The organism is Pedobacter miscanthi (assembly GCF_003315595.1).
Classification (GTDB): Bacteria; Bacteroidota; Bacteroidia; order Sphingobacteriales; family Sphingobacteriaceae; genus Pedobacter; species Pedobacter miscanthi.
Window position 1 is genome coordinate 57672 of the sequence record NZ_QNQU01000011.1, and the last position, 115343, is coordinate 173014.

The following is a 115343-nucleotide window of genomic DNA, read 5'->3' on the forward strand; positions in this document are numbered from 1 at the left end:
AAAAATGGTCGACGTGAGCAGCATTAACAAACTTAGGAGAGTAATTTGTCTTTTCATAGTGAATTTAGGTTTAAGAATATCTAATTAACGCGCTTTCAACAAATTTCGTACCGTAAATTTTAAAAAACTAATTTTATCACATCACCTGATCTTCAAACTAAAAGCTAAACAGATGCGTTTATATTCATTTAACAATCATTAATTGGTGTTTATCAGGTATAATTTATATTTTCGCAGAAACAAAAATGAAATACATGGAAGAATTCGAAGTAAGTGAGGCATCTAAGAAAACCAAAACCATTTATATCTCTACTATAATCAGTATTGCATTGGTTTTATTAATGCTGGGACTGCTTGGGTTGGTACTTGTACATGCCAAAAACCTGTCTAACTACGTTAAAGAAAACATTGTATTAAACATTATTGTTGATGAAGGCGCAAAAGAAGCTGATGTTCTGGCCTTTCAGAAGGAGTTGAATACAAAGCCCGAGGTAAAACAGACCCAATATGTAAATAAGGAACTTGCGGCCAGAAACTTAACACAGGATTTAGGCGAAGATTTTGTTAACTTTTTAGGTTACAACCCTTTAACCTCAACTTTCGATGTGTACTTAAAAGCAGAATATGCAAACAATAAAAGCATCGATGCACTAAAAGCAAGTATTTCTAAAAACCCCGTAGTTAAAGAAGTAGTTTACCAGAGTTCTTTAATTGATATGGTAAATAAGAACATTAATACCATTGGTTTGATTATTTTTGCTTTTGCAGTATTGCTTTTAATTATTTCTATTGCCCTGATTAACAACACCATACGGTTAGCCATTTATTCACAGCGCTTTTTAATTAAAAGTATGCAGCTGGTTGGTGCAACGAAAAATTTTATCAGACGTCCTTTCTTACTGTATGCTGCTTTGCATGGTTTAATTGCTGCATTTATAGCCATCATTATTTTGTTGGCCACTTTAATTTATGCCCGCAAAGAAGTGCCCGAAATTATTATTTTAAATAACTACCAGGAATTTGGCTTCGTATTTATAGGCCTTTTAATTGTAGGTATTTTTATAACAGGCATTAGTACGTGGTTTGCGGTAAGCAGGTATTTACGTTTAAAATCTTATCATCTTTATAGATAATGGCAGAAAAAAAAACAAGTCCGGTTTTAAAGGACATTAAAGGCAAAAACGAAAGCGAACTGGTTTTCACTACGCAGAACTACAAATTGTTATTGATCAGCATTGCAATTGTGGTTGTAGGTTTCATCCTGATGATGGGCACTACCGGCGACATTTACGATTTCAGAAGAACTTTATTAGCACCTGTAGTGGTGTTGGCAGGTTTTGTTTTCGGAATTTACGCCATCTTAAAAAAATAATTTTTGCCTGCGCCAATTGTTTGTTAACTTTATAATATGACGACAACAAATCTGCAGATCGAAATTAACTCACTTCCCCTAAATCTCAGGCAGGAAGTTGCAGATTTTGTTGAGTTTTTAAAAACAAAACATAAAAACAAACCAAAACTAAAATCGCGCGAATTTGGGTATGCAAAGGGTAAAATCAAATTATCTGATGATTTTGATGAACCTTTAGAAATGTTTGCAGATTACGTTTAATGGCCTACTTATTAGATACTCATGCTTTTTTATGGTTTGTAGCCGGTGATGATCAACTACCGTCTTCAGTTAAAAAAAAGCTTTCAGACATCGATGAATCTTGTTTCCTAAGCATTGCTTCATTTTGGGAAATTGCCATTAAAAAGCAGATTGGAAAACTCGATCTTGAAATAGGCTTTGAAGAACTTTTCCGCTTTGCAGAAAGAAATCAGATCGAGGTCATATCCATTAACGAAACCCATCTCACCACCTTACTAGATCTTGAATTTATAAACAATGATCCTTTCGACCGGATTATTGTAGCACAGGTCATTTCAGAAAACCTGACTTTGATTTCGAGAGATAAAAAATTAAAAAACTATAAAATAAAATTACAGTGGGAATAACCCATTAACTAAATAATATGAACGCTTTTGAAGCCATTGTCCTTGCAATTGTTGAAGGATTAACTGAATTTTTACCTGTATCGAGCACTGGTCACATGATTATTGCATCATCACTGATGGGCATTGCATCGGAACCATTTGTAAAACTTTTCACCATTGTAATCCAACTTGGCGCGATACTTTCTGTGGTTGTACTTTATTTTAAAAGGTTTTTTAAATCAATAAATTTCTATATTAAATTATTGGTTGCATTTATCCCCGCAGCAGTATTTGGGTTGTTATTAAGCAAAAAAATCGACGAATTGTTGGAAAGTCCGATGGCTGTAGGCATTTCGCTTTTGATTGGAGGTGTGATCTTATTATTTGTTGATAAGTGGTTTAGTAAACCAACTGTACTGGAAGAAGAAAAGGTAACCTATTTAACGGCCTTAAAAATCGGATTTTTTCAGTGTATCGCCATGTTACCTGGCGTATCGCGCTCTGGCGCAACCATTGTGGGTGGTATGAGTCAGAAATTAAGCCGTAAAGTGGCTGCAGAATTTTCATTTTTCCTTGCAGTACCTACAATGTTTGCTGCAACCGCCAAAAAACTTTACGATTTTTATAAAGAAGGTCACACTATTACCCACGATCAAACCAATATGCTAATTATCGGTAACGTTGTGGCTTTTGTGGTAGCACTTTTAGCCATTAAAAGCTTTATCGGATACTTAAACAAACATGGTTTCAGGGTTTTTGGATGGTACAGGATTGCTGCAGGTTTAATCATTATCATCCTGTTGTTGAGCGGACATAACTTACAAATTATATAATCCAGAAATATTAACCACAGATTTACGCAGATGAACACTGATGATTCTTATCTGCGTGCATCCTTTTCATCTGTGGTAAAAAACGACATTGAATCCGTATCTTTGCGCAAAAAAGATTTGTGAGTACCGAAAATTCAAAATTTAAAGATTTCAATTTTGCTGAAGGCGAATTGCTGTTGATCAACAAACCATACAAATGGACTTCGTTTGATGTGGTGGGCAAAATCCGTAATTCTTTAAAACCTTTAAAGCTAAAGGTTGGTCATGCCGGCACTTTAGATCCGCTTGCTACAGGCCTTTTGATCATCTGCACAGGCAAATTAACCAAGCAGATCGATACTTTTCAGGCTGAAGAAAAAGAATATACCGGAACCATGATTTTAGGGGCCACTACCCCATCATTCGATATGGAAACCGAGGTAGATGAAACATTCGGGATCAGCAACATTACCGAAGATGAAATTTATGCGGCCTGTAAACCTTTTATCGGCGATATAGAGCAATATCCACCCGCACACTCTGCCGTAAAAGTAAATGGTGAACGTTTATACGTTAAAGCCAGGCTGGGCGAAGAAGTAGAATTGCGCAAACGTTTTGTGAGTGTACCTGAATTTGAAATCACCAGGATCGAATTACCGGAAATCGACTTCAGGATTGTGTGCAGTAAAGGTACTTATATCCGCTCGCTCATCTCCGATTTTGGTAAACAGCTAAACAACGGCGCTTATCTTTCTAAACTTACCCGAACCCGTAGCGGAAACTTTTTGCTTAAAGATGCGTTTGAAGTATTAGAACTTGTTAATTATATCCGTAGCAAAAAAGAAGAAGCTAAAACACAGGCAGAGGTATGAATCACATCAAAAACAGGCACACCAGGTTTATAAAAGAAATTCTTTTAATTATTGCAGGTGTAACTTCGGCATGTTTTGGTTTAAAAAGCTTTTTAATGCCCAGCCATTTTATAGATGGAGGTGTTACCGGTATTTCCCTTTTGGTAAGTACATTAACAGGATGGAATTTATCATATCTGATTGCAATTATTAACATTCCATTTGTGATTTTAGGTTACCGGCAAATTGGTAAAGGCTTTGCTTTTAAAACAGCTATTGCCATTGCAGCCCTTTCAGTAGCCTTAATTTTTCTGCCTTTTCAGCCCATTACCCACGATAAATTGCTTATTGCATTTTTCGGTGGTTTATTTTTAGGCGGAGGCATCGGTTTGGCCATGCGTGGTGGCTGCGTAATTGATGGAACAGAGGTTTTAGCACTTTACATCAGTAAAAACAGTATTCTGACAGTAGGAAACATCATCTTGATCTTAAATATCATTATTTTTGCCTTTGCTGCTTATTTCCTGAATATCGAAACCGCGCTGTATGCCATTTTAACTTATTTATCTGCATCCAGCACTATCGATTTTATAGTAAACGGGCTCGAACAATATACCGGTGTAACCATCATTTCGGAACATCAGGAAGCCATTAAAGGTTTCATCATCAACGAAATGAAACGTGGTGTTACCATTTATAAAGGTGAAGGCGGCTATGGCGAAAAGAAAGATATTGATATTATTTTCACCGTAGTTACCAAGCTTGAAATGAGCAAATTACAAAGTGCTATCCGTCAGATTGATTCGGATGCCTTTGTTATACAGCAACAAATTGCCGATTTAAAAGGCGGGGTTGTAAAACGCCACGCTTTACATTAATTTCCTATCCCATTGAAGATATATAATAACCTTTCGGATTTTAAAAAATTAGATAATGCCATTGTTACTATTGGCACTTTTGACGGTGTACACTTCGGACATCAAAAAATCATTAAACAACTGGTAGAAAAGGCAAAAGCCGACAAGGGGAAAAGTGTTATTTTAACCTTTTTCCCGCATCCGCGAATGATCATCGATCCGGAAAACCAGGATCTTAAAATGATCAATACCATTAATGAGAAAGCCGATATTTTAAAAGGTTTGGGTGTAGACCATTTGATTATTACCCCTTTTACCCGCGATTTCTCTAATCAGCTGCCTGAAGATTATATTAAAAACACGTTGGTTGATAATATTGGCACTAAACACATTATTATTGGTTACGATCATCGCTTTGGTAAAGACCGTTTGGGTAATTTAAGTGATTTAAAAGCCGCAGGTTTACACTATGGTTTTACCGTTGAAGAAATTATGGAACAGGATATCCATGATGTAGCCGTAAGCTCTACGAAAATCCGTGAGGCCCTTTTGGCCGGCGATGTAGGTTTGGCCAATGATTACCTGGGCTATCCGTTTTCCATCTTCGGAAAAGTAATTAAAGGTGATAAAATCGGCCGGACAATCGGCTTCCCAACTGCAAATATCTTTGTGGAAGAAACCTATAAATTAATTCCAGGTGATGGCATTTACGCCGTAACAGTTGAGATGGAATCAGAGGTTGGAGGTCCGAAGTCCGGAGCCGAGACGTCCAACCTTCAACCTTTAACCTTCAGCCTTCAACCTTTCCGAGGTATGGCCTACATTGGGCAGCGCCCCACCATTAACGGAATGACGAGAAATATTGAAGTCAACATTTTCGACTTCGACCAGGAAATTTACGGACAGGATATTAAAATGAACTTCCTGAAATTCTTACGTCACGATGTAAAATTTACAGGTTTAGAAGCGCTAACCGTTCAATTGCAAAAAGATAAGGAAGCTACGCTGGCTTATTTTAACGGGTAAGTTACTTTTCTGAGTATAACGTCAGGTCGCTGATAAATTTAAAATCTTTTAAATTATATGTAAACAATCTTAGTTTAGTTTCAATTGCTGTAGCTGCAATTAATGAATCGGCTATTGCCAGGCCGTGACTTAATTTAAACTCCTGTATTAAACCAATAGCTGTTAGATTTATTCTTTCATTGATTAATACAATACTAAACCTTTTGATTTTTTTGTTAATGATACCAAGATCTAGTTTATTGGTGGCACCGTATAGCAATTCCATTTTAGTAATGGATGAAATGATCACATTATCAAGTCCTATAAGCGATTCTAATATATTTGTTGCAGATGCATTCCGGCTTTGATTTTTATCAAAATAATCTATTAATACATCAGTATCACAAATTATTTTTTCCTTTGCCATGCTGTATCTCTCAATTTCTCAGCACTAAGATCTTTTCCTGTAAAAACATCATGCAATTCAGCAATATCTACTTTAGCATCTCCAATAATAATTGGAATACCATTAATGCTAGATTGCTTTTGAGGAGTACTTCTAGCCTTATCATCAGAAATAGAGAAATTTAAATATTTACCTAATTCTTTAAGAGCCTCAAGTGTTTTATTACTTTTATATTTGATGGTTACTTCTTTCATTAGATTTATTTTTAATGTTACTGTGCATAGCTTACACAAATTTAATCATTATTTTCCAGAATAACACGCGGCATGTCTGATGTCAAAAAGGGATCAAGATCAAAGGATTGAGTGTGTTAAAATCATATTTCGCTTTCAAAAAAGCCTTATTTTCGTTATATTAGCGGCAATGAGGCTTTTTTACATCATTTTCTTTCTTTCCCTTTCCATAAATTTTGCGGCTATCGCATCGCAGGAAAAAAGAAATGATGCCGCATTAAAAAACACCAAAATCAGTTTCATTTCCTGTAAAAAAAACGTCAAACCCAACCTTGGCTTTAATCAGGATAACGAGAGTTTACAAAGGGATTTTATTAACAGCTCTATTTTAAAAACCGTTTCAGGTGCCTGTATCCTCCTTTCATTTTTGTTGTTTCTTTTTTTAAAGAACAAAGCCATTAATACCAAAGTTGTAATCAAGAGATTAAAATATAATTATTGGTGCCTGTTTAAGACACTCTATCCAAAACATGTTTTTTGGTAAGTAATTTCATTTTATTGGAATTTTAATAAATGTCGGGCACACTCCATGCCCGAAAATAGATTATTTAATATCATTACCCATTTTTTATAGATGCATTTACCTGATTTAATTGCCGATTTAGGCTTAATCCTTGCCGCAGCAGGGATAACTACACTTATATTTAAAAGAATTAAACAGCCCCTCGTTTTGGGCTACATATTAGCCGGACTTCTGGTTGGTTCGCACCTCGATTTTTTTCCTTCCGTTACCGACACCAAAAGCATTAACATCTGGGGCGAAATTGGTGTAATTTTCCTTTTATTCAGCTTAGGCCTTGAATTTAGTTTCAAAAAATTGGTTAAAGTAGGAGGCTCTGCCTCCATTACGGCTATTGTAAAAGTTTTATTCATCATCCTGGCTGGTTATCTGGTTGGTAAAGCGATGGGCTGGAAAGATATGGACAGCCTCTTTTTAGGTGGAATTTTATCCATTTCATCTACCATGATTACCATCAAGGCTTTTGAAGAACTGGGCTTAAAACATAAAAAATTCGCCGGACTGGTGTTCGGTGTCTTGATCGTAGAAGATCTGGTTGCCATCTTATTATTGGTGCTTTTTTCTACCCTGGCGGTTAGCCAGCAATCGGCTGGTACCGAAATGCTGTATTCAATTCTCAAATTGGCCTTTTTCCTGGTGTTATGGTTTTTGGGTGGAATATTTGTAGTGCCCTCATTTCTTAAAGCCACCAAAAAATTAATGAATGATGAAACCATGCTCGTGGTATCGCTGGCTTTATGTTTAGTAATGGTTTTACTTGCCGATAAGGTTGGTTTCTCTCCGGCTTTGGGTGCATTTATTATGGGCTCCATTTTGGCCGAAACCACACAGGCCGAAAGGATTGAACATTTAACCAAATCGGTAAAAGATTTATTTGCAGCAGTATTTTTTGTTTCTGTAGGTATGCTTATCGATCCATCCATGCTGGTTAAATATGCCGTTCCGATTTTAGTTGCCACTGTGGTTATTATTTTTGGAAAAATCTTATTCACGATTTTAGGCGCTTTACTTTCCGGTCAGCCGTTAAAAACCTCAGTACAATCGGGTATGAGTTTGGCCCAGATTGGTGAGTTCTCGTTTATTATAGCTTCGTTGGGTTTAACCCTTAAAGTAACGAGTGATTTCCTTTATCCTATCGCGGTAGCTGCAGCAGCCATTACAACTTTTACTACTCCTTACCTCATTAAATTATCGGAGCCTTTTTATCAATACTTAAACCGTGTTTTACCAAAAAAATGGCTGGATGGGATCGAGCGGTACAGCTCAAGTACCGAAGGCATTACCACTTTGAGCGATTGGAGAATTTTATTACGTTCGTACATCTTTAATACCATCATCCATTCGGTAATCATCATCGCCATTATCTTTTTAGCTTACCGGTATGTACAGCCGTTTATTGTAAGCAACATTGCCAATAGTTTAACCTCCATTATCATCAGTGTGGTGGTATCTTTTATATTAATGTCGCCATTTTTATGGGCCTTATCTATCCGGAGAATCCAACGCACCGCATATTCCCATCTTTGGCTGAATAAAAAATATACACGCGGTCCGTTAATTGCAATCGAATTTTTCAGGATTGCATTAGGGATTTTCTTTGTAGGTTTTTTGATGTACGAATTTTTCGACACCTGGATTGCTGCCGTAATTGCCCTCGGGTTGATCGTTTTAGGAATGGTTATCTTCTCCAGAAAACTTCAATCGTTTTACGATAAACTCGAAAGGCGTTTCATGCTGAATTTAAATGCACGCGAGAATCAAAAACCTGATATTTTACCTTGGGATACCCACTTAACCGAGCTTAAGGTTTCGCCCGAATCGGAAGTGGTTGGAAAAACACTTACCGAATTGATGATCAGGGAAAAATATGGTGTAAATATCGCTTTAATTGAACGAGGAAGAAACAATATCCCAACTCCGGGAAGGGATGAAAGGCTTTATCCAAACGATAAATTATTGCTGATTGGTGCCGATGACCAGCTGGCTGCTGTTAAGGCGCTCTTAGAAATTGATACACCGGAAATTGCCGAAGAAGATAACTTCCCGAATAAGGAAATGACCTTACAAAAAGTGGTGGTACATGCCGAATCGCCGGTTTATGGGCTAAGCATCAGAAATGCGGGTATCCGCGAAAAAGCACAGGCTTTGATTGTAGGTATAGAGCGTGGTGCCGATCGGATACTAAATCCATCATCCGATTTTGTTTTTGATACCGGTGATGTAATCTGGATCGTAGGGAATAATAAGAAGGTGAAAGAGGTTTTATAAGGCTTGAGGTCGGAAGACGGAAGTTTGGATGCATAATTACTACGTTTTTTACTTTCGGACCTCTGACTTCCGACTTCGGACCAAAAAACCTATATTCGTACATAACCTAACCTATGAAAGTCGACAGAGAAAAGAGTGAATTTCTTGATGATATGATCGAGCAGTGGCAAAGCGATGGCATTATCAATGAAGAAACAGGAAATAAACTCCGTAAAAGTTACGAGGCTAAAAATTTCGATTGGCTGCGTCTGGCGCAATATGCTTTTTGGGTGGCGCTGGCCTGTGGTTTTATTGCGCTCGGTTCTTTACTTATCGATAATTCAATTTTAAACTATTTAAAACGGGTTTACAATACGCCAAATATCGTTATAGCCATTGTTTCAGGCGGATTGGCTGCGTGGCTTTATATACTCGGTTTCAGACGGAAAAAGAAACTCCCCCATTTAAAGTTCAGCAACGAGGCCATAGTTTTTTCGGCGATTTTATTAACGGCGAATGCCATAGCTTATTTCGGAAAGGCATTCGATAACGGTTCAGGCAATTTTTCTATTCTTATCCTCGTATCGGTATTTATTTATGGCGCTTTAGGTTTTATTTTCAACTCAAGGTTAATCTGGATTTTCGCCTTAATCTCTCTGGGTGCCTGGTTTGGTACCGAAACGGGTTATTTAAGCAGGTGGAATTATTATTTCCTGGGTATGAATTATCCTTTACGTTTTGTGGTTTTCGGGGCTGCATTAACTGCAGCATCTTTTATCATGAAAGCTTTTCCCAAAACACAAAACTTTTTTCAGGTTACCTATATAGCAGGTATGGTTTACTTATTCGTATCGCTTTGGGCTTTATCGGTATTCGGTAATTTTGCCAGTTTGGAAGAATGGTATACCGTTAGGCAGTTAAGTTTGTTTTACTGGGCATTAATTTCGGCAGCCATCTGCGTGGCAAGCACGTTATTTGGTTTAAAATACCATGATGATATTGCGCGGGAATTTGGCATTACATTTCTCTTTATTAACCTTTATACACGCTATTTCGAATATTTTTGGGACAGCTGGCATAAGGCTTTATTCTTTTCGGTACTGGCGGCTTCTTTCTGGTTAATTGGCCGGAAAGCAGAGAAGATATGGAATGTAGAATTTTTGAAGTAGGCCAGTCGTCATCTTGACCGTAGTGGAGAGATCTATAAACGATATTTCACAGATCTCTTCATTTCGCAGCGCTACAGTTGAGATGACAAATTATGATATTAAACCAATGAAAATATACCAGCAAGCATTAACACTTAGAGAAAGAAGAAGGGGTTTTCACATCATTACCGATGAGATTGAAGATGCCCTACCCCAGCTTGATGAAATCAATATTGGCATTTGCCAGGTTTTTATACAACATACTTCGGCTTCGCTTAGCATCAACGAAAATGCCGATCCCACTGTGCGTATGGATTTCGAAATGTTCTTTAATAAAACCGTTAAAGAGAATGACCCTGATTATGAGCATGATTACGAAGGATCAGATGATATGCCTGCACATTTAAAAGCGGCACTTTTAGGCAGTTCGGTTACTATTCCTATAAGAAACGGCAGATTGGCCCTTGGTACCTGGCAGGGCATTTATCTTTGTGAACACCGTAACCATGGTGGACAAAGAAGATTAATTATTACTGCCTGGGGAGAATAAGTTTATGCTTTTTTCACTTCTTCCTTAATTTCAGGGTGATTATCCTGTATAGATTTACCATCTGTTTCTACTTCGATTTCTTTGGTGGTAACTGCATAATGTGAAGGATAAATCTCCGACCCAAAAGCTACAGCATACGCCTTTGTAAATTCGGCACCAAAATATAAAATAATAGAAGAGTAGTAGGTCCAGAGGAGGACCACAACAAGCGATCCGGTTGCACCATAAGTGCCACCCACGTTACTTTGTCCGATATAAATAGAAATGGCAAATTTACCAATCATAAAAAGTATGGCTGTTACCACTGCACCGGCAATTACATCTCGCCATTTGATAATCGCATCGGGCAATACCTTAAAAATTACTCCAAATATTAACGAAATTACGGCAAGGGTTACAATCTGATTAACCACATAAAATACAATAACCGATACTTCGGCAAACCTGGCCTGTAAACGGTTGCTAAAAGCATCCAAAACGGAAGTTACTGCAAGTGATACCAACAGCACAAAACCAAGACTTATAATCACCGAAAACGACAGAAAACGATTTTGCAACATTTTTACCCAGCCCCTTTTAGGTTTTGGTTTTAAACCCCAGATTGTATTGATAGAATCCTGAATATCGCCAAATACTGTAGTTGCACCAAGCAATAACGTAAAAATACCAATAATTAATGCAATGGTACTTTTTCCGTCCAGATAAGCATTTTTAATCAACTGTTGCAAAGATGTGGCAGATTCTCTGCCTAAAAAACCTTCTAACTGGGCATATACCTGCCCTTCTGCAATTTCTCTTCCTAAAAATATACCACACAGAGAAATAATCACCACTAATAAAGGCGCCATAGAAAAAACGGTGTAATAAGCCAGCGAACCGCTTAGCTTGGTTACCTTATGGTCGTTAAAACCAGTAAATGATGCTTTTAAAACACCCCAGATTCCTTTTAAAGTGATTTTGTTCCTTGCTGCCATAATAAAACGGTTTTGATGATATTCTCTAAATTAAACCGCCCATTTTTTGAATTGTTTTTTCATTATGTAACAATAGCAACAAAAAAAGCCCCGGTAAACCGGAGCTTTCATGATTAAAATATGACTAATGATGCCTTATTTTGTTTTGATCCAGGTAACAAGATCGTTCACCAAAACATCCGAAACACTTGCCGCAGCCTGGTATTGAGCCATAGTACCTTTTCCGGTCTGCGGACTTAACAAATGGTTTAATTCGGGATAAAATTTAAGGGTCACATTTTTCTTTTTACCTAAAGCTTCATTCCATAAATCGAAATCGGTTTTGCTTACCTGAAAGTCGTTTCCACCCTGTAAAACATAAATTCTTGGTTTTGATAGAGTTTTCGCCACTGCTACCTGATCATAACTGTTTAAATCGGCCCAGTATTTTGCAGGCAAACCTAATATTACTGAATCAGGCTTTATGGTTGTTCCCAAAGAAGAAATCCTGCTTTTATCAATTTCTGCAATCGCATTGGCCAGTTGTTGTTTAAAAACAGCCGACGTATCGTTCGCTTGCTCGAACATGTATTTATTTTGATCTACAATAAGATCAGTTAGTTTTCTCGCTGGTGCAGCTGCTAAAATAATCCCGGCCAAATCAGGCGATAATGTTGCCATTTTTGGAGCCAGCATGCCACCCAGGCTATGGCCAAATACATAAACATTTTTCGGATCGGCGCCAACAGCTGTTTTTGCAGCTGCAATTGCGGCGGCTTCATCATCCAACACCTCTTCTTTTACGGTGTAAGGAACGTTAAATTCATTGGCATAAATAAGGGTTCTCTTAACATAACGTACAGAACCTATTCCTTTAGAAGCCAATCCACCGGCCAGATCTTTAAAAGGTTTATTGGCACCTACCGTTTCGTCCATATCACCCGGACCGGAGCCATGTACAAAAACAACCATCGGGAAGTTTTTAACATTCTTGGGTATGGTGATAATGGCTGCCAGTTGTTTTCCCGGAGGACCAATATATGCCGATTTTTCGGTGTACAAAGCCGTATCTACATAAGTTGGCTTTAAATAGGTGGTTATCTTTTTTGAAGGTGCAAGGAAAATCCCTACAATCTTTTGCATTTTATTAAAACCTACAATAAAGTTCTGGTCGCCCTTGGCAAATTTGCCTTCAACGGTTACTGCAAAAAATTGCCCTTCTGCTTTACTCTGAATGGCATCAAACGATTCGGCTTTTCCAAATTTATTTCCAATGTCGCCCCAGAGTTTTTTTAGGCTTTCTTCCGGTAATTTGGTTTTTAAGGTATCATCAAAAAAGGCATGCGCATCGGTAAATTTTTCTTCCTGCAATAATTTAAAAAAGTCATTTGCACTGTTAAACAGCTGGATTACATTTTGCGAAAATGCCGAAGTGGTAAATAATAAAGCGATTATGAATAAAAGGCTCTTTTTCATTCGTATAAATTGTTTTTAGGGATGGTGAAACAGTATGATCTGAACTGAAAATCAAAACGGTTCCACAATTGTGTTTGGTTGTTTACAATACCCAAAGTTAACAATATTTGGTTCTGAAAAAGCTTTATTAAAACTAATTATTTAGTTTTAACTATTTTTAACATTTCCTGTTAAATTCTTCCATAAAATATAGGGAATAAACATAATACACAACGCAATAACAGGTGGAATTAGTAGTGATACTCCATCTCCTGCAAAGGCCCTGGAGGCAAAAGCCCCGATAAAATTAATGGCAAAACCTGCGTAAGCCCATTCTTTAATGGCTACATATTTATTCTGTAAGATGGATATTGCACCTAACAGTTTTGCTATACCAACAATAATAAGCAGGTACATGGGGTAACCAAGGTGTTTAAACACCTCTTTACCGGCTTCTTGTTGGGTTATCCCGCCAAAACCATCCATAATCATCATTAATGCGAAAATAATGGTCGCAATCCAATACCATGTATTCAACTTTTTCATCTTACCTGTTTTTATCGTAATTAATTAACCAATTATTGCCGAAACGGTCTGTTAAATCGCCAAAAAGTGCTCCCCAGAAAGTTTCCTGTAAAGGATGTGATGCCCTCCCCCCTGCCGAAAGTTTATTATAATAAGCTATAGCCTCTTCTTCCGAATTGCAGTTGAGCATCATGGAGATGGAGTTACCTTTTATCAATCCACGCTCTTCTACCATATCTGTACCCATAATCACCAGCTCATCTTTAGCTAATACAGCATGCATAATACTCCGCTTCATAATACAGGGTATTCTATCTGCTTCTAGCGATTCACCAATGGTTTCGAGGGTTAACTCTCCGCCGAGGCAATCCCTGTAAAAAGTCATTGCTTCGCGGCAGTTGCCATTAAATGTGAGATATGAATTTATACTAGCCATTTCATTATTTTTTGATGCCCTACAGCACATCGGTTCCTCTATTATACATTTTGGCATCAGCCTTTAACAACACAAACATACGGGGAGATTGCAAAAAGCTAAACATGCAGAAACGTCAATTGCAGGGGTTGTTTACGACAAACAGGCTTGCTATATTTGAGTTATGAAACATGTATCTATCTTAATTCCAGAGACTGCCGTGATCGAGGCCATAGCAGATCCCCGTTATTTATTTACGGCTGTTAATGAATTTTTACAGGCATCAGGCAAACTGCCGCTTTTTAAAGTCGAGCTGGTGGGGATGACGAAAGAGGTAAAATTAAATAATAGCCTGTTTTCGGTCCATGCAGATAAACTCCTGCACGAAGTAGAACATACCGACCTCATTTTTGTACCTGCAATAAGTGGAAATGTGGGCTATGCAATGGAAGCGAACGAAGATTTGATCCCTTGGATTGTAAAACAACATGCAAAAGGTGCAGAAGTAGCTTCGCTTTGTTTGGGTGCCTTTTTATTGGCTTCTACAGGTTTATTAAACGGCCGGAAATGCTCTACGCACTGGTTATTTGCCAATCAATTCAGGGAAATGTTCCCTGATGTGGAATTGGTTGATGGCAGCATTATTACCGATGCGCAGGGTTTATACTCGAGCGGTGGTGCAAATTCGTACTGGAACCTGCTTTTATACCTGGTAGAGAAATATACCGACCGAGATACGGCTATTTTAGCGGCAAAATATTTCGCCATAGATATTGATCGCGAAAGTCAGCTTGCTTTTATGATGTTTCAGGGACAAAAAGGACATGAGGATGCAAAAATTAAAAAAGCACAGGAATTTATTGACGGAAATTATCAGGAACGGATTACGGTAGATCAGCTGGCGGATATGCTTGCACTAGGCAGAAGGAGTTTTGAGCGGCGGTTTAAAAGCGCCACAAAAAATACAGTAATCGAATACATCCAAAGGGTAAAAATTGAGGCTGCAAAACGCAGTTTTGAATCGAGCAGGAAAAATATTACCGAAGTGATGTTTGATGTGGGGTATACGGATACCAAATCGTTCAGAGACGTTTTCAAGAAAATAACCGGTTTAACGCCGATTGAATACCGGAATAAATACCATAAAGCGGCACCGGTTTTACAGGTTTAATAAAAAAATTCAAGCCCAACACAATAAATTCCATTTACAGCGTTTATGTATGTGAGAGCGTTAATTTAGATGACGGGGATACTGCCTAAGGGTGGAATCCCCGTTTCTTTTTTTGGGTATATCTCAATTGTTAATATCAGAGTCGTCACCCTGTCCCGAATATTCGGGATCAGGGTCTATCTTGCATGAAAGATGCTGAAATAAATTCAGCATGACGATCGCAGATGAAAAAATATCGTTATTTCGAGCAGAGTGCAACGTAGTCGAGAACCCGAAGGCTCAGCGAAGCTAAATCTGTCTCGAGATAGATCTCTCCATTACACTACGCTCCAGTTGAGATGACGACACGAAAAAAATGATGATATGCAATAAAAAAATTTAAGCCTAGCACAATATATTCCATTTACAGCGTTTATGTATGTGAGAGCGTTAATTTAGATGACGGGGATACTGCCTAAGGGTGGAATCCCCGTTTCTTTTTTCACAAAGCGCATGGCGCTTAGCGCCACGCGAAAAAGGGACATTGTTAAAAAATGTCCCTTTTTAAGATATATGATGGAGTTAAGAATTTTAGCTTTCTTTTTCGGTAAAGTCAACTGGTTTCTTTTCGAAATACTGATCAAAGTTTTGAACTTTTTTAGGTTTTAAGATCACATATAAACCCAATCCGATTAATACTACCGGAACGGTAATTCCAGACAAATTAAAATCAAAAATGCTGATTGCCCTTAGGGTAAATATGCCACCGATAATGGTTAATGCCAACCAGCCGCTTCCCTGAAAGTTTTTGCGGTAACCCATCCACAAACCTGCACCCAGCATAATGGTATGCCACCTCAATATCCAGTGTGGAACATCAATTCCAGTGTTTCTAAGGAAGAATACCGAACCGATTACCAGGATTAAAATGCCTAAACCTAATTGTTTATCTGCGTGATTTTTTTTGATTAAAGTTTCCATGACTTGTTTGTTTTATGATTCAAATGTACTACGGAAACCCAGGCCGGAGAATGGCTTTTCCCTTAGTTGTAAGGTTTTATCGGTGAGTGAAATAAAATTGTCGGTAAAATAATTTGAGGAATTTCTGGGAAGGAAAATTTATCGGTGAGTGAAGCGGGTGGCGCCTAGCATGATGCGGTTGGCGACGATTGACCGATTATCCAGTAATCAGTTTACAATTTTCAATTGGCAGTTTACATTATTAATAACAAATGAACTCACGAGCTATAAAGATTGCTTCACAATGCCCACATAATACCACCCTTCGGTTCGCAATGACGGACTTCGCATTGGCGGCGATTAACCGATTGACAATTTTCAGTTGGCAATTTTCAGTTCACCATACAGCAATCCAACAATTAAATAATCCAGTAGGCAGTTTGCATTACAACAAACTGATTAACCATTCTTAACAATTTCAGTTCACCATACAGCAATCCAACAATTAAACAATCCATTAGGCAGTTCGCATTTACGATAAACCAGACAAATGAACTAATGGCTAATGAACCACTGAACTAATTTATTCAAAAACAATAATATCCGTTCCGTCGCTCATGATTACTTTCGAGGTGAGGTTGATAAATAATCCATGGGCCAACAATCCGTTGATCTGGTTGAGATCGAATGCAAGTTTTGCAGGGTCATCAATCAGGCCAAAATCTGCATCAATAATCAGGTTTCCATTGTCAGTAATAAATGGTTTATTTTCTATTGATCTTAATTGGCCTTTTCCACCAAGTGCAGTAACCTGATCGAAAACATACTGATAAGCTAAAGGGATTACTTCAACTGGAACAGTAAAGGCACCCAGTTTTTTTACTTTTTTAGAAGCATCGGTAATGATGATGGCATTTTTACTTAATGAGGCTATAATTTTCTCCCTGAATAGCGCTCCGCCCCCACCTTTAATCAGATCGAGTGTTTCGGTAAACTCGTCGGCACCATCAATACTAATATCAATTGTACTTAAACTGCCCAAATCGAGGATCTCGATGCCGAGGGATTTTGCAAGTTCTTCTGTGCGGATAGAACTTGCCACTGCAGTGATTTTTAATCCTTCTTTTACACGTTTACCAAGTTCTTTTATAGCAAAAGTAGTAGTCGATCCTGTACCAAGGCCCACAACATCGCCATCTTTGACATATTTTACGGCAGCCAGGGCAGCCGTTAGTTTTTCAGCATCTTGTTGGGTTTTATCTATCGTAGCCATAAAGTAAAAATAGGTTTAAATGCTAAACATCACAAAATAAGATGGGAAGAAATGATTGCTTCGTGCAGACACGAATTAAGGCTGGAAAAAAAAATTAAGCCCAATACAATAAATCCTGTTTATAACGTTTATGTATATGAGAGCGTTAATTTAGATGATGGGGATTCTGCATAAGTGGAATCCCCATTTCTTTTTTGCGTACTGTCATCCTTGATTGGAATCGAATGATCTCTATTTGTCCATTGCCCATCCTTGCCTCGGCTCGCCACCGCCGATGGGCTCTTTCTTTTTGCTGTCAAAAAGAAACAAAAAACACCGGCTGAAAATTTTTCTTCAAAGTTAGTGGTTTGGCTGGGTCAGTGGAGTCCGAAAAATTTATTAGGCCGGATTTAAGTACAACGGAGATACTGTGCTGTGGCCTAGCGGGGTGGAAAAGCATGGAGCAAAAAATTACTGTTTATGCAATAAATTCTGTTTACAGGGTTAATTTAGATGATGGGGATTCTGCATAAGTGGAATCCCCATTTCTTTTTTTTGATTACTGTCATTCTAAAACAAAGGTCATTGCTGTAAAGGTTTAGTAATTCGGTAACAGAATTACTAAACCTTTACAATTGCGAGAAGGCTTTTTCAGCCGAGAGCCTTCCGAGGTTTTCGGGGGAGTAACCTTAAAATGATCGCTGTTGATGTTAGCCGAAATAAAAGATCCTTCGACTACGCTCAGGATGACAACACGCGAAGAAAACTCTACTAAAACCTTCCTACCAAACTTATTCCATAGGTTTTCGGATTACCTAAATGGGCGGCTCCAAAATCGTAGGCATAATCGACATAGGTTTTATTGGCCAGGTTTCTTCCCCAGAAAAACAGATCATACTTTTTAGCAGAAAAACCGATTTTGGCATTATAAACACTATAACCTTTTTGCTGAATCTGGTTACTTAAATCATAAAACTGATTTCCTGTAAACAACCATTCGCCGCGTGCAATGGCATTTAACTTAGAGGCTTTATCTACCTCGTAGCTGTACTGTAAGGCAAGCATAGAAGTAGTTTCGGGTGTATAAATCTGTTTATTATCTGCTAAATCAACCGTTTCTCCTCCTTTTGACACATTTAATGATTTGTAACGCGCATCAGTATACCCAAAATTATAATCGACACTTAAACCTTTTACAGGACGGGCAGAAAGCTCAAGCTCTACACCTTTACTCGCCAGTTTACCGGCGTTGCGCGTAGTAGTTAAGGCTTCAGGCAATATGAGAACGGGAATCTGGGCATCGGTAATATTTACATAAAAAGCTGCAATATTTGCGGTTAAACGCTGATCGAAAAAGGTATTCTTGGTACCGATTTCGAAGTTATTGCTATATTCCGGTTTATAGGTATCAAGCGGTTTTGTTGTTGGATCAGATGCCAGTTGCGTTATCCCTCCTGCACGGTAACCACGACTATAAGTTGCATAAACATTATTATTATGGCTTAGTGCATAAGTCAGGCTTAATTTAGGCGAGATCGCATTAAAATTTGCTTTGGCTAACGTATCGCCCTGTGTAACAATCGGATCCATTGTTGGGATAAGGTATTCGCCCGAAGCCAGTAATTTTTTATGCTCGTAATCATAACGCAAGCCTGCAGTAGCCGTTAACTTTTCGGTTACCTGATAAGAAAGTTGTCCGAAAGCGGCAAAACCAGCGCTTTTACCCGAATTAATGTTTACGGCAGTGGTATTAGGTTCAGCACCATAAACGGCGCCATCAGCACCAAAATATGAGCCCTGTTTTACCGGATTTTTCTGATAGAAACCATACAAACCGGCTACCCATTTAAATTTTGAAGTACCAGATGCAGGCGAACTGAATTTAAACTCCTGGGTATATACTTTAACTTTATTCCAGTCTTTACCATAATTATTTACAATAGAAACGATATCGGCCGGAGAGAAATCGCCATCAATTGGCTGTTTGTAATACCTGTAATTGGATTGATAAGCTGTTTGCGAAGTGAAATTGAAATCATCTCCACTGTAGTTTGCAGATAACGAAGCGTTAAATAAATTATCGACCATTTCTGTTGTCGAATTTTGGTTTAAATGGAATGGATTGGTTAATGCTTCATCAACCGAACCGGTTAAAGGGAAAGTACCATTGTTCCTATTTTCGTTATGTTTCACATTTAATGTAAGGGCAAATTTTGATGTAGCCAAAAACTTCAGGTAATAATTACCCAAAAAGCCATGCAGTTTATCGAATTTTGTGTTGTTAAAAGTATTGGTGTAAAAGCCGTTCTGCGTGTTGTACAATCCGGCAACACCAAAAAAGAGTTTATTCTTAATTAAAGCAGTGCGGATACCCAGGCTGTAACGTTGCTGACCATAATTCCCCAAATCAATGCCAGCAAAACCTGTAGTTAAGTTAGTAGGTTGTTTGGTGATGATGTTGATCACGCCTCCCATGGCGTTGCGGCCGTACAATGTTCCCTGTGGACCTCGGAGTATTTCAATTCTTTCCACATCAAATAATGACGAAATGTAGGTATCTAAACCAAACTGGTTTACCCCATCAATATAAGTTGCAATAGCCGGATCATAAGAAGTGGTACCGATTCCCCTTATCGACGTTACATTTCGACCATCGCCAGGATTACTGCTGTACAAGTTGGGTACAAGTGTGGCTAAATCCCTCGTATTCTGAATGCGGTAATCGCTGATTTTTGATGCTGAAAATGCAGTAACCGCGGCCGGAATGTTCTGTACATTTTCTTCGGTTTTTTGTGCTGAAACGGTTATTTCATCCAGTCGGGAATTGGTTTCTGATAGTACAACATCCAGACTCTGGTTATTGCTAACGGTTTTAATGGCAGTAGCATAACCAATGGCACTAAATTTTAACGTTAATTTCCCGGCAGGAACATTTGTGATTTCAAAAGCACCATTGACCTTACTTACCGTAGATAAATTGGTATTTAATACCCGCACAGTTACATTGGCGATACTTTCATTTTTATCATCTTTTACGGTACCCGATATATTATTCTGCTGTGCACCGGCTGCAAAACAGGTTAACAGGAATACCCCTATTAACATTAAAATGTTCTTCATTTTTTTCTTGTAAAAGTAAAAAAACGGCTAGCATTTCTACTAACCGTTCCTAACAACTATACTAACTAACTTATTTGTTTAAAGAATTGATCCAGCCTGCAATCTTTAAAGCTTCTGCTTTGGTTACCTGCGGCATTGGAGGCATTTCTGTTGAGTAACCCGGCCAGTTTTGAGGCTGAGGGTTATGGATCAACTGAAATATTTTTTCTGGTGAATATTTACGTTTAGCAATTTCTGCAAACGGGGGGCCAATTTGTCTTTTGGTTGGGTTGTGGCAGGCCAGGCAGGTATTTTTAGTTAAAAGGCCTTCTACCTCTTTATAGGTAGGTGCTTTTGCTGCTGTTGTAGCTGGTTTAGCCTCAGTTGCAGCTGCTCCTTTGGCTTCTGGTGCTTTACCCGTGGTGCCTTTTGGTACCGCTGTTTTTTTTGCAGGTGCAGCTGGTGCTGCTGCAGAGTTCTTAGTGCTTACTTCGCTGGCAGAAAGTTTATTTCCATCAGGAATCTGGTTTAAGGTATAATAGGCTACTGGATGAATCAGAGAGTAAAAACCATCCTGCGAACGAATACCATCGAGGGTTAAGGTGTGGATATAATACTGACGGAGATTAGAAACAATAATTCTTGCTTTTAATCCATCGGCCGAAACTTTAACACCTGAGATTTTTAGTTTTTCGGTATTTACCGGAGGAGAACCATAAACCGGGTGGTATTTATAGATGAAGCTTTCTGCATTGTACGAAGCCAGATCTTCTGCTGATTTACGGTCAACAGGCATGGTAAATTCTACTTCAAAACCATCAGGCATTGCCCTAACCGCTTTCATTTCGAATGGTGTTTTGTTATTGTACACCAATCTTTCCAAACCTTCGTTGGCATCACCTGCTGATCCCCAACCACGGTTGGTTTCGCCTACAAATAATGATCCGTCGGTACCCCACTCTAATCTTAACACTCCCGAACGAAAACCTTTACGGAAAAGGAAGGCTGCACCTTGTTCTTCACCTTTTACGGTTTCCATAAAAATCCTCGAGATGATACTCATACCCTGATCGCCAACTAAAATCTGACCGGCAAACGGACCGAATGTATTGGCAGGAATTTTAACAGGCTCTGCAGAAGAGATACCCAAAATACCGTAAGGTAACCAAACTGCCGGTAAACGCAGTTCAGGGAATACCTTTTTCATTTCGAATAAGGTTTTGAACGTTTCGTTTACCCTGTTTTCTGGTTTAATGTACCGGCCTTGTTCGTTTTTAATACGGCGTTCGTCCATTTGTGAATAGAAGAAATCGGATTGTAACTTAACAGGAGAATTTGGAAGATTTGTCCACCTTAAACTTGCCGGGTGTCCCATAAAATCGCCTTTGTTTACTTTCCACAAACCGCCTGATCCTACCCAGTCGCCCTGATTTTCGGTGTAATAAAATTTACCGTCGATGCTACCGATACCGGCAGGAGAACGGAAACCCGCAGCATAAGGGCTCATTTTACCATCTTCGGTAATGTTCATGGCCCAACCACGCATGGGTACACGGCTTTCGGCACGCCACCATTCTTCATCGCCAAAGGCAACGTTTGCAGTAACCATAAAGGTACCATCAGGCATTAACTTCGGTCCGAAGCTATATTCGTGATAGTGACCACTTAAAGGCCATGCATAAATGGTTTCGTATACATCAGCTTTACCATCCTGATCTTTATCAACCAGTTTGGTTAATTCGCCACGTTGTGCCACGTATAATGCACCATTTTTATAGGCAATACCTAAAATTTCGTGCAGTCCGTAGGCAAACCTGCGCCAGTAAGGTTTGGCACTGGTTGGGTTTTCTACAATAAACACTTCTCCCCTGCGGGTAGAAATGGCCAGATCGCCGTTTGGCATGGTAATTAAACCACCAACTTCTAAAATCGGTCCTTCTGGTACGCGTACTTTATTTATTTTGAAAAAATCTTCTTCTTTCGGGGTTTCCTGTGCAAAAACTGTAGAAAAGCTAAAACTTAATGCCAGTATTGCTAATTTTTTGAATGTATTTCTCATTGTCATCACAATTAAAACAAAATGGTATAATTTAACCTGGTTCCTATGGCTACAATAAATTGTTTTTTGCCATCAACATCTCTAATTACGGGTTTGGCTGATCCATCGGCCAACTGGATGTAATAAGATTTATCGTCAACCAGGTATAAACCTTTACCTGCTTCTTCGATATTTGAAGCAGTTGCCAATAAGAAATACAGGTCTTTTGACGGTTTATCAACCAAAATTTCGCGGCTTAAACCCTGTCCGTTTTCCAATACTTTAACCGCATCGGTAACATGAGTTCCGTTAATGATGTATTTAAATTCCGGGCGTTCCTGATTATCTACAACATAACCTTTGGTTCTGAAACCTGTACCTGTAGTATCGGTAATCCAGGCCGCCTGATCGTTTGCTAATTTCGCAATGGCCAAAACCGGTTTTTTGGTAAAACGAGTAATACTGCCTAACGGACGTGAGGTTCCATTACCGCGACCATCCCACATTGGGGTAGCATCAACGAAATTACCGTGCCAGCCCTGTAATAAGGTTCCGTTATCCAAATCGTAACTGAAAGCCGTTTTTTCTGGTCCGCCTACTGAAATGGCATGTACCGAACGTACTCCTGGAACCACATCAACAAAACTTCTGATCATGTTATTGCTTGCCGCTTCGATATAAATCGGATCGGCACCTCCCCTTTGTTCTGATCTTGGAATATCAGATAACTCGGTGATTGAGATATTTTTAAAAGCAACTGAACCGTGATCGCCCTGTAAACGTAACGGGCCTTTTGCTTTTTCAGCACCTGCCGCACCTCTGGTTGCGCCAAAAAGTTCAACATTTTCGTGGATCAATACACCGTTTAATTCAACGCTGATGATTTTTGCATTTTGTGTTTTTGTTCCGGAAGCATCAAATTTTGGTGCCTGGAAAATAATTTTAATGTGCTGCCATAAACCAGGTGCTTTACTTGCATTCTGACGTGGTGCAATACCTCCAAAACCTTTTTCGGCTTCGGGTTTGCTATCATCCCAACGCTGGTAAATACCGCCGTTGTTTGATGAGGTAGCATTTTTTAAACCCCAGGCATCATCAATCTGGATTTCGTAATTCCCCTGAAGGTAAATACCAGAATTGGTTCCTTTAGCAGTTAAATAATCCAGTTCTACAGCTACATCGCCATATTCGTTAACCGTATACAAATCAGAACCAGCTTTTTTTGCGGTAGATTGGTTTACTAATATACCTTCGCCTTTGGTTGTTTTTAAAACATTTTCGGCATTAAGATCGGCAACCACATTTTGGGCAAGCGACCATGAATTTGAAGGGTTTTTGAAGGCAGAAAGATCTTTAAGATCGATACGCTGACCGAATGCCAGCAGGGTTCCGCAGAGCCAGATGATGGCTGTAAACCCCGTCTTCGAGACGTTGATGTTCATATATTTGGTTTGTTAGTTTAATCCTTGTTCAGGGATTAAGGTTTCCTTAAGTATTAGGCTGTATCATAATTACTATTCGATTTTTCCTTCGATGCGCTCAGGATGACAAATTTATATTTATGATACAGCCTTGATTGTTTTTTATTTTTCTGTTGATAATGAAAAAGGGAAATCAGCAGGATTTGTACCTCTTGTTTTGTTTGGCGTTGCGGTCATGTTAAAGTCTAATACGGCGCCTTTTTGCAAACCACTGTGACTGATCCAGTTTTTAGAATAAGGTTTACCATTCATCTGCAAGGTTTGTACGTAACGATTGTTATCGCTATTGCTTGGTGCATTGATGACAACAGTTTTACCGTTTTCTAAAGTAATGGTTACCTTTTTAAACAAAGGTGCACCTAAAACATACTGATCAACTGCTGGTGTTACCGGGTAAAAACCCATTGCAGAGAAAACATACCAGGCAGAAGTTTGCCCGTTATCTTCATCACCGCAATAACCATCAGGTGTAGCTTTGTACATTCTGTTCATGGTTTCGCGTACCCAATATTGCGTTTTGTAAGGGGCACCGCCATAATTGTACAGGTAAATCATGTGCTGGATAGGCTGGTTACCATGTGCATACTGGCCCATATTTGCAATCTGCATTTCACGTATTTCGTGAATTACACCACCATAAGCACTTTCGTCGAATACCGGAGGCATAGAGAAAACCGAATCTAATTTGGTTACAAATTTATCATGTCCGCCCATTAATTTGGCTAAACCATCAACATCCTGGAAAACCGACCAGGTATAGTGCCAGCTATTACCTTCGGTAAATGCACCACCCCATTTAAACGGACTGAACGGGCTTTGGAAAGTTCCGTCCTGGTTTTTACCACGCATTAAGCCAGAAGCCGGATCGAAAAGGTTTTTGTAATTCATGGCTCTTTTCTTATAGATGTCGATCTCCGATGCCGGTTTACCTAAAGCCCTACCCAATTGATAGATGGTAAAGTCATCATACGAATACTCTAAAGTTTTAGCCGCATTTTCGTTCTTTTTCACATCGAAAGGCACATAACCCAATTCGTTGTAATATTTAACGCCATCACGACCAACAGCTTCCATCGGACCTTCGTTGTTGGCACCATGTTTTACCGCCTGCCATAAAGTTTCGATATCGTAACCGCGCATGCCTTTGATGTATGCATCAGAAACTACCGAAGCAGAGTTGTTACCCACCATAATGTTGGCATAACCAGGGCTGCTCCACTCTGGCAACCAACCACCTTCTTTGTAATCGTTGATTAAGCCCTGTTGCATTTCTTTGTTGATAGAAGGATAAACCAGGTTTAAGAAAGGATATAAAGCCCTGAAAGTATCCCAAAAACCGGTACCGGCAAACATATAACCCGGTAAAACCTGACCATTATATGGGCTCCAGTGTACAATCTGATTTTGTGCATCAACTTCGTACAATTTGTTCGGGAAGAACAGGGTACGGTACATGGCCGAATAAAAAGTACGGGCCTGATCGATGGTACCACCTTCAACCGAAATTTTGCTTAACGTTTTGTTCCAGATTGCTCTGCCTTTTGCTTTTGTAGCATCGAAACCATCGTTAGCCAGTTCTCTTTTTAAGTTAAGATCGGCCTGTTCGAAACTGATAAAAGATGAAGCTACTTTTGCAATTACCTGCTCGCCTTTTTGCGTAGCAAAACCGATAACAGCACCAGCGTGATCTACAGTCAGTTCTAAATCTTTATCATTTAATTTTTTGTCATCCCATGTTTTGGCCAGTTTGAAATCTTTATTGAAATAGATTACAAAATAGTTTTTGAAATTTTTAGGCAACGGACCACGTGCATATTTTGTGGTATAACCGATGATTTTTCTTTCAGCCGGAATGATTTTAATATACGATCCCCTGTTCTGGGCATCTACAACTACGTAAGAACTATCGGTTTTAGGGAAAGTAAACCTGAATTGAGCAGCTCTTTCTGTAGGGGTAATTTCGGTGGTTACATCAGCATCTGCCAAATAAACACTGTAATAATATGGTTTAGACACCTCTGCTTTGTGGCTGAACCAACTCGCACGGTCGTCATCAGTAAATTTTAATTTCCCGGTTACGGGCATAATAGAGAAAGCGCCGTAATCGTTCATCCATGGTGATGGCTGGTGGGTTTGTTTAAAACCGCGGATTTTATCGGCTTCGTAAGTGTAAGCCCATCCGTCGCCACTTTTACCCGTTTGTGGTGTCCACATGTTCATACCCCAAGGCAATCCGATTGCCGGGTAGGTATTTCCGTTTGACAATGCCGGCTTGGAAGCTGTTCCCATTAAAGGGTTTATCCAGTCAACCGGGTCTGTAACCTTGCCTATTGTTTGTGCGAAGCTGGTTGTTGCCGCAAAACCCAATAAAGCGATAAATAGTCGTTTCATTTGTTGTGTTTGTGTTTTATATGCGTATAATTATTTTCTAAACTTGCGAATTTTTAACGTAATCTGCCCAAAGTCCATCTAAATCTTTACCAGTTAATTTGGTCCAGATTTCTTTAGTATAGGTATGGTCTCTTAAAGAAGCATCAACGGCTTTAATGGTACCTGGTTTTACATCTTTTTCTATCCAGGCAAAAAATGCGGCAGTAATACGGTAACTGTTTTTATAGCTATGATCAGGTTTTAATGCAGGCAGCGACCATTTGGCACCAGCATTATCAACGCCGAATTTATAACGTGCATAATCGGCAATACCTTCGGTTAACCAGCCCGGACCAACACTACGGCCATAATCCTGCACAATGTGCATTACCTCATGGGTAACTACATCAATATCTTCGGGGTGTTTGATCATCCACATCGAACTAAAAGTTACTTTACCGTCAGCGGTGGCAGCTACGCCTTTATAAGCTGTATCTACAAAAAACTTTACTTCTTTAATGGTAGAGGGATTATATTCTTTCGCCAGTTTAGGATAAACTTCGAAAAAGGTTTTGATCAGGCGCTTTTTAAGTTGCGGATCAAGTTCTTTGAAGTTGCTTTCGAAAGACAAGGTATAACCGCCTTTTTTAGTGATTTCCTGCGCTTTCAACTGCACTGATAAGGCCGAAATAAGCATCACAAAAACCGATAGAATTGATATTTTTTTCATTTATAATGGGATATTAGTGTTTTTGGTTAGCGTTTAATTCTGCAAATTAAATATTTTATGTAAAACGTTTTAGTAAATGATCAAAAATTTTACTTTAGTGATGGTTATTTTTACAAAATGGGCTTAAAAAGCTATCGTCATTTCGAGCGGAGTGCAACGAAGTCGAGAAATCTATCTCCAGATAGATCTCTCCGCTACACTGCATTTCGGTCGAGATGACGACTACCCGTTAAGAGAAGTCAAGTTTTTACGTGCATATTGCCAATCAAACTTGACTTCTCTATTATTTTTTGCTGCTATAGGTAAGGGTTACTTTTTGTGGTTCATTTCCATAATCTGCCCAAAGCTGATCGAGGGTCTTCCCGGTTAAGGTTTCCCACGATTGTGCGGTATACTGATGTGCCCTTAACTGCTGATCTAATGTGGCAATTAATCCAGGTTTTACATTCTGTTCTAACCAGGCAAAAAAGCGGGCAGTAATGCGGTAACTGTTGGTATAACTCTGTTTTTCGTTATAAGCCGGCAAACTCCATTTCGAGCCTACATTATCTACCCCATATTTATAACGTACGTAATCGGCAATGCCTTCAGTTAACCAAACCGGACCAGCACTATAGCCATAACCCTGAACAATGTGCATGGTTTCGTGTGTAACCACATCAATATCAGTTGGGTGTGCTTTCATATAACCTGCGCTGAACAGAATTCTGTTACCACTGGCTTCTGCCACGGCTTTGTAGGCAGTATCTACCACGAATAGTACATCGTGGGTAGATTTATCATTAAACGTTTTTACCAAAGTTGGATAGATTTCGAAATAGGTAGAAATTAAGTTTTTTCTAACGTTTGGATCTAAATTCGGGTCTTTGCTGATGAAAGTTAAACTGTATCCTTTATGTTTTTCTTTACTATATGAAACCCAGTTTTTAGAAAGCGCGGTGAACAATTCCTTTTGGATTTTCTTTTGAGATTTGTTTTTAACCCATTCGCTGTTCACTTTAATTTCGCCGGCTTTGGCTTTAATTGTTGGAGTTTCATCAGTTACAAAATCCAAAACCACATTTCTTTTCGTCCGGTAACCATCTGCCTGCGCAAAGCCTGGATAAACCTGAAAAAAAGCAGCTTTTAGTTTGGCATCTACAATGACATTAGTTGCACTGTCTTTATCGTTGTTGATGGTAATTTTATATTCTCTTTCTCTGTTTTGAGCAAAAGCAGTTCCTGTTAAGAATGATACCAACGCCAGGATTAAAAATTTCTTTTTCATGTGTTATTTGTGTGTTTTGATAAAAAAGGAAAGATCCAGCCTATTATGCTGAATCTTTCGCTGTAATAAATTTAGTAGCTAATATTAGGGAAATCGGTTTTAGCTTTTGCAAGCATTGGTGCCCAATCTGCACCTTTTTCGTCTTTCGGTCCGAAAGCGCTTAATGCCAGCGAAGTCAGATCTGCTTTGGCTGCGCCGCTCCAAAAGTGGATAAATTCGCCAAAGTTCATTTTGCGGGTATATTGCTGATAACTTTTGCCCTGTACAGTAATGGCTTGTTTAGGAAATTGTTGTGATAACAGGGTGAAAAAACCGTTTAGCACTTTTGTTTTACCATAGTTTTCGTAAATCGGCAAAAACCAGTTTTTAAACCATTGTGTACCTGCTCTCGGATAACTATCGGTTGTGGTCATCATCTTAGCAGACCAGCGTTGTGCATCGGCAGGTCTGTTTAAGCCCAGATATACATCGTACTGATAGATTTCCATCCATTTACTATCGTGCCAGATATCGAAAGCGGGAGATTCTTTTACCCCTTTTGAGGCACCTTCTACGATATGGCCAATTTCGTGCGTTGATAAATCAATATCGTTATCTAGCCCGGTTACCCAGGCATCAAGGTCGTTAGAACCGCAATCGGTAACATTCCGGTAATCATGCCCTGCATCAAGATAAGTACCCGGATGACCACCACCGTATTTACCGGCATGATAAATCACAAATAAACGGCTATCGTCGCCAAATTTTCCATAGGCTTTTTTGGTGTAGTTCCAGGCTTCTGCCATGTAGATTTTTGGCCAGGTAATGGTTGATTTAACGTCGCCATCATAATAAACCACAACACTGGTATCGTAATAAACGCGGTTTAACAATTGAATGTGTTCAAACCAGTGTTCTTTCCAGGTTTTGGGTGGTGCATCTGGCGGATCTACAGTTTCTACAAGCGGAGGGGCCGGTTTTACGGTTTCAACAGGTGCTTTTTTACTATTGCAAGCAAGTAGTACAAACACTGCAATGGCTGATAATGGGAGAATGTTTTTCATAGCATTTATATTTAATGGGTTTAAAAAAAGCACCGTGGTGAAACACCCGGTGCTTTTTTTATTTTACCAGCCTGTATTTTGTACAATTAAAGGAACTTTTTGAACTTCGCCATTAGGTATGGGCCATAAATAATGTTTCTTTTGGAAAACCCTGTTTTCGATAACCACCGGTGTGAAAAATCCAGGTGCATTTTGAGAAATATTTAAACCCCTGATCTGCGTATCTGTAGTTTCGGCAATTTTCCATTCCCTGGTGTAGAAATAACGGTCTAACTCAAAAGCAAGTTCTACACGTCTTTCTTTACGAATAGCTTCTCTCATATCTGTCGGCACGGCGATTCCACCGCTCCCGTAAATAGGAATACCAGCTCTGGTACGAATTTTATTAAGATAAATTAAAATGTCCGGATCTGAAGGATTTGATTCCTGCAAAGCTTCAATATAGTCTAAGTAAATCTCAGCCAATCTGATTACACTGAATGTTGGTCTGCCTGTATTTCTACCAGAAACTCCCATGTGTTTTCTCGGCGTGTACCCTGTTTTAGTATAATCGGTATTTGAGATATTTGATTTACCCGCATTACCATTAAATTCAAAGCTAGTAATAATAGTTGATTGTGGATTGATCCATCTACGACCTGAATAAGTAATATTTGTGTAAAAACGGGGCTCACGGTTTACGAACATATTGCTGATTACTCTAGCTGCACCCTGATCATTCTGATCTGGTGCCTGATAAGCTGAAGTTCCGGAAGCGCTATAACTAGGATCATCCTGAATAGACAAGCCGTTAACCGTAAAAAATGCATCAACCATTTGTTGCGAAGCAGACAAGAACGAACCTCCCTTATCTGTGTCTGGAGCACCAAGGTGATTAGGCGTCACTGAGTATTGATAATTGGTAGCATCTCCAGTTCTAGCGAAAATTATTTCAGAATTCCAGGTTGCCAGCATTACATCTCTGGTGGCTATAAAAGCTCTGTTAAATGCTGTATTTGGCACACCAGCAGGTGTTGAACTTACGGTATATAATGTATAACTGGCGTAGTTAGAGTTATTTAAGAACGCCTTGGCTGCTGTTGCCAGCCTGGTCCATTTTGCAACACTATAAGTTTGGTTAATCAGTTGTTTACCATCTTTATTTTTAAGACTTGCATAATCCGTATTCCCATTAAATAATGGACGAGCTGCTGTTAATAAAGCTTTGATTTTATAAGCTTCGGCAACTGAACCATTAATATGCCCATAGTCTTCTGCCGATTGTGGTGTTGCAGGCAAACCTTTAATTGAAGCGTCTAACTCGCTTACAATGTAATCGATACACTCATCCATAGAGTTACGTGGTTTACTGATTGCTTCGAGTGGCGCATCCGAAGCTATCGGATCGTTCCCTAGCAGAACCACTGGTCCGTACTGTCTAACCAGATAGTAATAATATATTGCTCGTAAGGCTCTTGCCTCATTATAATAACGGTTAACAAAGTCAATACCGCCAATATTACAATCTGTACATTTAGTTACATTAGCCATAAATGCACTTGCAGACTGTATTCCACGGTAAAAATTTTGCCAGTGGTAGTTTACCTCATTTCTTGTAGCATCCCAGGCACCTGAGTTTACCACCTCACTAAAGTTAGGCAAAGTATAATCGGCTTCGTCTGATGCAGCTGTCCATGGACCGATATTACCAGCCTGACTTGGAAAACGATCTTCAGTTTGACTTGGAATTGTGGCATAAATATTTGACAAAGCCCTATCAACGGTATTCTTTTTTTCATACACCTGATCAAATGTAAGTCTATCATCAGGTACCTGATTTAGAAATTTCTTACAGCCATAATTGCCAACAATCAGCAATGCCGCAACTGAGTATATAAATATTTTTTTCATCCTTTTAATTTTAAAAATTAGCGGTAAGACCTAAAGAGTAATTAGAGGTTAAAGGGTATCTGGTACCATTAGTGGTTTGTAGCTCAGGATCCCAAAGTTTAAATTTGCTAATGGTAAATACATTATAACCAGTTGCATAAATCCTTAAGCGTTTAACACCGATTGATTTAATCCCTTCTTTAAGCGTGTAACCTAAATCTGCATTTTTTAACCTTAAGAAACTGATATCACGTTTCCACCAGGTGCTTGGTTGGTAGTTATTGTTATTGGTACCGCCGTAAGATAAACGTGGGTAAACCGCATTCTGATTTGGATTGCTCGGGGTCCAGCGATCGGCAGCTACTGCCAACATGTTGCCCAAACCGCCAGAATTAGCAAATGAAGGGATATTCAATAAAATATCAGCATTATCCTGCCCCTGAAAGAATAAACCAAAATCAAAATTTTTATAGGTTAAAGAGAAACCAAAACCGTAAGTTGTACTTGGAACATCACCTCTACCAATTACTGTCTGGTCAAATGAATCTATTTTACCATCGCCATTTAAATCTTTATATTTAATATCACCTGGTATTAGTGGTCCAAATTGTGTTGGACTAGCATTAATTTCGGCTTGGGTTTCAAATAATTTTTCGGCTACATAACCAAAACGAGATAAAATATTTAAACCTCTTTGCTCTAACCATGGATATGCCTTAGGTGCTTGGTCGTTCTCAATTACCTTATCTTTGTTATATGTAAAATTAGCCCTGAAATTAATCGAGAAATCTTTGCCTAACTGTGCATCATATTGTAAGGTACCATCAATACCCTTATTTTCTACAATACCTAGGTTACCAATCGGCGTATTGGCCAAACCAATGTAATTAGGAACAGTTCCTCTGGTTATAAACTGGTTATCTCTTTTTTCTTTATAGAAATCTACAATTAATGAAAGATTATTATTTAGGGTTTTCATTTCAAAACCTAAATCCTGTTTACGGGTTTCGGCCCAGGTTACATCTACACCATAAGCCGTTACACCCAAACCACCTGTAGTTGTAGAGTTTCCTGGTGTAACATTTCCACTTTGACCCCAGGTATAACCGGTTGAATTTCCAACTTTTGTTAAATAATAGAAACGGTCACCCTCATTTTGTGCATATCCGCCACCACTGCCACCACTACCCACAATACCATCCGAATAACGGAATTTAACCATCTGAATAGCATTTTTAAGGGGTTCAAAGAATTTCTCGTTCGATAATAACCATCCCACACCAAGTGCCGGGAAGAAACCATATCGTTTATCGGGTGCAAAATTTTCTGATCCATTATAACCTACGTTAAACTCAAAGAAATATTTATTGTCGTAAGCATAAGTAGCTCTACTGGCAATACCCTGCAACCTATATGGAAGAGAAAGTGTTAGGTTACCTGCAAACGGATTTGAATTATCGTTTTGGTTATATAATAATAAGCCACTTAAAGCATGTTTGCCAAAAGTACGGTTATAGTTAACGGCTGCTTCAAAATACATCTTCTTATCGCCGCTATTGGCAATACCGTAATTTAAGAAATCCTGACCCTGTAAGACTAGACCATATTTGTATCCTGATGTAGGATCACCAGCTTTGTTATACGGATCGATAGGATTTATACGGTAAAGTGATTCTCTTTTTTCTCTTGTTAAGGTGTTCGAATTGTTAATATCAAAAGAAAACATCGAAGTAACAGAAAGACCAGGCGTAATTGCTTTTAAATCTTGTGTTAACCTAAGGTTAGAATACAATTGATTACTATATCCCTCCTTATATCCATTTCTGGTAATATCGCCATAAGGGTTACGCTGATCTGCTTGAGGACTAATGCCTGGCAAGCTGCCATTTGGATACAGAATCGGAAACGACGTTGGATTAATCTGGAAAGCCTGAGAAAAAATATCTTGGGCATTATATTGACTTGGATAAGTAGTTTGCCCTAAAATACCTTTAATACCCAAATCCATTTTAGTTGTTCCTGTAATATCCCAGTTTAAATTGGCACTTACATTATATCTGCTGAAGTTTTGCTTTACTGCAGAATTAGCTGCCTCTTCGGTTTTAAACAAACCATCTTCACCATAATAGCCTAATGAAACGTAATATTTGGCATTGCTTACTCCTCCTGAAAGGTTAGCCGTGGCAGACCTATTTCTACCAAAATCGTTATAAATGGCATCAAACCAGTTCACATTTGGATAAAGGATCGGATCGGTACCAGCAGCTGTTTTCTGTATCGCATCTATGGTATAAGCCGGGTTAAATGCGCCAGCAGCTCCACCTCTTAAATAATCAGAATATTTAGCTTCATTGGCTAAATTCATATAATCAACACCATCAATTAACTGTGGCCTTTTAGTGAAACGGCTTACTCCTTCGTAATACTCCACATTGATTTTAGGTGTTCCGATTTTACCCTGTTTAGTATTGATCAGGATTACCCCGTTTGCTCCGCGGATACCATATACCGCTGTTGCGGCAGCATCTTTAAGTACAGTAAAGTTTTCTACATCATATACACTGATATCGTTAAGGTTACGATTAGGAACACCATCAATGATTACCAATGGTCCACGATCATTAGCGGTTAGTGAAGATATACCGCGTATAAAAATATCAGAACCTGTAGCACCGGGCTCCCCATTTCTAGTTACATTAACCACGCCGGGAATCCGACCTGCCAAAAGCTGGCTCATGCTCGAAACCGGCTGTTTTAATTCTTCAGCTTTTACTGATGATTGCGCACCAACCAAGCTTTCCTTTTTCTGCGTACCAAAACCAACAATAGCAACCTCCTGTAAGTTAGCACCGGTTGTTTCCTTTAAGCGGATATCCAGTACCTTTTGAGTACCCACTGTGATTTCTTTTGTATCATAACCAACATAAGTTATAACTAATACTGTATTTTGATCGGGAACTGTAATAGTAAATGCGCCATTTGTATCTGCAGCTGCACTGGTAGAACTTCCTTTTACTTTAACACCTGCACCGGGTAACGGCAGACCTGCCTCATCTTTAATTATACCACGAATTACAATGTCAGCTATGGCTTGGTTAACCACAACCGAACTGCTTAAATTAATGGCCGAAGCATGTGCTGTTGCATAAAAACCACTGCTTAAGGCCACTGTAAAAGCAAGTGCCTTAAAAGCACAATCTTTAAGCCTGAGCCTGCCCCCAGTTAAATTAGTATTTTTTTTCTTCATAAAATTTTTGTTGTTAACAGCAATGCTGTTATTTGGTCTATTGATCAGTTGAAAATTTTATTTTCTGCCGTTAAATGGCAGTATAAATCTTGATATGTTATTTACAAAAACAGTTAAACACTACTGCTGCTCTTCCGGCACCTCAATTACTCTCCATTCAGCCAATTGAAATAAAGCACCACCGTTATTCGCTGTAATGCTCAATCTGTAGTATTTATACAGTTCCTTGTTTTTGAAGCTGTATGTTTTGGTTAGTTTGCGACTCGAAAATGTTTCACCAGTTCTGGTATCAAGATCTACCCAGTTATTACCATCTGTAGAACCGCTCAGTTTCAAGTTTTTAGGATCCCTGTCGGGAGCATCATCACCTGATGTTAAAGTATAGGATGCCACCTGCTGGGGCGAAGGGAATGTTAGCTGCATGTACAGGCTTGATTGGTAAGGATTGATCAAAAACTTTGAATTGATGTCGTTATCCACCACTTTTAAAGATCCTTCTCCCCCTGATGCACCGGCACCGTTTTCGATGTTAACAGAAAGTACAGCCTTAGCGGTCACATCTACTTTTGCTTTCCAGGTAAAAAGATCCACTGCCGGATACTCTTCTTTACCACATCCAAGAAGTAAAGTTAGAGCAAAGCAGAGCCCGACAGCTTTCTTGGTCATTTTTAAAAGATTCATAATTGATTAATTTATAGTTTGTTAGTTATTAAAATGTGCAATAGTTAATCGCAGATCAATAAGTGATCAGGAACTTTAATGTTTAAGTGCGTTAAGCTTTTTTACGTACTGCCAAAAACACCCTATAATGATAAACCATATTGAGCCATAGGCTTGCATTTGTACTGGTTTAGCTGAATAAAAAACATCATGTAGCCTGCGGCAATGCCACTTCTGGTTAATGTTTTTTTAAATGAAATGAGTATTTAGTTTGTTTTGGTTTCCCGTTTAAAGCGGAATGGGGATAATTATCAGGTAAATTTTAGTTCATTTAGTTTCTCCTCGTATTTCTGTATGAATGATTAGTTAGTTATTAGTTAGACTAAAACGTTTTAGTTTTTTTCGATAAAAAAATGCCTGATATGGCCGGCAATTTTTTGACTGTATATCTGCTGCTTAAAAATTATAAACAGCTGGCTACTAAAACGTTTTATTAAGCAATAATAAGTATATTCTTAATAAAACAAGAATTATATATCTTTTTTTTAATAAGAAAATATGAAAAATGTGTCAATTGATTAGATATAGGAGAAAAACAAATGAAAATATCCTACAAAAATTATGCTTTTCTTAAGAAAAAAGAAAAAATGAGGATTAACAGTAGAATTGCTTTATTAATATTACAATTCTACCGTTATTTTTAAGAAAACTGAAAGAATTTAATGCCCTCTGGCAAAATACCTTATGTTAAACTTAAATCGCAGCAACTCGCCGCACCTATTAAGGCTGCATGTTCCTTAAGTTCTGAGATTTTGATATCAGTTTCTATACCATTACCCTTTAAAGTTGCAATCAGCTCAGGCGAAAATGCACTAAAAGATTGTGCAATATTACCACCAACAATTACGGTATCGATTTTATGTTTTTTTATAATGGGAATTAAAAACTGGGCAAGGTTATAACCAAATTCCATAAACACCCTGGTGGCAAAATGGTTGGTATCTACAATTTCTACAAGCTCCTTTACCCCATCCACAACTTCTCCGCTAAGTTGGTTAAAACGTTTTACGAACCAGCGCGTAGAAAGGTAATCTTCCGCAATTCCATCTAAAAATTCAGAGTTCCAAAGGTCTGCATCAAAGGCTTTATAGTTTAAGCAAAGTGATGAGCCAAGGCCTGTGCCTAAAGTAAGTCCTAATACGTTAGCGTTTCCTTTTGCGGCACCGGCAAAAACCTCACCCTGTAAAAAGCCAGCGGCATCGTTGATGAAGTGGATATTTTCTGTAGGAATATCCAAACGTTTGGCCAGTTCTTCTTTCACGTTAACCTGGTAAAGTGATTTAAACTTATCCTGATCTTTGATCAGTGAAATTCCCTGATCGTAATTAAACGGACCGGGCATGGCAATCCCTACATTCCTTGCACCGTTTTTAATGTTCTGAAAAGCCTTGCTTATAATATCGCACCATGCCGATAAAATCACTTCTTTATTCTCCTGTGAGTTCACAGGGCTACGTTTAATGGAATTTTCGACCAAAGTTCTTGTTTCTAAATCCACCAATGCGGCCGTAATATGCGAGCCGCCAATATCTACACCTAATGCAACAGGCTTTTCCATTCTATATCTATATTTCTGTTATCTATTTTCTTATTTAATCAGATAGTTCGCCAAAAATAGCAATTCAATATCTATTTACTGAGTGAAAACGGCTTATCACTATCTAAAATGCCCCTATTTAACGAAGGTTTAACATTCATCTCTAATTTTAATACTCCACCTTTTAACAAATCGCTATGATTAATGAAGTTTTTAGTAAAATTTTCACCGTTTAAAGTCGCAGATTCAATGTATACGTGCTCGGAATCATTTCCGTTTGCTTCGATCACGAACTTTTTGCCATTTTCTAAATTAATTGTCGTTTTTTTAAATACCGGACTGCCTAAAACATATTCCCCTGTACCAGGCGTTACGCTATAAAAACCCAATGCACTTAATACATACCATGATGAGGTTTGTCCCTGGTCTTCATCACCCGGATATCCGTTTTCGGTTGCATCGTACAGTTTTCGCATCACCTCGCGGGCATGGAACTGTGATTTCCATGGTTGATTCGCATAATTATAGAGGTATACCATGTGCTGGATCGGTTGGTTGCCATGCGCATACTGCCCCATCTTGGCCATTACCATTTCGGTCATTTCGTGAATCATACCTCCGTACGAACCAACATTTACTTTATTCGGTTCAGTAAAAACAGAATCGAGTTTGGCTGTAAAATTACTATTTCCTCCCATTAAATTGATGAGTCCTTTGGTATCTTGAAAAACAGACCATTGCCAGTGCCAGGCATTACCTTCGGTAAAAGGTCCGCCCCACTCTGTTGGATCGAAATTTGGCGACCATTTGCCTTCCGCATTTTTGCCTCTCATAAAACGTGTTGAAGGATCGTACACATTTTTATAATTGTACATCGGTTTTTCAAAAACCTCCATATAATGTTTATCGCCGATCATTTTGGCCAATTGATAAGCGCAATAATCATCGTAGGCATATTCTAAGGTTTTAGCGGTAGCCTCTCTATATTTTGGGTAAGGCACGTAACCCAATTGGTTATATTCGGTTACGCCATCCCTCCCGTTTGCCGGCCCCCATGGGCCTTTGTTCATTGCCTCATGATAATAGGCATCTAATGCTTTTTTGGGATCGAAGGTCCTGATTCCTTTTGCCCATGCATCGGCCAATAGGGAAATGGCATGGTTGCCGATCATACTTCCTGCCTCGCTCGGGAACGACCACGAAGGCAGCCAACCACATTGCTCATAAGCATCGAGCATGGCCTGCATGTAACGCCCATGCATTTCGGGCTGCACCAATGTGTTTAATGGAAATTGCGCACGGAAGGTATCCCAGAAACCGGTATCGGTAAACATGTACCCATCGTGTACTTTTCCGTCGTAAGGACTAAAATAATATGGTTTTCCGGCTTCATTCAGTTCATAAAACTTACGCGAAAATAAACTTGCCCTGAAAAAGCAGGAATAAAAGGTTTCCATATCTGCTTTGGATCCACCTTCTACTTCTATTTTACCAAGTGATTTATTCCACACCGCAGCGGCATTAGCTTTGGTATCTTCTAAATTTTTATCATTTCCCAATTCTCTTTTTAAATTCAGTTCGGCCTGTTTTAAACTAATGTAAGAAGATGCCGTTTTAACCTGTACTTTCGTGCCGGAATCGAACTGTACAAATGCACCTTTGCCTAAGCCTTCAGCAGTTAGCGAATCTTTATTTACGGTATTGCGTTTGTTCTCCCAGGTACCATAAGCTTTTATAGGCTGATCGAACTGAATCACAAAATAACTTTTCCAGCCGCGTTTAAAACCTTCCCCGTTGTTTACCCAACCAGTAATTTTATTTTCTTTAGGATAAATCTGAACACCACTAAGCCTGGTGTATCCATCCAGGATCAGGAAACTTCTTTTGCCTTTCGGATAGCTGAAACGCAGGTGCGCACCCCGCTCTGAAGGAGAAATTTCGGTAGTAATCTCGTTTTCGAACTTTACCTTATAATAATTTGGTTTGGCAATCTCATCTTTATGGCTGAAACGCGTTTCTCGTTGATTCTCGTCAACAACCAGCTCATCAACCATCGGCATTAAAGAGAAAACAGCGTAATCGCGCGTCCACGAACTGCATTGGTGCGCCTGCTGAAAGCCCCTGATTTTATCTTTGAAATATTGGTATTTCCAGCCATCTCCATTTCTACCGGTTTGGGGCGTCCAGGTGTGCATACCGAATGGTAAAGCCGATGTAGGATAGGTATTGCCACGTGTAAGTTCGTGCTTGGAATTGGTTCCCTGGAGCGTGTTTACATAGTGAACCCAATCTTTCTGCTGTGCCAATAACCCTTTGGCAGCAAAGCAGCATAAAATGGATGCGATTAATTTAAGTTTCATTTGTGTTTGTTTGTGTATTATTCTTATCAACCTGTATAATCAGGCCCTATATTAAAAATCAGCTTTAACCTGCATAGGTAAATGGTGCAGGCAAGGCTGATTAGTGCTTTTATTTAATATTCCATTTATCGGCCAGTACTTTAATAAAATAACCACCAACAACACTTCTGGCCTGGAAACCCGTCATTTTTCCGTTGGTGGTTTCGTGCCAGTCGCTCAATGGAACCTTACTTTCCGTTTCGGTAGCATAGCGGTAAATGGGGCTGATAAATTTCTGGAAATCTGCTCCGTTATCGGCCAAAGTTGCAGTCCACATAATCCAGTCAGATTTGGTATAGGTTCTGCGGCTATCCAAAGGAAGTCCGAAATCCTTTTGCTTGGTTAAATAGAAATCGATTTCCTTTTTGTATACTTCTTTCGGAAAAAGATCCAGTTGTAAGAGTTTATCCCAAACTAGGTTGTATTTCTGGCTCCAGGTATTTTTATCGTTAAAAGTTAAAGCGTAATGATCTCCCGCGTCGGCCAGTTTAATCCAGTTTTGTGCCATTTGTAATGCAGCGGTACGGTATTTAGTAGCTACATCGGTTTTACCCAAAAGCTGCGCCATCTGGGCGTAACCACCCAGGGCAACAATGGCTTTTACAGATAAGTTTGCATTACGGGCCAGGTGACCGGCAAAATCATCAGTACACAATTGGTTGGCAGGATCGAAACCTTCTCGTAAAAGATAATTTGCCCAGGTTGAAAGTACTTCCCAGTGCTTTTCGGCATATTTTGCATTTTCTTCAGCTTTAGTAATAGCTGCGGTTAAAATGATCATGTTTCCGGCTTCTTCTACCGGCATATCTTCACCATAAGTTTGACCGTTTGCTAAAGGATAGGTTCCTAAATCGTGTGCGGCAAAAGGTTTCTTCCATTTTCCGCTTTCCGAATAATAGAAAATACCATTTAACATGCCTTTTAAAAGTTCGGGATTATATACCAAAAACTGTGGTGCCGACGGATAGGTTACATCAACGGTATTGATTGATCCGTTACTGAAATTTTCTTTAGAAAGGAACAGGATATCGCCATTGGGTGCATAAACAATTTTATGTGCAGCAATAGCTTGTCTGTAGGCGAGTTTACACATCTCTGCATATTGTTTACCGCCTGCTTTTTCGGCATCGGCATAAAGTTTGACGTCAAAAGCAGCACATTTTGCTTTTAATGAGGGATATTGAGCATTTGCATCAGCCAGTTGATCTTCAAATTGTTGTGAACCTGATTGTCTCCAAACCGGAGATAATTTTTCGCCAAAATATTCAACCGATTTTAGATCATCGTAACCCAGCATTATATATTTCTCTACTGCTGTAGAAGAAACGGTACCAAAAGGGATTACGCTGGCAAGGTTTAAGTTTTTAGCATTTAAAACCTGATTTTGGCTTGGGTATTTCGCTCCCATAAAACCTTTTAAACTTTCATTCTGAGAAGCGATAAACTGAGTGGCATTAAATTTTGCAGGAATGGCAACATATAAATAACCCCAATCAATCCGCACATCGTCGCCTCTTTTTTTCAGTACAGGTTGCTCAACCGTACCAGTTTTCAGGATAGAAAGGTTGTTTTTGGTGCTTTTCCATGCTGAAACGGCCTGGGTTGGGGTATTAACGGCAATATTTGATGATGCACCAAAGAAAACATCCACTTTGTGGGGTTTACCATCGGTTGATTTTACCGAATAATTGATATAACTGATTGGGCGGGCGGTTAATTTGATATCGTTAAGCAGTAACGGCGATGTAAAACTAACTTCTAGAGCCACATTACCACAGTTAAAGCTATATTTTGTTGTGGTAGCTTCTATTGAAACATTGGTTTGGGTTGCAGGGCCAATATTAACCTTTTGGGCATCTTCCTCTACAATCCCGGCATCGAGGTGCCTGCCACCAGCGGTATTTTTGCAATGAATGGCCAATACATTTTTACCTTTTTGCAAAATGCCATCCTCAATCGGCAGATACACGTAATCAGAAACCCAGCCATTTTTTTTGTAAATCACTTTATCATTCAAATACACAATTACATTATCATCGTGGTTGAGTTTAAGGTACTTTTTTGCTGTGCTAAGGTCGGTGATTTCGAAAGTCCTTCTGAAATACAAATTATCGGTATTCCATTTGGTTTTATCTGCTCGGTCATCACCAAAAGGTGCGTCTCCTTTTTTCCATGCGGCATCACTAAAAGTTTTGTTTTCCCAGTCTTTTTGTGGTTGATCGAAGGTGTAACTGGCCTGATACTTAATTTCATCGGCAGCCGCGAGAATGGTTTTAAAGGTTTTGCTTTCTTCCCCCATAAAACGGTAAAACTGACCGTCTACTTTTATTACGCCCAATAAAGATTGTTCCTTACCCGTCCAATGTTTGGTTACGGATTTATTTAAGCCATCGCCGAAAGACCAGATGCTGAAATAGGCATCGTGGGTAATCAACGGATACCCAGGTGCTTTATCCTGTGCCTTAGCGATAAAAATAAAAAGTAAGCAAATTGCCAGTAAGGAAAGTTTTCTCATAGTTCAATATTTGGTTCGTTGCAATGGATAAATCGTTTTACTTGATTTACCTGCCAAATATTTATTCTGAAATTGAATGAAGATGAGGATGATAATTCTAGCTAATATGGATTTTCGCTCGTTGAAGCCGCAATAAAAGTAAAACGTTTTACTAACTTCAATTATAGTAAAAAAACATTGTTTTGTAAACTGACCAAACGTAACATATGCATTACATTAGTTTAGCTCAAAACTGTAAAAGAAATTTTATTAAAATAAAAAAGCCGCTTCATATTACTATGATGCGGCTTTTTTATTAATTAAACGGTTATTTTTTAATTATAACCTGGATTCTGTGCCAGGTTTTCGTTAAGTGTACGCTGAACCTGAGGAATTGGAAAAATATTCCTGAATGCCGCTGAAGGTGTATGGTCCCACCAGCTTCCAGTAGTGAATTTTCCAAATCTGATCAGATCATTCCTTCTATAACCCTCAAAAATAAACTCTCTTCCCCTTTCAGTCAACAGTTCATCAAGGGTTAACGATGTTGTGGTATAAGCTCTTGTTGCCCAATTTGCATCGGTAAAGGCTCTCTTTTTACAGTCGTTAATTAACTGTACCGCCTCTGCAGTAGCAATACCGCCGTTTTTACGCATAATGGCTTCTGCTTTCGCAAAATAAATCCAGGTTAACCTGTAAATGTTCCAATCTGTATTATTATAGTTAGGATCTGCAGGAACTGCAACGCCATTTACAACTCCAGCCACCTGATTACCTAATTTGTATTTGTTAAAACGGACACCACTGTTTTCTTCCCCCTCACTCATATTAGAAACCTGAGATCCGGTTTTGTTTTTTCTTATATTATCTACAAAAACAATCTGTTGCCCATCATATTCGTTTCCACCTCTTGCTAACGCTGGTTGACCATTGTCGAATCTAACCATTGGACCTTCCAAGAGCCAGGTTCTCTTTCTTAAATCTTCATCCTCGTATTTTGTGAAATTTCCGGGCACTACAACAATACCATCATTACCATTTCTGGCACCACCATAAATCTGATCCTGCTGGAAGTGAAAGAATTCACCTGTCCATGATGGTTGAAATGAAGCTTTAGCAAACTCGTAAGCAATTGAAAAAATTACTTCTTTCGATAAGTCGTTGCTTGATTTAAATTGATCGGTAATGTTCGGATCTAACTGCATAGTTCCATTCTGGGCACCGCCATCACCAGCAATCAGCTTATTTGCTGCTGCGATACAATCATCCCATCTTGCAGTACCTGTCCAAACTTCGGCATTAAGATATAATTCTACCAACATGGCATAAGCACCAGCCTGGCTCATCCTACCGATCATGTTTCTGGATAGTTTTGGTGCTTTATCGATATTTTCTTTAATTTCTTTTTCGATAAAAGCGAAAACCTGTGCCCTTGGCAATGTTACTGGTTTAGCCGGAATACCTACTTGGGTAACAACAGGGATGTTTCCAAAAAGATCCATTAATTTTAAATAATGGAAAGCCCTGAGTAGTTTTAACTCAGCTATGTAGGCATCTTTTTCTGCTTGTGTAATGCCCATTTCTGTTATACTTTTCTTTTCTAGGTTTTCGATTGGAGAATTACATAAACCCATTCCCCAGTACATCAAAACCCAGGCATTGTTTAATGGTCCATCATCGCTTAACCAGGTATGGTAGTGCAGTCTTTTCCATTTACCACCATCTTCACCATGGCGGCCTTTAGTTGGCCAGGCCAATTGATCTCCTGAGAGTTCGGCCGGCCTCCACCATCCATCCTGACCCGATGGTGTAACCCAGGCATTTGCGTGTGTGTAAGGTCTTAATACTGCCGAAAGAACCTCGTTTTTATTGTTGTAGAAATTATCTGCAATTAACTGGTCATAAATGGGTTGCTCTAGTTTAGAACAGCTATTTAGTAGCAATGCTGGTGTTGCCAAAAGCGTTGCTATTATTATTTTTTTATATCTTTTCATTGCTTAAAAATTAAAATCCGAAATTAACGCCAAATAAGAATTGTCTTGTTGCAGGGTAAGGGCTTCTGGTATCAATACCTAAGCTTCTGCCGTTGATTTCTTGCCCTAAACCTGTATCTTGGATATAGTCTGGATCATTACCTGTGTAACCAGTAATGGTCACTAAATTCTGTCCGGTCAGGTTCAATCTTAGCGTTCTCACATATTTAGTTTTAAGTTTAAAGGTATAACCAAGTGTTACCTCATCTAATTTAAGGAAACTACCACTTTCTAAATAGTAATCCGTGTACATATAGGTATCTTTCAAGTCAGCATATTTGGTGAAAGCACTATTTAAGAGGTTGGTAGAAGCACCATTTTTGTTGCCATAAGAAATGGCCATTGTATTGAGCACATCAAAATCAAGCTTACTTCTCAAGAATACCCTTAAATCAAATCCTTTGTAGGCAAAGTTGTTTGTTAATGATAAATAATACTTTGGAACTGCGTTACCAATTACAGCAAGGTCTGTTTGGTCTCTGAATACGGAGGTGTTAATTTGAGCATTCGTTACCACTTCATTATTTCTGTTGAAGAAAGTCCATTTGCCATCAGGGCTGAAACCGGCGAAACGTTTTCCCCAGAATTCGCCAACTTTCCTACCTTCATAGGTCCTAAATGCATCTCCCAACGCTCCGAAACCACCAATTGCTCCAAAAGTCCTCATATCTCTGCGATATTCGCTGTTTGAGTAGGTATCCAGGATATTTTCTGTCGTACTACCTGCAAAATCTACGCTCCAGCTGAAATTTTTATTTTTAACAGCTGCGTAACTTAGAGAAACCTCAATACCTTTAGCTGAAATTGATCCAACATTTGTCGTAATTGATGATGTTACAAAAGGAGGTTGAGGAGAAGTATATGTATCTATAAGGTCTTTCGTTTTGCGTTTATATACATCAATCGAACCAGTTAATTTATTGTTTAGGATAGTAAAATCTATACCAATATTGGTTTCTTTCTTAGTTTCCCACCTCAGATCGGGATTAGGGTTTTTATTCGGGCCATAGGTTTGTAAATACTCGCCTGTTGGGAAAAGATAGATACCTCCACCACTTAAGGTTACCAGAGATGCATCATTTGCTAGACCCGAATTGCCTGTTTCCCCATATCCTACCCTGAGCTTCAAATTGTTCACCCAGCTTACATTCTTCATAAATTCCTCCTGGGTGATGTTCCAGCCTCCTGAAATAGCAGGGAAGTTAGCCCATTTATTGTTGGCTCCAAACTTAGAAGAACCTTCTCTTCTGAAAATGGCTTGGGCAAAATATTTGTCGTTTAAAGAGTAGTTCAATCTGGCGAAAACAGCAATTAAGGTATTTTCATTTTTGAAACTTCCAATACCAATTGTTGTAACTTTTACCGGTACACTTCCCAGATTATTATCTTCGAACAAATCATTCACATAACCGCGGTTATTTGCGTTAAAGCCCTCATTGATTTCACGACGATAGCTATAGCCTCCAATACCTGAAAGTTTATGTTTACCAAAAGTTTTGGTATACTCAATAGTAGGTTCAAAGTTGATATTTTGGTTTAGTTCAGTAGTTTTTGCAGCATATCCACCATTAGGTGCATCTCCGTTTTCAACAGAGTTCTGGCTGGCCCTATCGCGATATTCACTCCAAATTCTATTGTTTCTTTGAGCAGCAAAGAAGGCACCTATCTTTAAATCTTTGATCACTTCTAAATCCAATTTACCATCTACAGAAGTAGTCTGTTGCTGCAAACCATAGCGTTCTTGCTCCAATCTAGCCAATTCGTTGGTAATTGTACGGGTAAATTGATATGAACCATCCGGATTGAAATAAGATTCAGTTGGGTTCTTTGTCAATACGTTCTCCCAACCGCCACCACCTAATAGGTTGGCATTATTAAAATTGGTAGAAACATTGAATTGCGCCTGAAGCTTATCCTGCAGACCTTTTTGTGTTAAGCTTGCACGGATACCATATTCTTTTCGTCCGTTTTCCTTTGCAAAACCCTGAAGTTCCCTATAATTCGCACTTACCCTATAGCTGGAGTTATCACCACCTCCGGATACTGCTAAATTGTGGTTGTTTGAGATATTGTTTTTATTGATCAGATCCTGGAAGTAATCAAAATCGCCACCTTTATCAACCACTTTGTATTCACCACTTGCAATACGTGCCCTCCATTCAGTAGCATTCATGAAATCAGGTCTTTTTACGAGGGTTTCAGTTCTAACGTAAGCATTATAATCAAAACGTGCCGGCCCCTTTTTACCTTTTTTGGTAGTAACGATAATTACACCAGCATTCGCTCTGGTTCCATAGATTGCAGCGCCAGATCCATCTTTTAAAACGCTGAATGACTCAATATCGTCTTGCTGTAAAAGGTCAAGATTACCACCAGGGATACCATCAATAATAATTAGAGGAGATGCTGTTCCCGCTACAGAAGTAACCCCTCTTAACTGAATACCTACTCCACTGTTCGGATTAGAGCTGTTTCTGGAGATTTGCAAACCTGCAACCTTACCTACCAATAAATCCAAAGGGTTTCTTGATCCGCTCTGTCTGAATTTAGTAGAATCTACTTTAGTAATGGCTGAAGTAATCTCTTTTTCTCTTAATGTACCATAACCTACCACCACAACATCGTCAAGTTTGGTATCGGTTGATACAACTAATTTTACGTTCAAGGTGTTCGATGCTCCGACGGTAATATTCTGCGTAAGGTACCCGATGTATGTGATCCTGATCACATCTCCAACGTTGGCTTCGATAGTAAATTTTCCGGCGACATCCGTTACAGCGCCTCTACCCGAAGTTACATTCTTAATGCCTACCCCTGGTACAGGCTGGCCGTTCTCGTCGACCACTGTTCCGGTTACATTTTTTTGCGCCTGAACCAGTCTGGTAAGCATGTTCCCATTTAAGAACGCCCTTGAAGCTTCCCAATCCGAATTCATTGAAAACGCAGGACTGTTCAGCAAAACTATTGCAGCAGACAGCCCCGTAATTTTGAGTAAATTAATTTTCATTTACGGTTTTGTTAAATTATAAAATGATTAGTTATTGTTTTCCTTGGTTTTTACTTATCTGTGGATGAAAATGACCGGGTCGGATTTTATTTTCCGAACATTTCCTATAAATATCTATCTGGTTTGAAAATTGCGATGACAAGAATTGAAAGTAACTGAGAATCCGCACAATGATTTATGCCAGGATTTTCTTTTTTTTAAAATACAGTGGTGGCCCTCTGTAATCCTCATAAGTTTAGTTTGGTTACGATAAAACGTTTTAGTAAACCAATGTTAGAAATTTTTTATTACAATAAATCGTTTTATTTGTAAAAAAAATATTACAAAAAAAGCTTAGTTGGAATGCTTTAATCGCGGATTACCAAACGGGCTGGTATAATTACCTGATCAACGGGCGATTTGCTTTTGGAAGCAAGCTGACTTAAAATCAATTTGATAATGGTTTCGGCGATTTCCTCCAAAGGTTGCTGAACAGCAGATATACTTGGGGTATGCAGTTCAAACGCCTCATGATCATCATAAGCAATAACGGCAAAATCATCATCGATTTTTTTATTGATTTGCTTTAATGCTTTTAAACCACCAATAGCCAAATAGTTTGTTGCAAAAAGAACTGCGTCGATATTTTTTGAGTTAAATAAATCCTTTACTTGGTTGATTGTTGTTTGTTCATCCTGATTGAAATGTACTTTAACAACCAGTTCATCATTATAGGTTATACCATTATCTTCCAGTGCTTTTCTATATCCTTCAAACCGTTCAATAATCTGCTCAACATTAATATCGGTGGTTACCAGTGCTATATTTTTTTTACCCTGATCGATAAAGTTCTGTATTGATTGATAGGAAGCATTAAAGTGATCGGCCCCAACATAACTTACATTAAGATCAGGTAAATTCCTATCAAATAAGATTACCGGGTTGCCATCATCCAAAAGCATCTGAATATCTTCTTCTATCCCTTTAATGGGCGAAATAATATATGCATCAACTTTACGCGATTTAAACATGTTAATAAGCTCTTTTGCTTTATCAACACTATTTTCGGTACTGGAATAGATAATTTTATAACCTCTTTTATAGGCTTTATCTTCGATTAACCTCGCAATCCTTGAAAAGAAAGAGTTGGAAATATCTTCAATGATCAGGCCGATGATGTTTGAATTGCCGGTACGTAAACTCCTGGCAATCTGATTGGGCTTGTAACCACTTTCAGCAATAATTTTTTCTACTTTTTCGATTACTGCCTCGCTTATCGACTTCTCTTTTGCTTTACCGTTAATAATAAACGAAACTGTGGTAATGGATACATTTGCTTTAACAGCTATATCTTTGATGGAAAGCGATTTCATTTGGTTGGAATTCTTTTAAGTTAATCGATTCAAAGCTAAATAAAAATTACATTTTTTAAATTTTGCCTTTTATAAATAGTGCAATTTAACATTTTTTATGTTAATCGTTTTAGAAACCGTGGTTAAAGGTTAACAGGGAAATAAAAATGAAGCCATTAAACAACAAAAGGCGCTTAAAGAGCGCCTTTTGTATCAAAATTAATATCCGGGATTTTGGGTGAGTTTAGGATTTAGGTCTCGCTGCCTTTGCGGTATGGGGTATAATGCTTTGGTAGCTGATGATGCTGTGTGATCCCACCAGGCTGCCGTAGTAAATTTTCCAAAACGGATTAAGTCGTCTCTTCTAAAACCTTCGAAAATGAATTCCCTTCCGCGTTCGGCCAATAGCTCGTTTAAAGTTAACGTAGCAGTGGTATAGGCATGTGCAGGCCAGGTAGCTGGAGTATAAGCCCTTTGTTTACAGGCGTTTATTAAATTGGTTACTTCGCTTGTGGCAACCCCACCATTTTTACGCATAATGGCTTCTGCCTTGGCGAAATAGACCCATGTTAAACGGTAAACATTCCAATCTGTATTGTTGTAATTTGCATCGGCCGCTACTTTCACACCATTTACAACACCAGCAATGGAGTTTCCCAATTTATATTTATTGAAACGCACACCACTATTCTCTTCTCCCTCACTCATATTGGAAACGGTAGATCCTTTTGCATTTTGCTGAATATTATCAACAAATACCAAAGGTTTTCCTGAATACTCGACTGTACCGGTAACAGGGCTAACACCATCCGAAAATTTTATCTGGGGACCAAAAGACAACCAGGTAGTTTTACGGAGATCGTCTGTTTCAAAAGTAGTATAAACCCCTGGAACCAGCACAATACCATCGTTACCGTTTCTACCTCCACCGTAGATATCTTTCTGGGCAAAATGATAAAACTCACCTGTCCATGATGGTTCAAATCTGGCCCGGGTATAATCATAAGCAATAGAAAAAATTACCTCGTTTGATAAATCATTGGTATTTTTAAACTGATCGGTAATATTTGGATCTAAAGCCATCGCACCATTTTGCCCGCCCGCCTGATTATTAATCAGCTGATCTGCCGCAGCAATGCAATCATCCCAGCGTGGCGTACCCGTCCAAACCTCGGCATTTAAGTAAAGTTCGACCAACATGGCATAACCACTGGCCTGGCTCATTCTTCCCAACTGTGCCCTTGAAAGTTTCGGTACGTTATTGATATTATCCTTGATTTCTTTTTCTACAAAAGCGAAAACATCTTTTCTGCTTGTTGTTGACGGATAGATTGGATTGGCCGGATCGGCAGGTTCGGTTACCAAAGGCACCCCACCGAACAGATCCATTAATTTTAGAAAATGAAATGCACGGAGCAATTTTAATTCTGAAACATAGGCGTTCTTTTCTTCCTGTGTAATACCCATTGCAGAAATATCGCGGGTACTGATGTTTGCTATCGGATCGTTACAATAACCTACCCCACCGTACATTAACGACCACGCATTATTAAACCCATCCTCATCAACGGTCCAGCTATGGTAGTGCAATCTTTTCCATTTACCCCCATCTTCACCATGCGGACCTTTAGTTGGCCAGGCCAGCTGATCGCCGGAAAGTTCGGCCATGCGCCACCATCCATCCTGACCAGATGGTGTAACCCATGCATTGGCATGGGTATATGGCCTTAAAACAGCTGATAAAACCTCGTTTTTATTGGTATAAAATTTATCTGCAGGAATTTGATCGTAAGCATTTTCATCCAGTTTAGTACAGGCAGAGCCTACACTAACCAATAAAATTAATGCACTATATAATATTGATTTGTTTTTCATTGTTGTATAATTTAAAAGCCTACGTTAACACCAAAAAGAAATGACCTTGTGCTTGGATACGCACCTCTGTTATCTACCCCCGGACCCAGGCCGGTATCTTGAATAAAGTCGGGATCATTACCCGAATAACCGGTTATGGTAGCTAAATTTTGACCGGTTGCATATACGCGCAGGTTACGGATAAGCTTGGTTTTTAATTTGAAATTGTAACCCAGTGTTACCTCATCAATTTTAACGTTTGTACCATTTTCTATATAATAATCAGAATACATAAAAGTATCGTTGATCTGACTGTATTTTGGATTGGTAAAGGCATCACTTAAGTAATTTGATCCTTTTACATACGGATTTGCATAGGTTAATGCAGTAGTATTCAGGATCTGGTAATCGAATTTACCCCTCAAAAAGATCCTTAAATCGAATTGTTTGTAAGTGAAGTTTGCAGTATATGATGCATAATATTTCGGGATTGCATTTCCGATCGGAGCAAGATCTGTAAGGTTTTTATCTTTAGAAATATTGATCTGATCATTAAGCACAGCAACCCCATTTCTATTGTAAAACAACCATTTCCCTGCTGAATTAAAACCAGCAAACCTTTTACCATAAAATACACCTAAATCTTCGCCTTCGTATGTGGTAATGGCATCGCCCAGGGCACCTGCACCACCAATACCGGCAAAAGTTTTGTATTTAACGGTATATATATCATTAGAATAGGAATCTAATGTATTTTTAATGGTACTACCGGTAAAATCCATACTAAAAGTAAAGTCCTTGTTTTTAATTGCCTGGTAAGATAGTGCCAGCTCTATACCTTTTGAAGAAATCTGACCAACATTGGCAAAAATACTCGATTGCACATAAGGTGGCTGTGGAGTGGTATAGGTATCCAAAAGATCTTTGGTCGTTCTTTTAAACAAATCCAGCGATCCTGTTAACTTGTTGTTAAACATGGCAAAATCTGCACCCACATTAATTTCGCGTTTACTTTCCCATTTCAGGAAAGGATTTGCATTTCTGGTCGGTCCGTAGGTTTCGCGGTAAATACCATCCGGATAAAGATATTTGCCTCCTGTACCCAATGTTACCCTCGAAGCATTGTTTTCGAAACCAGAATTACCTGTAACGCCATAACCGGCCCTAATTTTCAGGTTGTTGATAAACTTGGCATTCTGCATAAATTTCTCTTCAGAAATATTCCAACCTACAGATACTGCAGGGAAATTACCCCATTTGTTATTATCTCCAAATCTGGAAGAACCTTCCCTTCTTAAAATAAACTGGGCCAGGTACTTTCCGTTAAAAGCATAATTTACACGACCGAAAAATGCAATTAATGTATTGTCATTTTTAAAACTTCCGATGGATGCTTTACCAAGTGCGAGTGCTTCGCCCTGAAATAAATTATCTTCATTGAATTGATCGTTTAAAAAACCACGGTTATTGGCATCTGATCCTTCTTCAATATAATAACGATAACTGTAACCGGCTACAGCGCTTATGGAATGTTTGCCTCCCAGTACCGTACTGTATGATAGTGTAGGCTCTAAGGCAAAGGCCTGCGAAAGGAAATTGCTTTTAAAAGCATAACCGCCATTAGGAAAATCAGTGTTTTCTACAGAATTTTCACTTGCTAAAATGGCATACCCACCATCAATATAACTATCCCTTTGCACCGAACCAAAAACCGATGCTTTTAATCCCTTAATGATATCCAGATCAACCTTCATATCGGCGCTTGATGTTTGCTGCTTACGATAATTTGTTTCCTGGAACAAACGGGCATATTGATTGGTACTCTGATTATCAAAATAATAGGTGCCATCGGGATTATAGATCTGTGTAGTAGGGTTTTTGGCAGCTTCTTCCTCCCAACCGCCACCACCTAATAAATTTGCATTATTGAAGTTGGTAGCAAGGTTTAATTGAATATTTAGCTTATCGTTTAGTCCTTTTTGATTTACATTTAACCTTAAAGTATATTCTTTCCGCTCGTTCTCTTTAGCAATACCCTCTAAATCCCTGTAATTTATACTCGCCCTATAGCTTGTTTTATCCGTTCCACCCGATAGTGATAAATTGTGGTTTTGAGATAAATTACCATGATTGACCAATAAATCATATAAATCATTGTTTCCGCCCCTATCAAGCGCATCAATCTGTTTTGAAGCTATTTTGGACCTAAATTCATCCGCAGTTAAAAAGTCCAGCCGGTTTTGAATATATTCTTTACGCAGGTAACCAGAATAATTAAAGGTTGGTGCGCCTGGTTTTCCTTTTTTTGTGGTGATTAAAATTACACCGGCATTTGCACTGGTACCATAAATGGCAGCACCCGAACCATCTTTTAATACATCAACAGATAAGATATCATCTTGTGTAAGAAGATCAGGATTACCACCTGGAATACCATCGATTACAAAAAGTGGACTTGCACTTCCGGTAACTGAAACCACTCCACGTAGCTGTACGCTGGGACCAGAGTTGGGATTAGAGCTACTGGCGCGGGTAATATTCAGACCGGCAACCTTACCTTGAATCAGATCTAATGCATTTCGGGCACCACTTTGCCGAAATTGTGCAGTATCTACGTGAGCAACAGACGAAGTAACCTCTTTTGTTTTTAATGTTCCATAACCTACAACCACAACTTCATCAAGTTTTTGTGATTGCGACGGAACCAAAGCAATAGTTAATGGTGTAGCACCATTACCGGCCGGAACAGATTTAGCTTGGTAACCAATATAACTGAACACCAGCACATCGGTTGGCGAAGTTACATTAATACTGAACTTACCGTTTTCCTGGGTTACGCTTCCACCTGTTTTGCCCTGGATTTTAATCCCAACACCTGGCAAACCTATTTTTTGCTCATCTACAACCGTACCGGTAATTGTTTTTTGCGCAGCAGATGTCCCGGCAGCAACAGGGGTTGCAGGAGCCGGTGTGGCTGGAGCGGGTGCCGGACTGGTGGTTGGACGTGCACCACCCAGCGGATTTGGTGGTACTTTTACCGAATCAGCTGGTTTGGCAACCGGAACTTTTTTTGTTGTGTCTTGTTTTTTAGTTGTATCCTGCTGGAAATAATAACGGTCGAACTTGACTTTTTCGCTCTTCATTTTCGCAAACAACTGGGGGCTTGAAAGTAGGATCAGGCATAGGAATCCTGACATCCTGAGTAAAATGTTTTTCATTGGCACTCACTAGTTTAGTTTATAATTAGTTATCGCTATGCGGCCAAATTTTACTAAATTAATAAGAGCAATGGGATTAATTAGTTACTTATAGGGTTTCCGCAAAACGATTTAGTAACGCATTAAAGGGCATATTGTTTTAAAAAAAATTTAACAGCACTTAAAATGTTACGTTATAGGTAAAACAAAAATTCACTAATAAAATGCAGAGAAATCAGATTACGGATATGATTCCATTTAGGTTATTGCTTGTCTTGGATGAGTTTAACGGCCAGGGAAATTTCTGTTAGTCGGGATTTGCAATCCCGATTTAGAGTAAAGGATTTATAATCCTTATGATTGGATTTTAAATCCAAAGTCCGAAGGTCCGGATTGCAAATCAGGACCAGCATAAATTTAACGTCATTCGGCTTTAATATTTTGCACTATGTAAAACTTAGGTGAGCTAAGGTATCTAAGATGGTCATAAAATAAGCTAACAAATTTAATCCACCACCTGCACCTGATAACATCTAAGTCTTTCAATAACCTTTTCGGCTTTTACACCATATAAGATATATTAGACCATGTAAGCTTACATGGTCCTTAAATGTCTCCTATGGTAAAAAAAGAATATTGATTATCAGTTATTTATATAAACGTCATTTCGAGCGGAGTTTAACGAAGCCGAGAACCACATATTGCTCAGCGAAGCTAAATCTATCGAGATAGATCTCTCCACCTCACTGCGTTCCGGTCTAGATGACAATGCTTTTTGAAGTAATCCCTAGCCCTTTAATTTTTCAAAAATCAATTTGGCTGTTTTAGCGGAAGCGCCAGGTTTGCCCATTAATAAAAGTAGTTCACCATAGTTTTTCAACATCGCGTCCCTACCCGTTCCGCCTAAAATAATCTGTAGTTCGCTGCTAACTTTTTGGGTATTGCAATCTTCCTGGATAAGTTCGGTTACAATCTTTTTATTTACGATGAGGTTAACAAGCGAGATAAACTTAATTTTTACCAGCATCCTCGCAATAGCAATCGAAATAGCACCTCCTTTATACACCACCACCTGTGGCACTTTAAACAGCGCAGTCTCGAGCGTAGCTGTTCCCGATGCCACAATGGCTGCATGGGCATGGTGCAATAAATTATAGGTACTGTTAAAAAGCAGTTTAACTTTTTTATCGCCAGTAAACTGATGGTAATAAGCTTCGGTAAAAGTTGGTGCTGCCGCAATGGCAAAAATATAATCAGGGTATTCTTCCCTAATACTCAACATCACCGGCAACAAGCGTTCTATTTCCTGTTTACGACTTCCGGGCAATAACGCAATAATTTTTTCAGTACCTAACTGATGGTTTTCGCGGAAGTTTAGATCGGGTGTAAACTGTGCAATTTCATCCAATAGCGGATTGCCAACATAATCTACTTCCATTCCCCAGCCTTTATAAAAATCGACCTCGAAAGGCAGGATACAGAACATGTGGTCTACAATTCTTTTTATTTTAAGCACCCTTTTCTGGTTCCAGGCCCAAACTTTTGGCGAAATGTAATAACACACTTTTATGCCGTTGGCATTTGCAAATTCGGCAATTTTCAGGTTAAAGCCAGGGAAATCGATCAGCACCAGTACATCGGGTTTCCAATCTAAAATATCATCTTTACAGGCTTTAAGGTTTCTGAAAATGGTCCTCAGATTCAAAATTACCTCAGTAAAGCCCATAAAAGCCATTTCGGCATAGTGTTTAACCAGTTCTCCACCTTCGGACTGCATTTTATCGCCACCAAAATACCTGAAAACAGCATCGCCATCTTCCTGTTTTAAGGCTTTCATTAAATTAGCGCCATGTAAATCGCCTGAGGCTTCTCCGGCTACGAGGTAGTATTTCATAGTTAAGGATGATGTTTGATGGATGATGTTAAATGTAAAATGGACAATGGAATTTCCCATCATCCATATTACATCTTCCATTTTACATTACTTTGTATGCAAAAAACACAAAAGCGCATAAAAATGTTGCCGCCAGTATGCCTCTTCCGATATTTTCTTTATTGTATTTAAAAAATATCTGCATAGCATAGGCGTTAACCGCAATACCACCAATGTATAACAAATCTGCTTTGGCAAGGTAGGCTATATGGTGGATAATGTACCATGCGATAGAACAAAAGACTGCAGGGATAAGCAAACCAATGCCCAAACCTACCCATACCGAATTATTTAACTTCTTTAAACGATCGATCATTATAGCACTAACCTAAATTAATGCCATCTGGTGCGGCAACTTTTGTACCTGCACTACCCTGTTTCGAATCATTATTTCCGATAAAATCCCAGCTGTTTAATGCCTGTATGGCATGGTGCGCTGTTAAATCGAACTGCACCGGAACAATAGAAACGTAATTGTGTTCTAATGCCCAATTATCGGTATCTTCTCCTTTATCAAAATTTTCGAAAACTCCCGTGAGCCAATAATACGGACGTTTGTAAGGATCGGTTCTTTCTTCAAACTCTTCCATCCATTTGGCATTGGCCTGACGGCAGATTTTAACCCCTTTTATGTTATCTTTCGGAAAATTTACGTTTAATAAGGTACCTTCAGGCAAGCCATTGGTCAGCACCTGTTCGCAGATATTTTTAATGTATTTTTTAGTGTGACTGAAATCGGCATCGGCGGCAAAATCATCCAAAGAGAAACCGATTGAAGGGATTTTTTCAATTGCGCCCTCTACTGCGGCCGACATGGTGCCAGAATACAGCACATTAATGGAATTATTTAAACCGTGGTTGATACCCGACACGCATAAATCAGGCTTTTTACCTTTGAAAATTTTATTTACAGCTATTTTAACGCAATCAACAGGAGTTCCGCTGCATTTATACATTTCTACGCCTTCATAAAGCTCAACTTTATCAAAACGGATCGGTTTTCCAATGGTGATGGCATGCCCCATGCCGCTCTGCGGACTATCGGGTGCAACCACCACTACATTGCCCAGCTCCTGCATTACTTCCATTAAATTTTTGATACCTGTAGCTGTAATACCATCATCGTTTACAACTAAAATATTTGGTTTTGTGCCCTGCTTTGTCATACCGGTAAAAATACAGAATTATAATTTCAGGGCACAATAAACCGTCATTTATATGCTAAAATCATTTATTCCTACCCTTTTAGTTCTTAAATAAAAAATATTTTCATTCGGTGAGAGAAAGCATTTATATTTGGATAAATAACTTATTAAAAATGAACACTGTATTTGGCGCTATCTTTAAATAACCGGATACTACTCATGATCATAAAACCAAAACCAAACAATGAAATTCAAACTATTTACTTTAGCTTGTTTTCTGATTACAGGTTCGATAGCCAAGGCGCAAACAACCTACCAATGGAAAACAGGAACATCAGGCGGTTATACCTATAAGTATGTAACCAACGACCCGACCAAAACCCGTTTTTATACTTTGAAGAATGGATTAACGGTAATTTTATCGCAAAATAACAAAGAGCCGAATATTACCTACAAAATGGCGGTTAGGGCTGGTAGTAACACCGATCCACGCACCAATACAGGTTTGGCACACTATTTAGAACACCTTTTATTTAAGGGAACCGATAAATTCGGAACTTTAAATTACGCCAAAGAAAAGCCATATCTGGATAAGATCGAAGCGCTTTACGAAACCTATAACAAAACCACCGATCCGGTTAAACGTAAAGAGATTTATAAAGAAATTGATAAAACTTCGGGCGAAGCTTCTAATTATTCTATCGCGAACGAATACGATAAAATGATGAAATCGATCGGAAGCAATAGCACCAATGCGCATACTTCGGTAGAAGAAACCGTTTATGAAGAAGATCTTCCATCAAATGCCATCGATAAATTTTTAGCGGTACAGGCTGAGCGTTTCCGTGCACCGGTTTTCCGTATTTTCCACACCGAATTAGAAGCGGTTTATGAAGAAAAAAACATCGGTATGGATAATGATGGGCGTAAAATGTACGAAAAAATGCTTTATGCATTGTTCCCAACACACAATTACGGACAACAAACCACCATTGGTACCATTGAGCATTTAAAAAACCCATCATTAGTCGAAATCAGAAAATATTACGATAAATATTATGTGCCTAATAATATGGCCTTAATTATGAGTGGTGACATTAATTATGATGACCTGATTAAAAAAATTGATAAGGATTTTGCTTACATGAAATCGAAACCATTATCATTATATAACCCGGCCCCGGAGAAACCTTTAACCCAGGTACAAAAAGTTGATATTTATGGTCCAAGTGCCGAAAACTTATACGTTGCTTACAGGGGGTTTGCCCAAAACACGCACGAAAGTTTGTTACTGGATTTAATTGGCAGCATTTTGGCTAACGGCAAAGCGGGTTTAATGGACATCAACATTAACAAACAGCAAAAAATGTTAAGGGCAGGTGCAGGATATAACTCAATGAAAGATTATGGTATTTTCATTTTATCCGGCTCGCCAAAAGCAGGTCAAAGTTTGGAAGAAGCCCAGAAATTGTTGTTGGATCAGGTAGAATTACTTAAAAAAGGCGAATTTGATGAGAGCCTGATCAAAGCAACCGTTGCTAATATTAAATTATCGGAATTACAGAACTTTGATAACAACGATGTACGTGCAGATTTTACCATGAATGCCTTTATACAGAACCGTGGTACAGAGTGGGATAAAACCTTGGCCTCAACCGATGCCATGGGCAAAGTAACCAAAAAGGAAATTGTAGATTTTGCCAATAAATTTTTCATCAACAATTATGTTTCTATCTTAAAACATAAAGGTGAAGATAAGAGCATCATCAAAGTGGAAAAACCGATTATTACAGCTGTAAAAACCAATGTAAACGAAGTTTCTCCTTTTACAAAAGAAGTTATAGCAGCACCGGTAAAACCAATTGCACCTAAATTTTTAGATTATACAAAAGATCTTCAGTTTGGTAAAGCAGGCATTGCCGATGTAATTGCCGTTCAGAACACCGAAAATGGAATTTTCCGTTTAGGGTATCGTTTCGATATGGGCTCTTACAACTATAAATTATTGCCTTATGCTGCTCAGTACTTAGCATTTTTAAGCACCGATAAATATTCAGCAGAAGATATCAGCAAAGCATTTTATAACATCGCCTGCAGCTATAATGTAAATGTAGGCACCGATGTTACCACGGTTTCGATCAGCGGTTTACAGGAAAATTTCGACAAAGCGGTAGCATTGCTTGAAGATGTTCTGGCACATTGCAAACCAAACGAAAAAGCTTTGGAAGATTTAAAAGGTCGTTTGTTAAAATCGAGGGATAATGCAAAACTGAACAAATCATCAATCCTTGGTGGTTTAATGAGTTATGCGCAATATGGAAAAGACAATCCTTTTAACTATGGATTAACGAACGATGAGATTAAGAACATGAAATCGGCTGATCTGATCTACATCCTGCATAATCTTACCAATTACAAACACACCATCACTTATTGCGGTCCGAAAACATTGGCTGCATTTTCTGCTGATATTGTAAAGGCACATCCATTGGCGAAAGAATTTACTGATGCAGCTCCTATCAAGAAATTTGTATACACCAAAACCGATTCGAACAAGGTTTACTTTGCCGATTACGATATGGTTCAGGCAGAAATCCGCTGGGTACGCAATGGTGGATTGTACGATCCGGCCAACTCAGCTAAAATTGCCTTATTCAATAATTATTTTGGTGGTGGTATGGGTTCTGTTGTGTTCCAAACCATCCGCGAATCTAAAGCTTTAGCTTACTCTACTTTTGCAGTATATTCTTCTCCAAACAGCAAGGATAAAGAAAATGCCATTATTGCTTATGTAGGTACACAGGCTGATAAAATGAATGAAGCTGTTGCCGGTATGAACGAATTGCTGACTACGCTACCAGAATCAGACAAATCATTCGATTTATCAAAAACCAACTCATTAAACGGTATAGAAACAAGTCGCATTACAAAAGATGGCATCATATATACCTATTTAGCAGATAAAAAATTAGGTTTCGACCACGATTCGAGGGTTGATGAATATGCAAACCTAAAACCATTAACTTTTAATGATGTAAAATCGTTTCACCAAAATAACCTTTCAGGCAAGCCGTATAGTTATTGTATTGTTGCTTCAGAGAAAAAAATCAACATGGCCGATTTAGCAAAATTCGGTCCGGTAACTAAATTAAGTTTAGAACAGATTTTTGGATACTAGGAAGAGGCTTAGGGTAGAAGGCTTAAGGTGTAAGGTAAAAGACCAAAGCTTAAAGACTAAAGCTTAAAAACCAAAGCGGTTCTCTGAAAAGGGACCGCTTTTTTTGTTTGGTTCATTTGTATGGTTAATCGGTTAATTGTTTAAATCGGTTAACTGTCGCCAAACACAAATCGCCAAATGCTTTACCAATCCATTGGTTCATTTACCATTAGTTCAATAGTAGCATGCTGCAAAAACAAACTTTTTGTCTTCGTGCTTTGGTGGTCAAAAATAGCTAAGCTCTTCTAAAATCTCTTTCAATGAAAACTTAGCTCCGCAAACAAATTCATCGGCAGCACCGTAATAAATGGTTAATTCATCGCCGTTAAGCACATGCCCGTTAGTAAAAACCACTTCACCAAAGAAACCATGCAGTTCATAGTCTTCTTTAGGCATCATAATGGGATCTTTTGTACGTGCCAATACTTTAGATGGATCATTTAAATCCATTAAAAAAGCGCCCAAACAATACTGGTGTTTTTCGTTTGCACCATGGTAAATTTCGAGCCAGCCATCGGCTGTTTTAATCGGTGTGGCACCTGCGCCAACACGTGCGCTATCCCACATGGCCGGCCTGGTTTTAATAATGCAGCGGTGTTTTCCCCAATGTATACCATCAGGAGATTCGGCTAGCCAGATATAATTGCCCCCTAAAGCCACACTGCTGGGGCGGTGCAAAGCATAAAATTTACCATTTATCCGCTCTTCAAATATGGCGCAGTCTTTATTATGCGGCGGAATAATCATGCCATGATTTTCAAAATTTTTCCAATCTTTTGTAGTCCGCATGCCTACCCCTACCCCATGTTCAGAAACTGCCGTAAAGGTTAAATAATAAGTACCCTCAATTAGCGAAACGCGACAGTCTTCAATACCAAAAACTTCATCTTCGCCAATGCCCTGTAACAAGGGATAACCCTGTGGTTGATAAAAATGCATGCCATCTGTGCTGCAAACCAATCTTAAATGAGAAAGCGTGGTTAAATAATCAGCACCTTTATAATTAATCACTCTTGGGTCGGCATCATCCAGTTCAGGATGGTTTTCATCAATCTCCCTAATTTCTATCCCGGATTCTTTTAATATGGGAAATGAGATGATGCCTTTCTTTTGCTCAGGTCGTTCGGCCACGCGGATGAGAAGCCAGGTTTTCCCTTCGAAAGTAAAAACTCCCGGATTTAACAAACAAAGAATTTCTAATCCAACAATACTGGGCGAGAGATCTTTTGGGCAAAGAATTGGATTTTCTGCAAATCTTTTAGCAATATCGGGCATAAAAAAGGTTTTAAAAGCAAACAGGCGATCAAAACTGACCGCCTGTTTTTGCTATAGAATTGATACTATAATGAGTTGATCCATTTCACCAGTTCTTCTCTTCCTTTTCCGGTTTTTTGCTGAAGTTTGCCCAACAATTCATCATCATGCCCCTCTTCATGCTTTAAATCATCATCAGTTAAATCAGCATAAGCTTGTTTAACCTTTCCTTTTATTTCATTCCACTTTCCTTTTAATTCTAACTTATCCATGACGTTGGTATTTGATATAATTAATCTTTTATTTCTGATTATTTAACACGCTTAACTGGTTTTTTGTTTTCATTTTAACGCAATCAACCGAATATTGGTGATATTTTCCTTTACATCGCGGGGTTTTGAATATATTTTTGATTAACTTAATAGTAACGTATCTACAAAAACTAAACATTATTAACTAAACTAAAAACTTTGATGAAAAAACTACTATTAAGTATGATTTTCTTTCTCGGTTTAATTTCGTTTGCTTTCGCGCAGGGCAAAGTAATTACCGGGAAAGTAACGTCGGCCTCAGGACCAATTCCGGGCGTCAGCGTTTTTGTAAAAGGCTCGCCGTCTACCGGCACACAGAGCGACGCTACAGGAGCGTTTAAATTAACCGTTGCTGATGACGCAAAAATAATTGTATTCAGCTTTATTGGTTATAAAAGCAAAGAATTACCCATTACAGGACAAACCATTAACGTTAGCCTGAATGAAGAAAACACCACCTTATCTGATGTAATTGTGGTGGGTTATGGTACGCAGAACAAACGCGATGTAACGGGATCTGTAGCATCAGTAAAATCTAAAGATCTTGAAAACCTACCGGTAACGAGTTTTGAACAGGCTTTGCAAGGTAAAGCAGCTGGTGTACAGATTGCAGCTCAAAACGGAAAATTAGGCCAGGGGATTACAGTAAGGGTACGGGGAGCAGCATCGGTTACGGCTGGTAGTGAACCTCTTTATATAGTAGATGGAATTCCTATTACTTCTGGCGACTTTTCAAGTACTACAGCGCCAACAAGTGCCTTAGCAGATTTGAATACAAATGATATTGAATCTATCGAAGTTTTAAAAGATGCATCAGCATCGGCAATTTATGGTGCAAGGGCTTCAAATGGTGTTGTGTTAATTACAACCAAACAAGGTAAAGCAGGAAAAACGCTTATTCAATTTAATGCTTTAGGCGGAGTAAGTACGCCTTCCAATCACCGTGAATTTTTAAATGCAGAACAATATGTTAAAATATTAAGGAGAGCAGGACAGGGAGCGGCTAATCAAGATTTCCTTAATGGCGATTATGCTACTTTACAGGAAGCACTTGATGATTATAGTGCCAGTGTTGAGGCACGCTTGAACCGATACTCGGCTGGCAATAATGATTATCAAACTTATAAAGTAAATTCTAACTGGGAGGCCGCTTCATTTCAGGATAATCCTGTTACACAACAGTACGATCTTAACCTGACCGGTGGAAATGAAAAGACCAAATTTTACATGGGTGGCCAGGCATTAGATCAGCAGGGAATTATAATCGGGAACAGCTATAAACGATATAGTGGCAGGCTAAACCTGACCAATAAAGTGACTGATTTTTTAGAAGTCGGTATTAACCTTAATTTTTCAAACAGCATTAACAACAGATTATCAAACGATAATGCTTTTTCCAGCCCATTACAATCTGTAGCCTTATCACCAATTACACCTTTTATTGATCCAAGATCAGGTTTGGTGAGTGGAACTTTACCTGGTGCAGCTTCCAATTACCCTGTTTATTATAACCCGTTTATAAGTACCGATAATGCATTCTACAAGGCAATAGTGTACAGAACAATTGGTAAGGCTTTTGCTAATATTAACCTTGCTAAAGGGTTAAAATTTAGCACAGACTTTTCAATTGATAATTTAAATCAAAATGAGGAAAGTTACTACGGCTCATTAACTTTCAGAAATACAGGTACATCAAATGGAGACGGACAGAATATCTCTACTTTCGTAATCAACACCAATACCAATAATTTTTTCAGTTACAACACAACCGCTGGAAAAAGTACCTTCGATTTTGTTTTAGGTACAAGTTATCAAAAATCGACGACGAGATATAGTACTTTAGAAGGTCAGGATTTTCCAAGTGATTCCTATATCAAATTAGGATCTGCGGCAACAAAAGTTATTGCTACGAGTAACGAAGGCGCATTTAGCTTTTTATCTTACTTTTTTAGGACCAATTACAAATATAACGACCGTTATTTAGTAGGCTTTAGTGTAAGGGCTGATGGTTCATCACGTTTTGGAGCGAACAATAGATATGGATATTTTCCGGCAGGGTCATTGGCCTGGATTGCATCTGAAGAAGATTTCTTAAAACAAAGTGAAACCATCAGTTTATTAAAGCTAAGGGCAAGTTATGGTTTAACAGGTAATGCCGAAATCGGAAACTATTCTGCACGCGGTTTATATAGCGGAACAGGCGCTTATGGTGGTCTGCCAGGCCAAACACCTTCGAGGATTGCGAACCCAGATTTAACCTGGGAAAAAACCAAACAACTGGATATTGGTTTCGACTTCGGTATTTTCAAAAACAGGATTACAGGAGTTTTTGATTTCTATCAAAAAAACACCAGTGATCTGTTATTAGATGTTCCGATTCCCCAAACTACGGGCTTTTCTACCAAAACCCAAAATTTAGGTTCATTAAAAAATACGGGGTTCGAGTTAGGCATTAATACCGAAAATTTCGTAGGCGAATTTAAATGGTCAACAGCTATAACAGGGGCGATCAACAATAATAAAATCACTAATTTAGGGGGACAGGTTTTAAACAGTAACGAAATAAACGCTGCGATTTCAGGTCAACCAATAGGCGTATTTTATCTTCCTGAGTATGCTGGGGTAAATCCGGCCAATGGAGATGCTTTATATTACCTAAACACAGCTGATGGTTCAGGCAATATCGACAGATCGACCACAACGGATATCAATAAGGCACAAAGAATATTTGCCGGTAACCCTAACCCTAAATATACTTTCGGGATAAACAATACATTTTCATTCAAAAATTTCGATTTGGGAATATTTTTTCAGGGCGTAAAGGGTAATAAGATTTTCAATTCGGGTGGCCAGTATATGAGTGCCAATGCCTCAAATGGCTACGATAATCAAACAGCAGATCAGATGGACTATTGGGATAAACCAGGTGATATTACCAACGTACCCGAACCGCGACTGTTTGCTGGAAACGGTATCGGTAACTCTACCAGATACCTGTCTGATGGTTCATACCTTCGTTTGAAAACATTAACCCTTGGTTATACCTTTCCAGCTTCGATATTAACGAAAATTAAACTGAGCAAATTAAGATTATATGCTACCGCTCAGAATTTAGCCACTATAACCGGTTATAACGGCTGGGATCCTGAGGTTAATGCTGATTATCAATCAACCAACATCAATCAGGGCGTCGACTTTTATTCTGCACCTCAGCCACGTGTAATTTCATTTGGTATAAACATTGGCCTATAATTAAACAAGAATCAAAATGAAAAAGACATATATAAATAATATCATATTTGCCTTCATATTACTGATGATCTTATCATCTTGTAAGAAAGCACTGGATATAAATCCTGTTGATACCATAGAACAAAAAAATGCATTGCTTACCTCAAAAGATGTAGAGGGAGCATTAGTGGGGGCATATTCAGATCTTGGCAGCCGTAATTTTTTTGGTGGGCGTCCATTTCTGATGGCTGATTTTTTAGCTAATACGGATGCGGTAGAATGGTTTGGCACATATGAGGAATTAACGCAAACCATTAATAAATCGCTATTGAAAACAAATGTTTTTGTTGATAATGTTTGGGCAGCAGGTTATACCGCAATTAATGACGCCAATAACGTAATTGCTGCACTTGATAAATTAGAACCAACTAAAAAAAATAGAGTTGAGGGAGAAGCTAAATTTATTAGGGGTGCTGCGTATTTCGAATTGGTTAGATTATTCGGGAAAGCCTATAATGATGGTTCGCCAACTACAAATCTGGGAGTACCAATTGTATTAACACCAACCAATCTCATCAGCGAGGCGAACTATGTAAGTAGGGCTACCGTTACCGCTGTCTACAACCAGGCTATAACCGATTTAACAGACGCCGAAGCTAAACTTCCCGCAACTAATGGTTTTTTTGCAACCAAATCGGCTGCGGCTGCTATGCTGGCCAGATTATATTTACAAATGGGTAATTACGCTGCTGCAGCTAATGCTGCAAACCGTGTAATTACATCAGGAAATTATCATTTAACCAGCAATTACCTTGATGCTTTTCCAAAAATGCCGGAAAGTGGTAAACCAGCAAAACCCGGAGACAATACCACGGAAGATGTTTTTGCCATGCAGGTAACAACGCTTACCGGATTTAATGGATTTAACGAGTTTTATGGTTCATCAACTTTTGGTGGACGTGGGGATGCCGTAATTTCGCAAGATTGGATTGATGCAACTTATGCTGCAGATGATGACAGAATTAATGCTTTTTACGATGATGATGATATTTTCACTGCTAAATTCGGTAATCAGTACGGTAATGTTCCGGTTATCAGATTGGCAGAAATGTATTTAATCCGGGCAGAAAGTAATGTACGTTTAACACCTGCTGCCCCTATTGGTGGTGTAACTCCTTTACAAGATTTGGCAACTGTGAGAAGCAGGGCCGGTTTAACCACAACAACGGCTACACTGACAGATATCCTTAATGAAAGAAAACTTGAGTTTGCTTTTGAAGGATTTTCGCTGCACGATGCGAAAAGGACCCAAACCAATATTGGTAGTTTGCCATGGAACTCAACTAAATTAATTTTTCCAATACCACAAAGAGAAATTGACGCCAATACAAAGTTGATTCAAAATCCGGGCTACTAACATATTGTCCGATAAACAAGAAGGCCTCCCGATCATATCAGGAGGCCTTCTTTGCTTATAAAATAATATACTAAAGTTTCTTCGCGGCTTCGATAATTTCTTCTACCACGCCTGGATCAAGCAATGTAGATGTATCGCCTAAATTACTCGTATCGCCTTCGGCAATCTTGCGCAAAATCCGGCGCATAATTTTACCCGAACGGGTTTTCGGCAATCCGGAAACAAACAATATTTTATCAGGTTTTGCAATGGCACCGATTACACGCGTAACGGTTTGCAGAATATCTTTTTTTGATAATTCTGCTTCACCATGCATATCAGGGTAAATTACGAAAGCATAAATCCCCTGCCCTTTTACATCATGCGGATAACCCACTACGGCACTTTCTACCACGCCAGCATGCATATTAATCGCATTTTCTACCTCGGCGGTACCAATCCTGTGCCCCGAAACGTTTAAAACATCATCTACACGACCGGTAATTCTGTAATAACCATCTTCATCACGTAAACAGCCATCGCCGGTAAAGTATAGGTTTTCGTAAGTAGAGAAATAAGTTTGTTTGCAACGTTCGTGGTCGCCATACGTGGTGCGCAACATGCCTGGCCAAGGGAATTTGATGCAAAGGTTACCCATTACACCGTTTCCTTCAATTTCATTGCCGTTTTCATCCACCAAAATCGGCTGTATACCCGGCAGAGGCAGGGTTGCAAAACTAGGTTTGGTTGGCGTTACCGTAGCAATAGGCGAAATCATGATTCCTCCGGTTTCCGTTTGCCACCAGGTATCAACAATAGGCGCTTTACCATGACCGATTTTCTCATCGAACCAATGCCATGCTTCTTCGTTAATCGGCTCTCCTACCGAACCTAAAACGCGGATGGTGCTCAGGTCTTTTCCGTTTAATGGCTCATCGCCATAACTCATTAACGAGCGGATGGCCGTTGGAGCAGTATAAAGTGTGTTTACTTTGTGTTTTTCTACAATATCCCAAAAACGTGATGGCGTTGGATAAGTTGGGATCCCCTCGAACAGGACAGAAGTTGCCCCCTGCGAAAGCGGTCCGTAAACGATATATGAGTGACCGGTAATCCATCCGATATCGGCCGTACAGAAATAAACTTCACCCGGTTGGTAATTAAACACATTTGAGAATGTATAACCTGCGTAAACCATATATCCCCCACAGGTATGTACTACCCCTTTTGGTTTTCCGGTAGAGCCTGAGGTATACAGAATGAAAAGCATATCTTCGGCATCCATTTCTTCGGCTTCGCAGATATCGTTTACGTGTTTTACTTCATCCTCCCACCACACATCGCGGCCTTTCAGCATCGAAACAGGCGTACGGATATGGGTTAATACGATACATTTTTCAACTGTCGGGCAACCAATCAGTGCATCATCGATTACATCTTTTAAAGGGATCTGTTTATTGCCACGATACGAACCATCGGCCGTAATTACCACTTTACATTGCGAATCGTTAATGCGGTCGGCGATTGATTTTGCTGAAAATCCACCAAAAATAACCGAATGCACCGCACCAATCCGGGCACATGCTAAAACCGCAATGGCCAGCTCGGGCACCATGGGCATATAAATACAGATGCGGTCGCCTTTTTTAGCGCCATTGCGTTTTAGCACATTGGCAAAACGGCAAACACGCTCGTGCAACATCTTATAAGTATAGGTTACACTTTCTTCTTCAGGGTTGTTAGGTTCCCAGATAATGGCCGGTTTATCCCCATTAGTTGCAAGATGACGGTCTAAACAATTTTCGGTAATATTAAGTTTAGCGCCTTCAAACCATTTGATATTGGGTTCATTAAAATTCCACGATAAAACCTTAAACCAGGGTTTACGCCACTGAAAATTCTGTGCCACTTCGCCCCAGAACTGTTCGGGGTTTTCTACGCTTTTTTTATAATCTTCTTCGTACTGCTTAAAAGATGTAATCTGCATTGCTCTGTTTTATATGTTGGATTAGTTCCGGCTAATTTAAATAAATAATAATTAGGAGAAATAGTCTAATCGTATCAAAATAAATATCAAACGTTTGATCAGAATTTTTTTTTATATGTGGTGGATTTAATTTATCGTTCCTTGTAAATATTAATGGAATCATATTCGTTGCAGTTGAATTTAAATATTGAACAGGAACAAACATTCTCGAAACCTGCACAGCCTTTAAATGGAAATTATAAAAATAATTAGCTACGCTATTGTCTTTTACAATTATTATTCAGATATTTGCACACTCTTAAAAAAATTAAGCGGACGATATTAACAACTATATTTACAAGTCATGTCAAGAGTTTGTGATTTAACAGGAAAAAAAGCAATGGTAGGTAACAACGTTTCTCACTCAAACGTTAAAACCAAACGCAAATTTTACCCGAACCTACAACTTCAGAAATTTTATATCCCTGAAGAAAACCGTTGGATTACGTTGAAAGTTTCTACTTCAGCGATCAAAACCATTAACAAAGTGGGTATCAGCGAAGCTATTAACCGTTTCGTAAAAAAAGGATTTTTGTAAAAAACATTAACTGTTGAGATTAACAGTTTTCAATTTATAATAAAATGGCAAAAAAAGGTAACAGAGTTCAGGTTATTTTAGAATGTACCGAACATAAAGAAAGTGGCATGCCAGGTATGTCTAGATATATTTCTACCAAAAACCGTAAAAACACTACTGAGAGATTAGAATTGAAAAAATTCAATCCGGTATTGAGAAAAGTAACCGTACATAAAGAGATTAAATAAGATTGATGGTGTAAAGGTAGAAGGCTTAGGGTATACATTCCCCCCATTCTATCCATCTATCATTCAATCATTAAATTTTATAAGAACATGGCAAAGAAAGTAGTTGCAACCCTTAAAACAGGTACAGGTAAAGAATATTCGAAAGTTATCACAATGGTAAAATCACCTAAAACCGGTGCTTACTCATTCAAAGAACTTATCGTACATAACGACCACGTAAAAGATGCTATCGCATCTAAATAAGGTTAATATTTTTTAATATAAAAATATTAAAGGCCGTTCCGTTTTATCCGGAAGGGCTTTTTTTGTTAGTGAAATTTACGGTAGGAAATAATTGATTATCTTTGATTAAAAGCATAACCATGGAAGCGTACAAGTTTAAGACAAAGGTTTCTGAAAATGGAACTATTTCTGTTCCCGAAGGATTTGATGTAAAAAACAAAGAAGTTGAAGTCATTATTTTAGTTCAGACGGAACAAAATATTGCTCAAGAAAGATCCTCAGAAATTTCTCAATAAACTTACTGGGCATTTAATACATTCACCCAATTGTAGCTTTTAAACACCTACCGATTTTTTTAAAAAACATAAAAATAACTAATGGGTTTATTCGATTTTTTCAAAAAGAAAGAAACTGCCCCTGAAGCCCAGGAAGCATTGGATAAAGGTTTAGAGAAAACCAAAGATGGTTTTTTCAGTAAAATTACCAAGGCTGTAGCAGGAAAATCCTCTGTTGATGATGAGGTACTTGATAACCTCGAAGAGGTTTTGGTTACTTCTGATGTAGGCGTAAGTACTACCTTAAAAATCATCAAGCGCATCGAAGAGCGAGTTGCAAAAGATAAATACCTTAACACCTCTGAACTTAACTTTATTCTCCGCGATGAAATCCAGTTGTTGTTATCAGAAAATAACAGTAATGATTTTCGTCAGTTCGAATATGGCGACCATAAACCTTACGTAATTATGGTGGTTGGCGTAAACGGTGTGGGTAAAACCACTACTATCGGAAAACTGGCGCATAAACTGAAAGAATCAGGTCTTAAAGTTGTTTTAGGTGCTGCCGATACTTTCAGGGCCGCCGCTGTTGACCAGATTAAACTTTGGGGCGAACGTGTAGGCGTTAGAGTTGTGGCGCAGGCCATGGGCTCCGATCCTGCTTCAGTTGCTTTTGATACCTTACAATCGGCCGTAGCCAATGGTGAAGATGTAGTAATTATCGATACGGCCGGACGTTTGCACAACAAAATCGGCCTGATGAACGAGCTGGGTAAAATTAAACAGGTGATGCAAAAGGTTGTTCCTGGCGCTCCGCACGAAATTTTATTAGTACTGGATGCCTCAACCGGGCAGAATGCTTTTGAACAATGTAAACAGTTTACAGAAGCTACGGATGTAAATGCATTGGCCGTTACCAAATTAGATGGAACAGCAAAAGGCGGCGTAGTAATCGGTATTTCAGACCAGTTCAGGATTCCGGTTAAATATATCGGTGTAGGTGAAAAAATAGGCGATTTACAGCTTTTTGACAAAAAAGAGTTTGTGAATAGTTTATTTAAGTAGATTCAAGGTTCACTTCGTGGTTGATTCCACCGATTTGAGGATTACACAGATTTTATATAAATTTATATATGATCGAGTATGAAAAAGATACACTTACGCAAACCATAATAGGCTGTTGTTATCAAGTTCACAATCAGCTAGGTCCGGGTTTTTTAGAGAAAATCTATGTGAACGCTCTAAAAATTAAACTTCAACAAGCAGGTTTAAGTTACCTGGCTGAAAAAGAGTTTAATGTCACATTTGAGAATGTAATTATAGGAAAATTCAGGTGTGATCTTTTTGTCGAAAATAAAGTAATAGTAGAATTAAAATCAGTAACAGGCTACCAACCTAAGTTATTTCAAAGTCAACTTATATCATACTTAAAAGCAAGCAAAATTAAAACAGGATTATTGATTAACTTTGGCAACACAAGCTGCGAAGTAAAACGACTGTCCGTCTAAATATATCATCGGTACTCACCTAAATCGGTGTAATCATTTTATATCGGTGCTATCACACATAACATGAATACCAAAACAATAAAAAAAACTACAATCAAACAACCTAAGATCAATGTCATTACATTAGGTTGTTCAAAAAACATATACGATTCGGAAGTATTGATGGGCCAGTTGCGTGGCAACAATTTAAATGTTGTGCACGAATCTGACAAAATGGGCAAAGATGATATTGTAGTAATCAATACCTGCGGTTTTATCGACAATGCTAAACAGGAATCGATTGATACCATCCTTCAGTTCAGCGAACTTAAAGAAGCCGGTAAAATTGGCAAAGTAGTGGTTACAGGTTGTTTATCCGAACGCTACAAACCAGAACTGGAATCGGAAATCACCAACGTTGATGCTTTTTTCGGTACAAACGATTTACAGAATATTTTGCATGAGCTGGGTGCCAATTACAAACACGAACTTATCGGCGAGCGTTTGCTTACCACTCCTTCTCATTTTGCTTATTTTAAAATTGCAGAAGGCTGTAACCGCCCCTGCTCTTTCTGCGCCATCCCGTTAATGCGGGGCAAGCACATGAGTAAACCGATGGAAGAATTGGTTAACGAAGCAAAAATTTTGGCTAAAAACGGCACAAAAGAACTGATTTTAATTGCACAGGACCTGACTTACTATGGTTTGGATCTTTATGGTGTACGTAAGTTAGATGAGCTGATGCGCCGCTTATCTGATGTACCGGGTATCGAATGGATCCGTTTACAATATGCTTACCCTTCTGGTTTCCCGATGGAGATTTTAGATGCCATGAACGAACGCGATAACATTTGCAAGTATCTGGATATGCCACTACAGCACATTACCGATAACATGCTAAAATCAATGCGCCGTGGTACCACTAAGCAAAAAACAATCGATCTGGTAAACCAGATCCGCGATAAAGTGCCTAACATCGCCATGCGCACCACTTTAATCTGCGGATATCCTGGCGAAACAGAATATGATTTTGAAGAAATGAAAGAGTGGGTTGCTGAAACCAAATTTGACCGTTTGGGCTGCTTTACCTATTCGCACGAAGAAAAAACCCATGCACATACTTTGGTTGATGATATCCCGGATGAAGTAAAACAACAACGGGTGGATGATATTATGGAAATTCAGCAGGGTATTTCATTCGATATCAATCAGGAAAAAGTAGGTAAAACTTTTAAAGTACTGGTTGATAAAAAAGAAGGCGATTTCTTTGTTGGAAGAACCGAATTCGACTCACCAGAGGTAGATAACGAAGTTTTGATTGATGCTGCGACAGGTTATGCTGCAAACGGAAGTTTTGTCCAGGTAAAAATAGACCGGGCAGAAGATTTCGACCTGTACGGAACAATTGTTTAAAAAACCATAAAAAATATTAAAGCCCGGAAATAATGTTTCCGGGCTTTTTTGTTTCACAAATACCCGTCATTAACGCTTTTTATTCTCGCCCATAATCTCGAGCACAGTCGAGAGATCTATCTCTACAATGTTTTTGATTTAGATTTCTCTCCCAAATATTCGTGACATTTCAGTAAGACCGTCCTTCCCTAAAAGTCTATCATTAAACCTAAGTTATTTCTTTTCTAACTGTAGCGAACACAGCGCTTTATCCGTTTAAGATTGAAACCAGATATAAAGCTTTTGTAATTCGTTATAACGGCTTCAACCACTGTAACCAAAACTTATTCGTATGAAAAAAATTTTAATTGTGCTCATGGTGATTTTTATCGCCAATCTGGGTTGTAAAAAAGCCAATGTAGGTGGAGAAGGCCTTTGTGCCTGTTCTGTACTCAGTGGGCCGCCTTTAGTTTTGGTAATTAAGAATAGTACCGATGTGGATTTGCTTAATCCGAAAACAACGGGTTATTTCGATAAAAACCAGATACAGCTGTATTCGAAAGATGCGAACAACGAAATTAAGCAGATCACTTTTGAAATCCGCCCACCTTTTAGTTATAGCAATAATCAGAAACTGGATTATTATCAGCTCACGTCTTACCAGTTACCTACCTTATCTAAAAGTATCGACAATACTTTTTATCTTAAATTGGGCGATAATAAGCTCTTTGAAATAAACATGAAGATAAATAAGAATATGGTTGAAAAATTATTGATCGATAAAGCTGAAGTCCCGAAAGAAACTCAGGCAGGAAGCAATATGTATCTCGAAGGTATTTACAGGTTAAAAATACAATAACCAAAATTTGGTGATTTTTAACTCCTTCCCCATCGTGCTTTAAGCATATTATTCTTTAGACTGAAACCATCTGCTGAATTCTAAGTCATCTGTTTTCAACTGTAGCAATTACTGCTCTTTACCCGTTTAAGATTAAAAAACCAGATATTAATCCTTATGAAAAAAATTTTAATTGTTCTCGTGGTGATTTTCATCGCCAATTTAGGTTGTAAAAAAACAGAGCGCTTGTGTGCCTGTTCACCGATTACAACCGAACCATTAGCACTCGTAATTAAAAATAGTACAGATGTGGATTTACTCAACCCGAACACTACCGGTTATTTCGACAAAAACAAGATACAGCTGTATTCGAAAGATGCCAATAACGTGATTAAACAAATTAGCTTCGAAATCCGTAAGCCTTTTAGCTATAACAACAACCAGAAAATTGATTATTATCAGCTCACTTCCGGGGAAATATCTTATTTATCTAAAAGTATCGATAACAGTTTTTATCTTAAATTAGGTGATGATAAACTTTACGAGCTTAATTTGAAAGTAAACAACAATCGAATTGAAAAACTATTGATTGACAAAACTGAAGCTACAAAAGAAGCTCCAACCGGAACCAATTCCTACATGGATAGCATTTATAGGTTAAAAATATAGTGGCGATTAATATTACATAAAAAAGTCCCGATGCAATTATCGGGACTTTTCTATTATTATTTCTTAGGTTCTGGCCTGTCTTTAATCTGACTAGGTTTTAACCAGATTTTGGCGCCTTTTGAGTTTACATAATATTTCTCATTTTTTGCATTAATGTAAACATCTGTTCCATCAGGTGCCATTTTACCTTTCCAGGTTTTATCAGCAACTTTCGAACTTCCTTTCACAGCAACTTCTGCAGTTTTATTACCTACCGATTTTGCACCTTTTCCGATAGCTTTACCGGTATGATCTAATGCTTTACCAACTTCGGTTTTCTTTTTCTCCTGAGCATTTACACTTAGGGCAGCACCGCCAAACAAGGCCAGCGTTAATAAACCCATTACTAATTTCTTTTTCATGACAGCTATATTTTATTTATAGCATAACACCTGGTAATGCAATTTGTTTTCAATTCAAAACAGATAAATAATTATACAACTTTAATTTTTTGTAAATCGTAAAATGGTATACGAAAATGGCTGAAAACGATATACAGGATTATTTTCAGGTATTAGCTCTTTCGAGTATCTGGTACTATATTCTTTTTGCTTTTTTGCTGTATTACAGGCCTGTAAATTACCTGATAATGCTGCAATATTTACTTCTGGTTTTCTGTTTTCAAAGCCTGTAATTTCTAATCTGGCATCTATCGTTTCAGCGCCTGTATTTATTACATATAGTACTAATTCTTTTTCATCTTCGCTTCTCGCTGCACTAACATCCAAATTACCATTAACAACTGTGTTCACCCTTAAAGGCAGATGATTTTCGGCCTGCATTTTCTGCGCGTAAAAGGGTGGCATACCCCAAACCTGATCTGAAGTAAAAAAGATCTGCCCCTGATCCCAGTCGTTATCATTTTGCCCGTCGGGCTGTAAGGCATTTGCAGGACTAGAGGTTAACACATCCTCACTATGCTTGCGTATAGCGTTCATATTGGTGGCATGGCCAAGTGCGCGCTGAATGCCGTGTTTACTGCCATTTTCTTCGAATACGGCAATTTTCATTTTGGTATTGGGATCCCATTTTCTAAAACGACCCAGCATATCAGTCAATTGTTTATCAGTTTCGGTACCTGCTGATGGATCGTCGCCACCAACGTGGAGATCCCAATAATCGGCTTTACCATTTAATTCCTTAAAAACATATTCCATATTCGGAGAATCCGGGCGCCACCAGGCTGCCTGTACAAGTTTTAATGAAGCATCTTTTTTTCGCATCGCATCAGCCAGGATTTTAAAGCGTTTTACATATTCTTCGTAAGCGGCCTTGCTATCTCCGTTAAATATGACTTCTTCGTTGCCAATTTCGATGTATTTGACATGATAAGGTTCAGGATGCCCGTTTTCAGCCCTTTTTGCACCCCAGGTAGAATTTTTATCTCCGTTAAGGTATTCTACCATATCGGCCATATCATCAGGTGTTTCGTAAATATTAACAGCAAAACAGGGTGTTATTTTGGTTTGTTCGCAAAATTTTAAAAACTCTTCAATTCCAAATCCGTTGGAGGTGTACCAATTCCAATGACCCCGGTATGGTGGCCGCTTATCAGGATCGCCGATCATGTTTTTAAATTTATAATCGGGCGCATTTACCATGGTACCTGCGTAGCGGAGAAAAGTTAGGCCTTGCAAAACCAGCATTTTACCAATATCGGCACGGATCGGCAATCCTTTAAACTGATCTGTTCCTGTAACCATTAGTACCACCTGGTCAATCCATAATTTTCCTTTTGAAGTTAGATAAACAGCCAAACGTGCGTTTGCATCAGTTGCATTTGAATTAAGGTTGTAAACAAATTTCTTCCAATCTTTTCCTACCGCATTTATCTGATGTTTTGCATAGGTTTTTGTACCATCTTTACTCTCTAAAGCGATCGAAACCGCTCCTTCAATTGTGCCTTTAAGGTAAATCCTGCCCTGAAACAACTGGTTCTTTTTAACGGCAATTCCCCAGCGGTTTAAACTCCGGTTGGCTACACCAATTTTACCTTTCCCGCCGATAAAATTAATCACCTGCGATTTTTTTCCATTGTATGCCGAAGCAGAATCAATTTCGAATGTTGCTTTTGCATTTCCACTTTTAATCAGGTCCCAATTGTAACTCACCTGTTCGTTCGGCGCATTAAGTAGTTTAATCTGTTCGGTTTTATCCTGATCTGAAATGCTGATATTCCGGAATTCCAAATCCGATTTCCAGGTACGTAAACCAATCCTTCCAGATAAAATTGGCTGATCATTATCCGTGAATGAAAGCACATGTTTTGTATTGAAAAAGATCTCAATCCGTCTGCCTTTCAATATCAGTCTCAGTTTGTTCCAGTTTTGTGGTAAAAAATCAATCGATGCTTCTTTTAACAAACGGAAATTTTGAAGGTGTTTGCCCAATGCTATTTTTTTCCCACCTGCGCTCAAACTCACCTCATACCCGTTAAACGCATCATCGCCCACACCTTCATCCGAAACGCGGAAAATCAGTCCGCCGCCGTCGCCTTTATGGGTAAACCTCATTTCGGCTTCAACAGCACCATCAGCAATATTTTGAGGTTCATAAATCAGCTTCGCACTATGATCGGGCTCTACGTTGATATGGTGGATGCCGTTCATTTTTACTTCACTTTTGGTATTCCTACCCGGTTTTATAGCAACAACGCCATTATTGCCTGTCCAAAAGCCCGAAAACCTCCTCCATTGATTAAAATTAACACCTGTACTGGGTTCTTCAAAACTTTCGCCGAAAATCCGCTGATCGTAAAAACCACCATAAATTTCGTGGTTTACATCTTCGATGTTGGAACCGTAAATAAGAGGACTAATCTTATTTTCAACCTTATCTGCATTGATTTTGATCACCGCATTTTGGGCATATAAAGCGCATGGAATAAGCATTACCCCTACAAACGAAAAACTTAATATTTTAAACATTTTATCCATCATTACTGATCTAACCAAACTTTATAAGGATATACACCACGGTTACCGATGGCATAAAATGGGATAGCCGTAAAATTTACTGACGCAGAACCATTGTTCGCTTTCACAGCGATTACATTAACACCATTGGCAATAGCTGATGTATATTGGGGTGTTAATGTCTGATTGTTATTTAAGCGCACCGCATCGATCACCGAATTGTCTACTCCTTCTATGGCGTAAACAACCGGACCAGCCGCGATTGCCGTTTTACCGCTGATTGTTTTTACCAGGTTATTTGGTGTTACCAGCCTTGGTTCAACCGGAAGGTTTAACTCAACAACATCACCCTTTTTCCAATTGCGGTTGATGGATACATAACCATTTACCGGTTTTACTTCGATCGGTTCTCCGTTCACTTTTATACCCACTTTTTCAACAACAGTTGAATGATAAAGATCAAACGGATTTTCGTTGCCCCTAGCCCAGCCCGGAATCCTCACGGCAACGCTAAATGTGGAGGTTTTTTCGGGATTGATATGGAGTTTAATATCACCCTTCCATGGATAGGAAGTACTTTGTTTTAAGCTTACGCTGGTATTTTCAAGATCTACTTTCGCCTCACTCCCGATAAATAAATTTACAAATACAGTGCTTTTATCATGCACATAAATGTACTGTGGCAGCACACCGATCATTTTAAGGAACATTGGCGGGCAACATGGGCAGCTGTGCCAGTTCCAGCGCCTGCGGTCTTTAGAAATCAGCGGATTTTCGTAATGATAATGCTGTCCATCGGCTGCTACGCTCGAGAGCAGGTTATTATAAATTACCCGCTCAAATTCGTCCATGTATTTTCCATCGGCATGTATGGCATTCATCTGCTGACTGAAAAAAGCAGCACCAATTGATGCACAGGTTTCGAGGTAGGCCGATTCTGGCAGAAAATAATCTGCACCAAATTTCTCATCATTTGCGATAGCTCCTTCGCCACCGGTAATAAACATGCGTTTGCCTATCATGTTATTCCAATAATGGTTTGCTGTGTTAATATACCTTCCATCTTTGCTATAGTTGGCTACGGCAGCAATACCCGTTCCAAGCAAAGTGGCGCGCACCGCATGTCCTTCGATGGTTTGCTGATCAAAAACAGGAATATGATCCTGATTGTAACTGCCAAAACTTATTCTCGCCCTCGATCCGTCAGCATCGGCAAAAACACCTCGTTTTTCGATCCAGTACTTCACGATGGCATAATAATCATCTTCATGTACGGCGATGCCTAACTTCTGTTTTAAGTTTGGCGTGCTTTTAAATAAAAGATAAAGCTTAAAAAATGCTTCCTCCGGACCGGCATGCGCAGGGATAACATTCAGTTTTGGCGCAGCGCCCATTACCTTGGTTACATAATTGGCCATTTTTACGGCAACGCTTAAAAGTTTTGTTTTTCCGGTTGCCTGATAATAATGAACACCGGCTTCGGCCAGCATACCGGCATTATACACGTCATGTTGCCAGCGGTCATCGCCGCCGTTTAAGCCCCATCTTTGCGTTGGCCTGTTAAGGGTAGTATAAGTATTGATATATCCCTCGGGATCGGCATTTTGGGCCGCAGCAATGCGATCGATATATGCATCCAGCTTTTTTTCGAGTTTGGCATCCGGATACGAAACCAGCAGATCGGCCCCGCCCCTGATGGTTTCATATACCAATCCATCATACCATGGCGGACCATCACTCGTCCCGATTCCCTTTTTCCCCTGTGCAACAAGATCAAAGTTCAGGAAAGCATTAGGGGTTCTTCCACGATCGGTTTTTTCTTTAATGATATCTTCCTGATCGGGTTCATATTTTCCTTCCAGCTTATCTAAGACATCATAAATCGTTTTACTAGTCCAAACCTTAAATTTGGGCGACCAAAAACCATCATTAATTTTTACAGCGCCGAGTGGCACTGGCTGTATCGGCCCGGTATTTTTTGCTGTTTGTTCTTGTGCTGCGCATAACTGGCAGGTAATAATAAATAGTACAGTTAAATACTTTGCTAAAGTTAAATGGCGAAAACTCATCGTTATTTCTGGTTTGATCAATTATTGGTAATTTAGTCAAAAATACAGGCCATTAATGTAAAATAATTGCGCTGTGTTGATCTGTTTTAATACAAATTTGATTTTTTAACAGATAACCGATCAATACGATATAAATGAAACTACTTACCGAAACCATCCTCAGGGGAGATAAACTTTTTGTACTGAAAGAAGAAAACTTTCCGTATAATGATTTTCCGCTGCATATTCATCCCGAATATGAACTCATACTCGTTTTAAAAAGCAGTGGTAAAAGGTATGTGGGTGATAGTATTGATACCTTTTCTTCGGGCGACCTGTGTTTGTTTGGTCCGAATTTACCGCATACTTTTTACAATAAACATTTACCTGCAGATAGAGAGGTACATCAGATTGTGATTCAGTTTAACGAGGATATGCTGGGGGAAGGTTTTTTCAACCTGGAACAGTTTAGAGCAATTAAAGGTCTGTTCGAACGGTCACTTCACGGTGTTTGCTTTAACGGTACTGTCAAGGATAAAGCGACCCGGAAGATTAAAGAAATGTTGCTGGCTGATGAAGCCGAATCGGTGGCTAACCTCATTTCAGTACTCAACCTACTTGGCCAATCGAACGAATACGAACTGTTATCGCATTATGATTATAAATCGCATGCCATACACCGCGATACAGAACGGATGAGCAGGGTTTATCATTTTCTGCTTGATAACTTTAAACGGGATATTAGTCTTGCTGAAATTGCCTCAGTTGCCAACCTTTCGGAAGAAGCTTTTTGCCGATATTTTAAAAAACATACGCGGAAAACACATTCCGAATTCATGAATGAACTCAGGATCAGTTATGCCTGCAGGTTATTGCAACAGAAGAAATTGAGTATCCTGGATGTCTGTTTTGAAAGCGGTTATAAAAATATCTCTTATTTTAACCGCCAGTTTAAACTGCATACGGATACGTCACCGTTAAAATATCAGAAAAAGAAATTTCCGGATGAGTTTTAGGGTTTTCATTCTGCGTCGTCATCTCGACTGAAACGTAGTGAAATGGAGATCCTTCGACTATGCTCAGGATGATGACTTAATAAAACGGTCGTCATCTCGACCGAAGCATAGCGGAGTGGAGAGATCTATATCAATTTAGCGATGAGAATTCCGTATTTTCCGTGCATCCGTGGCTAAAATTAAATTCTTATAGAAACACACAACAAAACCTTAGGGGGATGCTAAGACCAGTAAGCTTGAAAGACCCTGAAATGAATTCAGGGTGACGATCGGGCGAGAAAAAATTAGTTCAATTTTTCTGCTAAAAGCTTCATCTCAATCCGGGGCGAACGGTTTTCGTAAATAATACTATGCACGGCTTTGCATATCGGCATATCAACATTATAAGCCTGATTTTTAATGTGCATACATTTTACGGCATAATATCCTTCGGCCACCATATTCATTTCCAGCTGTGCCGATTTAACGGTATACCCCTTGCCTACCATGTTGCCAAAGGTTCGGTTGCGGCTAAACTGCGAATAAGCGGTAACCAATAAATCGCCCAGGTAAGCCGATTCTTTAATATCACGATCGATGGGGTGCACGGCATCAACAAAACGTTTAATCTCACGGATGGCATTACTGATCAATACAGCCTGAAAATTATCGCCATAACCAATACCATGACAGATACCACTAGCTACGGCATAAATATTTTTTAAAACGGCGGCATATTCCGTCCCGAAAATATCGTCGGATACATTGGTTTTAATATAACGGGTATTTAAGAAAGAAGCAAAGGTTGAAGCCCTTTCTACATCGGTACAGGCTATGGTGAGGTATGATAATTTTTCTAAAGCTACTTCTTCGGCATGGCATGGACCGCTCACAACCAGAATGTCGTGGTAAGGAATACCATAATTTTCGTGCATAAATTCGCCGATAATCAGGTTATCTTCGGGTACTATTCCTTTTATTGCGGAAACAATTTTTTTACCTTTTAAATCGTCAGGTTTGATGGAAGATAACGTAGTTTTTAAAAATGCAGCCGGAACGTTTAAAATTACGAAATCTGCAGATTGTATGACAGCATTGATATCAGATGAAATATGGTCGTCTTCATCGAGTTTTATTTCTACCGAACTGATGTAATTGGGATTATGCTTAAATTTTCTGATATGCTCAATAGCAGTTTCATTACGCATCCACCAAAAAATTTCCTTTTCAGTTAAATTATCTGCAAGCATTTTTACAATGGCAGTAGCCCAGCTCCCGCCCCCTATCATTGCTATTTTAGGTACCATATTTTAAAGAGGTATAAGGCTTAAGGTAAAAGGCATAAGGTTATTATGTCTTACGCCCTAAAGCTTAAGGTAAAAGTTGCAAGTTTAAGCCGGAGAACTACATCTCTCCCCTAAAATCTTACGTCTCAAGCCCGCAAGTTACTATTTCTTATAGAATATTTACGATAAAAGTGTGAGGCGAATAGGCAAAACCCTACACCTCACACTTTTAACCTTAAACCTCAAAAGGCTACTTCTTTCCGTCTTTGCTGAACAATTGGTCTTTAGCGGTTTTTTCTACAATCATTCCGTCTTTCAATTTGTTCTGGATGGCTGAATAAGGACCGGTTACAATTTCCTGACCTGCTTTGACACCAGATTTTACGATGATAAACTGATCGTTCTGAATACCTGTTGTAACTTCCGTCTTTTTAACTTTTTTGGTTTTAGCATCATAACCATAAACAAATTGTTTTACCTTTTTATCGGTCAACTTTGATTTTTGTTTATCGGTGTTTTCCTGGTTGCCCTGATTTTGTGCTCCATCGCCTGATTTTCCGTTATCAGTAAATACGGCCTGGATAGGGATGGCTAAACCTGTTAAAGATTCGCTTTCGATATCAACCGTAGCCGACATACCCGGACGGAAAATAGATTGTTGTTTACCTTCCATTTCTTCGCTGATCCTGATTTTTACCGAGAAATTGGTTACCTGATCTACCGAGGTAGATACCGCAGTACCCACAGCTGTTGATGAGCTTGCAATTTCGGTTACCACACCCCTGAATTTTTTATCAGAGAAAGCATCCACTTCAATTGAAGCTTTATCGCCAACTTTGACGCGGGTAATATCATTTTCGTTTACATCAACGTTAACTTCCATTGATGACAAGTTAGAAATACGCATAATTTCGGTACCAGCCATTTGTGATGTTCCGAGAATACGGTCGCCCAATTCAATCGATAATTTAGATACTACACCATCAACCGGTGCATAAATAGTGGTTTTGGCCAGGTTAGCACCAGCTTCTTTTACGTTTGCACCCGTTTGCTCTAAAGTAAATTTAGCCCCGGTAACATTTTCTTTTGCACTGGCCAAATTTGCCTTTGCAGTTAAGAAAGCAGCTTTGGCCGAATCAAATTCTGAAGCAGATATTACTTTTTTATTGAAAAGCTCAACGTTACGTTTGTAGGTTGCCTCAGCATTTACAAAGTTGGCCTGGTTTTGTGCAAGTTGTTGCTGTGCTGCAGCCACACTGGCTTTTTGCGCATTAAAAGTAGCAACGGTTCTTTCGTAACCCGATTGCAATACATCAGGACGTACTTTACAAAGCAATTGACCAGCCTTAACAATATCACCTTCTTTTACCTTTAATTCTACAACCTCTCCCGATACTTCCGAACTTAACTTAACTTCGGTTTCCGGCTGAATTTTACCACTTGCGGTAACCGTTTCTACAACAGTTTTATCTGCTGCTTTTTCTGTAGTTACTTTTTCGGTTTTATCTCCACCGATCACGCCAGCTAGTTTAAGTATAATCACAAGGACTAGGATAGCAACGATGGTGATAATAATATGCTTCAGTTTCATAATTTATATTGTATTTCGTTTGTTTCGATTATGTTGTAATGTTTAAAGTAAAGGTTCTAATGTGGCATATCCTTCCAGCTTTATCCTTTGGTCTTTTGACTTTGGTCTTTTTGCTTTGGTCTTAAAAAACAATCTGTTTTCCTAAATAATAATCAATTACTTTGGCACGGAATAGCAAATCGTATTTAGCCAGGATAAAATCTATTTCTGCTTTATTTCTATTGGTTTGTGCGGTGCTGTAATCCAATGAATTTACCAAACCAACCGTGTAACGTTGCTCAATTACATAAAAAGCATCTTTTTGCGCCTGAAAAGCATTTTGTGTTGAGCTGTATCTACTTTGAGCGGCATTTAAATCGGCAACCGCCTGGTTAATTACTTTAATCAGGTTATTTTTAGCCAACCGCTCATCAGTAATACGCTGTTGGAACACTATTTTAGCCTTTCTTACGCTTGATCTGGCGGCGAAACCGTTGAATATTGGAACAGATATACTCATACCTACAAACTGCCCGAAGTTACCTGACAACTGATCATTTAAAGGATTATTGACCCCCGCGTAGAGTGGGTTTGTTTTATCGATATTAAATTGATAATAATATGCAGAATTTAATCCAGCCCCTAAGGATACCTTCGGAAAATAACTACCTTTTGCTAAATCAATAGCTTTTTCTGCTGCTTTGCTGTTCAGTCCGGCCAATTTAATATCCGGAAATGTGTTAAGCGCTTGCTGATAAATATCACTCGGAACATAGGTATTTTGAATGTTGTTCAATTCATTGACTAATGGTGCCTGCACCTTAAATGTCATTGGTGGCTGGATTTCCATTAACTGTCCCAAAGTTAAATAAGATATGGTTAGCTGATTCTGCGCATTGGTTAAATTAAGCTCGGCGGTTGCAGCCTGCGATTTGGCCTGCGAAATATCGGCCAGCGTTTTATTTCCAACATCTAAAAGTGCCTGCTCTCTTTTTAATGTTGAATTGGCAACCTCCAATTGTTGTTGCGTAGCCTTAACTTGATCCTGATTATTTAAAACCTGGAGATAAGCCGTTACCACCTGCAAAATAAGATCATTTTTTACCTTTTCTACATTGGTTTGATCTGCTGCAAGCAATATCTTGTTCTGCCTGATCTGATTAAGTTTTGTCCCCCCTTCAAATAAAGAAATACTCGTACTTAGACTAGGATTCATGGTATAACTCTGACGGTTCTCATATAAACCAGTCTGTTGCTGGCTTCTTCCCCACCTCATGGATTGTTCAATACCGCCATTTAATGTAGGTAAAAGGGCATTTTTGGATTGGCGCACATTTTCTTCGCTAAGCGCAGCATTAAAGGCTGCCTGTTTGATGTTCAGATTGTTTTTTAGGGTATTTTCTACAGCCTGTTGTATGCTGATCACTTCTTGAGCCTTAATTTGCTGACTAAAGCTTAATGCAACTAATAACGCAGATCCGGTAATTAACTTATTCTTGGTAAACATCTTCATAATTTGTTTCAAATCTATATAAACAACTTTAATAATTTCAATCTGTACAGGCATTTACTAACTTTGGTTCTTAATGTACCTGATCAAATCACCGCTTCTGCTAAAATGGTATTATCCATCACTGTTATGGAATAAATCCCGCACCGAAAAAGTTATTTATTTGACCTTTGACGATGGACCCATACCCAATGTTACAGATTTTGTATTAAAAACTTTAAAAGTATTTAATGCAAAAGCTACATTTTTTTGCATCGGTGATAATATCGTTAAACACCCCGAAGTTTTTGAACGTGTTAAAAACGACGGGCATGCCATCGGCAACCATACTTTTAACCATTTAAGGGGCTGGAAAACCGATGATGAAACCTATCTCGAAAATACACTAAAATGCCAGCAACTCACACAAACCAACCTCTTCCGTCCGCCTTACGGGAGGATTAAGAAAAGTCAGGTTAAAAGTCTTAAGTCCTTAGTCCTGAGTCCACAGTCCAACTCCCAACTGAAAACTGAAAACTCCCAACTGCAAATCGTTATGTGGGATGTGCTTAGTGGCGACTTCGATATTAACCTCGCACCCGAAAAATGCTATCAAAACGTGATTAAACATACAGAAAATGGCTCCATCATTGTTTTTCACGATAGTTTAAAGGCATTCGACCGTTTATCTTATACACTCCCTAAAGTATTAGCCTATTTTACCGAAAAAGGTTTCACTTTTTCAACGCTGTAAGGCTGAGCGATAGTTGTGCCAGACTCAGTTATACTTACTACAATAATTTAAAATAGGTACTATTAATTTTTAGATGTTCAAAATCGGACAACACTGTACGGAATTGTACGGTAGTATAGGACCAATCCAACACTTGCTATTATTTTTAGTAAAAAAATCAAAAAAATTGTGACCCTTGTTAATTTTTTATTATATTTGAGTATGTACAGCGCATCTTTAATTGCATATAAATTCGTGCAAAGAGGTATTGAAGAAAGCAATCCTTTAACGCAAATGAAACTACAAAAAATGGTTTATTTGGCGCAAGGCCTGCATTTATCTATGTATGATGGATTATCATTGATTAGAGAAGATTTTCAAGCTTGGAAATATGGACCAGTTATACCAATTATATATCAGGACTATAAATTATACGGCAGTTCACTTATTCAGGATTTATCCTTGATGAATTTCAATGATTTTTCAGGATTTTTGAATACAGATTTAAATTATAATGCCAGTTCAGTTATAGACGATGCCTGGAAAATAGCCAAAGATATACCGGGAACACAACTTTCGAACTGGACACACAATGAAGGGTCTCCATGGCATAAATTCTACAAAGAAGGCGTTAATGATATCATTATCCCCAAAGATGAAATAAAAGTTTATTTCTCAAAATTCATTAAGCATGCCAGCTAGGAAAAAAATTGATCTTGATCAGATTGAAGAAGAGGTTAAAAAAGAATCTGTCGAGCCAAAAGGGAATTCTTTTAACGAAGCAGAAGAGCTTGATAAAGAAATAGAGCGACAATTTAAAAGAGAGCAGATAAAAACCTGGCAGCTATATAACTCCACATTAAACACCAACGCTATTGAAAGAAAAAAATATGCTTGGTATATTTTTTCATTAACCTGTGTTTGGGCTCTGCTAATTTTTATTTTTATCTTCCTACAGGCAATTAAATGTTTTTCACTTTCGGAAAAAGTTTTAATTGCATTAATTACAACAACTACCATTAACTTCTTTGGCTTTTTTCTATTGGTAACAAAATATCTTTTTAATATTAACGAGCATAAGTTGATGGGCGATAAAAGCCTCCAACAGAAGAAATTTTCCAGTAAAAAGAAAAAAGTCAATAATCAAACCTAACATATTGCCCCATATTACGGACATGCTATAAATGTGATATGATAGCTTTAAACTAATCATGAATTAGAAAAAGAAGGTTTATTAAACATATTCAACCGAATAAAACCTAAAAATATTTTCTCTCTGATTATTAAGTACTTAAAACTTAACACCAACCATTATTTTCTCAATTTAGAATAATTCCAAATTACTTAATCCCCTGTGCAAATTACATTTAAAAGTTGTTTTTTGCTATTTTTGGCTTCAGTCAAAAAATTGAGTTTTTTGGTCAAAAAACCACAAATTAATATATAAAAGCAGTATTCTTTTGATGAAAAGCAAGTGCATTTGTTGTACAAGCTTGGCGCAAAAAGGATAGCATATCTAAGATGAGTATTTATAACGATTATATCCAGGAAATTGAAGACAGGAAAACCCAGGGTCTTCACCCTAAACCTATTGATGGTTCCGAATTATTAAGTGAAATCATCGATCAGATTAAAAATGTAAATAATTTTAACAGGGCTGATGCTGTTAATTTTTTCATATATAACACTTTGCCGGGTACTACCGCAGCAGCTGGTATAAAAGCAGAATTTTTAAAAGAAATTATTTCAGGTGGAACTATCGTTGCAGAAATTACACCTGATTTTGCTTTCGAACTCTTATCTCACATGAAGGGCGGACCTTCAATCAAAGTGTTATTGGATATTGCTTTAGCCGATAATGGTGATAAAGCACATAAAGCTGCTGATGTGCTTAAAACACAGGTTTTCTTATACGATGCAGATACCGATCGTTTAAAAGAAGCTTACAACAATGGTAATGACATCGCTAAAGAAATTCTGGAAAGCTATGCTAAAGCCGAATTCTTTACCGAACTTCCTGCCATTCCTGAAGAAATAAAAGTGGTAACTTTTATTGCCGGCATTGGTGATATCTCTACCGATTTATTGTCACCGGGCAACCAGGCACACTCCCGCTCAGATCGTGAATTGCATGGTAAATGTATGATTACACCTGAAGCCCAGGAGCAAATAAAAGCATTGCAGGCACAACATCCTGATAAAAGTGTAATGCTGGTAGCCGAAAAAGGTACCATGGGTGTAGGTTCTTCGCGTATGTCGGGTGTAAATAATGTGGCACTTTGGACAGGTAAACGCTCAAGTCCTTATGTTCCATTTGTAAACATTGCCCCAATTGTTGGTGGTACCAATGGCATTTCGCCAATTTTCTTAACTACAGTTGATGTAACCGGTGGTATCGGTATCGACCTTAAAAACTGGGTAAAGAAAACAGATGAAAATGGCAACGTGATCCGTAACGAAAATGACGAACCAATTTTAGAGCAGGTTTATTCTGTTGAAACAGGTACTGTGCTGACCATCAATACCAAAACCAAAAAATTATACAATGGCGACCAGGAGCTGATTGATATTTCGAAAGCCCTAACGCCACAAAAGGTAGAATTTATTAAAGCAGGTGGTTCTTACGCCATCGTATTTGGTAAAAAAATCCAAACCTTTGCAGCCAAAACATTAGGTATCGAAGCTCCGCTGGTATATGCTCCTGCTAAAGAAGTATCTATAGATGGGCAGGGTTTAACCGCCGTAGAAAAAATATTCAATAGAAATGCAGTAGGTTTAGCGCCGGGCAAGGTTTTACATGCCGGTTCTGACGTACGTGTAGAAGTAAATATTGTAGGCTCGCAGGATACTACCGGTTTAATGACGGCGCAGGAATTAGAGGCAATGGCTGCCACAGTTATTTCGCCGATTGTTGACGGTGCTTACCAATCAGGTTGCCATACCGCATCTGTTTGGGATAAAAAAGCCCAGGCAAACATTCCTAAACTGATGAAGTTTATGAATGATTTTGGTGTGATTACAGCACGCGACCCTAAAGGTACCTATCACTCCATGACCGATGTTATCCATAAGGTATTGAACGACATCACCATTGATGAATGGGCAATTATTATTGGAGGCGACTCACATACACGTATGTCGAAAGGTGTAGCTTTCGGTGCCGATTCGGGTACGGTAGCTTTGGCATTAGCAACTGGTGAGGCTTCTATGCCCATCCCTGAGTCGGTAAAAGTTACCTTCAAAGGTGAAATGAAACAGCACATGGATTTCCGTGATGTGGTTCATGCCACGCAATTGCAGATGCTGCAACAGTTTGATGGCGAAAACGTTTTCCAGGGTCGTATTATTGAGGTACACATCGGTACATTATTAGCCGACCAGGCCTTTACCTTTACCGACTGGACCGCAGAAATGAAAGCTAAAGCATCGATCTGTATTTCGCAGGACGATACTTTGATCCAGTCTTTGGAAATTGCGAAAAGCAGGATCCAGATCATGATAGACAAAGGTATGGACAACCATAACCAGGTTTTACAAGGTTTGATCAATAAGGCAAATAAACGTATCGAGGAAATTAAAACCGGTATTAAACCAGCTTTAATGCCTGATGATAATGCCAAATATTATGCTGAGGTAGTAATTGATCTTGATCTGATCCAGGAACCAATGATTGCAGATCCGGATGTGAACAATGCAGACGTTTCTAAACGTTATACACACGATACCATCAGAGATTTAACCTATTACGGTGGAGATAAAAAAGTAGATCTTGGTTTCGTAGGTTCTTGCATGGTACATAAAGATGACCTGAAAATTGTATCTCAGATGTTGAAAAACATAGAGACACAAACCGGTAAGGTAGAATTTAAAGCACCATTGGTAGTTGCGGCCCCTACTTACAACATCATTGATGAACTGAAAGCAGAAGGCGACTGGGAATACCTGCAAAGATATTCGGGATTCGAATTTAGCGATGCGCTGCCTAAAGCTACAGCACGTACCGAGTACGAAAACATTATGTATTTAGAGCGTCCGGGTTGTAACCTTTGTATGGGTAACCAGGAGAAAGCAGCCAAAGGCGATACCGTAATGGCAACCTCTACACGTTTATTCCAGGGCCGTGTGGTAGAAGATAAAGATGGTAAAAAAGGAGAGTCATTACTGGCATCTACACCAGTAGTGGTGCTTTCTGCTATTTTAGGCCGTATCCCAAGCATCGAAGAGTACAAAGTAGCGGTAGAAGGTATTAACTTAACCAAGTTTACACCAGTTTCTACCAAACAGTAATAACAAATAAGCATATCATTTGTTAATAACCAAGAGGCTATCTGATAAACCGGATAGCCTCTTTATTTTATGTAAAATTTGCATAGAATGTTTTTAAATAACACAATTTGACAATTCACAAAAACAAGTCTGTTAAAATTTGTTTAATTTAGAATAGTCTCATAATTGACAATAATTATTAAAAAATAAAGTATGGCTTTTGATATAGAAATGATCAAAAAGGTATATGCAAACTTTGGTAGCCGTGTAGAGGCTGCGCGTAAAGTAGTTGGCAGACCTTTAACATTATCTGAAAAAATATTGTATGCACACCTTTGGGATGGAGATCCTAAAACGGCGTTTAAACGTGGTTCTGATTACGTAGATTTTGCTCCAGATCGCGTTGCGATGCAGGATGCAACTGCACAAATGGCATTATTGCAGTTTATGCAGGCAGGAAGGCCTCAGGTGGCTGTTCCTTCTACGGTTCACTGTGATCACTTAATTACAGCCAAAGAAGGTGCTGCAATAGATTTACCTCATGCTAAAACCGAAAGTGCCGAAGTTTTCGATTTCCTGTCTTCGGTATCCAACAAATATGGTATCGGTTTCTGGAAACCAGGTGCAGGTATTATCCACCAGGTGGTTTTAGAAAATTATGCTTTTCCGGGTGGAATGATGATCGGAACCGACTCTCATACGGTAAATGCCGGTGGTTTGGGTATGGTTGCCATTGGTGTTGGTGGTGCTGACGCATGTGACGTAATGGCCGGCTTACCCTGGGAACTTAAATTCCCTAAACTGATTGGTGTTAAATTAACCGGAAAATTAAACGGCTGGACAGCTGCTAAAGATGTTATCCTTAAAGTTGCAGGTATCCTTACTGTAAAAGGTGGTACCGGTGCAATTGTAGAGTATTTTGGCGATGGTGCAACTTCTATGAGTTGTACAGGTAAAGGCACCATTTGTAATATGGGTGCAGAAATTGGTGCAACCACTTCTACCTTCGGTTATGATGAAAGCATGGAACGTTATTTACGTGCTACAGGAAGGAATGAAGTTGCTGATGAAGCCAATAAAATAGCCGCTTATTTAACCGGCGATGATGAAGTTTATGCTGATCCGGAACAATATTTTGATCAGGTAATCGAAATTGACTTAGATACCCTGGAGCCATATTTAAATGGTCCGTTTACACCAGATTTAGCTACCCCGGTTTCACAGATGAAAGTGGAGGCAGAGAAAAATGGCTGGCCTTTAAAAGTAGAATGGGGACTGATCGGTTCTTGTACCAATTCTTCTTACGAAGATTTATCAAGAGCAGCTTCTATCGCTAATCAGGCTATTGCAAAGGGCTTGGTTACCAAATCTGCTTTCGGTATCAACCCGGGATCGGAACAGGTACGTTACACTGCAGACCGTGATGGTTTCTTAAAAACTTTCGAAGATTTAGACGCAACGATCTTCACCAATGCCTGCGGACCATGTATTGGTATGTGGGACAGAACAGGTGCAGAAAAAGCAGAAAAAAATACAATTGTACACTCGTTTAACAGAAACTTTGCTAAACGTGCGGATGGTAACCCGAATACTTTTGCTTTTGTAGCTTCGCCGGAAATGGTTGCTGCAATTGCCATTTCAGGTAATTTAGGTTTTAATCCATTAACTGATACCTTAACAAATGATAAAGGCGAAGAGGTTAAATTAGATCCGCCTACCGGTTTCGAACTGCCAACCAAAGGTTTTGCTGTAGAAGATGCAGGTTACCAGGCACCGGCAGCCGATGGCTCTAAAGTGGAAGTTTTGGTTTCGCCAACTTCTCACCGTTTACAATTGCTCGATCCTTTTACCCCTTGGGAAGGTACTGATTTAAAAGGTTTAAAACTGTTGATCAAAGCCAAAGGTAAATGTACAACCGATCATATTTCGATGGCTGGTCCGTGGTTAAAATTCCGTGGTCACTTAGATAACATATCCAACAACATGCTTATCGGAGCGGTTAACTTCTTCAACGATAAAACCGATACCGTTAAAAATGAATTAACCGGCGAATATGGTCCGGTACCGGCAACACAACGCGATTACAAAGCGGCTGGTTTAGGATCTATCGTTGTTGGCGACGAAAACTACGGCGAAGGTTCATCACGTGAACACGCTGCTATGGAACCCCGCCACTTAGGCGTTCGTGCGGTATTGGTAAAATCTTTCGCCCGTATCCACGAAACCAACCTTAAAAAACAAGGTATGCTGGGTTTAACTTTTGCAAACAAGGAAGATTACGACAAAATTCTGGAAGATGATACCATCGATATCTTAGGTTTAACAACCTTTGCTCCTGATACACCATTAACCTTGGTTTTACACCATGCTGATGGTACGGAAGAGTCGTTCCCGGTAAACCACAGTTACAATGCGCAACAGATTGACTGGTTTAAAGCTGGTGGTGCATTAAATATCATCAGGGCTGAGGCAGCAGCTAAAGCAGCGCTTTAGTTAGTCCGAAAGTCCGGAGTCGGTAGTCCGAAGTCTGGATATAGATAATATCAATCCCGTTTTGTTAATTCAGAACGGGATTTTTTGTTACTTTTTGATAGAGCAAGAAGTCAATCTTGCCGGAGAAGCTCAACGATGGCCGTCATGCTTAATTTATTTCAGCATCCTTCCTGCTAGATAGACCCTGAAATAAATTCAGGATGACGATTATGGGTAAACTAAAACGTGTCGTCATCTTGACCGAAACAAAGCGGAGCGCCCGCCTGCATCGGGCAGGGAGAGATCTATCTTGAGACAGATTAATGTTGGTCCGGATTTGCAATCCGGATCTTTGAACTTTGGATTATAATCCATTTATAAGAATTACAAATCCTTTACTATTAAATCGGGATTACAAATCCCGACTAACCCGAAGTCTGGATATAGATAATATCAATCCCGTTTTGTTAATTCAGAACGGGATTTTTTATTGCGAAAATGCGTCAATCGAGAGATTAAAGCTAAAATTTTAACTCATTTATTTTTTTTTGGAAAGCAGGTACAGTGGTTCTTAGGCTGGGGTTGGTCCCGCTAATGCTACTGCTGGTTTAGAAAAAAACCAGCATCCGCGTATATCGGGTTTAATTAACGTAGGCTTGTTCAATAAAATTAGAATGTTTTGCCTCGAACTGTTGATTTAATGTTGGTCCGGATTTGCAATCCGGATCTTTGAACTTTGGATTTATAATCCATTTATAAGGATTACAAATTCTTTACTATTAAATCGGGATTACAAATCCCGACTAACCTGAAGCAAAGCGAAGCGCCCGCCTGCATCGGGCAGGGAGAGATCTACCCTCGAGACAGATTTCCCGAATACGTTATACTATGCTCGAAATGACGGCATGGATACGAAGATTAGCTCTTCTCAAACTCATACCCACAATCGTAACAATGGTTACATTTATTGGCTTTAATCGGAGTGGTAAATGTTAAAAAAGCGAGTATAGTAGCCCAAAGGCTGTATTTTTTCCCGGTTGCCATTCCATAACCTACATTCTTTGATCCACATTTTGGACAGACTGCATGTTCTTGCGTTGGCTCTTCCTCATCAATGAGCTCTTCAGGTGACTCTGGACCTAAACTATTATCTTCCGCCAGCAAATGATTAATGGCTTCTACATCCCGTTCAAAAACAATCAGTTTTACGCCACCAATGGCCTGATTATAAAGTGGATTTAGGGTAGCTACATTTTCATCAGCCAGGAAACAGGCAAAACCACTGTCTTCCAGTTTGGCTTTAATAATATTCGCCTCCATGGGATTATAAAAAGTGCTGTAAACAACGGTTTTATCGTTCATGATGTTAATTTAGAAAAAAAAATGTTCCCGCAGATTTAAAATGATAAAAAACGCAGATTCATTGAAGATGTTAGCATTGAAATATTTGAATGGGAATAATACAACAGATAAACGTTTGGTGTTTTCTATGCATCCATGGCTAGAATGAGAGCGCTACTTCTTCAAAAATTCCTGCCACCAATAGCCCGAATCTTTAATGGTGCGCTGTTGCGTTTTAAAATCATTATAAATCAGGCCAAACCTTGCGGTAAAGCCTTCAGCCCATTCAAAATTGTCCATTAACGTCCAGGCCATATAACCGGTAACATTTACACCTTCGTTTTTAAGTTTTAGCAACGCTTCGAGGTAAAGTTTAAAATATTCGATCCGCTCAGGGTCCTCTACCCTACCATTGGCCAGTTTATCGTGGTAAGCAGCTCCGTTTTCGGTAATGATGATATTTTTCACATTTGGGTAAGCCGCAAACTGTTTTACGATATTATAAAAACTATCGGCATTAATTTCCCAGCCCATTGCGGTATGTGGCTTTTTACGGCTTTTGGCCTTTACCTCCCAGGCCTGGATTACCGGGATAAAGGCATTGTATTTTACCACCAAGGGAAAATAATTCTGAAGGCCGATAAAATCAAAATCGAATTTCATCCGCTCCTGAAGCCGCCAGGTACCATATTCGATCTGAAACTTTTCAAGCAGATCCCAACCTGCTGTCGGGAAACCCATTCCTTGTGTAGGCTCTATAAACAAGCGGTTCATTAAGCAGTCTACGCGTTTTGCTGCAAGAATATCGTTATCGCTCTGGGTATTCGGTATAATTTCTGAACAGGAATAGGTGGTACCAATATTGGCTTTGCTAATTTCAGCACGCAAAATTTTTCCGCCTTCGGCCTGTGCCAAAGCGGTATGTAAAACTGCCGGAAAAAAATTGCTCAGGCCTGTTTTACCAGGCGCATGTACGCCCAGCATATAACCGAGAGAAGTATAACCGAATGGTTCGTTCAAAACAATCCAGTTTTTCACTTTATCGCCGTATTCTAATGCACAGATACTTACAAAAGCATTAAAGGCAGCATTGATGCTAAAACTGGTCCAACCACCTTCATCTTCCAAGGCCTGGGGTAGATCCCAGTGATAAAGGGTAATATAAGGTGTAATTCCGTTTGATAAACATTCATCAATGAGGTTATGGTAAAACCTGACACCTTCCTGGTTGATTTCTCCCCTGCCTGCTGGTAAAATCCGCGACCAGGCAATGGAAAACCTGAACACTTTAAAGCCCAAAAGTTTAACAAGCGCCACATCTTCGGTGTACCGGTGGTAAAAATCGCAGGCGGGATCCAGTTTATGGTTTTTCTTTATTTTCCCGTTTTTTGCAGTGAAGGTATCCCAAATGGAAGGACCTTTACCGTATTGGGTTGCTGTTCCCTCTATCTGGGCGGCAGCAGTAGCCACTCCCCACAGAAAATCCTGACCAAAATCGCTCGCATTAATCATTGTTTACCAATTAATTGCCATAAGTTGCAAGTTTAATATTAACAAATCATTAACAACGAATAGAAAACGATTTTTGTCTGGGGCAGACCTCTTTGAATTATTAAAAGGGCTTGCTATTAAGCCTTGCGCTTCCTTTTTTAAAGCTAAAAGTTTATTTCATTTACCGCTGTGTTTTATCGCGTCACCAGAAAGCTTATTCTTTTAGCCCCCGGGCCTGATCATTTCACCTAAATGCCTAAACGTTTTACCCTGGCACCTAATCTTTTGACCTAAAAGCTTATTCTTTTAACTTCAGCGCTTAATTTTTTATCCCCGGAACCTAATCGTTTAACCGGTAGGCTTAAAAATTTAACCTAAAAGCCTAAACATTTGACCTAAAAGATTAAACATTTACCAAAAAGGCCTGATCTCTTCACCTTCGGGCCTGATTAACTGATCTCACCGCTTAAATATTTAACCTAAAAGCATGATTGTTCAATCGAATAGCTTAATGGTTCCCCTTATTAAGGTGCTTTAACCACTACAGTATCTTGCGCCAGCATCGGCACGCTATAATTGCCGGTATCTAAACTGGTTTTAGGCAATAGTCTTTTTATTGCGGCCAGATCGGTCTTACTGATATGGGTTTGGTACAGATAAAGAAATTTTAAATTTTTAAGTTTCTTTAGTTCGGTTATACCTTTAAAGCTCACTTTAGTTCCGACCAGACTTAGCGACTGAAGCTGATCTAAATCTTTTAATTGTGCTAAACCTGCATCTGTTATGGCGGTGTTATTCAGGCTTAAACGGGAGAGATTTTTGCAACCTTTAATGGCAGCTAAGGCTTGATCGTTTACCTTACTGTTTTCCAGCTTAAGCCAGAGGAGTTGTTTATCGATTGATTTGAGAAGAGCTAAAACGTCTTTATCCATCGATTGTGCATTAACGAAATTTGCCGACAGGTAATTAGTATTCTGCGCAACAGGCACTACAATAATTCCCGCTTCTGCCAGTTTTTTCAAAACTTTATCATCGGCAGCCGAAACCTCTTCTGCCGCGATTTCACTATTTTTAACTTCCCCCTCTGCATTTTCGCCTTTTTGCAAACCGGCTAATACAGGCTTAATTTCAGCTGTTTGCGGGAGATCCTTAAATTTCTTTTTAAAATCAGCATCATTATTAATCCACCATTTCAGCAAAGCAATTTCATTGGTTGTAAGCTGGGGTTTTTCTTTAGGTGCCATGTGGTCTTCATCATTTAAGGGCAGTAAAATGCGTTTAATCAACTCACTTTCATCGGCTTTTCCTTTTACAAGTGTAGGCCCGTTTTCTCCACCTTTTAAAATATAGGCTTCCTGATCGAGCCGAAGTTTGCCCTTTTGTTTTTCGCTACCGTGACAACTGTAACAACGGTTTTTCAAAAGTGGCTGAATTGCATTCTGGTAAACAAAAGCTTCCTGTACATTGGGAATAGGCGGAATAGCTGAACCGTCTTTGGCAGCACCTGATTTTAGGGGAGCGGTTAAATAATCAGATCCATGGGTTAAAGAACCGCCTAAATGACCGGTAACAGATATTAAAATGGCAAGAAGGGTAGCAAATGCCCCCAAAATAGCCTTCGACTGGACCTTTTTATAAATTACCGATAAAATAACCGATAAAATGGCCACACTAATACCCATCCATTGGTGGTTACTCACTAAATCACCTTCATAATCGCCGCTATTGGCCAAAAAATACCCTGTGAAACACGAAATTATTGCACTCAATGCCCCAAAAAGTAACATGAGCGGTATTGCAGGTTTTAGGCCGGCAAATTTCGCCTTAAAGGACAAAAGGATACAGATACAGGCCAATATTAAAATCCCGATGGGCAGGTGGACAAAAACCGGATGGAAACGGCCAAAAAATTCTAACATTTTACCGGTACCTCTTTCTTAATAAATTCATCATATAAACATTTATTGCCCATTGATCTGCAACCGGCTGACGGGTGTATGGCAAAGTTGGCATATAATCTGCCGGGCCGAATTCGGTAAGGATGGTCATCCGCTCGCCGTTTTTCTTTTTGCGTTCGATTACCTTGTCCCACCAGGCCAAATGGGCTTCTACTACTTTTGTCCATTCTGGTGCACGTGGATCGTTTACCTGCGGTCCTTCGGGATGCCCAACACGGGAGTGGATATGATCTGTTTTTTCTAAAATAAAATCGATGGTTTGTTTCTGATCGGCCAGCAAACTTTCATGCACATTACACCAGTGCGAAATATCCAGGGTAAACCTGATCTCCGGATTTTTTTCCGCAAAATTCCTGGCAACGGGTGCGGCAAACATCATGCGGCTACGGTGGGTTTCGTGATAAATCGGTATCCCCGACGATTTTCTTTTGGCGGTTACATAATCGATAAACTGTTTGTTCTCTTCGTATGTAAAATAATCCTTCCCCGAATGGCAATTGATATAAACGGGTTTTTGATAAGTATTGGCGCAAATGGCATCTAAACTTTTCTTAAAAGAAGCCAAATGCTCTGCAATATTCGATTGCGAGCCGGCACATAAAAAACCTACTTTCAGTTTGTATTTCTTAACGGCATCGAAAAGTTCTTTCACAGCTTTCTCTTCGCCCGGCCACCATACTTCGATCCCTTCATAACCCTCTTTTTTGGCAGCGGCACAAAACTCGTCCCTTGTTCCCTCAAAACCCCAATCGGTCTGCATAAATAATAATTCGTAACCTGCTTTGGCCATTACATTTTTAAGAGTATTGGCGCTGATGTCCTGTATTGGGCTTAATAGCGAGGCGGCCGTTACAACCGCAGTATTTTGTAAAAATTTTCTTCTTGTCTGGTTCATTTGGTTCACTTGTTCATTAGTCGTTTGTTCATTGGTAACTGCAAACTGCCAACTGAAAACTGGATATGGTTAATCGGTTAATTGTATAAATTGGTTAACTGTCGTGATACGTCGAACATGTGCCAACCGCTCATCGCTTATCCATTACAGATCCTTCGCTCATGCTCAGGATGACAACTGTGCTGAGAATTGCTTAGCTTCGGACTGCGGACCCCGGACTGCGGACTTCCGACTTTAAACTAAGCAACAACCTCCCTGATAACTTTCCCCGCCACATCGGTTAACCTGAACGGCCGGCCCTGAAATGGATAGGTAAACTGTTCGTGGTCGAAGCCCAATTGATTTAAAATGGTCGCCTGAATATCAAAAGCATCAACTTTGCCGCTAATGGCACTGTAACCGATTTCATCGGTTTCGCCGTGCGTAAAACCTTTTTTAATGCCACCTCCGGCCATCCAGATGGTAAATGCTTCGGTATGGTGATCTCTTCCCTTAAACGGATTCTGAATCCCATTGCGGTTTTCCATCATAGGCGTACGGCCAAATTCGCCGCCCCAAACTACCAGTGTTTCTTCCAGTAATCCGCGTTGTTTTAAATCGAGCAATAAGGCGGTTATTGGCCTGTCGATGCTTCTGCATTTATTTTTCAAGCCGATATTTAGCGAATTATTCGGATTATCACCATGTGCATCCCATCCCCAATCGAACAATTGAATGTAACGTACTCCTTTTTCTACCAGTTTTCGGGCTAGCAGCACATTATTGGCAAAACAGGCTTTTCCGGGCTGTGTGCCATACATTTCGTGTATGTAAGCTGGTTCATCATTAATGTTCATTACTTCAGGGGCAGATATCTGCATGCGGTAAGCCATTTCATACTGGGCAATCCGCGATAAAATTTCGGGATCGTTATATTCCTGGTATTGCTGCTCATTGGCTTTATTTATCGCTTCGATGGAGGCTTTTCTCAAATCCCTGTTCATTCCTTCAGGGTCTTTAATAAACAATACCGGATCACCTTCACTTCGGCATTGCACGCCCTGATATACTGAGGGTAAAAAGCCACTTCCCCAAACACTTTTACCAGCATCAGGGAAACTTCCTCCACTGGTTAATACCACATAACCCGGCAGGTTCTGGTTTTCGGATCCTAAACCATAGGTTACCCAGCTGCCCATACTCGGCCTCCCCAGGCGCGGCGATCCGGTATGCACCAGTAATTGAGCCGGTGCATGGTTAAACTGATCGGTTTTTACGGCTTTTAAAAAGGTTACTTCATCAACCAGGGTTGAAAAATGGGGCAGGTTATCACTTACCAAAGAACCAGACTGACCATGTTTGGCAAAAGTAGCCTGCGGACCAAGCATTTTAGGAACTCCTGTTATAAAAGCAAATTTTTTACCTGCCAGCAATGATGGCGGACAATCCTGTCCATCCATTTTCATCAGTTCGGGTTTAAAATCGAATAATTCGAGTTGCGATGGCGCTCCGGCCATGTGCAGATAAATTACACTTTTAGCCTTACCAACCAGCGGAGGTGATTTAGGTAATAAAGGATGTGCAGGATCGTAGGCAATTTTAGTTTGTTTACCGGAAAAAAGATTACCGCAGCTACCTAAAAGCGACCCCATGGCCAAAGCACCAAGGCCCATGGCACTTTCCTTTAAAAAATGCCGTCTGGAATGTAACCTTGCATTTGCTTCGTGTGCTTCTTTAATTAACCGATGTGCGTTTAATTCGTCTCTTGTCATAACCGATCCACTTAATTTTTGGTAACTACTTCATCCAGATTGAGCATGGCATTAGCCACCAAAACCATCGCTGCCTCTTCTGGCTTATATTTCTTTTGTTTATCGCCCATAAATGCCGATACGCTTGCCGAATTCTTTTTGAATTCTTCAAAAGCTTTGGTGTACAGGTCTTCGAATACTTTTAACCTGTTTTGCGGGATACTTTTGTACAAAATCATTTCGTAACCCCTGGCAATTTTAGCCTGACTATTGTTTCCTCCGGTTTTTTCCATCCGAAGGGCTAGTTTTCTGGCCAAATCGATATAAACACTATCATTTAGGGTAACCAATGCCTGCAAAGGCGTATTGGTACGGATACGCCTCGGACTGCATACCACCCTTGATGCGCCATCAAAAGCAATGGCCGATGGATATGGGGCTGTCCGTTTCCAATAGGTATAAATCCCCCTGCGGTATTGTTCTTCACCACCACTGGTTATCCATTTTGCACCGTTGTAAGGTGAAAACCAGATACCCTGGGGTTGCCATGGCATTACCGGCGGACCATACATTTTGTTGCTCAGCACACCACACACAGCCAAACCCTGGTCTCTAATCTGCTCGGCGCTCAGCCTCACCCTCGAGCCACGGGCATAAAATTTATTGAAAAGATCTTTTTCTTTTAATTCTTCCGAAACTTTGCTGTCCTGCCGGTAAGTGGCCATCATTACCAGCTCTTTCAGCATTTTTTTAACACTCCAGTTGTATTGGTACATAAACTGGTAAGCCATAAAATCGAGCAGTTCCTGGTGGGTGGGGGCCATACCCTGTGTTCCCATATCTTCTAACGTTTCCACCAAACCTGCCCCGTAAAGTTGTTCCCACAGGCGGTTTACCATGGTGCGTGAAACCAGCGGATTTCTTTTATCGGTTAGCCACATGGCCAGCCCCATCCGGTTATCGGGTGCATTTTTTGGCATGGCAAAAGCAAGCGAGTTAGGCACAGCTGCCTTAACCTCTTTACCTTTTGATGTCCACGCGCCCCGTTCAAAAACATAGTTTTTACGTCGCATAGCTAATGGATTTTCGACCATGATGGGTGTTGTAGGTACCTGGGCATCCATTAAACCGGTAAATGTTTTTTTATAAGCTAAATACTCCGGCCTGCCTTTTCCGGGGAACTGTTTGGTAAAGTAAAACCAATCGAAATACACCATAAACTCATCAGGATTTTTTACCGAAGGATTGGTATATTTTAAATACACATCTTTAACACCGCTTTGCTTTGGAAAATTGATTTCTACATTCTGATAACCCTGGGTTTGAGCCAGTTTCCATGATTTGATTACAGGGCCATTTAGCGAACCGGCATGCAGGGTCATAGTACCATTCGCCTTGCTACAATTATAGCGTAAAATCAATTGATCAACATTTTCGAGATCTACAGATTTTAACCTGGCCGAAGAGCTGTTTTTAAAATACAATGCAATATTATTATTCCCGATTACCGAATTAACCAGCTGATCGGCCGTAGTAGAGTTGATGGCCGGCTGTCCGGTTTTTAAAAACAGTTCCATTTCTGCTGCTCTCTCCTTACCCGAAACCGTTTTAACCCATCCGGTTAAATGGCTGAGCTGATTTTTAAGGCTATCGTTAAAGTTTTTAAACAAAGGATATTCCTCCGGTACATCTTCATCCCTTGTATTGTTAAAATACGACATGAATTTATAATATTCATCGTGTTTAAAAGGATCGTATGGGTGACTATGGCATTGTACACAAGAAAAAGTGGTACTCATTAAACCTTCCCAGGTCGCATTTACACGGTCTAATACAGCAGCCGTTCTAAATTCTTCATTGTTGGTTCCACCTTCATCATTGGTTGGGGTATTTCGGCTAAACGCTGTGGCAATGTATTGTGCATCGGTTGGATTGGGGAACAGATCGCCGGCAATCTGATCGCTAATAAAGCGGTTATAAGGCATATCCTGGTTAAAAGCCCTAATCACCCAATCGCGGTAAGCCCATATATTACGGTTAGGATCACTCTCGTAACCTTTGGTATCGGCGTAACGGGCAATATCCAGCCACATGGATGCCCAGCGTTCGCCAAATTTAGGTGAAGCCAGCAAACTATCAACCAATATGTTATAGGCTTGTTGTTCGTTTTTACTGCTGAGGTAAAACCTTGCCAATCGATCAGAAGGATATGTACCGATCAGGTCCAAACTCACCCTCCTTAATAAAGTAGCTTTGTCAGCTGTTTTAGAAGGTTGTAGTTTATTTTCTTCAAGTTTGGCAAAAATAAATTTATCAAGGTCGTTGCGCACCCAATCGTTATCCACATCTGGTACTTCAGTCGGTTTTACACTCACATAAGCCCAATGCTTGCCCCATTTTGCACCTTGTTTTACCCAACTGCTGAGCAGATCGATCTCATCATTATTAAGAGCAGGATGTTTATATGGCATGCGTTCTTCCGGATCGTTGGATTTTAAACGCTTGATAAATTCACTATCTTCCGGATTGCCCGGAATAATGGCTGCTTTACCGCTTTTTGTTTTGGCCAGGGCCTCTTCTCTGAACAAAACGCTAAAACCACCCTGCTGTTTCACCCCTCCATGGCAAGCAATGCATTTTTTATTGAGAATAGGCTTTACCTGCGAATTAAAATCGATTTCCTTTTCGGAAGAAAAAAGCGAAAAGGCAGCTAAAGCAACAGCAACAAGCACAAAGCCAGCGGCAAATAATATTTTCCTGTTCAGTAACATTTGGTTAGTATAAACTTAAACTAATTTTTAGCAGTTTTGTATTTATATACAAAGTTAAATTAAGCTAAACATTAATAAAAACATAAGTGGGACGATTATTAGCAAAAATCGTAACATATTCGTTTCCCTTAAACCAAAGATCAAGAAAAATATAAAGTACAAAAATGTATTAACTTGCTCAAAAAATGGATTATCTTACTTTTTTCAGATTGAAACATGGAGAAACATCTGGCAAGGCAAAAAAATAGTTTTGATATTCAAAAGGCCATTATCATTCCGAAGAATGTACTTGCAAAGCAGTGTAATGAAAACAGGATTATCAATAACTTATTTATAACCGATATTGGCTATTACCGTAAAGCGTTGAATCATTATGCAAGAAGAGATAATGGTGCCGACCAGCATATTCTAATCTATTGTACTGAAGGGAAAGGAATGGTAGCTTTTAAGAATACTGATTACCATATTGAAGCTGGCAATTTTATCATCATCCCTAAAAAAACAGCGCATATCTATCAGGCCGATCCATCTTTACCATGGACAATTTACTGGTTTCATTTTTTAGGAACGGGTGCCGATCAGCTTGTAGGCTCCCTACAGCATTACAAAGCTTATGCAGGTTTTAATGAGGAAAGGAATATGTTATTTGATACCATTTATAACCGCCTGGAAAGGGGTTTTAGCCGGGAGAACATAATAGCGGCTAATTTAAGCCTGCACCACTACATTGCTGAAATTATTTACACAGATAAAAATTTAATAAACGATAAGATAATAGCGCCAGATAAGGTGGAAGAGGTAATCGATTTTATGCGAAACAATATCGAAAAGATGCTCAGCTTAAAGGAACTGGCTTTGGCCGTTTACCTATCGCCATCTTACTTATCGGCCATATTTAAAAAGAAAACGGGCACCTCTCCTATTGATTACTTTAACCAGCTTAAAATCCAGAAAACAACCCAATATTTACTGTTTACCAATTTACGGATCAATGAAATTGCCCAGAAAATCGGGATTAAAGATCCGTATTATTTTAGCAGACTTTTTTCGAGCATTATGGGTACTTCGCCGAAAAAGTACAGGGATAATAGGTATAACTAGCTAATTACAAAAAGATTAGAGCCGGCAAAGTGTAATTGTATGGATTTTTATATATTGGGAACAAGAAAGCCCCGGATGCGACCGAGGCTTTAAAACTTTACTTAGTTACGCTTTTCCTGAAGAAAAGGAGGCTTTACTAAGCATAACGATACAAAATTAAATTATTTTTTCTAATTAAACTACTTTTTTTTTAAAAAAATGAATTACGCTCAACTCGAATCATATATTTCACAACCAAGGTTAAACCGGTTTCTTAGGGCCTGTGGCAATTCTAAAACAAAAGCACAAAAACTTTACAGAATAAATTTAAGGGTTGCCCAGTCATTTTATCCGATAATGAACCTGTTTGAAACTTTTATCAGAAATGCAATATACAATCAAATAGCTGTTTATTTTAAAGACAATGATTGGATCATTAATCAAAAAGCTGGTTTTATGAGCAGCCCAAAGCTGATCAAGTCTAAATTTTATCTCTTAAATCAAGTCAAAAAAGCAGAGTCAGATATATTCAAAAGAGTAAAAACAGTTAGTGCAAGTAGAGTAATTGCTGAACAAACCTTTGGATTTTGGACAGCATTTTTTGACAATCATCATTTCACTCTTGTTGGCGGCGCTCCATTAACTGCCTTTCCGTACAAACCGCCGCATATCAATCGTGCATTGCTTGCCATGAAATTTGGAAAAATACGGGAATTTAGAAACAGAATTTATCATAACGAGCCAATTTGTTTCTCAGGCTCAAACATTGACTTTTCGATTGCGACCCAAGTACTAAATGACATACATGATATTATAGAATGGATTAATCCAGATTTAAGAGCATACACGGCTTATTTTAATAATATACAATCAAAAATTGATCAGGCAGATACGTTATAATGCTCTAAAGCATTGGATAGAAATATTTCACACCTCACTAATCCAAAGTCAAGCCGATCTCCTTTAATAAAATTGCTGCATTGAAGGTTTTGCAGGGCCCTTGCTTTAACAGGTAATCAAATTTCATTTCGCCATTGGTAATCTGTATATCGAAATGAAAATTGCGCACAGTTTCGGGATGATCGGCAATCAGATCGGCCAGTTGAAGATCGTGGGTGGCGAAAAGCGCAGGTGTTTTCTCGTTTATCAGTTCTTCTACAAAAACTTTCGATCCCAGATATTTATCTCTGCTGTTTGTTCCCCGCAACATCTCGTCGATCAGCACAAAAGTATCTTTATCCTTCACCACATTATCTAAAATCATTTTCAATCGGTTTAATTCTGCTTTAAATGTAGAAGTGCTCTCATTCAGCGAATCTTTTATGCGCATATAAGTATTGATTGAAAAAACGGATAATTGCATGCTTTTGGCACAAACAGGTGCGCCTGCGTATGCCAATACCATGTTAATACCCAAAGTTCGTAAAAAGGTACTTTTACCAGCCATGTTCGAGCCTGTTACAATATCAACTGTTGGTTTTACCGCTAAGTTAAAATCATTGTTTACCCTTAATTGTTCTTTAATCAGCGGATGACCAACCTGGGTAGTTGTTAATGCAAATTGATCAGTAATTACCGGAAAAACCCAATCGGGCTGATTATAGGCTATAGTAGCCAGCGAAATCAGTTCTTCAAAATCGCCTAGGTGATCAAGTGCAGAAACGACATCTTTTGACGAAGATTTATACCAGGTATCGAGGTTTACACAACACTTTAAATCCCATAACAAAAGCACATTTAAAATAGCGCCAACAATGATATTCAGTCGTGCATCAAAATTCTGGATGATTTTAGACAGACTTTTGATCTCTTTACTCGCCGGAATTTCCGAATCGAGCAAACTTAAAGTATATTCACTTTTCCAGCTTTGATTTTCTGTCCATAAAATGGCACTTGCATAGCCGTTCAGCAGGTTAGAGCTTCCACCGAAACTATAAAAAACCTTATTTATTCTGGTGCCCAATAGCACATTCCACCCACCGTGTATAATGCAAAACATTACCAGTATCTGCCAAAAAATGCCACTTATAAATAATCCTGCTAAAATCAGGGCGACAGAAAGATAAGGCACCAGCTTTACATAAAACCTTAAAAACTTTCCGGCTACGAATTCCAGTTGTGCCCCCAGTTGATGCTTCAGCTGCATTTTGATCTGCTCTATTTTTTCGGGATCGTAACCATGAAGACTGGCCCTGAAACTATAGGTTTCTTCAATTTTTTCAATCATTTCTTTCACCGCTTCCTGGCGAAGCAGCATTTTATCCCTGGTAGATTTTTCAGCCAGGTTTTTGGCCAGAATATGGTTACCGCTTTTAGTACTGCAACGATTAATCAGTGCAAATAAAGAAGCATTTCCAAAAATATCGAGGTCGGAAGTATAAGGATGCAATTCAGATTCGAAAGCTGTGCCATGGTCGTATCCATTAGCTGTTCCATTTAAAACCTTCCATTCATTCTGGTGAGTCCATAAAAGCTGTTTTTTATAATCAACTTCACGATCGAGTTTACTTTGTTTGCGCACTACAAATGCGAAAGCAATTACAGGCAATATTAAGCCGATCTGTATTAAGGTCCGCAGTCCATCGTCAGCAGAGCTTACCATTAAGACAAATAATAAAATTTCGGCCAGGAATAAACCGATACGCACAAAAGAAAGCTGATCGATCAACTTTTTAGTCTGACTAATATCTGAAGTAACTTCTTTAATTTTAAGGTCGTAAGCGGCTATTATGTCTTCTTGTCGTTTTAGCATGATTTTATTCTATATATTTCGGAAGCTATCAGATGGATAGATTGTATTTTTTGTTACAATTTTCTCTAAGTTTGGAACTCGAAATTCTAAAGATAGGCAAAATATTAAATGAAGATTACCCTGATCGCCATTGGCAAAACCGAAGATAAGTATCTCATTGAGGGAATTGATAAATACATCAACCGCCTGAAGCACTATATTAACTTTAGTTTTTTAGCTATACCTGATGTAAAAAACGTTAAAAACCTGAGTGAGGCGCAACAGAAAGCAAAAGAAGCAGAGTTGCTACACAAACAAATCAATAATGGTGATGTTGTAATTTTACTGGATGAGAAAGGGAAAAAATATTCGTCGGTTGATTTTTCCAACTATTTAAACAAACAGATGGTGGGCAGTGTGCAGCATTTAATTTTCATCATTGGCGGACCATACGGTTTTGACGAAAGCATTTACAAAAGGGCGAACGGTTTAATTTCACTATCGGATATGACTTTTTCGCACCAGATGATCAGGTTGTTTTTTGTAGAACAGCTTTACAGGGGATTCAGCATTTTAAAGGGAGAGCCCTATCATCACGCATAAAGATGGATGAGGGAGGATGGAAAATGGATGATGGAAGATGGATGACGTAGAATGTGGGCGATGTAAATATGGAAAAACAGGATTAAAATCATCATTAAATAAAAGAAACTATGATACTCGATAAATATAAAAGGGAATACAGATACAAAAGCGACCAGAACGGCAACAATAAATACTTATGGATCAGCATAATTGTTTCGTTGGTAATTGTTGCTTTGCTATGGTATTTCTTCGATTAAAAACATAAAAAAACACCAGACGAATGGCCTGGTGTTCTATTTTTAGGAAGTAAATAAAGCTTAAACGCCTTTTTTACTCGTCATGCTTGCTTTTTTAGCCGGAGCCGAAGTTTTTGTCGTCGCTTTAGCACTAGCAGATGCCTTTGCACCGCCAGCTTTAGTTTTCTTATCTGCTGCTGCTTTTTCTTCTGATAATTTAACCTCTGCTGCTGTACCCGGTGTTTCCGGAGTTTCTTCGGTAAATAACGGAAGATCTTTTAACAGGTTATACCAGGTAATGATTTTCTTCATATCCGAAGCATAAACTTTCTCCTGATCGTGATTTGGTGCTACTTCAAGGAAATACGCACGCAAATCGCCTTTTAGATCCGGAGTAGATCCTTTATCAGAAATTTTAGCGAAAATATCAGCCAGTTTAATTTCTTCATCTTCACCATATACCGTAATATCTTCCAGCGAAGCTAATTTTGTATTGGTAATGTTAGCTACAATTTTAGTTTTTTGGGCATCTAAGCCTTCTAAAATGTAACCTACTTTATTTTGTCCAACCAGTTTAAACAAACCTGGTCTGCCGGATACGGCAACAATTCCTCTTAAATTCATATTATGTGTGTTTAGCGGTTAGCGGTTGGGGTTTAGCGAAATAAATTGCCTACCGCCAAACGCATAACGTATTTCTAATGTTTTAAAATCTCAATATGAGCAATTAGCGCCTTAAACGCTTATCGTTAAACGCATCGAGCCTAATCTTCTAAAACTTCAATGTTTAAAATTTTATCGCCCTGGCGGATATCGTCTACAAGATCTACATTCTCTACAACTTTACCAAAACAGGTATGGTTACGGTCTAAATGTGCAGTATTTGTTCTGCTGTGGCAGATAAAAAACTGCGAACCACCAGTATTACGGCCGGCATGCGCCATTGATAATACACCACGGTCGTGATATTGGTTTTCTCCGTCAAGCTCGCAATCGATTTTATAACCCGGGCCACCAGTACCTGCTAAATGTGCCTTAGCCGGATCTTTTGAATTCGGGCATCCACCCTGAACCATAAAGTTAGGAATTACACGGTGAAAAGTTACACCATCATAAAAGCCTTCTTTAGCTAATTTTTTAAAGTTTGCAACGGCTTTTGGCGCATCGTTTTCGTAGAATTCTACGGTCATTTCGCCTTTTTCTGTTTTTATTATTGCTTTACTCATATCAATATCGGTACTAATTTTAAATTTTAACTCCCTAAAAAATTTTTCATTTTTTTTGGTAGAGGGCAAAAATAACAAAATTGTATAACTTATAACATCATTAAATTTTTCTATCCAGTTTAAATGCGGTATTTTAGTGTTTTAAGCATACCGATTTGATAAAGAAATATTATATCCTGCTCATTTGCCTGCTTTGCTCTTTAGGGCTCAGGGCTTCATCACTGTTAATTTACATGGATGAAGACCAAAAAAATCACCTGAAAGCTTATGGAATTGCCTATTGGACGATCAGCAAACAGCTGGAAGTTGACTGGCTTTTGAATTACCGTGGCGGAAGCTTTTTAATCAAATACAACAAAACTGTTGAGGATGAATTAAAGATCCGAGGTGTATCATACGAGGTGATGGCCGATGGAAAAGTAGTGAGCCTGTTAAATGAAATCAGCGATCCATCGGTAAACATGGAAATGGTAAAACTGGAGAAAACACCAAAAATCGCCGTTTACTCTCCTAAAAGCAAATTACCATGGGATGATGCCGTTACCCTGGTGCTTACTTATGCAGAAATTCCTTATGATGTAATTTATGATGACGATATTTTACAGGATAAATTAAGCAAATACGACTGGCTACACCTGCATCATGAGGATTTTACTGGTCAATACGGGCGTTTCTGGGCCAATTTCAGGTATGCAACCTGGTACCAGGAAGATGTTAAAAACCAGGAAAGCCTGGCCAAACGTATGGGTTATAAAAAAGTATCTGAAATGAAACTTGCTGTGGCCAAACACATTAAAGAATATTGTGCGGGTGGTGGCTTTCTGTTTGCCATGTGTTCGGGAACCGATAGTTTTGATATTGCACTTGCAGCTGAAGGTGTAGATATCTGTGCGCAGATGTTCGATGGCGATCCAGCCGACCCGAATGCGCAATCCAAACTGGATTTTAACAAAACATTGGCCTTTCAGAATTTTAAACTGGATAACAATCCGATGAATTACGAGTTCTCGGACATAGACGCTACACAAACCCGAACTTTAAACCAAACGAACGATTATTTTACTTTATTCGATTTTTCTGCAAAATGGGATCTGGTGCCTACAATGCTTACACAAGACCATGATAAGGTAATTAAAGGTTTTATGGGACAAACTACCGCTTTCAGAAAAAGCCTGGTAAAAACAAGTGTAACCGTTTTGGGCGAAAATAAAGGCGCTGCAGAGGTAAGGTATTTACATGGTGAAATTGGCAAAGGCCAGTTTACTTTTTACGGTGGTCACGATCCGGAAGATTACCAGCATGCGGTTGGCGATCCACCAACAGATTTAAACCTGCACCCCAACTCGCCAGGATACCGCTTAATATTAAATAATGTGCTGTTCCCCGCAGCAAAAAAGAAACCTCAAAAAACATAGATTTCATAAGATCAGCTTTTTTGGCATTATCGGTTTTAGGTTCAAAAACCTGAGCAATTCACCTTAAATTCCTGTTATGTATACAGTAAATTGCTGTTATCAGCTTTATTAATTGCTTTTGAAATGCGATCAAAACACCACAAAAAACACCCTGTAAACCAATACCTTAGCCCACAAAATGTAACAGACTTGATACTTTGGCACAGCTTTTGGAAATAAGCCCAGTAATTAACAACAGGTAGAGCCTGTTATTTTTAACAAGATTATTCTAAAAGAAAAATATTATGAAAAAGTTACTATTAAGCGCTTCGGTTATTTTATTGGCAACAGGTGCTTTCGCTCAAACTACTACCGGTACAACTTCACGTTTTGGTATTAAAGCGGGTGTTAACCTGGCTAAAATTCATGTAAGTGGTGATAATGCTGATGCTTACAACGACAATGCAAAAAACAATGTAGGTTATAATGTTACTGCATTTGGTGATTTTGGTGTGGCTAATAACTTCTTTATCCAACCGGGAGTTTCATTGCAAAATAAGGGTGTTAAATTTGAAGGTACAGATGTTAGAACAACCGGTAACCTTACCACCACAACAACAACTTCATTTAAAACCAATGTAATGGCTATTGAGGTGCCGATCAACGCGGTTTTTAACATCCCTACGGGTAATACTGGTGCGGTACAGATTAGTGCGGGTCCATATGTAGGTTTTAACATTTCTGGTAAAAATAAAGGAACTACTACTACAACTGTTGCCAATAGCGGCAATAACACCAGCGTAACCACTACCGCAAGTAATGATAGAGATTTGAGTTTTGGTAGCGCGAACGACAAAGATCAGGGTAGTACAGATTTCGGTGCAAACTTTGGTTTAGCTTACCGTACTTCTTCTGGCTTTTTGGTTGGTGCTAACTATGGTTTAGGTTTAACTGATTTAACACCTAAAGACAGACAGGCAAATGCGAATAAAGCAACTAACCGCGTGTTAGGTTTTACAGTTGGTTATTCTTTTTAAGAGAATAGCTTAAAAACAAAAAACCTCCCGATGTAAAATCGGGAGGTTTTTTTATGGAATAAACTTTGGATTGATTGAGATTTAGGTCATCCTTGCGATACGTCATTTCGAACGGAGTGCAACGTAGTCGGGAAATCTGTCTCGAGATAGATCTCTCCGCTCCACTGCGTTTCGGTCGAGATGACGGTTTTAATTAATCGTAAAAATTCCAGGTTACACCAAATTTCAGAAGCGCATCCTGCATCGGGTACCGGTTTACGGTATAATAGCCTCTTTGGAATAAACCCTGATTGATAAAGTCGTATTTTACAAATATGTTTGCCCGCCTTAAATTCGCTTTAAAGAAAACATCTACAATCGGTTTAGAATCAAATGTTACCGGATTGGTTTCATCGATGTAAAACTGTGCTGTTGCAGGCGAATAAAGGTAATTGGCATAAGTGGTATTATACCTTACATCAAAGCCAATATTTGCTTTTAGCACCTTAAAAAAGGTATTGTTAAAATAAATACTATTGTAGGTATAAAATTCAGGTGTTCTTAAAATGGCATTTTTATCTGTTTTTTGATAAGCCACATAGTTTTCCATCGCAAACCTGCCAAACTTCCACTTTTTAGAAACATCTATCCTGATTAGGCTGATATCGGCAGTTTCTTGTTTAGGTAAAATTGCTGTGGTACCATTTGAATGATCGGCGGCAAAATAAAGATAGTTACTGGTTAAAAAATAATTGGCACCTGCAGTAAAGGCATATTTATCGTTGATATAATTAAAAGATAAATTGGCAATTTTGGTATTTTTAAAATCGTTATCAGACCATTGGTAATGGTTACCATGGTAATAGTTAAAAATAGTAGCCGGACTCTGGTTTTGTACATAAGCTCCCAGCTCAATCCTTCCAATTGTTTTGCTCAACAGGATTTTACTTTTGGCCTCATACAGGTAATCGCCTGCATTTTCGCCCTGCAATATCTGTTCAACATTTAAGTTAAAATCAATATTGGATGAAAACCGGTAACCTGCAGCGCCCAAAATGGTGATATTCTGATAGGCGAAACGGCTCTGTTCGTAATTGGTTCCGTCCTGCTTAATTCCTAAAAATTCGTGTTTGTAATAATCATGCCTGATCCCGGCATCAACCTTTAATTCATTTTTAATAAGTGATGAACTTTTAGGTCTTAAAAAGAAACTATATATAAATTCATTTTTAAGGTGCTGTACATGAGTCGAATCGTTTGTAAAAGTAGTACTGTTGATTCCCGGAGGTAATACATTGTTAGGGTCGGTACCAATTTTTAAAAAATCGTAGCTTTCGTTATTGTACTCAACTGTATAGGTAATTTTATTGGTTGGCAAAACAGCATTGGCTGCATTGGCTGAAGTATCTATCCGGCCTACATAATAGGTCTGTTTTAAAAACAGAATGTTTTTTTTATACATATTCCGGGCATCCGAAAGGTTTATCGCCTCTGCATCTCTGCTAATGGCGTTGTAGCCCGGATCGAATATGTTTTTTGCCACAACCGAACCATTTTCATAAGCCCGCATGGTATTGAAAATGGCAGATGCCCACATATTATAACGTTTGCTCGGTGATTGATACCAGGAGAATACGGCAACATTTAAATTATCGCCACGCTGCCTTGCATAAAAGCCCTTAGAGTCCCCACGATTAAAATTTATACCAACATTCCAGTTTTTTTTAATGTTTTGCGTGTGCAGGGCCCTAAAAAGTTGTTCCTTTTGTCCGGCACTAACAAAATACAAACTGGAAAAAGGCGTGCGCGCCTGGTAGTAAATGATATCTTCAGGAGTGAGCGCATAATAATCTAACGAATGGAAGCCTACATCAAAACCGATCCGTTTACTCGGCTCGTATAATAAAGGCCTTGCTGACAGGCCCATATTACCATTGCTGATGGTAGGGTGCATGGGCTGCAACAGCGGACTGTAGTTCTGGATATTAACGGTAGAGGTATCCAGAGGCAATAATACAATACTATCCTTACTAAGCCCAATTTTGGTATAACGGATATACTTCGCCGTAAAAACTACAGAGTCTTTCCCTCCATCCAGTTTCTTCCTCACCGAATCGAGCTCTTTGTTTGTACCCACACTTGTTTTTAAATCCTGTGCATATACTTTACCGATGCCGGCAAGCATAAAGATTAAAAAACAGATTTGAACGATTTTACGCATCTTATAAACCAGAAATTAAGCGGGTTAAAATTTCTGTCATCTTTGGCTCAGCTTTGGCTGCCGCAGCCAAAATTTCGTCTAAATTAAAGGGTTGCAAATCTTCAGGAAAACCTTCATCAGTAAGTACCGAAATGGCAAAAACCGGCAAACCTGCATGGTTCGCTACAATTACTTCAGGTACGGTACTCATGCCAACTGCATCGGCACCGATTAATCGTAAATATTTATATTCGGCCTTGGTTTCTAAATTCGGACCCGAAACGGCTACATAAACTCCTTTATGGCATTTAATATCAACATCTTTGGCAATTTCAAAAGCTTTTGCAATGATATCGCGTTGATAAGGCTGGCTCATATCTGGGAAACGCGGGCCTAACTCACTTTCGATTAAACCACGTAAAGGGTTATCGGGCTGTAAATTAATATGATCTTCGATAATCATTAAATCGCCCTTTTTAAATTCGGGGTTTAAGGAACCTGCTGCATTGGATACGATCAGGTTTTCAATGCCCAGGCCTTTCATTACCCTCACCGGGAAGGTAATCTGTTGCATGCTGTAACCTTCGTAATAATGCAGGCGGCCCTGCATGGCAACTATTTTTTTTCCGTTTAGTGTACCAAAAATAAGTTTACCGCTATGAAATTCTAAAGTGGAAATGGGAAAATTCGGAATATTAGAATACATCAACTGATGCTCAACTTCGATTTCTTTTACCAGGCCTCCCAAACCTGTACCTAAAATAATGCCTATTTCTGGCTTAAAGTTCTCTGTTTTACGTTTTATATACTCAACGGTTTCTTCTATTGCTCTTAACATAATTTAAAATGAGTTCGTCAAAGGTAATCTTATCTTCTTCAAATAATTCAACCTCTATAGGTAAATAATATACAGGTAAATCTACCAGTAAATCTTCAAATCCGGTAGCTCTTAAACGCTTGCTATCCTTTTCTGTTGTGATGATGATTTTTTCTTTTTTAATCCCGGCCAAAAAAGCATTTTTAAATTTACTGATATCGGCGTGTTTAAAAGCATAATGATCGGGAAAATCTTCGTGTCTGATTGTTTTGGAATATTTTTGGAGTTCTTCTATCAGTGGTTCGGGGTTGGCAATTCCGGTTAAGAGAAAAATCTCAAAATCTTTTATCGATTCGAGTGTAAGGCTTTCTTTGTTAAACAGATGGACAAGATTGCCATATTTTAAATAGGAATGAAGTACTGGCTGAGAGGCATTGGGTTGTAGTTCGTTTACGGAGGCCTGTTGTGCTACGTGCAACAATGGAACGGGTGATTTGGTAACTAATAATACATCGGCTCTTTTTCTTGAAGAAAAAACGTCGCGTAGATTACCGGCTGGTAATAAAAACTGTAAAGTGCCCAATTTTCTAAATTCGAACAACAGGATATTAAAACCTGCCTGTACAGCGCGGTGCTGAAAGGCATCATCGAGAATAATTAAATCGTGGTTTTCTTTTAACTGATTAATTCCTTTTGCCCGGTCTTCGCATACTGCAACCGTTACGTTGTTAAATTTCTGGTAATACTGTAATGGTTCGTCGCCTATGGTTTCGGCAGTCGAGCTGGCATCAGCAAGGATAAAACCTTTTGTTTTCCGACCATAACCCCTGCTTAAAATCGCAATTTTATAACCGGCCAACAGCCTAACCAGGTATTCGGTAGTCGGTGTTTTGCCCGATCCGCCAACGGCAAGATTACCTACGCAGATTACCGGCAGATCGAACTTTACAGATTGCATAAGCCCCCAATCGTAAAGCTTTTTGCGGAGCACAATGGCCATTCCGTAAATCAATGAAAAAGGGAGCAGTAAAAGACGCAGGTAGTTTAGTAACATATCGTGGTTTCAAAAATACTGATTATTTAAAAAAGAAAGGCATTGAGTAAGCAAGCCTCATTAATCAACCGCTGAGCGAAGGAAATGGTTTTCATCAGGAAGTAAATTTAGTCCGAAGTCGGCAGTCTGAAGTCCTAAGTCGAACATTCAATTACCAATAATCAATGTTCAATAGACCAATCGCTAATTAACCATCAACTATGAACCATTGACCAATAAACCAATGACAAGTGAAATATGAATAAGTTTGGGGATGGGTGTTCGGAGCTGGGAGTAATCGCTACAGTCAACCGATTAACCAATATTCAGTTTTCAGTTAACATTTGGCAATTACCAACGAACGAATGACAAATGAACAATTTAGCCACGGATGCACTGATTTACACTGAAAAGTTTTTTGCATCATGCTCACCAATGAACTAATGGCAAGTGAACAAATCAACTAATAAATTAATATTTTAAGATTTTTTGTTATCATTGTTATCTATCAAAACATAATTTAATGTCTCCTAGTAAAAGATTAGTTGTTGGCCAGGGCCAGATCAGTGGTTATATTTCTATTTTCTTAGCCGTACTGGCACTTTTAGGGATCCTTTGTTTTCATTATCCTGAAAAACTGACCACACCCGAATTTCGCGAAATATACACCAAAGAAAGTATGGAAGCTTTAATGCTTGGTGGTGTAATTACCTGTTTCTTTTTCTCTTTATTAAGTTTAATCCTTAGTAAAAAAATTAAATGGGCATGGCCAGGCTTTGCACTGGGCGCTTTGGCGGTAATATTGGGTGCATTAAGTGTTGAAGGAAGGGATGTGGCAAAATCGAGCTGGCATTTTGGCCTGGATTGGATGATTTTGGACCTGCTTTTAATGGTTGCCATATTTGTTCCGCTGGAGTTATTCTTTCCAAAAAACAATGAACAGACCAAATTTCACGAAGAATGGCGTACGGATTTAACGTATTTTGTAATCAGTCACCTTTTTATACAGTTCTTTGGCATTATTACCCAAAAGCCGGCCGTATTGTTTTTCGGCTGGATGGGTTTGGATAAAGTACATGCCTGGGTGCAGGGTTTACCTTTTATAGTCGCCTTGTTTCTGGCATTTTTTAGTACTGATTTGTTTCAATACTGGGCGCACCGTTTTTTTCATACCCGTGTAGCTTTATGGCGTTTCCATTCGATACACCACTCTACCCAGAATATGGATTGGCTGGCCGGAAGCCGTACGCATTTTATCGACATCTTTTTTACCCGTGCCATGACGTTTATCCCGCTTTATGTTCTGGGTTTCTCGTCGACGGTTTTTAATGTATACATTATTTTCATCGCAATACACGCTGTATTGATCCATGCCAATACCCGCATCAATTTCGGACCGCTGAAATATATTTTCACCACACCACAGTATCACCACTGGCACCATTGTGAAGACCCGAAATATTACGGGCATAATTTTGCCTCGATATTCCCTTTTATCGATATGATATTTGGCACTTATTATCTACCCGGAAAAGAGTGGCCGGCCGGAACAGGTGTGCATGAAGCGGCCTATCCGAAAGGTTTTATTAAACAATCTATTTATCCTTTTACCAAAAGCCCCTTCGATACCGATTTAAATATGGAAGAACGGAGCGACAGGTAGTGCTAACGCTCGTTTCTAACGAGCGTTGAATAACTCATCGTTTTAAACGATGTAATCGTAAAGCGATTATACATCCTAATCATTAGGAAAGCAATGGCAGCAGCCAAGGT

89 protein-coding genes (1 of these 89 only partly in view) are annotated in these 115343 nt (G+C 39.0%); 38 read left to right on the forward strand and 51 right to left on the reverse strand.

All coding sequences use genetic code 11. The annotated features are described in order from the left end of the window. A protein-coding gene (locus DRW42_RS13995) for a hypothetical protein (protein ID WP_147243748.1) crosses the window boundary here: on the reverse strand, window positions 1-57 show its start. The gene continues 372 nt to the left of window position 1, outside the view; only the first 57 of its 429 coding nucleotides appear in the window; its start codon is at window positions 55-57; its stop codon lies beyond the left edge, outside the window. Window positions 58-254: 197 nt separating this feature from the next. Here DRW42_RS13995 and DRW42_RS14000 point away from each other — a divergent pair, with 197 nt between their 5' ends. The 8 genes from DRW42_RS14000 to DRW42_RS14035 all read left to right on the forward strand — a co-directional run bounded on the left by DRW42_RS14000 (window position 255) and on the right by DRW42_RS14035 (window position 5523). Beyond that, window positions 255-1133 carry a cell division protein FtsX gene (locus DRW42_RS14000; RefSeq protein ID WP_113949574.1) on the forward strand — a complete coding sequence of 293 codons (879 nt, stop codon included), beginning with the start codon at window positions 255-257 and terminating at the stop codon, window positions 1131-1133. Then, the gene (locus DRW42_RS14005) at window positions 1133-1372 is read left to right on the forward strand and encodes a DUF3098 domain-containing protein (protein WP_113949452.1); all 240 of its coding nucleotides are present in this window, start codon (window positions 1133-1135) and stop codon (window positions 1370-1372) included. The genes DRW42_RS14000 and DRW42_RS14005 overlap by 1 nt, the downstream gene beginning before the upstream one ends. Window positions 1373-1408: 36 nt before the next feature. After that, window positions 1409-1612, forward strand: a complete 204-nt coding sequence (vapB, locus tag DRW42_RS14010) for a type II toxin-antitoxin system VapB family antitoxin (protein WP_113949453.1) — start codon at window positions 1409-1411, stop codon at window positions 1610-1612. Further along, complete coding sequence (locus DRW42_RS14015; protein WP_113949454.1) at window positions 1612-1998, forward strand: type II toxin-antitoxin system VapC family toxin; 387 nt, start codon at window positions 1612-1614, stop codon at window positions 1996-1998. Before vapB ends, DRW42_RS14015 begins: the two co-directional genes overlap by 1 nt. A gap of 17 nt (window positions 1999-2015) precedes the next feature. Next, entirely contained in the window at window positions 2016-2810 is a 795-nt protein-coding gene (locus tag DRW42_RS14020; protein ID WP_113949455.1) for an undecaprenyl-diphosphate phosphatase, read from the forward strand. A gap of 119 nt (window positions 2811-2929) precedes the next feature. After that, window positions 2930-3661, forward strand: a complete 732-nt coding sequence (truB, locus tag DRW42_RS14025) for a tRNA pseudouridine(55) synthase TruB (RefSeq protein ID WP_113949456.1) — start codon at window positions 2930-2932, stop codon at window positions 3659-3661. Further along, entirely contained in the window at window positions 3658-4518 is an 861-nt protein-coding gene (locus tag DRW42_RS14030) for a YitT family protein (RefSeq protein ID WP_113949457.1), read from the forward strand. The genes truB and DRW42_RS14030 overlap by 4 nt, the downstream gene beginning before the upstream one ends. Before the next feature lie 12 nt (window positions 4519-4530). Further along, entirely contained in the window at window positions 4531-5523 is a 993-nt protein-coding gene (locus tag DRW42_RS14035; RefSeq protein ID WP_113949458.1) for a bifunctional riboflavin kinase/FAD synthetase, read from the forward strand. A gap of 1 nt (window position 5524) precedes the next feature. Here DRW42_RS14035 and DRW42_RS14040 read toward each other — a convergent pair whose 3' ends face one another. Then, window positions 5525-5929: a type II toxin-antitoxin system VapC family toxin gene (locus DRW42_RS14040; RefSeq protein ID WP_113949459.1), complete on the reverse strand. Its 405-nt coding sequence runs from the start codon at window positions 5927-5929 to the stop codon at window positions 5525-5527. Next, window positions 5911-6162 carry a hypothetical protein gene (locus tag DRW42_RS14045; RefSeq protein WP_113949460.1) on the reverse strand — a complete coding sequence of 84 codons (252 nt, stop codon included), beginning with the start codon at window positions 6160-6162 and terminating at the stop codon, window positions 5911-5913. Before DRW42_RS14045 ends, DRW42_RS14040 begins: the two co-directional genes overlap by 19 nt. A 169-nt stretch (window positions 6163-6331) precedes the next feature. On the opposite strand from DRW42_RS14045, the gene DRW42_RS14050 reads away from it, so the two are divergent. The 4 genes from DRW42_RS14050 (at window position 6332) to DRW42_RS14065 (ending at window position 10666) form a co-directional block, all read left to right on the forward strand. Further along, the gene (locus tag DRW42_RS14050; protein WP_147243749.1) at window positions 6332-6685 is read left to right on the forward strand and encodes a hypothetical protein; all 354 of its coding nucleotides are present in this window, start codon (window positions 6332-6334) and stop codon (window positions 6683-6685) included. Between the two features lie 90 nt (window positions 6686-6775). After that, window positions 6776-8989, forward strand: coding sequence for a cation:proton antiporter domain-containing protein (locus tag DRW42_RS14055; RefSeq protein ID WP_113949462.1), 2214 nt, complete (start codon window positions 6776-6778; stop codon window positions 8987-8989). Window positions 8990-9102: 113 nt separating this feature from the next. Further along, window positions 9103-10137 (forward strand): DUF2157 domain-containing protein, encoded by a 1035-nt coding sequence (locus tag DRW42_RS14060; protein ID WP_113949463.1) that lies wholly within the window; start codon window positions 9103-9105, stop codon window positions 10135-10137. A 106-nt stretch (window positions 10138-10243) separates the two neighbouring features. Beyond that, window positions 10244-10666, forward strand: a complete 423-nt coding sequence (locus tag DRW42_RS14065) for a secondary thiamine-phosphate synthase enzyme YjbQ (protein WP_113949575.1) — start codon at window positions 10244-10246, stop codon at window positions 10664-10666. Window positions 10667-10668: 2 nt separating this feature from the next. On the opposite strand, the gene DRW42_RS14070 is transcribed toward DRW42_RS14065, so the two are convergent. The 4 genes from DRW42_RS14070 to DRW42_RS14085 form a co-directional block, all read right to left on the reverse strand. Continuing rightward, on the reverse strand, window positions 10669-11640 hold the full coding sequence (locus DRW42_RS14070) for a YihY/virulence factor BrkB family protein (RefSeq protein WP_113949464.1): 972 nt from the start codon (window positions 11638-11640) through the stop codon (window positions 10669-10671). Window positions 11641-11775: 135 nt separating this feature from the next. Further along, complete coding sequence (locus DRW42_RS14075; protein ID WP_113949465.1) at window positions 11776-13095, reverse strand: alpha/beta hydrolase; 1320 nt, start codon at window positions 13093-13095, stop codon at window positions 11776-11778. Window positions 13096-13242: 147 nt separating this feature from the next. Beyond that, a complete protein-coding gene (locus DRW42_RS14080; protein WP_113949466.1) occupies window positions 13243-13620 on the reverse strand; it encodes a DoxX family protein in 378 nt (125 codons plus the stop codon). A gap of 1 nt (window position 13621) precedes the next feature. Then, window positions 13622-14035, reverse strand: coding sequence for a VOC family protein (locus tag DRW42_RS14085; RefSeq protein WP_113949576.1), 414 nt, complete (start codon window positions 14033-14035; stop codon window positions 13622-13624). A gap of 163 nt (window positions 14036-14198) precedes the next feature. On the opposite strand from DRW42_RS14085, the gene DRW42_RS14090 reads away from it, so the two are divergent. Beyond that, window positions 14199-15185 (forward strand): GlxA family transcriptional regulator, encoded by a 987-nt coding sequence (locus DRW42_RS14090; protein WP_113949467.1) that lies wholly within the window; start codon window positions 14199-14201, stop codon window positions 15183-15185. A 570-nt stretch (window positions 15186-15755) separates the two neighbouring features. On the opposite strand, the gene DRW42_RS14095 is transcribed toward DRW42_RS14090, so the two are convergent. The 23 genes from DRW42_RS14095 to surE form a co-directional block, all read right to left on the reverse strand. After that, window positions 15756-16145, reverse strand: a complete 390-nt coding sequence (locus tag DRW42_RS14095) for a LiaF transmembrane domain-containing protein (RefSeq protein ID WP_113949468.1) — start codon at window positions 16143-16145, stop codon at window positions 15756-15758. A gap of 562 nt (window positions 16146-16707) precedes the next feature. Beyond that, on the reverse strand, window positions 16708-17397 hold the full coding sequence (gene rpiA / locus DRW42_RS14100; RefSeq protein WP_113949469.1) for a ribose-5-phosphate isomerase RpiA: 690 nt from the start codon (window positions 17395-17397) through the stop codon (window positions 16708-16710). A gap of 750 nt (window positions 17398-18147) precedes the next feature. Continuing rightward, a complete protein-coding gene (locus tag DRW42_RS14105; protein ID WP_113949470.1) occupies window positions 18148-20496 on the reverse strand; it encodes a TonB-dependent receptor in 2349 nt (782 codons plus the stop codon). Between the two features lie 70 nt (window positions 20497-20566). Continuing rightward, window positions 20567-22534, reverse strand: coding sequence for a c-type cytochrome (locus tag DRW42_RS14110; protein WP_113949471.1), 1968 nt, complete (start codon window positions 22532-22534; stop codon window positions 20567-20569). An 11-nt stretch (window positions 22535-22545) separates the two neighbouring features. Then, entirely contained in the window at window positions 22546-23955 is a 1410-nt protein-coding gene (locus DRW42_RS14115; protein WP_113949472.1) for a 3-keto-disaccharide hydrolase, read from the reverse strand. A 141-nt stretch (window positions 23956-24096) separates the two neighbouring features. Beyond that, on the reverse strand, window positions 24097-26385 hold the full coding sequence (locus DRW42_RS14120; RefSeq protein ID WP_113949473.1) for a GH92 family glycosyl hydrolase: 2289 nt from the start codon (window positions 26383-26385) through the stop codon (window positions 24097-24099). A gap of 37 nt (window positions 26386-26422) precedes the next feature. Then, window positions 26423-27094, reverse strand: a complete 672-nt coding sequence (locus DRW42_RS14125; protein WP_113949474.1) for a basic secretory protein-like protein — start codon at window positions 27092-27094, stop codon at window positions 26423-26425. A gap of 283 nt (window positions 27095-27377) precedes the next feature. Further along, a complete protein-coding gene (locus DRW42_RS14130) occupies window positions 27378-28361 on the reverse strand; it encodes a basic secretory protein-like protein (protein ID WP_113949475.1) in 984 nt (327 codons plus the stop codon). Between the two features lie 71 nt (window positions 28362-28432). Further along, the gene (locus DRW42_RS14135) at window positions 28433-29404 is read right to left on the reverse strand and encodes a hypothetical protein (protein WP_113949476.1); all 972 of its coding nucleotides are present in this window, start codon (window positions 29402-29404) and stop codon (window positions 28433-28435) included. A gap of 63 nt (window positions 29405-29467) precedes the next feature. Further along, window positions 29468-31294 (reverse strand): RagB/SusD family nutrient uptake outer membrane protein, encoded by a 1827-nt coding sequence (locus DRW42_RS14140; protein WP_113949477.1) that lies wholly within the window; start codon window positions 31292-31294, stop codon window positions 29468-29470. Window positions 31295-31304: 10 nt separating this feature from the next. Next, on the reverse strand, window positions 31305-34520 hold the full coding sequence (locus tag DRW42_RS14145; protein ID WP_113949478.1) for a SusC/RagA family TonB-linked outer membrane protein: 3216 nt from the start codon (window positions 34518-34520) through the stop codon (window positions 31305-31307). Between the two features lie 120 nt (window positions 34521-34640). After that, window positions 34641-35186 carry a discoidin domain-containing protein gene (locus DRW42_RS14150; RefSeq protein WP_244215280.1) on the reverse strand — a complete coding sequence of 182 codons (546 nt, stop codon included), beginning with the start codon at window positions 35184-35186 and terminating at the stop codon, window positions 34641-34643. A gap of 736 nt (window positions 35187-35922) precedes the next feature. Next, on the reverse strand, window positions 35923-36798 hold the full coding sequence (locus DRW42_RS14155; RefSeq protein WP_113949480.1) for an ROK family protein: 876 nt from the start codon (window positions 36796-36798) through the stop codon (window positions 35923-35925). 71 nt (window positions 36799-36869) lie between these two features. Beyond that, window positions 36870-39137 (reverse strand): GH92 family glycosyl hydrolase, encoded by a 2268-nt coding sequence (locus DRW42_RS14160; RefSeq protein WP_113949481.1) that lies wholly within the window; start codon window positions 39135-39137, stop codon window positions 36870-36872. Between the two features lie 109 nt (window positions 39138-39246). After that, the gene (locus DRW42_RS14165; protein ID WP_113949482.1) at window positions 39247-41691 is read right to left on the reverse strand and encodes a glutaminase family protein; all 2445 of its coding nucleotides are present in this window, start codon (window positions 41689-41691) and stop codon (window positions 39247-39249) included. 314 nt (window positions 41692-42005) lie between these two features. Then, window positions 42006-43664 (reverse strand): RagB/SusD family nutrient uptake outer membrane protein, encoded by a 1659-nt coding sequence (locus DRW42_RS14170; protein WP_113949483.1) that lies wholly within the window; start codon window positions 43662-43664, stop codon window positions 42006-42008. A 10-nt stretch (window positions 43665-43674) separates the two neighbouring features. Further along, a complete protein-coding gene (locus DRW42_RS14175) occupies window positions 43675-46710 on the reverse strand; it encodes a SusC/RagA family TonB-linked outer membrane protein (RefSeq protein ID WP_113949484.1) in 3036 nt (1011 codons plus the stop codon). Window positions 46711-47057: 347 nt separating this feature from the next. Further along, window positions 47058-48062 (reverse strand): LacI family DNA-binding transcriptional regulator, encoded by a 1005-nt coding sequence (locus DRW42_RS14180; protein WP_113949485.1) that lies wholly within the window; start codon window positions 48060-48062, stop codon window positions 47058-47060. Between the two features lie 198 nt (window positions 48063-48260). After that, window positions 48261-49916, reverse strand: coding sequence for a RagB/SusD family nutrient uptake outer membrane protein (locus DRW42_RS14185; RefSeq protein ID WP_113949486.1), 1656 nt, complete (start codon window positions 49914-49916; stop codon window positions 48261-48263). 11 nt (window positions 49917-49927) lie between these two features. Continuing rightward, window positions 49928-53113 (reverse strand): SusC/RagA family TonB-linked outer membrane protein, encoded by a 3186-nt coding sequence (locus tag DRW42_RS14190; RefSeq protein WP_244215281.1) that lies wholly within the window; start codon window positions 53111-53113, stop codon window positions 49928-49930. Between the two features lie 766 nt (window positions 53114-53879). Further along, window positions 53880-54986, reverse strand: coding sequence for a lipid-A-disaccharide synthase (lpxB, locus tag DRW42_RS14195; RefSeq protein WP_113949577.1), 1107 nt, complete (start codon window positions 54984-54986; stop codon window positions 53880-53882). Between the two features lie 82 nt (window positions 54987-55068). Beyond that, the gene (locus tag DRW42_RS14200; RefSeq protein ID WP_113949488.1) at window positions 55069-55341 is read right to left on the reverse strand and encodes a stationary phase survival protein SurE; all 273 of its coding nucleotides are present in this window, start codon (window positions 55339-55341) and stop codon (window positions 55069-55071) included. A 7-nt stretch (window positions 55342-55348) separates the two neighbouring features. Next, a complete protein-coding gene (gene surE, locus DRW42_RS14205) occupies window positions 55349-56191 on the reverse strand; it encodes a 5'/3'-nucleotidase SurE (RefSeq protein WP_113949489.1) in 843 nt (280 codons plus the stop codon). A 223-nt stretch (window positions 56192-56414) separates the two neighbouring features. Here surE and DRW42_RS14210 point away from each other — a divergent pair, with 223 nt between their 5' ends. After that, window positions 56415-59348 carry a M16 family metallopeptidase gene (locus DRW42_RS14210; RefSeq protein ID WP_113949490.1) on the forward strand — a complete coding sequence of 978 codons (2934 nt, stop codon included), beginning with the start codon at window positions 56415-56417 and terminating at the stop codon, window positions 59346-59348. 264 nt (window positions 59349-59612) lie between these two features. Here the strand turns inward: DRW42_RS14210 and DRW42_RS14215 are convergent, their stop codons facing one another. Beyond that, the gene (locus DRW42_RS14215) at window positions 59613-60662 is read right to left on the reverse strand and encodes a glycoside hydrolase family 130 protein (protein WP_113949491.1); all 1050 of its coding nucleotides are present in this window, start codon (window positions 60660-60662) and stop codon (window positions 59613-59615) included. Between the two features lie 65 nt (window positions 60663-60727). Next, window positions 60728-60913, reverse strand: coding sequence for a CsbD family protein (locus DRW42_RS14220; RefSeq protein ID WP_113949492.1), 186 nt, complete (start codon window positions 60911-60913; stop codon window positions 60728-60730). 201 nt (window positions 60914-61114) lie between these two features. Between DRW42_RS14220 and DRW42_RS14225 the strand changes: the two genes are divergently transcribed. Both DRW42_RS14225 and DRW42_RS14230 read left to right on the forward strand, forming a co-directional pair. Next, a complete protein-coding gene (locus DRW42_RS14225) occupies window positions 61115-64204 on the forward strand; it encodes a SusC/RagA family TonB-linked outer membrane protein (protein ID WP_113949493.1) in 3090 nt (1029 codons plus the stop codon). A 16-nt stretch (window positions 64205-64220) separates the two neighbouring features. Continuing rightward, the gene (locus DRW42_RS14230) at window positions 64221-65600 is read left to right on the forward strand and encodes a RagB/SusD family nutrient uptake outer membrane protein (protein WP_113949494.1); all 1380 of its coding nucleotides are present in this window, start codon (window positions 64221-64223) and stop codon (window positions 65598-65600) included. Window positions 65601-65670: 70 nt separating this feature from the next. On the opposite strand, the gene acs is transcribed toward DRW42_RS14230, so the two are convergent. Continuing rightward, window positions 65671-67566 (reverse strand): acetate--CoA ligase, encoded by a 1896-nt coding sequence (gene acs / locus DRW42_RS14235; protein ID WP_113949495.1) that lies wholly within the window; start codon window positions 67564-67566, stop codon window positions 65671-65673. Window positions 67567-67909: 343 nt separating this feature from the next. On the opposite strand from acs, the gene rpmB reads away from it, so the two are divergent. From rpmB to DRW42_RS14275, 9 genes are all read left to right on the forward strand, one after another. Then, window positions 67910-68143, forward strand: coding sequence for a 50S ribosomal protein L28 (rpmB, locus tag DRW42_RS14240; protein WP_025145121.1), 234 nt, complete (start codon window positions 67910-67912; stop codon window positions 68141-68143). Between the two features lie 44 nt (window positions 68144-68187). Continuing rightward, window positions 68188-68370: a 50S ribosomal protein L33 gene (rpmG, locus tag DRW42_RS14245; RefSeq protein ID WP_010599807.1), complete on the forward strand. Its 183-nt coding sequence runs from the start codon at window positions 68188-68190 to the stop codon at window positions 68368-68370. A gap of 87 nt (window positions 68371-68457) precedes the next feature. Next, complete coding sequence (locus DRW42_RS14250) at window positions 68458-68613, forward strand: DUF4295 domain-containing protein (RefSeq protein WP_010599808.1); 156 nt, start codon at window positions 68458-68460, stop codon at window positions 68611-68613. Between the two features lie 119 nt (window positions 68614-68732). Further along, the gene (locus tag DRW42_RS28805; RefSeq protein ID WP_158544351.1) at window positions 68733-68888 is read left to right on the forward strand and encodes a hypothetical protein; all 156 of its coding nucleotides are present in this window, start codon (window positions 68733-68735) and stop codon (window positions 68886-68888) included. An 81-nt stretch (window positions 68889-68969) separates the two neighbouring features. Beyond that, window positions 68970-69932, forward strand: a complete 963-nt coding sequence (gene ftsY / locus DRW42_RS14255; RefSeq protein WP_113949496.1) for a signal recognition particle-docking protein FtsY — start codon at window positions 68970-68972, stop codon at window positions 69930-69932. A 68-nt stretch (window positions 69933-70000) separates the two neighbouring features. Further along, window positions 70001-70375, forward strand: a complete 375-nt coding sequence (locus DRW42_RS14260) for a GxxExxY protein (protein WP_113949497.1) — start codon at window positions 70001-70003, stop codon at window positions 70373-70375. A 63-nt stretch (window positions 70376-70438) separates the two neighbouring features. Beyond that, complete coding sequence (gene rimO, locus DRW42_RS14265; RefSeq protein WP_113949498.1) at window positions 70439-71767, forward strand: 30S ribosomal protein S12 methylthiotransferase RimO; 1329 nt, start codon at window positions 70439-70441, stop codon at window positions 71765-71767. Between the two features lie 331 nt (window positions 71768-72098). After that, entirely contained in the window at window positions 72099-72605 is a 507-nt protein-coding gene (locus tag DRW42_RS14270) for a hypothetical protein (protein WP_113949499.1), read from the forward strand. A 156-nt stretch (window positions 72606-72761) separates the two neighbouring features. Next, window positions 72762-73253, forward strand: a complete 492-nt coding sequence (locus DRW42_RS14275) for a hypothetical protein (RefSeq protein WP_113949500.1) — start codon at window positions 72762-72764, stop codon at window positions 73251-73253. Between the two features lie 56 nt (window positions 73254-73309). On the opposite strand, the gene DRW42_RS14280 is transcribed toward DRW42_RS14275, so the two are convergent. The 3 genes from DRW42_RS14280 to DRW42_RS14290 form a co-directional block, all read right to left on the reverse strand. Further along, entirely contained in the window at window positions 73310-73654 is a 345-nt protein-coding gene (locus DRW42_RS14280; RefSeq protein ID WP_113949501.1) for a hypothetical protein, read from the reverse strand. Window positions 73655-73735: 81 nt separating this feature from the next. Then, entirely contained in the window at window positions 73736-76219 is a 2484-nt protein-coding gene (locus tag DRW42_RS14285; protein WP_158544352.1) for a 3-keto-alpha-glucoside-1,2-lyase-like domain-containing protein, read from the reverse strand. Between the two features lie 11 nt (window positions 76220-76230). Then, window positions 76231-78276 carry a glycoside hydrolase family 127 protein gene (locus DRW42_RS14290; RefSeq protein ID WP_113949578.1) on the reverse strand — a complete coding sequence of 682 codons (2046 nt, stop codon included), beginning with the start codon at window positions 78274-78276 and terminating at the stop codon, window positions 76231-76233. A 134-nt stretch (window positions 78277-78410) separates the two neighbouring features. Between DRW42_RS14290 and DRW42_RS14295 the strand changes: the two genes are divergently transcribed. Further along, window positions 78411-79271 carry an AraC family transcriptional regulator gene (locus tag DRW42_RS14295; RefSeq protein WP_113949503.1) on the forward strand — a complete coding sequence of 287 codons (861 nt, stop codon included), beginning with the start codon at window positions 78411-78413 and terminating at the stop codon, window positions 79269-79271. A 284-nt stretch (window positions 79272-79555) separates the two neighbouring features. On the opposite strand, the gene DRW42_RS14300 is transcribed toward DRW42_RS14295, so the two are convergent. The 3 genes from DRW42_RS14300 to DRW42_RS14310 form a co-directional block, all read right to left on the reverse strand. Next, window positions 79556-80557, reverse strand: a complete 1002-nt coding sequence (locus tag DRW42_RS14300; protein WP_244215282.1) for an NAD(P)H-dependent glycerol-3-phosphate dehydrogenase — start codon at window positions 80555-80557, stop codon at window positions 79556-79558. A 229-nt stretch (window positions 80558-80786) separates the two neighbouring features. Continuing rightward, entirely contained in the window at window positions 80787-82127 is a 1341-nt protein-coding gene (locus DRW42_RS14305; protein ID WP_113949504.1) for an efflux RND transporter periplasmic adaptor subunit, read from the reverse strand. Between the two features lie 121 nt (window positions 82128-82248). Continuing rightward, entirely contained in the window at window positions 82249-83673 is a 1425-nt protein-coding gene (locus tag DRW42_RS14310) for a TolC family protein (RefSeq protein WP_244215283.1), read from the reverse strand. A 19-nt stretch (window positions 83674-83692) separates the two neighbouring features. On the opposite strand from DRW42_RS14310, the gene DRW42_RS14315 reads away from it, so the two are divergent. From DRW42_RS14315 to DRW42_RS14335, 5 genes are all read left to right on the forward strand, one after another. Next, entirely contained in the window at window positions 83693-84349 is a 657-nt protein-coding gene (locus DRW42_RS14315) for a polysaccharide deacetylase family protein (protein WP_113949505.1), read from the forward strand. Window positions 84350-84550: 201 nt separating this feature from the next. Beyond that, window positions 84551-85030 carry a Panacea domain-containing protein gene (locus DRW42_RS14320; protein WP_113949506.1) on the forward strand — a complete coding sequence of 160 codons (480 nt, stop codon included), beginning with the start codon at window positions 84551-84553 and terminating at the stop codon, window positions 85028-85030. Further along, on the forward strand, window positions 85020-85481 hold the full coding sequence (locus DRW42_RS14325) for a hypothetical protein (protein ID WP_113949507.1): 462 nt from the start codon (window positions 85020-85022) through the stop codon (window positions 85479-85481). Before DRW42_RS14320 ends, DRW42_RS14325 begins: the two co-directional genes overlap by 11 nt. A gap of 368 nt (window positions 85482-85849) precedes the next feature. Then, window positions 85850-88615: a bifunctional aconitate hydratase 2/2-methylisocitrate dehydratase gene (locus tag DRW42_RS14330; RefSeq protein WP_113949508.1), complete on the forward strand. Its 2766-nt coding sequence runs from the start codon at window positions 85850-85852 to the stop codon at window positions 88613-88615. Between the two features lie 192 nt (window positions 88616-88807). Further along, window positions 88808-91087 (forward strand): aconitate hydratase, encoded by a 2280-nt coding sequence (locus tag DRW42_RS14335; RefSeq protein WP_113949509.1) that lies wholly within the window; start codon window positions 88808-88810, stop codon window positions 91085-91087. An 897-nt stretch (window positions 91088-91984) separates the two neighbouring features. Here the strand turns inward: DRW42_RS14335 and DRW42_RS14340 are convergent. From DRW42_RS14340 to DRW42_RS14365, 6 genes are all read right to left on the reverse strand, one after another. Next, complete coding sequence (locus DRW42_RS14340; protein WP_113949510.1) at window positions 91985-92428, reverse strand: putative signal transducing protein; 444 nt, start codon at window positions 92426-92428, stop codon at window positions 91985-91987. 153 nt (window positions 92429-92581) lie between these two features. Further along, a complete protein-coding gene (locus DRW42_RS14345; RefSeq protein WP_113949511.1) occupies window positions 92582-93919 on the reverse strand; it encodes a GH1 family beta-glucosidase in 1338 nt (445 codons plus the stop codon). Between the two features lie 503 nt (window positions 93920-94422). After that, window positions 94423-95817 carry a c-type cytochrome domain-containing protein gene (locus tag DRW42_RS14350; protein WP_113949512.1) on the reverse strand — a complete coding sequence of 465 codons (1395 nt, stop codon included), beginning with the start codon at window positions 95815-95817 and terminating at the stop codon, window positions 94423-94425. 1 nt (window position 95818) lies between these two features. Continuing rightward, window positions 95819-96751 (reverse strand): sugar phosphate isomerase/epimerase family protein, encoded by a 933-nt coding sequence (locus DRW42_RS14355; protein ID WP_113949581.1) that lies wholly within the window; start codon window positions 96749-96751, stop codon window positions 95819-95821. 239 nt (window positions 96752-96990) lie between these two features. Next, window positions 96991-98502, reverse strand: coding sequence for a DUF1501 domain-containing protein (locus DRW42_RS14360; protein WP_113949513.1), 1512 nt, complete (start codon window positions 98500-98502; stop codon window positions 96991-96993). An 11-nt stretch (window positions 98503-98513) separates the two neighbouring features. Then, window positions 98514-101252 (reverse strand): DUF1553 domain-containing protein, encoded by a 2739-nt coding sequence (locus tag DRW42_RS14365; protein ID WP_113949514.1) that lies wholly within the window; start codon window positions 101250-101252, stop codon window positions 98514-98516. 216 nt (window positions 101253-101468) lie between these two features. Between DRW42_RS14365 and DRW42_RS14370 the strand changes: the two genes are divergently transcribed. Then, complete coding sequence (locus DRW42_RS14370; protein WP_113949515.1) at window positions 101469-102353, forward strand: AraC family transcriptional regulator; 885 nt, start codon at window positions 101469-101471, stop codon at window positions 102351-102353. Window positions 102354-102551: 198 nt separating this feature from the next. After that, a complete protein-coding gene (locus DRW42_RS14375) occupies window positions 102552-103232 on the forward strand; it encodes a hypothetical protein (protein ID WP_113949516.1) in 681 nt (226 codons plus the stop codon). 37 nt (window positions 103233-103269) lie between these two features. Here DRW42_RS14375 and DRW42_RS14380 read toward each other — a convergent pair whose 3' ends face one another. Next, on the reverse strand, window positions 103270-105084 hold the full coding sequence (locus DRW42_RS14380; RefSeq protein WP_113949517.1) for a MutS-related protein: 1815 nt from the start codon (window positions 105082-105084) through the stop codon (window positions 103270-103272). A gap of 108 nt (window positions 105085-105192) precedes the next feature. Here DRW42_RS14380 and rlmH point away from each other — a divergent pair, with 108 nt between their 5' ends. Then, entirely contained in the window at window positions 105193-105666 is a 474-nt protein-coding gene (gene rlmH / locus DRW42_RS14385) for a 23S rRNA (pseudouridine(1915)-N(3))-methyltransferase RlmH (protein ID WP_113949518.1), read from the forward strand. A 110-nt stretch (window positions 105667-105776) separates the two neighbouring features. Beyond that, window positions 105777-105905 (forward strand): hypothetical protein, encoded by a 129-nt coding sequence (locus DRW42_RS29395; RefSeq protein ID WP_279634137.1) that lies wholly within the window; start codon window positions 105777-105779, stop codon window positions 105903-105905. Between the two features lie 60 nt (window positions 105906-105965). On the opposite strand, the gene DRW42_RS14390 is transcribed toward DRW42_RS29395, so the two are convergent. After that, window positions 105966-106508: a DUF5606 family protein gene (locus DRW42_RS14390; protein ID WP_113949519.1), complete on the reverse strand. Its 543-nt coding sequence runs from the start codon at window positions 106506-106508 to the stop codon at window positions 105966-105968. Between the two features lie 140 nt (window positions 106509-106648). Then, a complete protein-coding gene (locus tag DRW42_RS14395) occupies window positions 106649-107110 on the reverse strand; it encodes a peptidylprolyl isomerase (RefSeq protein WP_057932098.1) in 462 nt (153 codons plus the stop codon). A 233-nt stretch (window positions 107111-107343) separates the two neighbouring features. On the opposite strand from DRW42_RS14395, the gene DRW42_RS14400 reads away from it, so the two are divergent. Both DRW42_RS14400 and DRW42_RS14405 read left to right on the forward strand, forming a co-directional pair. Further along, on the forward strand, window positions 107344-108525 hold the full coding sequence (locus DRW42_RS14400) for an asparagine synthetase B (RefSeq protein WP_113949520.1): 1182 nt from the start codon (window positions 107344-107346) through the stop codon (window positions 108523-108525). Between the two features lie 284 nt (window positions 108526-108809). After that, the gene (locus DRW42_RS14405) at window positions 108810-109541 is read left to right on the forward strand and encodes a porin family protein (RefSeq protein ID WP_113949521.1); all 732 of its coding nucleotides are present in this window, start codon (window positions 108810-108812) and stop codon (window positions 109539-109541) included. Window positions 109542-109734: 193 nt separating this feature from the next. On the opposite strand, the gene DRW42_RS14410 is transcribed toward DRW42_RS14405, so the two are convergent. Genes DRW42_RS14410 through lpxK form a run of 3 tightly spaced genes read right to left on the reverse strand, consistent with a single transcriptional unit; the run spans window position 109735 to window position 113591 of the window. Then, the gene (locus DRW42_RS14410; RefSeq protein WP_244215284.1) at window positions 109735-111741 is read right to left on the reverse strand and encodes a putative porin; all 2007 of its coding nucleotides are present in this window, start codon (window positions 111739-111741) and stop codon (window positions 109735-109737) included. Between the two features lies 1 nt (window position 111742). After that, a complete protein-coding gene (locus DRW42_RS14415) occupies window positions 111743-112558 on the reverse strand; it encodes a purine-nucleoside phosphorylase (RefSeq protein WP_113949522.1) in 816 nt (271 codons plus the stop codon). Next, the gene (gene lpxK, locus DRW42_RS14420; RefSeq protein ID WP_113949523.1) at window positions 112530-113591 is read right to left on the reverse strand and encodes a tetraacyldisaccharide 4'-kinase; all 1062 of its coding nucleotides are present in this window, start codon (window positions 113589-113591) and stop codon (window positions 112530-112532) included. The genes DRW42_RS14415 and lpxK overlap by 29 nt, the downstream gene beginning before the upstream one ends. A gap of 502 nt (window positions 113592-114093) precedes the next feature. On the opposite strand from lpxK, the gene DRW42_RS14425 reads away from it, so the two are divergent. Further along, window positions 114094-115233 carry a sterol desaturase family protein gene (locus DRW42_RS14425; RefSeq protein ID WP_113949524.1) on the forward strand — a complete coding sequence of 380 codons (1140 nt, stop codon included), beginning with the start codon at window positions 114094-114096 and terminating at the stop codon, window positions 115231-115233. The last annotated feature ends 110 nt before the right edge of the window (window positions 115234-115343 follow it).

Excerpts from the sequence above, each read along its gene's own strand:
- DRW42_RS14000 (WP_113949574.1), top strand. The coding sequence starts at position 255 with ATGGAAGAATTCGAAGTAAGTGAGGCATCTAAGAAAACCAAAACCATT.
- DRW42_RS14005 (WP_113949452.1), top strand. The coding sequence starts at position 1,133 with ATGGCAGAAAAAAAAACAAGTCCGGTTTTAAAGGACATTAAAGGCAAA.
- vapB (WP_113949453.1), top strand. The coding sequence starts at position 1,409 with ATGACGACAACAAATCTGCAGATCGAAATTAACTCACTTCCCCTAAAT.
- DRW42_RS14015 (WP_113949454.1), top strand. The coding sequence starts at position 1,612 with ATGGCCTACTTATTAGATACTCATGCTTTTTTATGGTTTGTAGCCGGT.
- DRW42_RS14020 (WP_113949455.1), top strand. The coding sequence starts at position 2,016 with ATGAACGCTTTTGAAGCCATTGTCCTTGCAATTGTTGAAGGATTAACT.
- DRW42_RS14030 (WP_113949457.1), top strand. The coding sequence starts at position 3,658 with ATGAATCACATCAAAAACAGGCACACCAGGTTTATAAAAGAAATTCTT.
- DRW42_RS14040 (WP_113949459.1), bottom strand. The coding sequence starts at position 5,929 with ATGGCAAAGGAAAAAATAATTTGTGATACTGATGTATTAATAGATTAT.
- DRW42_RS14045 (WP_113949460.1), bottom strand. The coding sequence starts at position 6,162 with ATGAAAGAAGTAACCATCAAATATAAAAGTAATAAAACACTTGAGGCT.
- DRW42_RS14050 (WP_147243749.1), top strand. The coding sequence starts at position 6,332 with ATGAGGCTTTTTTACATCATTTTCTTTCTTTCCCTTTCCATAAATTTT.
- DRW42_RS14055 (WP_113949462.1), top strand. The coding sequence starts at position 6,776 with ATGCATTTACCTGATTTAATTGCCGATTTAGGCTTAATCCTTGCCGCA.
- DRW42_RS14060 (WP_113949463.1), top strand. The coding sequence starts at position 9,103 with ATGAAAGTCGACAGAGAAAAGAGTGAATTTCTTGATGATATGATCGAG.
- DRW42_RS14065 (WP_113949575.1), top strand. The coding sequence starts at position 10,244 with ATGAAAATATACCAGCAAGCATTAACACTTAGAGAAAGAAGAAGGGGT.
- DRW42_RS14070 (WP_113949464.1), bottom strand. The coding sequence starts at position 11,640 with ATGGCAGCAAGGAACAAAATCACTTTAAAAGGAATCTGGGGTGTTTTA.
- DRW42_RS14075 (WP_113949465.1), bottom strand. The coding sequence starts at position 13,095 with ATGAAAAAGAGCCTTTTATTCATAATCGCTTTATTATTTACCACTTCG.
- DRW42_RS14080 (WP_113949466.1), bottom strand. The coding sequence starts at position 13,620 with ATGAAAAAGTTGAATACATGGTATTGGATTGCGACCATTATTTTCGCA.
- DRW42_RS14085 (WP_113949576.1), bottom strand. The coding sequence starts at position 14,035 with ATGGCTAGTATAAATTCATATCTCACATTTAATGGCAACTGCCGCGAA.
- DRW42_RS14090 (WP_113949467.1), top strand. The coding sequence starts at position 14,199 with ATGAAACATGTATCTATCTTAATTCCAGAGACTGCCGTGATCGAGGCC.
- DRW42_RS14095 (WP_113949468.1), bottom strand. The coding sequence starts at position 16,145 with ATGGAAACTTTAATCAAAAAAAATCACGCAGATAAACAATTAGGTTTA.
- rpiA (WP_113949469.1), bottom strand. The coding sequence starts at position 17,397 with ATGGCTACGATAGATAAAACCCAACAAGATGCTGAAAAACTAACGGCT.
- DRW42_RS14105 (WP_113949470.1), bottom strand. The coding sequence starts at position 20,496 with ATGAAGAACATTTTAATGTTAATAGGGGTATTCCTGTTAACCTGTTTT.
- DRW42_RS14110 (WP_113949471.1), bottom strand. The coding sequence starts at position 22,534 with ATGAGAAATACATTCAAAAAATTAGCAATACTGGCATTAAGTTTTAGC.
- DRW42_RS14115 (WP_113949472.1), bottom strand. The coding sequence starts at position 23,955 with ATGAACATCAACGTCTCGAAGACGGGGTTTACAGCCATCATCTGGCTC.
- DRW42_RS14120 (WP_113949473.1), bottom strand. The coding sequence starts at position 26,385 with ATGAAACGACTATTTATCGCTTTATTGGGTTTTGCGGCAACAACCAGC.
- DRW42_RS14125 (WP_113949474.1), bottom strand. The coding sequence starts at position 27,094 with ATGAAAAAAATATCAATTCTATCGGTTTTTGTGATGCTTATTTCGGCC.
- DRW42_RS14130 (WP_113949475.1), bottom strand. The coding sequence starts at position 28,361 with ATGAAAAAGAAATTTTTAATCCTGGCGTTGGTATCATTCTTAACAGGA.
- DRW42_RS14135 (WP_113949476.1), bottom strand. The coding sequence starts at position 29,404 with ATGAAAAACATTCTCCCATTATCAGCCATTGCAGTGTTTGTACTACTT.
- DRW42_RS14140 (WP_113949477.1), bottom strand. The coding sequence starts at position 31,294 with ATGAAAAAAATATTTATATACTCAGTTGCGGCATTGCTGATTGTTGGC.
- DRW42_RS14145 (WP_113949478.1), bottom strand. The coding sequence starts at position 34,520 with ATGAAGAAAAAAAATACTAATTTAACTGGGGGCAGGCTCAGGCTTAAA.
- DRW42_RS14150 (WP_244215280.1), bottom strand. The coding sequence starts at position 35,186 with ATGACCAAGAAAGCTGTCGGGCTCTGCTTTGCTCTAACTTTACTTCTT.
- DRW42_RS14155 (WP_113949480.1), bottom strand. The coding sequence starts at position 36,798 with ATGGAAAAGCCTGTTGCATTAGGTGTAGATATTGGCGGCTCGCATATT.
- DRW42_RS14160 (WP_113949481.1), bottom strand. The coding sequence starts at position 39,137 with ATGAAACTTAAATTAATCGCATCCATTTTATGCTGCTTTGCTGCCAAA.
- DRW42_RS14165 (WP_113949482.1), bottom strand. The coding sequence starts at position 41,691 with ATGAGAAAACTTTCCTTACTGGCAATTTGCTTACTTTTTATTTTTATC.
- DRW42_RS14170 (WP_113949483.1), bottom strand. The coding sequence starts at position 43,664 with ATGAAAAGATATAAAAAAATAATAATAGCAACGCTTTTGGCAACACCA.
- DRW42_RS14175 (WP_113949484.1), bottom strand. The coding sequence starts at position 46,710 with ATGAAAATTAATTTACTCAAAATTACGGGGCTGTCTGCTGCAATAGTT.
- DRW42_RS14180 (WP_113949485.1), bottom strand. The coding sequence starts at position 48,062 with ATGAAATCGCTTTCCATCAAAGATATAGCTGTTAAAGCAAATGTATCC.
- DRW42_RS14185 (WP_113949486.1), bottom strand. The coding sequence starts at position 49,916 with ATGAAAAACAAATCAATATTATATAGTGCATTAATTTTATTGGTTAGT.
- DRW42_RS14190 (WP_244215281.1), bottom strand. The coding sequence starts at position 53,113 with ATGAAAAACATTTTACTCAGGATGTCAGGATTCCTATGCCTGATCCTA.
- lpxB (WP_113949577.1), bottom strand. The coding sequence starts at position 54,986 with ATGAAATACTACCTCGTAGCCGGAGAAGCCTCAGGCGATTTACATGGC.
- DRW42_RS14200 (WP_113949488.1), bottom strand. The coding sequence starts at position 55,341 with ATGATCGATCGTTTAAAGAAGTTAAATAATTCGGTATGGGTAGGTTTG.
- surE (WP_113949489.1), bottom strand. The coding sequence starts at position 56,191 with ATGACAAAGCAGGGCACAAAACCAAATATTTTAGTTGTAAACGATGAT.
- DRW42_RS14210 (WP_113949490.1), top strand. The coding sequence starts at position 56,415 with ATGAAATTCAAACTATTTACTTTAGCTTGTTTTCTGATTACAGGTTCG.
- DRW42_RS14215 (WP_113949491.1), bottom strand. The coding sequence starts at position 60,662 with ATGCCCGATATTGCTAAAAGATTTGCAGAAAATCCAATTCTTTGCCCA.
- DRW42_RS14220 (WP_113949492.1), bottom strand. The coding sequence starts at position 60,913 with ATGGATAAGTTAGAATTAAAAGGAAAGTGGAATGAAATAAAAGGAAAG.
- DRW42_RS14225 (WP_113949493.1), top strand. The coding sequence starts at position 61,115 with ATGAAAAAACTACTATTAAGTATGATTTTCTTTCTCGGTTTAATTTCG.
- DRW42_RS14230 (WP_113949494.1), top strand. The coding sequence starts at position 64,221 with ATGAAAAAGACATATATAAATAATATCATATTTGCCTTCATATTACTG.
- acs (WP_113949495.1), bottom strand. The coding sequence starts at position 67,566 with ATGCAGATTACATCTTTTAAGCAGTACGAAGAAGATTATAAAAAAAGC.
- rpmB (WP_025145121.1), top strand. The coding sequence starts at position 67,910 with ATGTCAAGAGTTTGTGATTTAACAGGAAAAAAAGCAATGGTAGGTAAC.
- rpmG (WP_010599807.1), top strand. The coding sequence starts at position 68,188 with ATGGCAAAAAAAGGTAACAGAGTTCAGGTTATTTTAGAATGTACCGAA.
- DRW42_RS14250 (WP_010599808.1), top strand. The coding sequence starts at position 68,458 with ATGGCAAAGAAAGTAGTTGCAACCCTTAAAACAGGTACAGGTAAAGAA.
- DRW42_RS28805 (WP_158544351.1), top strand. The coding sequence starts at position 68,733 with ATGGAAGCGTACAAGTTTAAGACAAAGGTTTCTGAAAATGGAACTATT.
- ftsY (WP_113949496.1), top strand. The coding sequence starts at position 68,970 with ATGGGTTTATTCGATTTTTTCAAAAAGAAAGAAACTGCCCCTGAAGCC.
- DRW42_RS14260 (WP_113949497.1), top strand. The coding sequence starts at position 70,001 with ATGATCGAGTATGAAAAAGATACACTTACGCAAACCATAATAGGCTGT.
- rimO (WP_113949498.1), top strand. The coding sequence starts at position 70,439 with ATGAATACCAAAACAATAAAAAAAACTACAATCAAACAACCTAAGATC.
- DRW42_RS14270 (WP_113949499.1), top strand. The coding sequence starts at position 72,099 with ATGAAAAAAATTTTAATTGTGCTCATGGTGATTTTTATCGCCAATCTG.
- DRW42_RS14275 (WP_113949500.1), top strand. The coding sequence starts at position 72,762 with ATGAAAAAAATTTTAATTGTTCTCGTGGTGATTTTCATCGCCAATTTA.
- DRW42_RS14280 (WP_113949501.1), bottom strand. The coding sequence starts at position 73,654 with ATGAAAAAGAAATTAGTAATGGGTTTATTAACGCTGGCCTTGTTTGGC.
- DRW42_RS14285 (WP_158544352.1), bottom strand. The coding sequence starts at position 76,219 with ATGTTTAAAATATTAAGTTTTTCGTTTGTAGGGGTAATGCTTATTCCA.
- DRW42_RS14290 (WP_113949578.1), bottom strand. The coding sequence starts at position 78,276 with ATGAGTTTTCGCCATTTAACTTTAGCAAAGTATTTAACTGTACTATTT.
- DRW42_RS14295 (WP_113949503.1), top strand. The coding sequence starts at position 78,411 with ATGAAACTACTTACCGAAACCATCCTCAGGGGAGATAAACTTTTTGTA.
- DRW42_RS14300 (WP_244215282.1), bottom strand. The coding sequence starts at position 80,557 with ATGGTACCTAAAATAGCAATGATAGGGGGCGGGAGCTGGGCTACTGCC.
- DRW42_RS14305 (WP_113949504.1), bottom strand. The coding sequence starts at position 82,127 with ATGAAACTGAAGCATATTATTATCACCATCGTTGCTATCCTAGTCCTT.
- DRW42_RS14310 (WP_244215283.1), bottom strand. The coding sequence starts at position 83,673 with ATGCCTGTACAGATTGAAATTATTAAAGTTGTTTATATAGATTTGAAA.
- DRW42_RS14315 (WP_113949505.1), top strand. The coding sequence starts at position 83,693 with ATGTACCTGATCAAATCACCGCTTCTGCTAAAATGGTATTATCCATCA.
- DRW42_RS14320 (WP_113949506.1), top strand. The coding sequence starts at position 84,551 with ATGTACAGCGCATCTTTAATTGCATATAAATTCGTGCAAAGAGGTATT.
- DRW42_RS14325 (WP_113949507.1), top strand. The coding sequence starts at position 85,020 with ATGCCAGCTAGGAAAAAAATTGATCTTGATCAGATTGAAGAAGAGGTT.
- DRW42_RS14330 (WP_113949508.1), top strand. The coding sequence starts at position 85,850 with ATGAGTATTTATAACGATTATATCCAGGAAATTGAAGACAGGAAAACC.
- DRW42_RS14335 (WP_113949509.1), top strand. The coding sequence starts at position 88,808 with ATGGCTTTTGATATAGAAATGATCAAAAAGGTATATGCAAACTTTGGT.
- DRW42_RS14340 (WP_113949510.1), bottom strand. The coding sequence starts at position 92,428 with ATGAACGATAAAACCGTTGTTTACAGCACTTTTTATAATCCCATGGAG.
- DRW42_RS14345 (WP_113949511.1), bottom strand. The coding sequence starts at position 93,919 with ATGATTAATGCGAGCGATTTTGGTCAGGATTTTCTGTGGGGAGTGGCT.
- DRW42_RS14350 (WP_113949512.1), bottom strand. The coding sequence starts at position 95,817 with ATGTTAGAATTTTTTGGCCGTTTCCATCCGGTTTTTGTCCACCTGCCC.
- DRW42_RS14355 (WP_113949581.1), bottom strand. The coding sequence starts at position 96,751 with ATGAACCAGACAAGAAGAAAATTTTTACAAAATACTGCGGTTGTAACG.
- DRW42_RS14360 (WP_113949513.1), bottom strand. The coding sequence starts at position 98,502 with ATGACAAGAGACGAATTAAACGCACATCGGTTAATTAAAGAAGCACAC.
- DRW42_RS14365 (WP_113949514.1), bottom strand. The coding sequence starts at position 101,252 with ATGTTACTGAACAGGAAAATATTATTTGCCGCTGGCTTTGTGCTTGTT.
- DRW42_RS14370 (WP_113949515.1), top strand. The coding sequence starts at position 101,469 with ATGGAGAAACATCTGGCAAGGCAAAAAAATAGTTTTGATATTCAAAAG.
- DRW42_RS14375 (WP_113949516.1), top strand. The coding sequence starts at position 102,552 with ATGAATTACGCTCAACTCGAATCATATATTTCACAACCAAGGTTAAAC.
- DRW42_RS14380 (WP_113949517.1), bottom strand. The coding sequence starts at position 105,084 with ATGCTAAAACGACAAGAAGACATAATAGCCGCTTACGACCTTAAAATT.
- rlmH (WP_113949518.1), top strand. The coding sequence starts at position 105,193 with ATGAAGATTACCCTGATCGCCATTGGCAAAACCGAAGATAAGTATCTC.
- DRW42_RS29395 (WP_279634137.1), top strand. The coding sequence starts at position 105,777 with ATGATACTCGATAAATATAAAAGGGAATACAGATACAAAAGCGACCAG.
- DRW42_RS14390 (WP_113949519.1), bottom strand. The coding sequence starts at position 106,508 with ATGAATTTAAGAGGAATTGTTGCCGTATCCGGCAGACCAGGTTTGTTT.
- DRW42_RS14395 (WP_057932098.1), bottom strand. The coding sequence starts at position 107,110 with ATGAGTAAAGCAATAATAAAAACAGAAAAAGGCGAAATGACCGTAGAA.
- DRW42_RS14400 (WP_113949520.1), top strand. The coding sequence starts at position 107,344 with ATGGATGAAGACCAAAAAAATCACCTGAAAGCTTATGGAATTGCCTAT.
- DRW42_RS14405 (WP_113949521.1), top strand. The coding sequence starts at position 108,810 with ATGAAAAAGTTACTATTAAGCGCTTCGGTTATTTTATTGGCAACAGGT.
- DRW42_RS14410 (WP_244215284.1), bottom strand. The coding sequence starts at position 111,741 with ATGCGTAAAATCGTTCAAATCTGTTTTTTAATCTTTATGCTTGCCGGC.
- DRW42_RS14415 (WP_113949522.1), bottom strand. The coding sequence starts at position 112,558 with ATGTTAAGAGCAATAGAAGAAACCGTTGAGTATATAAAACGTAAAACA.
- lpxK (WP_113949523.1), bottom strand. The coding sequence starts at position 113,591 with ATGTTACTAAACTACCTGCGTCTTTTACTGCTCCCTTTTTCATTGATT.
- DRW42_RS14425 (WP_113949524.1), top strand. The coding sequence starts at position 114,094 with ATGTCTCCTAGTAAAAGATTAGTTGTTGGCCAGGGCCAGATCAGTGGT.